We start from the raw sequence: 111,884 nt of genomic DNA, 5'->3' as shown, positions 1-111,884 counted from the left end.
CGCTATGGGTGATCATCTCCGTCACCGGGTTGTGGCTCGGCCTGCTCGGCGTCGCGATGGCGACCGGCCTGGCGATGGTGCTGCGCTCCGGCCAGGAGTTGTCCGACGATTACTGGCAGTCGCTTCTGGACTACCCGGATCGGCCCAAGGTCACTGCGCAACAGCTGGTTTCGCGTTAGCGCCGGTGTAGTCGACCTGCCAGTGCTTGATGCCGTTCAGCCAGCCGGACCGCAGTCGCTCCGGCTCGCTGAGCGGACGCAGGTCGGGCATGTGGTCGGCGATCGCGTTGAACATCAGGTCGATGGTCATCCGGGCCAGGTTCGCCCCGATGCAGTAGTGCGCGCCGGTGCCGCCGAAGCCGACGTGCGGGTTGGGGTCGCGCATGATGTTGAACGCGTACGGGTCGTCGAACACTTCCTCGTCGAAGTTGGCCGACCGGTAGCACATCACCACCCGTTGGCCCTTCTTGATCGGCACGCCGCCGAGCTCGGTGTCCTGCGTTGCCGTGCGCTGGAACGAGGTGACCGGGGTGGCCCAGCGGACGATCTCGTCGGCGGCCGTCGCGGGACGTTCCCGCTTGAACAGTTCCCACTGGTCCGGGTGCTCGGCGAAGGCCATCATGCCCTGGGTGATGGTGTTGCGGGTGGTCTCGTTGCCGGCCACCGCGAGCAGGATGACGAAGAATCCGAACTCGTCGTCGGAGAGCTTGTGGCCCTCGACGTCGGCCTGGACCAGCCGGGTCACCAGGTCGTCTCGCGGGTTGGCACCCCGATCGGCGGCCATGGCCATGCCGTACATGATCAGCTCGACCGACGCGGTGATGGCGTCGTTGCCGGCGAATTCGGGGTCCATGTCGCCGACCATCTGATTGGACCAGTCGAACAGCTTCTTGCGGTCTTCCTGTGGCACGCCCATCAGGCCCGCGATCGCCTGCAGTGGAAGCTCACAGGAGACCTGCTCGACGAAGTCGCCGTAGCCCTTGGCGGCGGCCTCCTGCGCGATCTGCTGTGCCCGCTTGCTCAGTTCGTCCCGCAGCAGTTCGATGGACCGCGGGGTGAACATCCGCGAGATGATCTTGCGCAGGTGGGTGTGGTGTGGCGCGTCCATGTTCAGCAGCACGAACTTGCCGCGCTCGATCTGTTCGGTGACGGTGCCGTCCTGGTAGCGGGGGATGGCCGTCTTCTCCTGGCTGGAGAACACGTCGCTGCGACGGGACACCTCCTTGACGTCCTTGTGCCGCGTCACCACCCAGTAGCCACCGTCATCGAAACCGCCCTTGCCCATGGGCTGTTCGTTCCACCAGATCGGCGCGACGTGCCGCAGTTCGGCGAGTTCGGCCACCGGCAGCCGCTGGGCGTAGATGTCGGGGTCGGTGAAGTCGAATCCAGCTGGGATGTTGGGTGCCGACATGTGGCGCTCCTCACTCTGCAACGTGTTTCAATTTAGTACCGCGTGGAGGTCGGGGCCGCAAGGTTATGCCGATAATTCGGCTCAGATTCTGGGTGAATGCCGATGGCTGCCGATTTGCCGTGCACTATTCGTCGTAGCAATTTCGGCGCGTGAGTTGTCGTCGGGCCGATGTCCGCGATCGGGGATTCGTACGGTCGCACCAGATTGATCCGGCAATTTCCCAGCATTACCGCAGTCACCTGTAGCACCATTGGTTACCGGACATGCACGGGAGGGCTTCAGATGAGGATCCTTGACGACGCCAGAATCCGCGCCGTAGGACTGGCCTGCGCAGCGTTGCTGCTGCCGATCGGGTCGGCCGCGGCGGCATGGGCCGACGACGCCGCGCCGGATACCAAGTCCGGGGACAGCTCGGCGGTCGATCTCGCGGCGGCCCCGATTGACCCGCCGCCGCCCGTTGCTCCCAAGCCGGTGCCGGCCGGTAAGCCGGTCCCGGTGGCGAATGCCACCCCGGTGCCGCACCTGTCCAGCCCGGAGAATCTGCCGCCGTACACCACGAGCACCGCGGAAGGGTCCCAGGACACCGACCAGCTGTCGTATCTGCGCGACGTCTGGCATGCCGTCCAGGAGCGCGAGATCAGCCCGAAGCAGGCCCTCGTGCTGCTGGCGCAGCGCCCCATGGATGCCGACGCAGCACCTCCCGCAGGCATGCCGGCCGGGCCGCAGGCGCCGGCATCGGTTCCGGTTCCGCCGCCGGCCCCGGAGCCGCCTGCCCCCGTGGACGTTGCGGCGCCCCCGGAATAGCTAGGCCGTCAGCGCTTCGATCCGGGCCGGCACGTGTTTGTGCCATGGGGTGCCCGCGAACTCATCGCGCCAGTCGGCCGAGGTCAGGTTGTTGGGGGCCACGCCCGGCACCTGCTGTTCGCCGTTTGCGTCGGTGAAGTCCAGCCCGAAACCGTTCGGCAGTGAGGCATGTCCGGGCAGCATGACGTCGGTGACCTCCACCGAAGCTTCCGCGCTGCCGGCCGCGGTGGTGATCCGGGCGCGGCCACCGTCGACCAGGCCCAGCGCCGCGGCGTCTTCGACGCTGACCCGCAGCGCGCCGTCGGCGTCACGCTTGCGCCAGCCGGGATCGCGGATGATGTCGTTGGCGGTGAACGCCCGGCGCTCGCCGGCCGACAGCACGATCGGATAGTCGTCGGAGATCAGCGGCGGCCGATCGGTGGCGAGCGCGCCGAGTTCGGAAAGCATCTCGGGGATCTCCAAGGCGATGCGCCGGTCGCTGTGGCTGACCAGGTTCCAGTCGTCCTCGTACTCGTGCACCGTGAACGTCACCCCGGACTTGCCTTCGAGGATGGCGGTGAACAGCGCGTTGCCATCGGCATGGCCGGCCCGGCGGACCGCGTCGGGATACGTCATCGCGGCTTTCTGGGCCAGTCCCCACAACGCTGCCGCACCGGCCAGACCGTCCGGCAGCGCCGGACCCAGGGTTTCGTACAGCACATAGGGCAGCACCCGGCCCAGTGACGGGTTGGCGCCCACTGCGCTGAAGAATGCCCCTAGGTAGGTGTCGAGGCCGTCGCGGGCGGCGCGGCGCAGCGGGTCGAGTTCCGCGTCGTCGACGACGCCGAGCGCGCGGACCAGCCGCGCCCAGATCTCGGGTTCGGGCAACGTGCCGGGCAGCGGCGTCATCAGGGCGTGCCGCAGGTGAAAGGTGTTGTGCGGGAACTCGAGATTGAAGAATGTCGCTTCGGGTTTCTCGAACTGGCTGGCGGCGGGCAGCACGTAGTGGGCCAGCCGCGCCGTCTCGGTCATCGCGACGTCGACGACGACCAGCAGTTCCAGCGCCTCGAGCGCGTCGCGTACCGCGGCCGAGTCGGCGATGGAATGGGCGGGGTTGCTGCTCTCGACGATCATCGCCCGGAACCGGTCCGGATGGTCGGTCAGGATCTCCTGCGGCACCACATTGGACGGCAGCAGCCCGGCGATGATGGGAGCACCGGTCACCGGCGAGCGGCCGACGCCGCCCGCCGCGAACAGCGGCGCGAACGACGAATGCAGGTGCTGCCCACCGCGTTTGGCGAAGTTGCCGGTCAGGATCCACAACATCTTGTTCAGGTAGGAGACCAGCGTGCTGTTCGGCGCCTGCTGAACGCCGAGATCCTCGAACACCGAAACGCTTGCCGCACCGGCAATCCGGCGGGCAGCGGCGCGCAACAGCTCGGCGTCGACGCCGCAGCGCTGGGCGAAGTCGTCGACGTCCACTGCGCGCAGCGCGTCCCGGACCGGTTCGACGCCGGTCACATGGTCGGTGAGAAACGCCTCGTCGCACAGGTTTTCCTGAACCAGGACCGCGGCCAGCGCGCTGATGCACCACGCATCGGTGCCGGGCCGCACCCGCAGGTGGAAGTCGGCCATTTTGGCGGTGTCGGTCAGTACCGGGTCGATGACGATCATGGACCGCTGCGGATCCTTCGCGATGTCCTGCAGCACGGTGCGTGCGCGCGGGAAACTCTGCGACATCCACGGGTTCTTCCCGACGAATACCGACACCTCGGCGTGCTCGAACTCGCCGCGGGTATGTCCGCCGTAGAGCTGTGCGTCGACCCAGAACTCACCGGTCTTCTCCTGCGCCAACGCATTTGACCGGTACCGGGCGCCGAGTGCCTTGAGGAAGGCGCCGCTGTAGGCGCCGCCCAGGTGATTACCCTGGCCACCGCCGCCGTAGTAGAAGATCTTGTCGCCGCCGTACTCGTCGCGGACGCGTGAGAAACCCTCGGCGATCTCGGAAATCGCGGTGTCCCAGTCGATTTCCTCGTAGCTGCCGTCCGGCCGGCGGCGCATCGGCGAGGTGAGGCGGCTGCGGTTGTTCTGATAATGATCCAGGCGCAGTGCCTTGTTGCACGTGTAACCCTGCGAGGCTGGATGCGCTTTGTCGCCACGGATTTTCGACAGCGTGCGGCCGTCGAGCTGCACGACGATGCCGCAGTTGCACTCGCACAGGATGCAGGCAGTGGACTGCCACTCCTGGGTTTCGGTCATGACGACGCCTTCCGTTGTGTTGTCGCGGCAGACACGAGGGCGCGTAGCTGCCGATGCACGAGGTCCAGTGGGGTGGTCGAGCCGGTGGTACGGGCCACCAGGACGGCGCCTTCGATGGCGGTGGTGGCGAGCATGGCCAACTCGGCGGCTTGCTCGGGGGCGGCTCCGTCGGCCTGCAACTGTTCTTCGAGTTGGTCGAGCCAGCGGGTGAAGGCCGCGGCGGCCCGTTCGATGACGGGCGGGTTGTCGGCCTCGACGGCGACCGCGACCACCGGGCAACCAGCCCGGAATCCGCTGTCGGTCAGTTGGGTGCGGAACCCGTCGACCAGCACGTCGAGCGCTTCGAGTGCGGTGCCGGCCTTGGCGATTCGGCGGGCGACGTGATCGCTCGCGAAATCGATTGCCTCGCAGAGCAGTTGGGTCCGACCGCCGGGGAAGTGATGGTAAGCCGAGCCGCGCGGCGCTCCGCTGTGGGCGAGCACGTCGGCGATGGCCGTCGAATGCGCGCCCCGCTCGCGGATGAGCAGCGCCGCAGAAACGATCATGCGGTCACGCGGGCTGGCCATGGCTGTGGTCCCCTTCGGCGATTATGTATGCAACCATACATAATCGGCAGACCGCGGTCTATGCCTGCGCGTGCCGAACGCTTGCGCCTCGGATTGCAGTCACATGCTGACCGCAATCCGAGGCGCAGGCATCGTCAGGCTCCCGGTGGTAGGCGGCGATGGACGCCAGCACCGGCGGCCTCGATCACACGGATGCGGCTTCGTTCAATTCCTCGAGCCGGCCGGTGGCCTCCAGGTACTCCTGCACCCAGCGCTCGATCACCGCGGACGTCTTCTCGACCTTGGTGAACTGGCCGACCACCTGGCCGACGGGGTTGAACGCGACGTCGACGCTCTCGTTCGGGTACTTGTGCGTCGCGGCGACGGCCATGCCGGAAACCATGTACTGCAACGGCATTCCGAGCGGCTTCGGGTTGCCTTCCTGCTCCCAGGCCTCGGTCCAGTCGTTGCGCAGCATGCGCGCGGGCTTGCCGGTGAACGAGCGGCTGCGCACGGTGTCCTTGCTGCTCGCCTTGGCGTACGCGGCGTGCTGCTGCTCGGAGTGTTCGCTCTCTTCGACCATCACCCACTGCGAACCGGTCCACGCGCCCTGCGTGCCGAGGGCGAGTGCCGCGGCGATCTGCTGGCCGCTGCCGATGCCGCCGGCGGCCAGCACCGGTACCGGCGCGACCTCCTTGACGACCTGGGGCCACAGCACGATCGAGCCGATCTCACCGCTGTGTCCACCGGCCTCGCCACCCTGGGCGATGATGATGTCGACGCCCGCGTCGGCGTGCTTGCGGGCCTGCGACGGCGAGCCACACAGCGCCGCCACCTTGCGGCCCTCGGCATGGATGTGGTCGATCATGTCCTTGGGCGGCGTGCCCAGCGCATTGGCGATCAGGGTGCACTTCGGGTGCTGCAGAGCGACCTCGACCTGCGGGGTTGCGGTGGCCTCGGTCCAGCCCAGCAGCTGCAGGGCGTCGTCGTCGCTGTGGTCGACCGGCACGCCGTGGTCGGCGAGGATCTTCTTCGCGAAATCGAGGTGTTCCTGCGGCACCAGGGCGTTGAGCTGCTTCTTGAGCACCTCGGGATCCAGGTCGACCTGGTCCATGCCCTCGTACTTGTTGGGGATGACGATGTCGACGCCGTAGGGGTGGTCGCCGATGTTCTCGTCGATCCACTTCAGCTCGATCTCGAGCTGCTCAGGAGTGAAACCGACGGCGCCAAGGACGCCGAAGCCGCCGGCTTTGCTGACCGCCACGACCACGTCGCGGCAGTGGGTGAAGGCGAAGATCGGGTATTCGATGCCGAGTTGATCGCAGAGAGCGGTGCGCATAGGAGTTCCTTGTGCTGGTGCCGAGGCCGAAGTGGCAAAACTGAAACGTGTTCTAATTTAGTACCGCGTGACAGCCCAGCGCGCAAGACTACGCGCGCATTGGGGCCCAGATTCGGGGCGAATACCGTTCCTGGCGGTCAGCGCCGCACTAGTCGTCGTAGCCAACCGGTCCGGTGGCCGGATGGGGCTGCCGCGCGCACCACCGTCCAGCCGAGGCGCTCCGCTTCGGCCGCCAGCCCGGGACGCGGATTCACCGGAATCGGGTGACCCACGGCATGCATCAGCGGCAGATCCTCGTCGCCGTCGGCGTAGAAGTAACTCTGTTGCAGGTCAACAGAATTGGCCTGGCTGAACTCCGCGACCGCGGCGGCCTTGCGGTGGCCCCAGACGATGGGCCGGACGATGTCACCGGTGAGGGTGCCGTCGCCGTCGACGGTGAAGTGATTGCAGATGACGTGCTCGACACCCAGGTAGCGGGCCAGCGGCATGACATGCATCGTCAGCGCCGACGAACTGAGCACCACCGTGTGGCCCGACCGCTGATGGGCACGCACGATCTCGCGCATCGTCGGGAACATCCTGGCCTGGACGTGGCTGTGGAACAGCTGCTCGCCGAGTGACTCCTGCTCGGCCAGCGACTCGCCCCGCATATAACCGGCGGCGCGAATCAGCAGTCGCTCGAACTCCATGCGGCGCAACTTGTATCGCACTGTTGCCTCGAGGATGCCGGTCAGTTCGCCGAAGGCGGCCTGCCGCTGCCGGAACCGGTGCGCGGCGTGGACCGTCGCGATGAAACCGGACACCAGTGTGCCGTCGACGTCGAAGAAGGCACCGACGTTCGAGCTCGTCGCGCCACGGTCATCGGCGTCGATCGCAGTGATCGGCCCCGTGATCGGCCCGGCGTTCGGCCCGGCGTTCGGCGCAGACATGTTCCCAGTATGCCGGGATGCCCGGCTGCCCATCGGCCGGGCGGTAGCCTGACCCGTCATGGGACGCGTGGACGGCAAAGTTGCACTGATCACTGGTGGCGCACGGGGGATGGGTGCGGCGCACGCCCGCATGCTCGTCGCCGAGGGCGCCAAGGTCGTCATCGGCGACATCCTCGATGAACTGGGCGAGGCGCTGGCCACCGAACTCGGTGACGCCGCGCGGTACGTGCACCTCGACGTCACCGACGCCGACCAGTGGGCCGCCGCGGTCGCCACCGCGACCGAGCAGTTCGGTCTGCTCAACGTTCTGGTCAACAACGCCGGCATCACCGCCCTCGGCAAGATCGGCGAGTTCGACATGGCCAAGTGGCAGAAGTGCATCGACGTCAACCTCACCGGCACCTTTCTCGGCATGCAGGCGGTGGTCGCGCCGATGCGGGAGGCCGGTGGCGGTTCGATCATCAACATCTCGTCCATCGAGGGCATGCGCGGCGCGACGCTGCTGCATCCGTACGTTGCGTCCAAGTGGGCGGTGCGCGGGCTGACCAAGTCCGCGGCGATCGATCTGGGCAAGGACAAGATCCGGGTCAACTCGGTGCTGCCCGGCTTCATCCGCACGCCGATGACCAAATATTTCCCCGACGACATGATGACCGCGCCGCTGGGCCGGCCCGGGCAGGCCGATGAGGTAGCGACCTTTGTGGTGTTCCTGGCCAGCGACGAATCGTCGTTTGCCACCGGCAGCGAGTTCGTCGTCGACGGCGGTCTGACGACCGACGTGCCGCACAAGTTCTGACCTCAACGTTTCTGGAACTACCGGTCTGACGGGGCACAATGAGGAGCCCCCACATCGCGTATCCCCCTTGTTGAAGCGCGTTCAGATCCGGAGGGAGCAGGGCTATATCAACCGAGTTGCGCCGCGGTGCAGTGCTGGGTGCTGTCATTTTCCTGGTGCTGCTGTTCGCCTGCACCGGTGATCTGCCGCGCCTGCTGAGGCCCATGAGCCCGGCCGCCGAGGTCGAGTTGGCGCAGGGTTGGCAGCTGGCCTCGGCGCAGGGCATGGCGGCCACTGGAGCGCAGCTCAGCACCGACGGGTTCGGCGCGACCGGTGCCGGCTGGCACCAGGTGCGGCACATGCCGGCGACGGTGCTGCAGGCGCTCGAGGACGACGGCACCTACCCGGACCTCTACTACGGCGACAACCTGCTGACCAAGGTGCCGCAGGACCTGTACAAGCAGGACTGGTGGTACCGCACGACGTTCGTCGCGCCGCCCGGGCACTCGACCTATCGGCTGAACTTTCCCGGTATCAACTACCGGGCCGAGATTTGGCTGAACGGGCACCGGATCGCCGACAGCGGACAGATCGCGGGCATGTACGTCGACCACACCCTGGACGTGTCGAAGTGGATCGACCGCGGCCGCGCCAACACGCTGGCCGTCAAGGTCACCCCGGAGCGGGCGCTGCAGGATGTCGACGGCGTGGAGTTGGCCGACAGCTGGTTCGACTGGATCAACTGGAACTACCTCGGCTACCAGGGACCGGGGAAGAACCCGGCCAACGGCAATTCATTCGTCTCGGACCGCAATGCCGGCATCCTCAAGCCGGTCACCTTGAAGATGTCCGGCGATGTGGCGATCACCGATGCCACCGTGAACAGCCAGCTGCCGTTGCCGCGCACCGACAGCGCCCAGCTGAGCGTCCGGTCCGGCCTGACCAACTACTCCGGCCAACGGGTCAACGGCGTGGTGCGGGCGACCATCACCCGTGCCGGTAAGCCGGACATCGAGATCGAGCGACCGGTCTCGCTCGGGCCGGGGGAGAGCCGCGACGTCACGTTCAGCCCCAACGACTACGAGGCGCTGCGGATCGGCAACCCGGACCTGTGGTGGCCGTACACGATGGGCAAGCCCGACCTGTACGACCTGCGGCTGCAGTTCCTGCAGTACGGCCAGACCACCGACGAGTTGAAGCAGCGGTTCGGCATCCGCTCAATCGAGCAGGGCCGCGACGGCAGCGAGGAGTTCCCGCAGCTGGGTTCCGGCGGCAACTTCTACCTGAAGGTCAACGGCCGGGACTTCCTGGCGCGCGGGGCCACCTACACCCCCGACCTGCTGTACCGCGACGATCCCGACCGCGACAACGCGATCCTGCGCTACGTCAAGGATCTGGGTCTGAACATGATCCGGATGGAATCCAAGATTCCCGGTGCGCGCTTCATCGAGCGGGCCGACGAGCTGGGCATCCCGCTGATGGTGGGCTGGATGTGCTGCAACCAGTGGGAGAAGTGGCCACAGTGGGACCAGGAGGATCACCGGGTCGCGCAGGACAGTCTGCGCTCGCAGATCCTGATGCTGCGTTCACATGCGTCCGCATTCGTCTGGGCCAACGCCAGCGACGGACATCCGCCGGCCGACATCCTGGAGCAGTACCACGAGATTCTGCGAAAGTTGCACTGGCAGAACGCTGTTGTCGACACGGTGTCGTCCTACACCACCGATTCGTCGGGTAACCGGCTGTGGGACGGCATCCAGATGGCCGGCCCGTACACCTGGCGCGCGCCCGCGTACTGGTTCGACGGCGAGTACGCCGCCGCCCGGGGCGCGTCGGCCGAGCAGGGCGACAACGAGCACATCCCGCCGTTCGCGAGCCTGCGCAAGTTCATTCCGCCGGACAAGCTCTGGCCGATCAACGACATGTGGTACTTCCACGCCGGTTCCAACCCCGGCAACGAGGCCTTGGCGAGCATCCGTACCGCGATCGTCCAGCGATACGGATCATCTACTGGCGCTGAGGAATTCGCGCGCAAGGCACAGTTGGCCCACTACGAGGCGACGCGGGCCCAGTTCGAGTCGTTCGCCGCTCTGGGCTGGGCGGACCGCAAGATGACGATCTACTGGATGCTCAACAACCACTGGCCGTCGTTCTTCGGCAACATCTTCGACTACTACCTACGGCCTGGCGGTGCGTACTACGGCGCGAAGAAGGGCCTGCAGCCGCTGTCGGTCACGTTCGACTCGTACGCGACCGGCGATCACAGCACCGCCAAGGTGAGCATCGTCAACCAGAGCCCGGAGAACGTCGTCGGGCTCCGCGTCCGTACCCGGGTGTACGACATCAACGGGACCATGCGCGACGACCGCATCAGTGACCCGTACGACGTGGCCTCCGGCGCCGCCGCGGTTGCCCTGACACTGCCACGGGTGGTGCCCGATTCCCGGGTGTTCTTCGTCCGGTGCGAGCTGGTGAACCCGATCGGTGAGGTCGTCGCGGACAACGACTACTGGCAGTCCCAGCAGGGCGACATCGGAGAACCCGGCAAGGACGTCGCCTTCGAGCTGCACCAGACCGCGTGGGCGGACATGACGCCGCTCAACTACATGACGAAGGCCCGGCTGGAGGTCAGCGCCGCCGGTTCGGTGAACGGTGACGGTCAGCAGGTCGTCGACATCACGCTGCGCAATCCGACCAAGCAGGTCGCGTTCTTCGAACGGGCGGAGCTGACCACCGCTCCCGATGCCGACGAGATCCTGCCCATCGAGTACAGCGACAACTACGTGACCGTCTATCCGGGGGAGACCGCGCATGTTCGCGGGCTGGTGCCGAAACCTGGGGTGAACGCGGGCTGGGTCCGGGTCGGTGGCTACAACACGCCACCCGTGACGGTCCCGGTGGCGGGCGGCCCCGCGCCGCAGGAAACGATGGACGCCGCCTCGCGGGCCGCGGTGGCCGGTCCTGGTCTGGCTGAGCCGGACGTCCGGCCCGCGGCGCCCGATGCGGTACCGCGGGTCCCGCGGCCCGGCGCATGAGACATGATGAACGCACAGACGAAGGAGAAGCTGATGGCCCACGAGGTGGCTGACGAACGTTCCGCACTCGCCGCATACACCGCCGAAAAGGGGTGGCAGCGCCGTACGGACGACCGCGTCGATATCTACCTGCGTGGCGCGTCCCGGGTCCGGGTCATCTGGCAGGGTGACGACGCGATCAGCGGCAGCTCCCGCTTCCAGGACGACATCATGGAGACCTACACGCGCGACCTCGACACCGTGCGCGCCTGGCTGGCGGGCTGACTCAGTCCGCAGTGCCGTCCGGCTCCGTCGTACTGTGATCGCCATGGGTGTGCGTGCGGGCATCGTGGTGACCGGGACCGAAGTTCTCACCGGACGGGTCCAGGACCTCAACGGGCCGTGGCTGGCGGATCAGTTGCTGGAACTCGGCGTCGAGCTCGCCCACATCACCATCTGTGGGGATCGGCCCGAAGACATTGAGGCCCAACTGAATTTCCTCGCCGGCCAGGGCGTCGACCTGATCGTCACCAGCGGCGGTCTCGGGCCGACGGCCGATGACATGACCGTCGCCGTGGTCGCCAAGTTCTGTGGCCGCGAGCTGGTGCTCGACGAGCCGCTCGAGGAACGGATCGCAGAAATCCTGCGGTCTTTCATGGGCCGGTTCCCGGGCGCCGATTTCGACGCGGTGCGCGCGGCCAACCGCAAGCAGGCGCTGGTGCCCAAGGGTGGGAGCGCCGACGGCGTCGAGATTCTGGACCCAGTGGGTACGGCGCCGGGCGTCGTGGTCACCCGGGCCGGGGGCGGGCCGACGGTGATCGTGCTCCCCGGGCCGCCCCGCGAACTACGGCCGATGTGGCACCGCGCCATCGAGACGGCGACGGCCGAGCGAGCGGTCGCCGGGCGCACCATCTACCGGCAGGAGACCATCCGGATGTTCGGTCTGCCCGAGTCCGGGCTGGCTGAAACCCTGCGGGATGCGGAAACCCTGGTGCCCGGTTTCGCGGGCCTAGAGATCACCACATGTCTGCGCCGCGGCGAGCTGGAGATCGTCACCCGCTATGAACCCGACGCCGCCGAGAGCTACCGGCAACTGGCCGCGCTGCTCCGCGAACGCCATCCGCGGGACGTCTTCTCCGAGGACGGAACCTTGGTCGATGACCAAGTGGCGCAACTGCTTTCGGGCCGCACCATCGCGACCGCCGAGTCGTGCACGGCCGGCCTGCTCGCGGCCCGGTTGGCCGACCGGCCCGGCTCGTCGGCCTACCTGGCCGGTGGCGTCGTGTCGTACTCGAACGAGGCCAAGGCCGAGCTGCTCGGCGTCGATCCCGCATTGATCGCCACCCACGGTGCGGTATCCGAACCGGTCGCCGAGGCCATGGCGGCCGGCGCGCTGCGGCGATTCGGTGCCGACATCGCCGTGGGCATCACCGGCATCGCCGGCCCCGGCGGCGGCAGCGAGGAAAAGCCGGTCGGCACAGTGTGTTTCAGTGTGGGCCTGGCCGACGGCACGACCCAGACGCGGACCATCCACCTGCCGGGCAACCGGTCGGACATCCGTGAGCGGTCGACGACCGTTGCGATGCACATGCTGCGCCGGGTGCTCAGCGGTCTGCCCGTCAGTGTCTGACGGAGCAGCCTGACCCTTACTGCGCGGCCAGGTCGGCGTCCCAGACCTCGAGAATCTTGGTCAGGATGTCTTCGGGTACGCCCAGGCCTGCCAGGTGGCTTTCGCCTGGCAGCGTGTACATCTCGGCATCGGCAATCCGCGCCACCGCGTGCTCGCCGTGGGCGTAGGGCACGATGTGGTCGGCATCGCCGTGCCACCAGCGCACCGGCACCTTGATGTCCTCCAGCCGGAAGCCCCAGTCGCGGGCGAACACCACGATGTCGGCGAACGGCGCCGCCAGCTGCTTGCGGCTGCCGTTGAGCAGATCGTCGAGGAACATCGCCTTGAACTCCGGACGGCTCAACAGGTTTCGGTCACCGTCCGGGGAAATCCGGGCATACAGGTCGAGAGCGGGGGAGCCGAACGGCCCGATCAGCTTGATCAGTGACCCCGCTACCCAGCGGATCGGGGTGTCGGCGACCTCGAGGACCGGGCGGACGATCTTGGCCAGCTCCATCAGCCCGCTGCTGATGCCGTCCTCACCGATCAAGGGGGCGACGCCGCCGAGCACCGCGGCCATCACCACCCGGTCGGGCATCGCGGCCGCGGTGGCCAGCGTGTAGGGGCCGCCGCCGGACAGGCCGATCACCGCGAACCGGTTGATGCCGAGGGTGTCGGCGATGGTCCGCAGATCGTCGGTGAATCCGAGCACGTTCTCGTACTGGTACGGCGTCGACGAGCCGATGCCCGGCCGGTCGATGCCGATCAGCCGGATGTTCTTGCGCGCGGCGAAGGTGCGGGCCTCGGTCGGGATCTGGCGGCGCGCACCGGGTGTCCCGTGCAGCCAGAACACCGCCCGTCCCTGCGGGTTCCCGAACTCGGCAAAACTGATCTGACGGTCCTCGCCGACGGCAATGTTGCCTTCCAGCTTCGGGCGCTCAATCGACATGACCATGGCCGAATTGTCGCACCCCCGGAACCGGCGGCGGCCTGCGGCTACCCCGCGCTGCGGGCGTCGACGCGCGTCTTCCACAGGCTGGCCACCGTCGTCACGATGAGCGTGACGATGATGACCGCCAACGACAGCAGCGTCGGGATCTGCGGCACGTGCACCGGCTCACCGCCGTTGATGAACGGCAGCGTGTTCTCGTGCAGCGCGTGCAGGACCAGCTTCACGCCGATGAACGCCAGAATGAAGGCCAGGCCCTGCGACAGGTACACCAGCCGCTTGAGCAGGTCGCCGAGCAGGAAGTACAGCTGGCGCAGACCCATCAGCGCGAAGACGTTCGCGGTGAAGACCAGGTACGGCTCCTGGGTCAGGCCGTAGATCGCCGGGATCGAATCGAGCGCGAACAGCAGGTCGGTGGTGCCGAGGGCGATGATGACCAGGATCATCGGGGTCAGCACACGCTTGCCGTTCACCACGGTGTGCAGCCGGGAGCCGTCCCACTGGTCGGAGGCCTTGAGGTACTTGCGGGCGAACCGCACCATCGAGTTCTCGGCGTCGTCGTCGTGCTCGGTGTCGCGCACCAGCTTGGCCGCCGTGTACACCAGGAACGCGCCGAACACGTAGAAGATCCACGAGAACTGCGAAATGGCAACGGCGCCAAGGGCGATGAAGATGCCGCGGAAGATCAGCGCCAGGATGATGCCGATCAGCAGGACCTGCTGCTGCAGGACCCTGGGCACCTTGAAGCTGGCCATGATGATCAGGAAGATGAAGAGGTTGTCGACCGACAGGCTGTATTCGGTGAGCCAGCCGGCGAAGTACTGAACTCCGTAGTCACCGCCGTGGAAGCGCCACACCCAGATGCCGAACGCGATCGCGAGCCCGATGTAGGTGGCGAGGTAGCCGGCGGTTTCGCGGGTGGTTGGTTCGTGTGGCCGGCGGCCGATCACCACCACGTCGAAGAGGAGTACGGCGATCGTCACCCCGAGGGTGATGGACCATTCGAGCGTAGAAACATTCATGCGGGGGCGCCTCCGGGCGTCAGTGAGCGACCGAGGTCTCTACCGCCGCCGCAACGGCCCGCGGCACCGGCTACCCGACGTTGGGCAACGTGATGACGACACCGCGGCGAAGGAATACTCCCCTCGGTATCCATTATCGCAGACGGTGGTCGAGACCGGCGCCGCGGCGGGTGTCACGCCGTGACCAGCACGGTCAGTTGTGCGCCGTCGCGCTCGACCCGCATGCCGGCGCGACGTGCGACGGCGGCTACCGCGGTGGCGTCGCTCGGTTCGGCCCGGCTGCCGGCCAGCGCACGCGCCAACCGGCCCTTGTGGGCCTTGTTGAAGTGGCTGACCACGGTGCGGCGCCCGTCGGGGTGTTCGGTGTAGACGTCGACCGTCACCGCGCCGGGGATCTTGCCGAGCGCCTCGTATGAGCCGGACCGCAGGTCGACGATGAGTTCCTGCTCCTGGAGCTGGGCCAACACGGGTTCCAGGACGGGCTTCCACCGGCTGGCCAGGGTGCCGCCCGCGGGCAGCTTCGACGATGCCGACAGTCGGTACGCCGGAATCGGGTCGTCAGCGCGCAGCAGCCCGAACAGGGCCGATCCGACTGCCAGGCGGGCACGGGCGCGGGTCGCGGTGGCACCGCGCAGCGACCCGACGTCGAGGGCGTCGTACAGCACCCCGGTGTAGCGGTCGATGGCCGGCATGGTCGGGGCGCTGAGCAGCTCCGCGTTGCGGGCGATCTCGGAATCCTGCGAGGCGGAGATGGCGAGGGCTTTGCGGCTGGCTTCCGGATCGGCGGCGAGCGCGACGAGTTCGTCGACGAGGGCCGTCCGTAGCGGCGTGAGTTCCGGCACACTCAGTGTGCCGAGCCGCAGCGGTGGTCCGTCGCCACCTGGGCGCTTGGTCTCCGAGGGCGGTAGCAGCACGATCACGGCGAAGACGGTATCCGACGGCGATTGGTACAGCGCGTACCATCGACCTGTCAATCGTGGGTGTTTGCTTTGCCGCTGTGGTCGCGGTGGCCTAAAGTTCGGTACCTACTGACGTCGGGGCTGAGGTCGGTAGGCCGAGGTTCCGTACCTGCGGTGATTACCAGGGAATGCTGGGGTGGTTATGGGTAGGAACGCCAAGTTCGCCGTTGACATGCGGGTTCGTGTCAACCGCGGCGACGCCAAGGACGTGCGTGGCGTGATCGTCGAGGATTACGGCGATCATGCGGGTTATTCGGTCGATGTCGGCGAGAACCATATTGTCGACGCGGCACGCCGCTGGGCTGTCCTGCTCGACAGCGGAACCCTGGTTTTCGCCGATGACGCGCATCTGAAGCCGGAGTAATCCGGCGCCTTCCTTCTCGGTTGTCCGAGCGCTCCGCTCTACCGAAAGCCTCCGGTCAACCACCCGCGATGAGCAGCGGGACCAGCTGCTCGGCATCCGTCCACGACCCGTGTTGTCCGATCAGGGCTGATTCCAGAGGTTCGACCGTCCGACGCACCAATCCCACGTTGTCCCGCGCCGCTGCCACGACGTCACCGATCCGGCTCCGCGCCGCGTCGCTGACCCGCGCACCGAACCAACCTTCGGCGATGGCCTGCTCTTTGGTGCGGACCCAGGCCTTGGCGCCCAACGTTTCTCGCCAGCGGTCGGCGACCACGTCGGCCGCCCCGTCGGCGACGTAGACGTGCCGGGCCCGGGCTTCCCCGGCGACGGCGACGACGCCGTCCAGCAGATCAGGACGCGAATCGAGGTCGACGACGTCGGCTTCGTCGAGGTTGACCATGCCGTGATCGGCCACGACCGCCAGCAGTCCACCGGCTGGTAGCGCATCGACGATCGATTCGACCAGCCGGTCGACCTGTCGCAACTGCATTCGCCAGGCCGTCGACCCAGCGCCGTACAGATGGCCGAGCATGTCGAGATCGGCGTGATAGCCGTAGCAGAATCCGCCATCGGCGACGGCTTGCTGCACCCGCGCCGCGAGGTCACCGAGCCGATGCACCCCGACGTACTGTCCGCCGCGGAGCACTGCCCGGGTCAATCCCGAATTGGTGAATTCGGCACCCGAGATGACGCTGACGGCCATGCCGGCAGCGGCGGCCTGACCGAACGTGGTCGGCAGCGGTTGGACATCCTCGGGTACCAGCACGTCGCGCAGATCGGCGCCGAACGGATGTGGCGTCCAGCGCAGCGCGTTCACCATCCCGTGGTCGGGAATCCGGAACGAGTAACCCACCATGCCGTGCTCGCCGGAGCGCCGGCCGGTGCCCACCGCCGCCAGGCCCGCGCTGGTGGTCGAGGGGTACCCGACACGCAGATTCCGGCCGCGAAGTCCGGCGAGCACGGGGGCGTCGTCGGCGTAGGTGTCGAGCAACTGGGCCCCGAGCCCGTCGATGAGCAGGACGCACGCGCCCCGAATGCCGTCGGGTAGGTCGATGGGGTGGTGCACGCCTTCGAGTTGGGCGTCGGTCACTCCCATGGCCGCCAACACGGCGGGCACCACGTCGGCCAGATGCAATGCGTCAGGTGACGGGCTCGGCACATCCATGGCCGCGAGCTTAGGGATTTCCCGTCCGAAGTAAATTCAATTACCGCGCCGGAACCGGGTGTGAGGAGCTATCCGCCCCAGCCGCGATTGCCGTCCCAGCCGCCACAGATGCCGTTGATGCAGCCGTGGCCGAATCCGCCGCTGCCCGGACTCCAGCCGCCGCAGCCCCGCCAGTTGGCTCCGTCGCCGCAGCCGCCTCCGCCGCCCTGGCCGTCAGGTCCGCCGTAGCCGTTGTCGGCAACCACAGTCCGGTCCGGCCCGAAGCTTCCGGAGAGCGTCATCGCAGCCGCTGGAGCGGCCACTATCGCTGCTGTGGCGGCCACCGCGGCGACCGCCGATGTCGTGAACTTCCGCCTAATTAGCATGTCTACAGAATGCTCCCGAAAGGCTGGATATTCCAGCCACCGTTGCCCTCTCAGTTGAATTCTGTGAGCAGCCTTACTGGTAGCAGCGCCATTTTCGCCGACAAAAAATTTCGATCGGGTATCCCGCGGTCGGGAGTGTCAGCCAAGGAAAGTCACAGGTTTCCGATCAGGGTCCACGTCGTCACCGCTGTTACCCTTTTCCCGTCATGAGTGTTGTGCCGAGCGGTGAGATCAAGGCACTGTCCGGCCTGCGCATCGTCGCCGCAGTGTGGGTGGTGCTGTTCCACTTTCGTCCGCTGCTGCAGCAGGCATCACCGCCCTTGAGCGAGGCCCTCGCCCCGATTCTCGACTGCGGCGCCCAGGGCGTGGACCTGTTCTTCATCCTCAGCGGTTTCGTCCTGACCTGGAATTACCTCGAGCGCATGGGTCCGGCCTGGTCGACCCGCGCGACGCTGCATTTCCTCTGGTTGCGCCTGGCCCGGGTCTGGCCCGTCTACCTGGTCACCATGCACCTCGCGGTCGCCTGGATCATCTTCACGCTCAACGTCGGTGATTTCCCGTCGCAGGCGGCGGCCACCCTGACCGGCCCCAACTACCTGCGCCAGCTGTTCCTGGTCCAGCTGTGGGTGGTGCCGTACTTCGACAACTCCAGCTGGGACGGCCCGGCCTGGTCGATCAGCGCGGAATGGCTGGCCTACCTGTTGTTCGGGCTGCTCGTCATCGTGCTGTTCCGGGTCGCCCGGGCCAGCCGGGCGCGCGCCCTGCTGTGGCTGGCGTTCGCCGCGACGCTGCCGCCGATACTCTTCCTGGCCGCGACGGGCGAGTTCTACACGCCCTGGAGCTGGCTGCCGCGCATCGTCCTGCAGTTCACGGCAGGTGCCCTGGCGTGCGCCGCCGTGCGCAAGCTGAACTTGACCGATCGCGGCCGGACCGTCGCCGGCGTGCTGTCGGTGGTGCTGCTGGCTGTGATCGTGGGCCTCGTGTACTGGTTCGACGCACATCCGATCCCGACGATCCGGGACGACTTCGGCCTCGTCGACATCTTCTTCCTGCCGCTGGTGGTGGCCTTGTCGGTCGGCACCGGGACCCTGCCCGCGCTGCTGTCGACCCGGGTCATGGTCTACGGCGGCAAGGTGTCGTTCAGCCTGTACATGGTCCACGAGCTGGTGCACCAGAGCTGGAACTGGGCCGCTGCCCAGTACCGCATCGACATGACCGCGAGCTGGGGGACCAAGTTCATCGTGCTGGCGCTGCTGGCCGGTTCCTTCGCCGGCGCGGTGGTGCTGTTCCACTACGTCGAAGAACCGGCGCGGCACTGGATGCGCCGCATGGTCGGCCCGGCGGACGGATCGAAAGCTGTTGCAGGACAACGTAAGCTGCAGGCGATATCTGACGACGACGTCGAGCGCGCCGAACGGGCGGGCTGACCGGAAAACGTCGTAGGACCGACTGGATCATGGGAGAGCAGTGCGTCATCTGACCGCTTTGTTGCTGGCAGCTGTGCTGTGCGTGGTGTCTGTGGTGAGTGCACCCGGGTCGGCGCACGCATACTCGAGCGTGCGTCCGGGGACGCCGCCCGACCGCGTCGCGGTGATCAGTGACTCGTACACCAATGGCACCAATTTCGGGGGCCAGGGTCCGCGGAGCTGGCCGGCGCAAGCGGACCGGAACCTGGATGCGTGGGGGGTGCCGATCACCGCCGACGTCGCGGCCGAAGGCCGGGCCGGGTACGTGGTGCGCGGCGACCACGGCAGCATCTTCCGGGATCTGACGGCGCGTGCGGTGCGGCCGGACGACGCCCTCGTGGTGTTCTTCGGCTCCCGCAACGACCAGGGTGCCGATCTCATGCAGCTGTCGGGGATGGCGCACGACGCGTTCATGCAGGCGCGGGCGACGGCGCCCGGTGCCAAGTTGCTGGTGATCGGGCCGCCGTGGCCCACGGCCGACGTGCCGCCCGCGGTGCTGCAGATTCGGGACGTGCTGGGAATGCAGGCCGGGATGGCCGGCGCCACGTTCATCGACCCGATCGCCGAGCGCTGGTTCGTCGACCGTCCCGATCTGATCGCGCCCGACGGCGTCCACCCGACCGACGCCGGACACGATTACCTGGCTGGCCTCATCGCGCCGCGGATCAGAGCCGAACTGCCTATTCGTTGATCGGCAGGTCGTCCCGCACGTCGTAGCGGACGTCGTTGCCGCCGTCCTCGCGCGCATGTTCCATGGCTCTCGCCGCGGCGGCCAGCAACGCGTCGATGACGATCTCGGGCGGGTGAACCGTCAGCGGGGCCAATGGCGTGACCACCACGCCGATGCTCGCGGTCACCCGTGATGGCGTGGACTTCATGGCGCCCTGGACGCGGTCGATCAGTGGCGACGCATCGGGGGTGGTGAAGGTGTCCGCGACGATGAAGTCGCTGTCGGAGATGTGCGCGGCGATCGCGTTGCGGCGCACCGTCTCCCGCAGCGCCTGGCTGACGTCGATGCGGGCCCGGTTGGCGCGCCGGGGTCCGGACATCGACGACAGCAGCGGGAAGCTGTCGATGCTGACGACGGCCAGCACCATGTGACGGTCGTCCTGCCGGTTGCGGGCAGCGAGCAGATTGGCGGCGCGCGAGTACAAGCCGTCGGTGTTCAGCAGACCGGTCAGCGGTTCGATCTCGCTGTGGTGGATGTCCGTTGAGCTGAGCCCGATCGCCACGCGGCAGGTGAAGAACACGAAGACGTTGAGCAGCGCGATGATCAAGACGGCGCAGACCGCCAGTGCGGGATCATCCGATCCGATCTGCAGCGCCAGGTAGCCCGCGGTGAGTCCGCCGAGAGTCCACGGACCGGCCAGCACGCTCGGGCGGTGCAGGAAGGCCACGTATCCACTGGAAAAGATGAATGCGGTGGTCGCGAGGAGTCCGAGCATCGGATCCGACATGATCAGGCAGGCCGCGCTCATCGGAATGGCGCCGAGGGACACCGACACTGCCGAGAACCGCTGAGATGGCCAGGCATGCCGCAGCCAGACGGCGCCGACTCCGATCGCGAAGACCCCGATCGCAATGGCGATCGCCTGGCGCACCGGGCCGTGCGGCCCGGCCGGACTGAGCATCAGCGCCACGGGAACCACGCCGAGCAGCGCGTTGAGCGCGGCGATCACCCGGCAGGTTCGGGTCTGTAGGCCGCTGGCGGCGAGCAGCGAGGTGAGCCAGTAATAGTGATTCTGTCCGGCAGCGGTCATGCGGGTACCCGACGGTCTCCCACTGCAGCCGACCGGCGAACCGGGAGGCGTGTCACGCTCCGTTGCATATGCAGCAGATTAACAACCGCGTGAGGTGGTATTGGCGGTCGTCGGCAAACTCTGCGCAGACGCTCAGCCTGAGACTCGGCAGCCGTCGGCGAATTGGCACGCCGGTTTCGCCGGTTCGGGTGATTTTCCTGCGGGCGCGCAGCACGTCGCCTAAAGTGTCTGCGGAACAACGGCTTTGACCTCTGCGAATGACGGTCGCCGTTTCGCACTCGCCCGATGTGGCGTGACGCAAATCACTCACAAGTCTTGACTCAGTCCAAAAAAGCGCGTAGAAGTGAACACGTGACGACCGACTACACGGAGCAGCTGCGTTCCGCAGATCTCCGTGTGACACGGCCCCGCCTCGCAGTACTCGAGGTGGTGTCCGGCCGGCCGCACGCCGATACGGAAAGCGTCTTCGACGCGGTCCGCGCGATCCTGCCCGACGTATCCCGCCAAGCGGTCTACGACGTGTTGGCCGCCCTCACCACCGCCGGGCTGATCCGCCGCATTCAGCCCTCGGGTTCAGTGGCTCGATACGAAACCAGGGTGGGGGACAACCACCACCACGTCGTGTGTCGTTCCTGCGGCGCCATCGCCGACATCGACTGTGCCACCGGGGAAGCGCCCTGCCTGACCCCGTCAGACAGTCTCGGTGTGCTCGACGGTTTCGTCGTCGACGAGGCCGAAGTCATCTATTGGGGCGTATGTCCCGACTGCGCGGCGGCAACAACTTCACGATCACATCCGTGATCGCAGCCCAATTTCACCACCCGCGAAAGGAAGTGCAGTGCCTGAGGAAACTCACCCTCCGATCGGAGAAGCACAGACCGAGCCCGCCGAAGGCGGTTGCCCGATGCGCATCAAGCCGCCTGTCGAGGGAGGCAGCAACCGCGACTGGTGGCCCAACGCCGTCAACCTGAAGATTTTGCAGAAGAACCCGCCGGCGATCGACCCGACGGACGAGGGATACGACTACCGCGAGGCCGTCAAGACCCTCGACTTCGAGGCCTTCGAGCGTGATTTCGACGCCTTGCTGACCGATTCACAGGACTGGTGGCCCGCCGACTTCGGCCACTACGGTCCGCTGTTCGTCCGGATGTCGTGGCACGCCGCCGGCACCTACCGCGTCGAGGACGGTCGCGGTGGTGGCGGTCGCGGCATGCAGCGCTTCGCCCCGCTGAACAGCTGGCCCGACAATGTCAGCCTCGACAAGGCCCGTCGTCTGCTGTGGCCGCTGAAGAAGAAGTACGGCAAGAAGATCTCCTGGTCGGACCTGATCGTCTACGCGGGCAACCGCGCCATGGAGCACATGGGCTTCAAGACCGCCGGATTCGCCTTCGGTCGCCCGGACTTCTGGGAGCCCGAGGAGGACATCTACTGGGGTTCGGAGCACGAGTGGCTCGGTTCGCAGGACCGCTACGCCGGCACCGACCGCACCAAGCTGGAGAACCCGCTGGCCGCCAGTCACATGGGTCTGATCTACGTCAATCCCGAAGGCCCCGAAGGCAATCCGGACTACCTGGCCGCTGCCATCGACATCCGCGAGACCTTCGGCCGCATGGCGATGAACGACGTCGAGACCGCCGCCCTGATCGTCGGTGGCCACACCTTCGGTAAGACCCACGGCGCCACCGACATCGAGAACGGCGTCGAGCCCGAGGCCGCCTCGCTGGAGCAGATGGGCCTCGGTTGGGCCAACCCCGGTGTCGGCAACGAGACCGTCAGCAGCGGCATCGAGGTCACCTGGACCCATACGCCGACCAAGTGGGACAACTCGTTCCTGGAGATCCTCTACGGCAACGAGTGGGAGCTGACCAAGAGCCCCGCCGGCGCCAACCAGTGGAAGCCCAAGGATGGCGGCTGGGCCAACTCGGTGCCGATGGCGCAGGGGGCCGGCAAGACCCACCCGTCGATGCTCACCACCGACCTGTCGATGCGGTTCGACCCGATCTACGGCGAGATCACCAAGCGCTGGCTGGCTCACCCCGAGGAGCTGGCCGAGGAATACGCCAAGGCGTGGTTCAAGCTGCTGCATCGCGATATGGGTCCGGTGGTGCGCTACCTCGGCCCGCTGGTTCCGACGCAGACGTGGCTGTGGCAGGACGTCGTCCCGGCCGGTAAGTCGCTGTCCGAAGCCGACGTCGCCACGCTCAAGACCGCCATCGCCGAGTCTGGCCTGTCGGTACAGCAGCTGGTCAACACCGCGTGGAAGGCGGCGGCCTCGTTCCGCTCCAGCGACATGCGTGGTGGCGCCAACGGCGGCCGCATCCGGCTGCAGCCGCAGCTCGGCTGGGAGGTCAACGAGCCCGACGAGCTGGCACCGGTGATCCGCAAGCTCGAGGAGATCCAGCAGGCGTCGTCGACCGGTGTGTCGTTCGCCGACCTGGTGGTACTCGGCGGCGTCGTCGGCCTCGAAAAGGCCATCAAGGCAGCCGGTTTCGACGTCGCGGTGCCGTTCACCTCGGGTCGTGGCGATGCCAGCCAGGACCAGACCGACGTCGAGTCGTTCGCCTACCTGGAGCCCAAGGGCGACGGTTTCCGGAACTTCGTCGGCAAGGGCGACACCCTGCCGTCCGAGTACCGGCTGATCGACCGCGCCAACCTGCTGGGCCTGTCGGCTCCCGAGCTGGCCGTGCTGATCGGTGGCCTGCGCGTGCTGGGCGCCAACCACGGCGGTTCGGACCTCGGCGTGTTGACGCAGAACGTGGGTCACCTGACCAACGACTACTTCGTCAACCTGACCGACATGTCCACCAAGTGGGCGCCGTCGCCGGCCGATGACGGCACCTACGTCGGCACCGACCGCACCAGCGGCGCGCCGAAGTGGACCGCCAGCCGGGTCGACCTGCTGTTCGGCTCGAACTCGCAGCTGCGGGCGCTGGCCGAGGTCTACGCCGAGGACGACGCCAAGGAGAAGTTCGTCAAGGACTTCGTCGCGGCCTGGGCGAAGGTGATGGACGCCGACCGGTTCGACATCTGACCGGCGTAGCAGCCTGACTCAGTACCCCGTGAGCCTTCGGGCTCACGGGGTACTGTGCTTTTGTGCTCCTCGACGAACTGCGCTGGTTCGTCGTCTTGGCTGAGACCGAGCACGTCACCGACGCCGCCGCAGAATTGGGCGTCACCCAACCGACGCTGTCACGGGCCCTGGCCCGGCTGGAAAGTCAGGTCGGCACACCGCTTTTCGACCGCACGGGCCGACGGCTCCGGCTGAACGAGTACGGGCAGATCATGCTCGAACACGCGCGCCGCGGCATCGCCGAAATGGACGCGGCGCGCAGCCGGATCGCCGCATTGCTGGATCCGGACAGTGGTCTGGTGCGGTTGGCCTTTCTGCATTCGACCGCGAATTGGTTTGTGCCGGAGGTGCTTCGGCAGTTCCGGGCGCTGGCTCCCGCGGTGCGCTTCGAGCTGTTCCAGGGCGCGGCGCACGACATCGCGGAGCGGCTGCGTACGGGGCAGGCCGATGTCGCGATCACTTCGCCGCGGCCGGTGCAGGTGCCGTGCAGCTGGCGGGTGCTGTATGTCGAACGGTTGTGCCTGGCGGTGCCCGCCGAGCACCGGTTGGTGGGGCGCGCCCGGGTGCGCTTGAGCGAGGTGGCCGACGAGACCTTCATCGCCCTCGGGGCGGATTTCGGGCTGCGCCAGCTGACCGATCAGGTGTGGGCCGAGAGCGGCATCACGCCCGAGATCGCGTTCGAGGCCATGGAGATACCGACGATGGAGGGATTGGTGGCGGCGGGTTTCGGGGTGGCGGTCGTACCGGTGCCGCGGCCCGGCCGCGGCGATCCCTCGGTGATCTACGTCCCATTGTCCGATACCCGGGTCAAGCGCGAGATCGGCATGGCGTGGGTCAAGGGTCGCGAATTGTCGCCCGCCGCAGCACGATTCGCGGAGTTCGTGAGTACCACGGCTGATCATGCGTAGAACGCATGATTCGACCTCGATTAATGTATTGGACACATGATCGCCGGGCTTCCTAGCCTGCTTTCGTGACTGTTGAAGCGCCTGTCTGGACCGGCCACGTGCGTGGGTCCACCGACTATCGCAGGCTGCTCGGGGCATTGTTCTGCGCGGGCGTCGCGACCTTCGCGCAGCTGTACTCGCCGCAGGCCGTCCTGCCGCTGATTGCCCGCAGCCTGAATACCGGTGCGGCTGCGTCGGCGCTCATGGTGTCGGCGTCCACGATCGGGCTGGCGGTCGGGGTGATCGGCTGGTCGACACTGGCCGACCGCATCGGACGGGTCCGGGCGATGTCCTACTCGGTCTGCGTCGCAACAGGTTTGGCACTGGTGGTGCCGTTCGCGCCGACGTTCCAGCTGCTACTGGCCGGCCGCTTCGCCGAAGGCCTGGCGCTCGGGGGAGTGCCCGCCATCGCGGTGGCGTATCTGACCGAGGAGATCGAAGCCGGCCATGCCGCCCGGGCCGCCGGCACCTATGTGGCCGGCACCACCATCGGCGGTCTGCTCGGCAGGCTGGTGGCCGCGCCCGTGGCCGAACTCACCGACTGGCGGTGGGCCATGTTCGTCGTCGGATTGCTCTGCAGCGCAGCGGCTGTCGGCTTCATGCGGCTGGCCCCCGAACCTCAGGGGTTCGTGCCGGCCGACGAGGAAACCGAGGGCTCGCTGGCGCACCGCCTGGCCGCCAATCTGCGAAATCCCCGGCAACTGGTGCTCTACCTGCAGGGCTTCCTGCTCATGGGTGGGTTCGTCGCGATGTACAACTTCCTCGGCTTCCGGCTGAGCGCGGCGCCATTCGGCTTGCCGCAGACCGTCGTCAGCCTGGTGTTCGTGGCCTATCTGGCAGGCACCTGGGCATCGGCGTGGGCCGGGGCCGCAGCCAGTCGCTACGGCCGGCGTCCGGTGCTGCTGGGCAGTGTCGTGGTGATGGGTATCGGCGTGGTGATCACGCTGAGTCACAACGTGATCACTGTCCTCGCCGGGCTCCTGGTCGCCACCGCGGGATTCTTCGGCGCCCATGCCACCGCATCGGGCTGGACCGGCCAGCTGGCCACGGTCGGCAAGGCGCAGGCGGGCTCGCTGTACAACCTGGCGTACTACGCCGGCTCGAGTGTCATCGGATGGGTCGGCGGCATCGCGTTCGACGCGGCCGGGTGGTCGGCGGTGGCCGCCGTCATAGTGCTGCTCGAGGTGGTCGCAGGGCTGGCGGCCGCTGTGGTGCTGCGGGACTGAGCGCTAGTTCGCCCGCTGCTGGATTCGCTCCTTGAGCACGTCCGGCAACGCATCGGCCGGCAGCAGGCTCGGCAGGAGCTCCGGTTCCAGGGTCAGGGCGCGAAACACCAGCGCGACGGTGACGTCATGCGCCGGGCGGGACACCACCTCGATCGTGGCCCCGGCGCGCAGTGTTCCAGGTGTCACCACGCGGAGGTAGGCGCCGGGTACCGCCTGTGTGGTGAAAGTCTTGACCCAACCGCCGATTTCGAGCCAGACGGCGAAGGTGCGGCAGGGGATGCGTGGCCGGCTGACTTCCAGCAGAGGGCCGCCGTCGCCGATCTGCCAGCGCTCGCCGATGCGGGCGTCGTTCACCGCGAGCCCGGCGGTGGTGAGGTTCTCGCCGAACGAGCCGTTGGTCAGCGGACGGTCGAGGCGGGCCTGCCACTCGTCGAGGTCTTCGCGCGCATAGGCGTACACCGCCTGGTCGTCACCGCCGTGGAACTGCTGGTCGCCGATGGTGTCGCCGACCAGGCCGCTGCCGAGGCCGCCGTGCATGGGTCCGGGCGCACGTACCGGCACCGGTTCGGACGTCGGGCGCTTGTCGATGCCGGTGGTCAACTGCTCTTTGTCGGGGTTCGGCTGTGGGACTGCCAGATTCACCGTCAGGATCGCTGCCATGCGACAAGCCTAGAGGGGCTGCGGCACCGGTTCGCGGAAGCAAGTGGCACGGGTCACCCGCAGCCCCGAGATTCGTTGGCCCTGATCACCATTCGATCACATTTTCGATAAAGATCGCGCGCTGACCTGCATTTATGTGGGATAAGGCGCGCGCGTGGGGTAAAAGTGACGGTAGTGAAATTTGTGGAGAGAGGGACCACCGGGGACGCGAGCCCTGCGTAGACCACGCAGCGTCGTACGTCTCGGTGGCGCACGAAGAGAGGTGGCCGAAATGCGACGGATGATTGTGATGGTGGCGAGCGCAGCACTGCTGGCGACGCCCATGGCGGTGGCGGCCCCGCTGGTATCGGCGCCCCTCGCATCGGCCGACACCACCTGGACCGGCGGTACCCACCGGCAGGCCATCGACTTCGTCATCCAGCGCGCGGTGTCGCAGCGTGGGGTGCCGTTCGTCTACGGCGGCGGCAACGCCAACGGACCCAGCCTGCCTCCGGCCAATGTCACGACCGCGGCTGCCCCGGTGGCCCAGCCTGCGCCTCAGGTCGGCCTGCAACCGATGGGTGTCACGCAGCCCGCGGCCGCGCCTCAGTCCAACACCGTCATCCCGGGTCTGTCGGGTCTGTTCGGTCCGTCGCCGACGGCGAGCGCCATCACGCCGGTGCCGACCACGCCAGGCTTCGATGCTTCCGGCCTGGTCCAGTACGCGTTCGCCGGGGTCGGCATCAAGCTGCCGCGGTCGTCGGGCGAGCAGTACAAGGTCGGCCGCAAGATCACCGCGGACCAGGCGCTGCCGGGCGACCTGTTGTTCTACGGACCGGCCGGCTCGCAGAGCGTCGCGCTGTTCGTCGGCAACGGCCAGATGATCGAGGGCACCGAGCCCTCCGTGTCGGTGACCCAGGTGCGTACCAACGGCATGGACCCGTACCTGAGCCGCATCATCGAGTGGCAGTAGCCACCCCCACTCTGCGAACGTGACGTGGTCTTGACAGACTGTCGGGTATGGCACAGATAACCCTGCGTGGAAACCCCTTCAACACCGTCGGCGACCTGCCCGCTGTCGGGTCCGCGGCTCCGGCTTTCGCCCTGACCGGTGTCGACCTCGGTGCGGTCACCAACGAGCAGTTCAGCGGTAAGCCCGTGGTGCTCAACATCTTTCCGTCGATCGATACCCCGGTGTGTGCCACCAGCGTGCGGACCTTCAACGAGCGCGCGGCGGCCGACGGTGCCACCGTGGTGAACGTGTCCAAGGATCTGCCCTTCGCGCAGAAGCGCTTCTGCGGTGCCGAGGGCATCGAGAACGTCATCACCGCGTCGGCGTTCCGCGACAGCTTCGGCCAGGACTACGGCATCGTGCTGGCCGACGGCCCCATGGCCGGTCTGCTCGCCCGCGCCATCGTGGTGATCGGCGCTGACGGCAACGTGGCGTACACCGAACTGGTCCCCGAGATCGCCCAGGAACCGGACTACGACGCGGCGCTGGCCGCCGCCAAGTAACACCAGCTCTTCGACGGACGGGGCACGTGCCAGGGGCATGTGCCCCGTCCGCGTTTTTGCATCGGGCATGATGACCTGGTGCAGCTGCGATCACCGATACCGGCCTTGTCGTTGCGGGCCATCGTCGTTGTCGCCGCGTTGTCGGTGGTCGCGACGGTGCTGATCATCGGTACCTGGGTGTGGATCGGTGTCACCAAGGACCAGTACAGCCAGCTCGACCGCCGGCTGGACTCCCTGAGCAGCTTGCCGGACGTCAACACCCTGCTGAGCATCGCCAAGCAGAGCCCCACGGGGACGCCCCAGTCGGAGGGCTCCCTCGTGCGCACCGTCCGTATCGGTGCCGCCACGGTCTCGATGCCCGAGGACATCGTGCTGCCGCAGTTCGAGAACGGATACGCGAACACCACGATCAACGGCGTCGAGTACCGGGTGCGCACCGTCAGCACAGGGTCGGCGTCGATCGCGCTCGGGGCACCGCTGTCGGAGGCGCAGCGTCAGATCCGCACGCTGCACATTCGGATCCTGGCCATCTGCAGCGGGGTCATCGTCGGCACATTCCTGGTCGGCGGCTCGATGTGGTTCGTGATGATCAATCCGTTCCGCAAGCTGGCCCAGCAGGCCCGGCAGATCAACTCGCAATCGAAACCTGAAGAGGTCCACGTGCGCGGCGTCTCGGAAGCCGTGGAGATCGCGGAGGCCGTCGAAGGCATGCTGGCCCGCATCGGCGAGGAGCAGGCCCGTACCAAGGCCGCGCTGGAATCGGCCCGCGACTTCGCGTCGGTGGCCTCGCACGAACTGCGCACCCCGCTGACGGCGATGCGCACCAACCTCGAAGTGTTGTCAACGCTCGATTTGGGCGCGGACCAACGCAACGAGGTGATCGGCGATGTCATGCGCACGCAGAGCCGCATCGAGGCGACCCTCACGGCACTGGAACGGCTGGCACAGGGCGAGCTGACCACCGCCGACGATCTGGTCCCCGTCGACATCACCGAGCTGCTCGACCGGGCGGCCCACGACGCGGTGCGGGTGTACCCGGACCTGAACGTCTCGCTCGTGCCGTCCGCGACGGTGCTGATGCTGGGGCTGCCCGTCGGGCTCCGGTTGGTCGTCGACAACGCGATCAACAACGCGGTCCGGCATGGCGGCGCGACACGCGTGCAGTTGTCGGCGGTCAGCTCGCACGACGGCGTGCAGATCGCCATCGACGACAATGGCACAGGTGTACCGGAACACGAACGCGATGCGGTGTTCCACCGCTTTGCCCGGGGGTCGACGGCCTCGCACACGGGTTCCGGTCTCGGCTTGGCATTGGTTGCTCAGCAGGCCGAACTGCACGGTGGCACAGCGTCTTTGACGCAGAGTCCGCTCGGCGGCGCCCGGCTGCTGCTGGAACTACCCGCGCCGCATCCCGAATCCGACTGAGTCAGATGCAGGCGGCGAAGATGCAGAATCCGCCGTCAGGTTCCCAGCCGCCGTTCCAGGTGCCCGGCGGGTTCCAGCCCCAGGCCGGAGGCGGCGGCGGACCCCAGCCGGGTCCTGGGCCGTTCCAATCGTGGCCGTGACCCCAGCGGGCCGGGACCGGGGTCATCCCGGTATCGGCGCTGGCAGTGCCGGCGCCCAATCCCGCTGCGGCGGCGGTGAGTCCGCCGGCCACGACCAGTCCTGCAATGAGTTTTATCGATTTCATGACTACTCCATTCCTCGACTCAATCGATTGCCACAACAACGTTGCGGTTCTCGCTGTTTCTCGGTCTGTAGCCATTGTCGTTAGTCAAGCTATGTATGGCCTGTGCGGGCCTTAGGCGACGGCTTTCGGTTTTCCGGTTCTAGATGCAGGCGCCGAACAGGCACACACCGCCATCGGGCTCCCAGCCACCGTTCCAGGTGCCCGGCGGGTTCCCGTCAGGTGGGGGCGGCGGGCCCCACGCGGGCGGCGGCGGGCCCCAGTTCCGATCCCGGTCCGGTGGACCCCAGTGGTGGTCCGGAGGAGGCGGTCCCCAACCAGGGCCGGGTGGTGGCGGTGGCGGGCCCCAGTCAGAAGGCAACGGGCTGTTGCCGATGTGCGCGTCGGCACTGGCGACTCCGGTACCCGATACGAGTGCGCCGGCCGCCAGGCTGCCGGCGATCGCCAGGCCGGCAATCAGTTTCGGTGATTTCATTGTCAATCGTCTCCGTTCTCGGAGCTGGACAGAAGGGCATCGATCTCCGGTCTGATCATGGAACGCCGTCAGGTTGTGGATCAGCTGTGCCTGACGTATGTGGTGGGTCTCGATTTGGTGCGCGATCGCCGACCTGGACTCGCGGATGAACCTGGCCCTCATGGGGCTCCATACAATTGGCCGATGGCTGCCAATCCTCGGTTCCCTCGAGTCGGAACTGCGCAATGCTGATCGGTGTCATCGCAGCGCTGGTGGCGTGCTTCAGCTACGGCACTGCGTCGGTTCTGCAGTCCCACGCCGCGCGTACGGCCGTCGACGACACGACCGAAACCGGTCCGACGTTCCGTTCGACGGTGACCGCGATCCTGGCGCCGCTGTTCCTCGCCGGCATGCTGCTCGACGGACTGGGATTTCTCGGCAGTCTGGTGTCGGCGCGGCTCATCCCGCTGTTCCTGTCACAGACCATCATGAGCGCCAACCTGGCAGTGACCGCAGTCCTGAGCGTGGTGGTCCTCAAGGCGCACCTGCGTACGCGCGATTGGGCCGCCATCGCGATAGTCCTTGTGGCGCTGTGTGTTCTGGGATTCAGCGCCGGTGAACTCGGCACGGAGGTACCGGGCCGGCACATGCACTGGAGCGTGCTGGTCGCATCGGTGCTCGTCTTCATGTTCGGGGTGGTGCTCGTCCAAGTCCTCGGTAAGAAAGCCGCGGTGCCGGCGGGGCTGATCGCCGGGGTGCTGTACGGCGCCATGGCTGTTGCAGTCCGGATCGTCCACGGGCTCGACCCGTTTCATTGGGACGTCCTGATCTCCGACCCGGCGGCGTGGGCGGTGGTGATCGCCGGTGGCGGTGGCTTCTACCTGTTCACCGTCGCACTGCAGATCGGTTCGGTGAACGGCGTGGCGGCCGCACTTGTCATGGGAGAGACGGTGATTCCGGGGGCGGTCGGCGTTCTGCTGCTCGGCGATGTGGCCAAACCGGGCTACGGCTGGTTGGTGGGGGTGGCGTTCGCCACCGCGGTCGCCGGTGCGGTGGCGATCGCGATCTTCGGGGCGGCAGACGAGGAACCGGCGGTCGCCACGGCTCAGGCGTGAGCGCGTGGCGACCGCGTCGGTCTAGTCCTCTTTACGGATCAAGCGGCCCAGGGCCTCGCGGTCCGGTGCCAGCAGCTCGTCGATCCGCGGCTGGTTGACGTCGGCCACGATGATCTCGCCGACCTCCTGGTACACGTTGCTGAACAAGCCGTGCGACTTCATCTTCTCGGTCTGGTAGATGTTGTCCTCGGTCGGCGTCACGTAGTAGACGATCTCGGACTTGAACCGGTGGATCAGCCACACGTGGATCAGATCCATCAGGCGCTTCTGCCGCAGCTTCTCGGCGAAGGTGTTCTGGTCGCGCACCGTCAGGATGTTGCGTCCGTGCCGGTCCTTGATCGGGTCGACGACGACGTTGGCCAGCGGCTCCTCGCCGCTGCCGTAGATGCCCAGGTCCAGGACGTCCGATCCGGCACGGCGGGGACGCAGCTGCACGTGCAGCTGCTCGCCGATCTGGTAGTGGTCGCTCCACATGGCCAGCCACTCCTCGAGCAGCTTCTTTGGCACCTCGGTCTGGACCAGGTGCTGGTGCTGGGTGGAACCGGCACCCATCGCCTTGGTGGTCGCGGTGCGGCCCGACGATGCTGCCAGCGCGGCGTCGCTGCGCGGGCCGCCGACGAGCGTTTGCGGTGTGCGATAAGGAGATTCGACCAGCCGCATCTTGCGTTGCAGCCGGGCCAGCGCCAGCATGCCTTCTTGCCGCAGGGACGTCGCGAACTCTTCGCACGCCACACCGTCCACCTGGTGGCCGCCGTAGGTGATGAAGTTGAAGACGAAGCCCATCTTGCCGAGTTCCTCTGGGAACGCCCGCATTTCGTCATCCGTCATGCCGGTGGTGTCCCAGTTGAACGACGGCGACAGGTTGTAGGCCATCATCTGGTCCGGGAACTCGGCGTGGATGGCCTCCGCGAATTCGCGGGCCTCAGCCAGGTCCGCGGTCTTGGTCTCCATCCACAGGATGTCCGCGAACGGTGCGGCCGCAAGCGATTTCGCGATCGCGTACGGGATGCCGCCGCGCACCTGGTAGTAGCCCTCGGGGGTCTTGGCCAGGTCACTGTCCCACGCCACGTCCGCCCCCAGTTCGCGGGCCTTCTCCCGGGCCGCGTACAGCGACGCGCGGGCGGCGAACGTCCGCCACTCATCCGGGCTCATCGCGACGGCCTCGCCCTCCTTGGCCCGGAACTGCAGCACTTCGGCGACGGCATCGCAGTAGGTGTTGAGGCCCGAATCCGCCTGCCAGGCTTCGACGAATTTCGACTCGACCTTGTCGAACACCGAGTCGACGGACTGTCCGGAGTTCGGATCCCAGGCAGCGGCCGCGTCGTCGATGAGGGCTGCGATGCCGTGGCTGTCCAGCCAGGCCTCGGCGGTGGCGTACTGGCCCTGGGGCAGCGCGTAGAGCAGGTGCCCACGCAGATCGGTGACGCCCTTGTCGTGGAACCGCCGCACCATCGCCAGGAAACACGACTTGTAGGACGGGATCTTGAGGTTGGTGGCGCCCAGCAGGAACGGCTGGTCGCGCTCATCGGCGGCGCTGTCGATGAGGTTGGCGGCCTCGGCGTCGGTGCGCGCCACGATGATTCCCGGCACACCCATCATGTCCAGCTGGAAGCGCGCGGTGTTGAGGCGCTTGAGCTGTTCGTCCGACGGGACCAGCACCTTGCCGCCCTGGTGGCCGCATTTCTTGGTACCGGGCCGCTGATCCTCGATGTGGTAGCCCGGCACACCGGACTCAACGAAGCGGCGAATCAGGTTGCGTACGTGGGCATCTCCACCATGGCCGGTGTCGGCGTCGGCGATGATGAACGGCCGGTAGTCGACGGCGGGGGTGGTCGCACGTTGTTCGTCGGTCATCTGCAGGCGCAGGTACTGCTGATTGCGGTCCGCGGTCAGCAGCGCGCGCACCAGGCCGGCGGCTTCGTCGGGCACTTGGCTCAGCGGGTAGCTGGCCAGGTCGGGACCGGGGTCTTCACTGATGGAACCCTTGGCCGAGGTGGCCCAACCACCGAGGTAGATGCCTTCGATGCCGATCCGCTTCATCACCACCGCCTGGCCGGGGGAGTACGGCCCGAACGTGGTGATGCTCTTCTTCTGCGCGAACAATTCGCGCAACCGCGGATAGAACGCTTCGGCGGCCTGCCTGGCCACGGGGTAGTCGGACGGGATGGTGCCACGCTGTTCGACCACCTGACGCGCGGTGTAGAGCCGCGTGATGCCGTCGAAACGGGGGCTGTCGAAATACTCCTGCACGGCTGCGACGTTCTGCTCGAATGACGTCGCGACTGCTTCGAGGGTCATGGACTGCTCCTTGCTGAGCCTGGTTCCGATGAGCCTTCCGAGCCTATCGCCGCGGGGCGGCCGTGAATACGCGTTCAGACATTCACGTCGAACCCGAGGTTGACGTCGCAGGCCACCCGCCCACCGCGGATGCCCCAGTTCTCGAGCGCACTCTCGCGGAGCAGGATCGTGATGTGATCGGCCGGAATGTCGAAGGCGGCCAGGCGGCCGACGATCTCGCGGTACAGCTCCCGCTTGGCATCCACCGATCGGCCGGCGAAACAGTCGATGGTCACCAGCGTGTACCGCTCGGGGTGTTCGAGGTGTGGGGCATGCGAAACCCGGTGCGGTTCATGGACCAGCAGCCGGACGTGCTTGTCGCCGACCGGGATCCGGAACGCGGCAACCAGTGCACTGTGGACGGCATCGATGATGGCGACCTCGTCGGGCTGGCTGTACTGACGGCGGACCTCGATCAGTGAACTCGGCATGGCCCAGATCGTCACACCCGGCAGCCGTCAGCGCACCTGAATTTCTGCCGCTGTGGCCGGATCGAAGCGGACCCGGAACAGCGCCGGCCAGTACTTGCCCGTGACGAGAAACTGCTCATTGCCGCTCGGCCCGCCGAGATGCGCGATGCCGTTGAGCACCCCGACCTCGCCCTGCCAGGCCGGGTCGCGCAGACCGGTGGCGTACACCACCGCGGTGACGGCGCCTGTCGTGGCGTCGATCTCGATGATCTGGTCGGTCGGGAACACGTTGGCCCAGATCCGGTTGCCGACGCAGTCGAGGCTGTTGAGCCCAGACACCTGAATTCCGTTGTAGGTCACGGTCATGGCACCGGTTTCGCGCATGTCGTCCACGGTGTGGAAATGCAGTAGGGCGGAACCGTCGCTACGGATCAGCCGGTCGCCCGCGCGGCACAGGCCCCACCCCTCGCCGGCGAGCGGTACTTCGCGCAGCATGGTGAGGGTGGCCTTGTCCCACTCGATCGCGACGCCGTTCTCGTACGTCACCTGCCACAGGTGCGCGCCGGCATCGGCGATGCCCTCACCGAAATAGGCGGGCGGCAGCGGTACGGCGCGGCGTAGCTGCCCCGTGGCGGCGTCGAGTTCACGCAGCGCGGACTTGCCTTCCAGGCCCGAGCTCTCATACAGGGTCGATCCGTCGACGAACATGCCCTCGGTGAAGGAGACGGGGTCGTGGTCGAACTGTTCGAGGACGACGGGACGGAGCCTGGCGATCTGATCGGCAGCGGCGGTCGGGACTGCCGCGCAGCCCGCCAGCACTACCGCGGCCATCAGGAGTCTCACAACGACGCCACCACGACCAGCAGCGCCCCGACGGCCGTCAGCGTCACCGCGGTGATCGCGGCGGTGTGTTCCTGCACCCAGTGGCGCATCCGCTCCAGGCCCTTCTCGGCATACCGCGAGGCCACCAGGTGTGCGAAGATCGGCGCGGCCGTGGTGGATCCGGCCATCACGACGAAATAGCCGATGGCAGTGGCCTTTTCGGCGGGAGTTGTCAGAAATGCGTCGATGGCCACGCCGCCGGCGATACACGCCAGGATGAACTTCGGATTGGCGACCGCGAAGACGACTCCCGTGACGGCCGTGACGACTGGCGACGCGGACTGCAGCCGGGTCAGCCAGCCCGTCGCCTGCGCGTAGTGCTTGCGCCGCAGCCAGGTGACGACGCCGAGCACGATCAGCGCGATGCCGATGCCGAGCTGCAGGCGCGAACTGGTCGCGGCGGCGTGCGACTGGCCGACCGGGGACACCAACACCACCGCGCTGATCACCACCGTCAGCCCGGCCAGCCACCCGCACAGGTAGGTCAGACCGGTGCTGCGGGGCCGGTCCGAGTACAGCAGGAGCAGCACCGGCGGCAGCACCGCCATCGGGGACAGCGCCACGATGAGCGCGTCGGGGATCAACCACGTCACACCAGCCATCCTGCCAATCGCTGCCCGCCGCAGCCCCGCGGCCAGTGATCGGGCACGCTTGACCCCACGATGGCACTTGTTGACGACCCTGCGGACCTGACCGCCCTGCGCGCCACGGGCGCCGACCCCGACGAATTGCTCGCGGCGTTCGCCGAGTGGGCCGAGGCGTCGGGCACCGCGCTGTATCCGGCGCAGGAGGAGGCGCTGATCGAGCTGGTCAGTGGCGCCAATGTGGTGCTGGCGACGCCGACCGGTTCCGGCAAGTCGCTGGTGGCCACCGGCGGGGTCTATTTCGCCCTCGCTTCGAACCGGCGCAGTTACTACACCGCGCCGATCAAGGCACTGGTCAGTGAGAAGTTCTTCGCGTTGTGTGACGTTTTCGGCGCCGCCAATGTCGGCATGCTCACCGGCGACGCGGCGGTCAACGCCGGGGCGCCGATCATCGCGTGCACGGCCGAGATCCTGGCGAACATCGCGCTGCGCGAGGGCGCACAGGCAGACATCGGTTTGGTGGTGATGGATGAGTTCCATTTCTACGGCGATCCCGACCGCGGCTGGGCCTGGCAGGTGCCGCTGCTGGAATTGCCCGCGGCCCAGTTCCTGTTGATGTCGGCGACGCTCGGCGACGTGACCGTCCTGCGCGAGGACCTCACCCGGCGCACCGGCCGGCCAACGGCGCTGGTGGCCAATGCCGAGCGGCCCGTGCCGCTCTACTACAGCTACGCCACCACTGCGATGCACGAGACCATCGCCGATCTGCTGCAGACCAAACAGTCGCCGATCTACGTCGTGCATTTCACCCAGGCCGCCGCGCTCGAGCGGGCACAGGCGCTGATGAGCGTCAACGTGTGCACCAAAGAGGAGAAGGCGGCCATTGCCGACCACATCGGTGGCTTCCGGTTCACGACGGCGTTCGGCTCGACGCTGTCGCGGCTGGTCCGGCACGGCATCGGTGTGCACCACGCCGGCATGCTGCCCAAGTACCGGCGCCTGGTGGAGCAACTGGCCCAGGCGGGGCTGCTGAAAGTCATCTGCGGCACCGACACCCTCGGCGTCGGCATCAACGTGCCGATCCGCACCGTGGTGTTCTCGGCGTTGTCGAAGTACGACGGCACCCGCACCCGGCTGCTGAACGCCCGGGAGTTCCATCAGATCGCCGGCCGCGCCGGGCGGGCCGGCTACGACACCGCGGGCACCGTCGTGGTGCAGGCCCCCGAGCACGAGGTGGAGAACCTCAAACAGTTCGCCAAGGTCGCCGACGATCCGAAGAAGCGGCGAAAGCTGGTGCGCCGCAAAGCTCCCGAGGGCATGGTGCCGTGGGGCGAGAACACCATGACCCGTCTGGTCGAGGCCGCACCCGAAGCGCTGACGAGCAACATGCGGGTGTCGACGGCAATGATCCTCGACGTCGTCGACCGCCCCGGTGACCCCTGCCTGGCCATGCGCCGGCTGCTCGGCGACAACCATGAACCTCGCAAGCGCCAACTGCGGCACATCCGCGAAGCGGTCGGAATCGCGCGCTCGCTGCTGCAAGCCGGGGTGCTGGAACGGCTCGTCGAACCCGAGCCGGACGGGCGGCGGTACCGACTGACCGTCGACCTGCCACCGGATTTCGCGCTGAACCAACCGCTGTCGACGTTCGCGCTGGCGGCCGTCGAGTTGCTCGACCCGGCATCGGATACCTTTGCGCTCGACGTGGTTTCGGTGATCGAGGCGACGCTCGAGGATCCGCGCCAGATCCTGGCGGCCCAGTTGAAGAAGGCCCGTGGCGAGGCCGTCGCCGCCATGAAGGCCGAGGGCATCGAATACGACGAGCGCATCGAACTCCTCGACGACATCACCTATCCACGCCCGCTCGACGAGCTGCTGGCGCACTGCTTCGAGGTGTACTGCAGAAGCAACCCGTGGGCGGCCGACGGACATCCGGCCCCCAAGTCCGTCGTGCGCGAGATGTGGGAACAGGGACTCACGTTCAAGGAGTACGTCAGCGCTTACGGGCTGACCCGCACCGAGGGTGCGGTGCTGCGCTACCTGTCGGACGCCTTCAAGGCGCTGCGGTCGGGAGTTCCGGCTGCCGCGCGGACCGACGAGCTCACGGACATCGTCGAATGGCTGGGAGAGCTTGTCCGCCAGGTGGATTCGAGCCTGCTCGACGAATGGGAGCAGCTGACCAGTGCCGACCAGGTCGACCAGGTAGCGGTGATGGCTCCGGTGCGGCCGCTGACCGGCAACGAGCGGGCCTTCACCGCCATGGTCCGCAACGCCCTGTTCCGCCGGGTGGAGCTGTGGGCCCGACGCCGTTGGGACGAGCTCGGTGCACTCGACGCCGCGTCGGGGTGGACGGCGCCGCGGTGGGAAGCGGTGGGGGAGCAGTATTTCGCCGAGCACGACGACCTCGGCACCGGCGCGGACGCCCGCGGGCCCGCCATGTTGATCTTCGACCGCGCGCCGGGCGTATGGCGCGTCCGCCAGATCCTCGACGACCCGGCTCACGACCACGACTGGGGGATCGACGTGGAGATCGATCTCGCCGCGTCGGACGAGGACGGCGCACCGGTCATCCGAGTCGTCGAAGCGGGACTTTTCGGTAGCTGAGCGCGGTTCTCGGGCACACTGGGCGCATGACCACCCGCGAGAAGCCGAAGGCGGATCGCGCATGACCGCAGCTGTCCCGGAGCCCGTCAGCGGAACCCGCGGGTTCCTGCCTGCGGTGGAGGGGCTGCGGGCCGCCGCGGCGTTGGGCGTGGTGCTCACGCATGTGGCATTGCAGACCGGCTACACCGATGGTGTCGTGGGCCGGTTGCTGGCCCGCTTCGACCTGTCGGTGGCAGTGTTCTTCGCGTTGTCGGGCTTCCTGCTGTGGCGTGGCCATGCCGCTGCGGCGCACGGGTTGCGGGCCGAACCCGAGGCGGCGCCCTACTACCGTTCTCGGTTGGTCCGGATCATGCCGGCCTATCTGCTGACGGTGGTCGTGGTTCTGACCCTGCTGCCGGACGCGCGCAGCGCGGACCGGACCGTGTGGATCGCGAACCTCACTCTCACGCAGGTCTTCGTGCCGAAGACCCTCATCGCCGGGCTCACGCAGATGTGGAGCCTGTCGGTCGAGATGGCGTTCTATCTCGTCGTGCCGCTGCTGGCGCTCCTTGCCGCGAAATTGCGGCCGCGGCTGCGGGTTCCGGTGATCGCCGGGGTGGCGCTGCTCAGTTTCGGTTGGGGTTATCTACCGATCCCCGCGTACCACGGGGCCAATCCGCTGACCTGGTTGCCGGCCTACGCCTCGTGGTTCGCCGTCGGGATGTTGTTGGCGGAGTGGATGTTCCGGCCCTACAGCTGGCTGCATCAGTTGGCCCGGCAGCGGACCATCCTGATGATCGTGGCTGTCGCCGCCTTTCTGGTCGCGGCGTCTCCGTTGGCCCTGCCGGCCGGGCACCACCACGCCACGCTCGGCCAGTTCATCACGCGGACGGCCTTGGGGGCCGTTGTCGCCGGAGCGCTGTTGGCGCCCTTGGTCCTCGGCGCTCCAGGCGATCAGCACCGGGTGTTGGGTAGTGCCCCGATGGTGACGCTCGGTCGCTGGTCGTACGGGCTGTTCCTGTGGCACCTCGCCGCACTGGACATGGTGCTCGCCATGGTCGGGCCGACGTCATTTCCGGGGGCTTTGCCGGTGGTGATGGTCCTGACGACGACGTTCGGACTCGCGGTGGCCGCGGTGAGTTATGCGCTGCTGGAGGAGCCGTGCCGGATGGCGCTGCGGCGCTGGGAAGCCCGGCGGCAGGCCGTTGTGGCCGAAGACAGTCCGGCGCAGGCCGCCTGACGGCTCAGCCGGTGCGGTGCAAGAAGCCGTGCAGCGTGGCCTGCACCAGTTCGTCGACGATCGCGTCTCGGGAGGGCGGGTTGGCACCGAACAGCGTGGGGCGAAGGGCGACCATTCCGACGATCATCGCCACCGTCGAATGTGCAGGCAGGGCAGGTTGGTCCGACGTCATCCCGCGCAGCTGCATGCCCTCGGTGCTGATCCGGCCCAGCGTCGCCAGGGCCGCTCTGATGTCGGCGATCCCGGCGCTTTCCATCTCGTCACCGAGCTCTTCGGCCGCGACCAGCGTGAGCAGCAGCCCTCGATGCTCGGCGAGTACGTCGTAGAGCTGACCGACGAAATGCCGTGCCAGGGTTTGTTCATCGGTGTCTTCGGGGCGCAATGACTGCCAGGTCTGGGCGAAGCCGTGGACGAAGTCGGTGAACGGCAGCACCAGTGCTTCGCGGAACAGACCGGCCTTGGAACCGAAGTACCGGAACAGGAGATGCTCGGTGACGCCGGCCGCATCGGCGATCTCTCGGGTCGTGGTGCTGCGATAGTCCTTGCGGGAGAACAGGTTTTGCGCCTCGGCGAGCAGCAGGCGACGAGCCTCGCCACGCGGGCGGCGCGGCGTGGCCGTACGCGGCGGCGTTTCGGGCAGGGTCACGGTGGCAAGCTCCTCTGACTCGTCCGGCTCCCGGACGGTTCAAACATAGCGGCCCTTGACGGCGGATTTGTGGATAGTGTCTACTATCCACAAACTCTGGTCTCCGCCAGAAAGGAATCGACATGGGTGCGGTCGTCATGCTCGGCACGCTGTTCGGGCTGGTGGTCGTGATCTACGCCGCGGTACTGCATTTCGACCCGGAAGCCCGTCGCAGCACCGACAGTGGCGAGCCGCGATGAACTCCGGCCTGACGCCGCTGATGGCGGCCGCCATCGGCTTCGCCTACGTGGGCGGACTCGCCTTCGTGCTGCTCGGCGTGTACCTCAGCGTCCGCCGCGGGCGGCTGCATCCGCTTCTGCTGCTGTGCATCTCGGCCATGTCGTTCTCGTGGATCGAAGCCCCCTACGACTGGGCGATGTACGCCCAGTTCGCGCCGGCCATCCCACGCATGCCGTCCTGGTGGCCGCTGAACATGACCTGGGGCGGGCTGCCGGCACCGGTGCCGATCGGTTACATGTCCTACTTTGCGCTGCCCGCGGTCATCGCGGCGGCCATCGGGCGGTGGGTGTGCCGACGGTGGCAACTGCGCCAGCCGACGACCATGCTCACCGTCGGCCTGGTCGTCGGATTCTGTTGGGCCTTCATGTTCAACGCGATCCTCGGGGCCAGGCTCGGGGTCTTCTACTACGGCAGGGTGATCCCAGGTCTCGGCCTGTGGGAGGGCACCCGGAATCAGTACCCCATCTATGACTCGCTGGCCATGGGCATCCAGATGATGGTGTTCACCTACCTGCTGGGCCGCACCGACACCAAGGGGCGGAGCGTCATCGAGGTCTGGGCCGACAAGCGGGCGGCGACGCGCACCCAGTCCGCCGTGCTGTCCGTAGTCGCGGTCGTCGTAGTGGGAAACCTGCTCTACGGCGCGGTGTTCGCGCCGCATCTGGCGACGAAACTGGCCGGCTGGGTGACTGCCGGACCTGAGACCGAGCTCTTCCCCGGGGTGCCCAACCAGCCGATGACAGGACGGTAGATGATCGAGCAGGCCGAGTTGTACTACGACCCTTTCGATTACGGCATCGACGACGATCCGTACCCCATCTGGCAGCGGATGCGGGCCGAGGCGCCGCTGTACTACAACGAGAAGTACAACTTCTATGCGCTGAGCCGCTATGGCGATGTGGCGCAGGCACTTCCGGACTGGCAGGCCTACCGGTCCGGGCACGGCACCGCGCCGGACATCCTGTTCAGCGGCATCGAGGTGCCGCCGGGCATTCTGCTGTTCGAGGATCCGCCGTTGCACGATCTGCACCGCCGCTTGCTGTCGCGGGTGTTCACGCCGCGCCGGATGTCGGCGGTGGAGGGCCAGGTGCGCGAATTCTGTTGCCGTGCCCTCGATCCGCTACGTGATCTCGACGGGTTCGACTTCGTGACGCAGCTCGGTGCCGTCCTGGCGATGCGGACCATCGGCTATCTGCTGGGCATCCCCGAGTCAGATCAACAGGTGATCCGGGACGGCACGGACGAGCGCATCACCGTCGGCTCCGACGGCAGCGCCTGCGACATCAGTACGACGATCTTCCAAGATTCGATGGCAGCTTTCGTCGAGTACATCGACTGGCGGGCCCGCCATCCCTCCGACGACCTGATGACCGATCTGCTCACCGCCGAGGTGGAGGGATCCGACGGGGAGTTGCGGCCGTTGGAACGCGGCGAGGTGTTGGCCTACACCACGATGATTGCGGGCGCCGGCAATGAAACCAGTGCTCGGCTCATCGGATTCATGGGTCAACTGCTGGGCGAACACCCCGATCAGCGCCGCGAACTCGTGGCGAACCCGGCTCTGATTCCGGCGGCGGTCGAGGAGACCCTGCGGTTCGAGGCGCCATCCCCGGTGCAGGCCCGGTACGTCGCGCGCGATGTCGACTGGCATGGGCAGCGCGTGGCCGAAGGCTCGTACCTGTTGCTGCTCAACGGGTCGGCGAACCGGGACGATCGGCAATTCGCCGACCCCGATCGCTACGACATCCATCGCAAGACCGGTCACCTCAGTTTCGGTCAGGGCATCCACTTCTGCCTCGGCGCCGCGTTGGCCCGGCTGGAAGCCCGCGTCGCGTTCGAGGAGGTGTTCAAGCGGTGGACTGACTGGCAGGTCGACTATGCGAACGCGCAGCGCGCCCGGACCTCGAGCGTGCGCGGCTGGTCGCGGATGCCCGTGCGAACCGGAGCCGGCTAGCTGCCGCCACGACCTACAGTGGCAGAGTGCGATTCAAGCGCCAGGGGCCGCTGGGCCAGATGAACGCCGCGGTGGCGGATCTCGAATTGCCGCCCGCGGTGTTCAAGACCTGCCCTTGGCAGCCACGGGATCTCGTGGCGGAGGGCCTGCGGCAGTGGCTGCGGTGTTGCGGGGCGGCCATGCGGGACGGTCAGGTGATCGGCATGCCGTCGCACGCCGTCGATGAGGCCTGGCATGGCCTGATCCTTTGTACGGCAAGGTATTCGGCATTCTGCGACACGGCCTACGGCCAGTTCCTTCATCATCACCCCGAGGGCGGCGCGCCCGCAGATGCGGTGGCCGAGCCGATGCACGAGCAGCTCAGGCGCACGGTCATCGCCTGGGAAAAGGTCGCCGGACCCGACGAGGTCTGCGTGCTGTGGGACCTCGACGAGCAGGTCGGAGTCGACAAGCCGTGGGGGATCGGGGCGGCTCGGGTCGACGAAATTCGGTCGGCATACCGGGCCATGCAGGTCCGAACAAGGTGACGGAGGCCCGCTCACGCGATAGCCTGACCCGTTACGGAAGCCGGTTGACAGAACGGACGAGCAATTTGAAGACCGAACGACAGCGTTTCCGACCGCCGATGATCGTCGGCGGCATTCTGCTTGTCGGCGCGTTCGCCGCGGCCGGTCCGGCTGCGGCGGACCCTGCCACGCCGACGACACCTGCACCCGGCCAGCCCGTCGTGGAGCCCGCAGGCGGCCCCAGCGGCCCGGTGGCCGCGCCGCCGATCGGAGCTCCGACAGTCCCCGAGATCGAGAACCCGACCTACGGCGCCGGAAGTACCCCGGGCCAGTTGGGCTACCTGCGGGACATCTGGCACACATTCCACAGCGGTAACCCGATCGAGGCGCTCACCATGCCGCCCGAGGAGGCGCCCGGAGCACCACCCAATGCGGGGCCGGCGCCCAAACTGCCGCCCGGCTTCATCTCGCTGACCGATCCGGCGTCATCGAACCCGATCGTCGACACCGGTCCCAAGACCGGCGGACCCGCGCTGCCTCCCGGCTACTACCCGTTGAACGGCCCGCCGCCGCCCGGGTACTACGACCCGAAGCCCGGTTCGGCTCCGGCGCCGGGTGGCCCTGACGCGGCGCCGCCGCAGTCCGGATTTGTGGCCACCCCATCGCAGTGACGGTTCGGCGTAATGTGATTACATACGCTAAGTAATCGCAGTCGACGCAGGGGAGCACATGACCTCGATCAAGAAGACCTTGTCTGCCGCAGCCATCGCGGGATCGCTTGCCGCGGCCGCGCTGGGCTTCGGGATGCCGCTGGCAGCGGCTCAGCCACCGCCACCTGCGCCCGGGCAGGGCGAGGAGGTCCCGCCGTGGGCGCCGAAGAAGCCGGCTGAAGTTTGGAACGGCCAGCCCGTGGTGTGGACCTCGGCCTGGGGTGGACGCTGGGGTGTGTGGATCAACGACGGCTTCATCACCCTGACGTCGAACCCGGTCACCAACGGCGGATAACCGCTGCCGTCACCATCGCGCCGCGACGTTGGTGCCGATCTGATTGGCGACTTGGACCGCCGTGTCCGCCGGGTCGGGACTGCACGTGTTGATGTCGATGATGACGTTGTTCTTGTGTGCCAAGGCGCGGCCGCACGCCCAACCGGGTGCGGCCGCGTCTTGTTCGGTCGAGACCACGCTGAGAATGTCGTGGGCGTTGGTGATCGGCCCGACGGTCCACTGCGACTGACTCTGCGTGTGCGTGTACTGCTTGCACGCCGGCCACAGCTGCGCTGACGCGTTGAAGAACTCCTGCGCTTTGTCTTGTGTCGGAAACAGGACCACGGCCTGTTTCAGGTAGTGGGTGAACTTGTCCCCGTCGTTCATGCTCTGCTCGCGCTCGGCCCAGAACCCGCTGCTCGCGTACACGGCGGCTTCGGCCGCGCCGTCGATGGCGAGGCACTCCGGTGGTGCCATCGTGCTGCTGTTGTCCGACATGGTCGCCTGGGCGCCGAGCACCGCCATGGCCGTCGAACCCATCGTCGCGTTCACTTGCTCGGGGTTCAGCAGCAGCCCGTCGAGTTCCCGTTCGACCAGCGGCCGGGGCACCATCGGCGGCGTGGTCACCGGTACGGCCTTGCCCTGCGTACTGCCACAGCCCGCGGTCAGAACACCAACCACGACAACAGTGACTATGCCTACTGAGCTGCGCATACACCCTCCCGTCGCGGCAGCGGCGACTTACTGACGCACCACGCTGTCCTCCACAGCGCGGCACTCCAACATTTCTATTGTGGCGTCAATTGGGGCCGGGCCGCCCCTGCACGACGGTGTTTCGCGGTAACGATGAACGATGTTCTTGATAACAGGTTCGCCGCGACGCTGCACGGCAAAGATCAGTTCGACACGTCGAGGATCTTGATCGCGAAGACCAGCGAGTCGCCCTTCTCGATGCCTGCGCTCGGCTGGCCGTCGGGGTAGCCGTCGGCGGAGGTCATCGCGACGGCGACGGTGGAGCCCACCTTCTGGCCGGCGATGGCCTTCTGGAAGCCGGGCACGACGCGCATGAGCGAGAAGGTGGCCGGGGCGCCGCGGTCGTACGCGCTGTCGAACTTCGATCCGTCACGGCCGTTGAAGCCCGCGTAGCAGACGGAGACCGTCGCGGTTTCGGGGACGACGGGCCCGGTGCCGGCCTTCAGCGTCTGCACCTGGGTCTGATTCACGCTGAACGGGCCCTTGACCGTGACGACCGGGGCCGCGCTGTCGGTGGAGCCGGTGACCGCGACGCTGCCGGTGGCGCCATTGAGCGTCCACTCGGGCGCGCCGCCCTGTCCCTCGGCCATCGGGCAGGTGCGGGCGGCCGCGGTCGTGGAGTTGTCCAGGGCAGTGACCGGGCTCGGGGTCGTCGTCACCAGCGGTGCCTGGGTCGTGGTCGCCGCTGCCGGCTTTTCGTCGGAGCCACAGGCGGTCAGGGCGACGGCCAGTGATGCGGCGCAGGCGGTCAGTGCAACAGAGGAGGACACGCGGGAGAAGTTCATCGTTGCCACGCTACCGGGGACTGTTCGGTCTCAGAACTGCGACCAGGAAGTCGGAATCGTCGGTGAACGGCCGCACATCCCACGTGGACAACAGCAGGTCGGGGGTGAGCCCCGCTTCGGTCACGTCGGCGAAGAACTCGCTGAACGGGTAGTCGCGGCCGGCACCGAAACCGATCACCGCGCGGCCGTCGTCGGCCAGGTGGGCGCCGAGCCGGGTTAGCACCTGCACGCGGGTGCTCGGGGCGACGAACGTCATCACGTTGCCGGCCGACACGATGAGATCGAACGGCTCGGGAATGCCGCGCGCCGGCAGGTCGAGCTCGGCGAGGTCGCCCACCAGCCAGCGCGGCCCGGGGTGATCCTCCTCGGCGGCCGCGATCAATGCAGGGTCGACGTCCACCCCGACCACATCGTGCCCAGCCGCGGCGAGGTATCCGCCGATCCGGCCGGGTCCACAACCGGCGTCGAGAATGTGGGCGCCGCGGGAAGCCATCGCGTCGATCAGGCGGGCCTCGCCGACCAGGTCTTCACCGGCGCGGGCCAATGTCCGGAAGCGATCGATGTACCACTGCGAGTGCGCGGGATTCGCCTCGACCTTTTGCATCCAGAGGCTCTGTTCGATCATGCCTCGATTCTTCCACTCGTCGACTGTGAGCCCTATACAGGGACATTCGCGGAATTGCCTGCACAGGGCTCACAGTCACGCGGCGTCCAGCTCTGCCGGCGCGGTCAGGCCCAGCAGTCGCAGCAGTTCCGCGAGTTTGTGATCCAGTTGCCTGCCCACCGCCGAGATCTGTGGGTCGCCGAAGCTACCGAACCGGCTCGATGGTTGGTCGATGCTGAAATGCACTGCGCCGTCGACATCCTCGTAGATGGCGGCGCGCATCGGTGCGTAGAGCATGATGCCAGGATCTCGGCGGAACATCGTTTCGGCGATCACGTTGTTGCCCACCATGTAGGTGACCGCGCGGGTCGGGTTGCCCGCCAGTGCCATCATCGGCGTCGGGTCGAACGCCCAGAAGTTGACGAACGAATGCGGAGCGCGCGCTGCGGTGTAGCGCTGTACTGCAGCCAGGTCACCTGATTCGATCACTTCGGTGAGTTCGGCGAAATCGATGGTGGGTACCAGGGTTTCGAAACGCCGGCGCAGTCCATCGAAGGTGTCATCGGTGTCGACGACGAAGCGGTTGACCTGATGGCGGATGGTCGTGGTCATGTCAGGCTCCGACCAGGATCGACTTGGACGCCGTAGGTGCGGCCGTCGAGAGCTTGCGCAACGACACGATGTGCAGCGCCGCGGCGAGGGGCACCAGGGCGGTCGGAATCAGCACGAGCGGCAGCAGAGCGATCTGCTCGGTCGACGGAGACAGCTGCAGCACGTGCGCAAGGCCCGGCGCTGCGGTGACGCCGAGCGCGGTCGCGACCACGAGGTCGAGCAGACCCAGGATGTTGAACCACACCAGTCGTCGGCCCACGTTCCCGTGCCGAAGGTGGCGGGCCAGGTAGATCGCGCCGAAACCGATTGCGATATCGCCCAATCCGGCGGGCAGGGCGAATCCGGCAGGCAGTTCGCCCAGCGCCATCACAATCAGGAAAGCGGCCCCTTCCACCCGGAAGATCTGCGCCACGGTCAGCCACCACTGGGTGTCCGGCTGATCCAGGATTCGGGACGCGACCGGAGTCCTGGTCGCGAGCAGGACCGTCACGAGGGGTACGACCATGGCCACGGCCAACCACGGTTCGATCTTCGCCGGAGCGAACCGATACACGTCGGCGTGGGCAAGCATCGCACTCACCAAAACCCAAGTGGTCCAGACAGTTCCGAATATGACGGCGATTCGGGTGGCCCGCCGCCTCCCTAGATTCGCGGCGATGGCGCCACGGAACAACGTTGCGCTGATTGTCGCGATGGTGCCGACCAACCCGGCCGCCACAATCGCCCATGCATAGCTCATGGCGTTCTCCCGATTCATTGATTTTGTCGGACACTTGGTTAGTTTCCGAACAGCTTGTTCAATTGAGGGGAGAGGGCCGAAATTCCGTCAACAACCAATGGGGGCGAGATGTCCAGAACCGAACAAGAGTCGAAATCTGTTCGGAATTCGGGGAATCGTGGCACGCCGGTCACCGACCGCCGGGTGCGGCGCACTCGGAAACTGCTGCACTCCGCCTTCCTGGAACTGGTCGTTGAGCAGGGCTACGACAAGACCACCATCCAGGACATCCTCGACCGCGCCGACGTCGGCCGATCGACCTTCTATGTCCATTTTCGTGACAAAGAAGCACTACTGACCGCGAGCTTCGACGACATGCGCGATCAACTCGGCGACGCGCTCGCCGCCATTCCGGCGTCCGGTGCCGTCGACGTAACCTTGCCCGCGACAATGCTTTTCGACCACGCTTACCGGCATCAACCGATCTACCGCGCACTGTGCGGCCGACATGGTGGTGACGTGGTTCAGCGCCATCTGCGCCACCTGATCGGCGACGTCCTTCGTAAGCACCTGCGACCCGAGCTCACCTCTGCGGAGCCCGCTGTGCCCGCTGAGGTGTCGGCGGAGTTCTACACCTCAGCCACGTTGGGTCTGCTCGCGTGGTGGATCGACCACGATTTCTGCAACGGCCCGCAGTGGCTGACGGCGATGTACCGCACCTTGGTGCTGCCTTCGAGTGTCACCAACCGAACGGGGGATATCCCGTGAGATGAGCGGCGATGGCACGGGCGAGAATGGTGGGGTGACGAACACTGCCCCGATGCCACCCTGCCCTGCGTGTGCCAGCGAGTACACCTACGAGTCCGGTGCGCTCTACGCGTGCCCGATGTGTGCCCATGAGTGGGCCGCCGGCGACAGCGGGGACTCCGATGCCGACAGTGCGCGAGTGGTGAAGGACGCCGTGGGCAACGTGCTCGCCGATGGCGACAGCGTCACGCTGGTGAAGAGCGTCAAGGTCTCGGGCGGCGGGGGCGGCGCCATCAAGGTCGGGACCAAGGTCCGTGGCATCACGCTCATCACGGACGGTGTCGGTGACCACGACATCGACGCCAACGTGCCGGGTTTCGGTCGCCTTCAGCTCAAGTCGAGCGTCGTCAAGAAGTCCTCCTGACGCTATTGCGCTGACAGTCTCCGCGCGATCTCGCCGTACCGCTCGAAGCGGTCGGATCCGCCGAGGGCGTTGTACAGCACGACGCGGGTCGCGACGCCCTCGTATTTGGCAATGAGCTTGTCCGCCAACTCATCCCAGGTGGACTCGGTGGCGAAGGCCGCGATGTGGTCATCGGTGATCTGCGCCATCATGCCTGCCATGTCGCCGGCCTTCTGCTTCTCGCGCAGGCGCGCGGTGGTGCCGTCGAAACCGGCTTCGTCCCAGATGAACGCGTAGTTCGGTGTGCTGCCGTAGAAGCTCATGCTGGCGCGGACGAACTCGCGTTCGTTGTGCCGTTCCTCGTCGGTGTCGCCGACGATCGTCATGGCCGGGATGATCGTGTCGATGTCGGCGAGGGACCGGCCCGCTTTCTCTGCTCCCGCAGCCACATTGGGCAGCACGTGGCGCGCGATGTAGCCCGGCTCGCCGAGTGGGTGAATGTGCACACCGTCCGCGACCTCGCCGGCCATGCGCAGCATCCACGGATTCACCGCGGCGATGTCGACCTTGGGATCGGGTGCGTCGATGGGCCCGGGGCTCCATTGCGGCGTGATGAAGTCGAGGTCGTAGAAATCGCCGTGATGGTCGAGCTTGCCCGTCCGGAACGCCGTGAAACAGGCTTTCACCGCGCGGACGTAGTCACGCAGCCGCGGGCCGGGCTGCTCGAAGGGCATGCCGTAGCGCCGCACCACGTGGGTGCGGACCTGGGTGCCGATGCCGAGCCGGAACTTGCCGCCCGTCGCTTCCTGCAGTTCCCACGCCGACGCCGCCGTGACGAACGGACTCCGCGGAAACGCCACCGCGACACCGGTGGACAGCTCGAGTCCGGGAGCGGTCTGGGAGGCGACCGCGGCGCTGAGATACGCGGTCCGTCCGGTCTCGGTCAGCAGGAGGCCGGAGAATCCGGCGGCCTGAGTGCGCTGGGCCAGCGCACCCATCTGAGCCAATGGCTGCGGAACGGTCATCACGTCGACGTGCACGCTGGCAGCCTACGGCTGTGGCGCTGGACAACGGTGAGATACCCAGCATCGCAGGCAAAGTCGCCCCTCTGCGCCACCCTAGTGGCGGTGCAGCGGGGCGTTGAACAAGCTGTGGCACTTGTCGGGAGTAGCGAGTAGTATCGCACGTATGTTCGAACGTTTGGTCGTGATGGACCCCGATGCCGATGAGTCGGCGCTGCTGGGTCGCATGGCTGAACTCGAGCGGGTGAAGGCCGCGGCGGCGGCGGAGCAGGCACGGGTGGCGGTCGAGTTGGAGGCCCGGCGAGTGGCGGCGGCGCGGGCGGGTGGGCCGCGGGTGTCGCGGGCCGCGCTGGGCTCGGAAGTCGGTTTGGCTCGGCAGGAGTCCCCACATCGGGGCGAGCGGTTGATGGCGATGGCCCGAATCCTGGTCGCCGATATGCCGTGCACGCTGGCGGCCCTGGAGTCGGGGCGGCTGTCGGAGCATCGGGCAGAGCTGATCACCAAGGAAGCGGCGTGCCTGTCTGTGTTCCGTCGCCAGCTGCTCGACGCCGAATTGTGCGCGGACCCCGCCACCATCGACGGTATGGGGGATGCCGAGATCGCCGCAGAGTCCAAGCGGATCGTCTACCGGCTCGATCAGCAGGCGGTATTGGAGCGGGCGCAGCAGGCTCGAAAGGAGCGGTATGTGCGGTTCCGGGCCGCCGGCGACGGCATGGCCACAGTGAGCGTGCGGCTGCCCGCGCACGAGGGCCGGGCGGTGCATCAGGCCTTGTCCGACGGGGCGGCCGCGACATTGGCGTCGACGCTGCCGGGGACGTCGGTGCCGGCCGGGCTGGGCCGCACGCATGGCCAGATCATGGCCGACCTGGTGGTTGAGCGGGTCACCGGACGCAACCCGGTCGAGGCGCCGGTGTCAGTGACGGTGAACCTGGTGCTCTCCGATGAAACGCTGCTCGCCGGCGGTGAGGAACCTGCTCACCTGGACGGGTATGGGCCGGTCCCGGCGGAGCTGGCCCGGCATTTGGTGCTGGCCGCCGAAGCCGACCCACAGGCCGCGGCCGCGGTGCGGCGGCTGTATGCCCAGCCGGGTACCAACAAGTTGGTCGCGATGGAATCGACGGCGCGGACGTTCCCGAAGGGACTGGCGCGGTTCATCGCGCTGCGGGATCAAATCTGCCGGACCCCGTACTGCAACGCCCGCATCCGGCACACCGATCACGTCAAGCCGCACCACCACGATGGACCCACCAGCGTGCACAACGGTCAAGGCCTGTGCGAGCACTGCAATTACGTCAAAGAAGAACCCGGCTGGCACGCGGCCACCACCTACGACAGACACGGTCGGCACACCGTAAAGCTCACGACTCCGACCGGTGCCGTCTATACCTCGACCGCACCACCCGGGCCCGAAGGGCTACGCATCTTCACGCGCGACGTGTACATCGCGCGAATCAACCCCGCGGCCTAATGACACGTTCGTGACCGTCGCTCGCGCTGCCGTACTAGCGTCAGGGACCGGCGGTTCACATCTGAGGGGGTAAGCGTAATGCGGGTCCTGGTTACCGGAGGTACCGGATTTGTCGGCGGTTGGAGCGCGAAAGCCATTGCAGACAAGGGACATTCGGTCCGTTTTCTGGTGCGCAACGCGGCCCGGCTGCAGACGAGCGTGGCCAAGCTGGGTGTGGACGTCTCTGATCACGTGGTCGGTGACATCACCGACCGTGACTCGGTGCTGCGTGCGCTGGATGGCTGCGACGCCGTCCTGCACGCGGCGGCGCTGGTCGCCACCGACCCGAGCCAGACGGCGCAGATGCTGAGCACCAACATGGACGGTGCGCGCAACGTGCTGGGCGGCGCCGTCGAACTGGGCCTGGACCCGATCATCCACGTGTCGAGCATTACCGCGTTGTTCAACCCCGATGTCGACAAGCTGGATGCCGACCTGCCGGTGTTCGGCGGCACCGACGGCTATGGACGGTCGAAGGCGCAGGTCGAGATCTATGCCCGCGGGATGCAGGACGCCGGCGCACCCGTGAACATCACCTACCCCGGCATGGTCATGGGCCCGCCGGTCGGCAACCAGTTCGGTGAGGCCGGCGAGGGCGTGGCCCAAGCACTTCAACTCGGGGCGATTCCCGGTCGGAGCGCGGCGTGGACGGTGGTCGACGGTCGCGACCTGGCCGACCTGCACGCGGCCTTGTTGGAGTCGGGCAAGGGTCCCCGGCGCTACATGGCCGGCGGCCACCGCATCCCGGTGGATGAGCTGGCGCGGCTGCTGACCGAGGTCGGCGACAAGACCATGCTGTCCGTGCCGGTCCCCGACACCGTCCTGCGGATGGCCGGGCAGGTGCTCGACCGCCTCGGGCCGTTCCTGCCGTTCCAGACACCGTTCACCGAAGCCGGCATGCAGTACTACACGCAGATGCCGGCATCGGACGACACACCGAGCGAACGCGACCTCGGCGTCACCTACCGTGATCCGCGAATCACCTTGGCCGATACCGTCGCCGGCCTTCGCAACCTCGACCGCTGAGGCGAAAGGTGGCTGCGGTCAAGCAATTTCAAGTCACGTTCGACTGCGCGGTACCCGAGCGTGTCGCGCGGTTCTGGTGCGACGTGCTCGGGTACGTCGTGCCGCCGCCACCGCCGGGGTTCGCGTCATGGGCCGATTTCGACCGGTCATTGCCCCCTGAACACCAGGGGTCGAAGTTCGCCTGCGTCGATCCCACAGGTGTCGGTCCGCGCCTGTTCTTCCAGCGCGTGCCCGAAGACAAGGCAGTGAAGAACCGGGTCCACCTGGACGTACGCGTGAGCCCCGGATCGGTCGGGGCAGAGCGCCTGGCAGCGCTCGAGGCCGAATGCGAGCGGTTGATCGCGCTCGGCGCGGTCCGGGTGCGGTTGCTTCCCGCTGACGACATCAACGAGTCGTGCATCGTCATGCAGGACGTGGAGGGCAACGAGTTCTGCCTCGACTGACCGCGGTCGGTCGGTCAGCGATTGCCAGGAACTGCTGATAGCTTGCGGGCCGTGTCCGTGCTGAACCGAAGAGCCTTCCTGGCCGGCCTCGGGGCAGCCATCACCATTCCGCCTGCCGTGGCGACCATCGAGGTGGCGCGTACGGCGCTGGCCACCGCGTTAACTGCGCCCCACGCCGCCGCTGCCTCGGCGACGCACGCGCCGGAGCTGCTGGGTGCACCCGGCGCGGCCCGACCACCGCTGCTGCCTCCGCCACCGGCCGCCGCCCGCGTCGCGTTGCCCGGCAACGGCGTCCTGAGCGTTCTTCCGGGCCAAGGAGATCTGCTCGCCCTCACCGTCGACGACGGCGTCGACAGCAACGTCGTGCGGCTGTACACGCAGTTCGCGAAGGACACCGGCATCAGGCTGACGTTCTTCGTCAACGGCACCTATCGGTCCTGGACCGACAACGCACCCTTGTTGCGGCCGCTCGTCGAATCGGGCCAGATCCAGCTGGGTAACCACACCTGGTCGCATCCGGACCTCACCACGCAGTCGCCGGCACAGATCGCCGACCAGATCCAGCGCAATCATGCGTTCCTGTCCAACACATTCGGGGTCGACGCGCGGCCGTATCTGCGGCCGCCCTACGGCCGGCACAACGCCGCTGTGCGGGCGGTGGCTGCCGACCTCGGCTACACCCTCACCACCATGTGGACGGGTTCCTTGGCCGACTCGACGGTCATCACCGAGGACTACATCGTGAAGATGGCCGACATTCATTTCCGGCCGCAGAACATCGTCCTCGGCCATCTCAACCATGCTCCGGTGACGCACGTCTTCGATCGCCTGGCTGACGTCGTCCGTAGCCGCAACCTCCGTACGGTCACCTTCAACGACGTCTTTCTCCCCAGCCACTCGACGCATTAGCTGCGCCGGCCGGTTCAACGGCGTACATGTTGTGGGACCGGATTGTGACGACGAAGAAGGGTGCCAAGGTGAGGCAACGGTTAGCGATCGGTGCGGCGGGCACAGCGGTGGTCATCGGGTTCGTCGGTGTCGGCTGCACCGGTGAGAAACCGTTCACCGGGACGACGAGCCCGAGCGACAGTTCGACCAGCAGTTCGGCGAGTAGCTCGACCAGCAGCACCGCCAAGACCACGTCGTCGTCGACGTCCAGCGCTGCGGCTTCGCCCAGCGAATCCGCCACCGGCAATCCGCCGCCAGGTCAGGCCGAGGTGACCGTCGACGGTGTACGACAGAACATCACCGGCAATGTGGTCTGTACCAACGCGGTCGGCAATTTCAATATCGCGATAGGCCAAAAGGTTTCGGGGGTGGCGGTGGTGTTGACGCCGGACGCCAAGACCGTGCATTCGGTGATCCTCGGCAACGTCAATGGCGTCATCCTCGGCTATCAGCAGGGCATGTCCGGTGGCGAGGCCACGGCGTCCAAAGACGGTGATACGTACATCATCAGCGGTAGCGCCACCGGGGTGACGGCAGCGCTACCGCCAGTGATGGTGACCAAGCCCTTCGAGGTCCGGGTCACCTGCAAATGAGGGTCAGGCCGCTATCTGGGTGACGTTGAGGTGCTTGTGCGGCTCGGGGCGCGGTCGCGCCATCATCGAGTGGGACCTGCCGTAGGCGAAGTAGAGGACCACGCCGATCGCCATCCAGATCAGGAACCGCAACCAGGTCTCGACCTCGAGGTTGAGCATCAGCCACAGGCATGACAGCGCAGCCAGGATCGGGACCACCGGCACGAGGGGCACGCGGAAGCCGCGCTTGAGATCGGGTCGGGTCCGGCGCAGGACAGGAATGCCGATCGCAACGAGGATGAATGCGACGAGCGTGCCGATGTTGACCATGCCGGCGAGAGTGCCGAAGTCGACGAACGCCGCGAGCACCGCGCAGACGACGCCCACGATGACCGTCAGTCGCACGGGGGTGCCGTGCTTGCCGGTGTGTGCGAGGCGGCGGGGGAGCAGACCGTCGCGGGACATCGCGAACAGGACGCGGGTCTGGCCGAGGAACATCACCATGACGACGGTCGACAGGCCGGCCAGCGCGCCGATGGAGATGATGTTCTTGGTCCACGTCGCGCCGTGGATGGCGAACGCGGTTGCCAGGGTGGCATTTTCGCCCTGCAGTTGCTTGTACGACACCATTCCGGTGAGCACGAAGGACACCGCGACGTAGCAGACGGTGACGATGGCCAACGCGCCGAAGATGCCGCGGGGTACGTCGCGCTGCGGGTTGAGGGTTTCTTCCGCGGCGGTGGCGACCACGTCGAAGCCGATGAAGGCGAAGAACGCGATGCTGGCCGCTGTCAGCAGGCCCAGCCACCCGAAGCTCGTACCGCCAGTTCCGGTGAGCCAGGCCAACATCGACTGGTGCACCCCGTCGGCCTTCGCCGACGGCTGCGCCGCCGGGATGAAGGGGGTGAGGTTCGACGCCTTGAAGTAGGTGGCACCGACGACGAGGATCAGCACGATCACCGCGAGCTTGATCGCCACGGCGACGGCAGACACCCGAGACGACAGTTTGGTTCCGGTCGCCAGCAGAACGCCGACGATCCCGATGATCACCAGTGCACCCCAGTCGAACTTGATGGACCCGAGGTGCACGACGGGCGACACCGCGCCGCCGAGTACCTCACCGAGATACTGCGACCAGCCTTTGGCGACAACGGCTACGGCGAGCGCGAATTCGAGAATCAGGTCCCAGCCGATGATCCATGCGACGAGCTCACCGAAGGTGGCGTAGGCGTAGGTGTAGGCGCTGCCGGCGACGGGCACAGTCGAGGCGAACTCGGCGTAGCACAGTGCGGTGAGCCCGCACGTGATCGCCGCGATGACGAAGGCGACCGAAACGGCCGGCCCTGCCATGTTGCCCGCGGTCTGAGCGGTAAGGGTGAAGATGCCGGCGCCGATGACGACGGCAACGCCGAAAACAGTGAGATCCCTTGCCGTCAGGTCTTTGCGGAGCTTCGAGTCGGGTTCATCGGTGTCCCGGATCGACTGCTCGACTGACTTGGTGCGGAAAAGCCCGCCGCCGGCGCCCATCAGATGGCCCCGTCGAGCCGCTGTTCGGCGAACAGGTTGGCGGCGGCACCGATGCTGATGCCCGCCTGGCGGGCGGTGGCGATGATGTCGCGGCACCGGTCGAAGATGCGGGTCACGTCGGCTTCGACGGCCGCGCGGTCCGCGCCGTGCAACTCACCGGCCACCTGGATGAGGCCACCGGCGTTGGCCACGAAGTCAGGTACCCAGGTGATGCCGCGACGGCCGAGCAACAGCTCGACGTCCGGTGTCGCGAGCTGGTTGTTCGCGGCACCGCAGACCAGCTTCGCCTCGATGGTTTCAGCGCTCATAGGCGTCAGAGTAGCCCCGAGGGCACAGGGAGCATAGACATCGACCGGGGCGTCGGCAACCGAATTGAGGACGCGCACAGACGGGTGGTCGGTCGAGACGCGCTGCAGCGCCGCGTCGTTCACATCGGTGGCGTACACGTCGGCTCCGTCGGCAATCAGCAGCGCGATGAGTTCGCGGCCCACCTTGCCCACGCCTTCGACGCCGACGGTCCGGCCGGCCAACGTCGGTGCACCCCACACTGATTCGGCGCCCGCGCGCATGGCGTTGAACACGCCCAGCGCGGTCAGGCGGGCGCTGTCGCCGGAGCCGCCGGCCGCGGCGCTGCGGCCGGTGACGTGCTGGGTGTAATTGCCCATGACGTCCAGGTCGTCGGTGTTGGTGCCGACGTCACCGGCGGTGACGTACCGGCCACCCAGGGTGTTGACGTAGCGCGCGAACGCGGCGAAGAGCGCTTCGCTCTTGTCGCTGGTGGGGTCACCGATGATGACGGACTTGCCGCCGCCCAGGTTCACCCCGGCCGCTGCGGCTTTGTACGACATACCCCACGACAGCCGCAGGACGTCCTCGAGAGCCTCGAATTCGTCGGCGTACGGGTACATGCGGCAGCCACCGAGCGCCGGACCCAGTGCCGTGGAGTGGATGGCGATGATGGCCTTGAGGCCGGACTCGGCGTCTTCACAGAACACGACCTGCTCGTGGCTACGTGAGCTCAGCTTGTGCGAGCGATCGAAGACTCCGGCAGGGGTGGACACCGATGAGGTGGACACAGAAGTCACTACTACTTCCTTTCTGGTACCGCATGTTTGGCGGCATGGGGTGACACTGCCGCATGTTCGGCGGCAGGACAGATATGGAGAGGTGGGCGCTCAGGCCGTGATGCCGAGGTCCTGCAGGCGCGCCCAGTACAGCTCGACGTTGCCGAGCTTGACGTCCTCATAGCCCCGCACGATGTCGGGCAACCCGGCGGCTTCGACGGCCGTCGCGTAGTTGGCGGTGGTCAGCTCGGCGGCGAGCCGGAGCACCATCGCAGTGTAGTGAGACAGCAACTGCCGCTCCACTTTCCTGACGTGGGCGTAGCCGAACGGATCGAGCTTGGTGCCGCGCAACACCTTGGCCTTGGCGAGCAGCTTCAGTGCCCCATGCGATTTCGGCCCGAAACCGACCTTCTTCGCGCGGCCCATCGCCCGCAGGGCGGGCGGATGCAGCCGATAGGTGAGGTTTTCGCCGCCGGGCACCTGCGCCTGTACGTCGGCGAGGAAGGCCGGGTCGACCAACAGCCGCGCGACCTCGTACTCGTCCTTGTAGGCGGTGAACTTGTGCAGCCCGCGCGCGACGGCCTCGCTGAACGCGGTGTTCTCGGTGATGGTGCGCTCCGACTGCCAGACGGCCTGGACCGTGTCGACGTAGCGCCGGGCAACTTTCGCGTTCTGGTAGCGCACCAGCTCGCCGGCCCGCAGCTCGACCAGCCGGCGAACCTCGCCGTCGAAGGTGGTGCTGGCCAACAGTTCCGGGCTCGTGACCGCCGGCACCGCCTTCGGCCGTGCTGCGTCGACCGCGCCGGCGAACGCTGCCGGATCGGCGACCGCGACACGGCCCCAGCGGAAGGCGGCGACGTTCGCGGCGACCGCGACACCATTGATGCCGATGGCCTCTTCGATGCTGGCCTCGGGCAGTCGCAGGCCGCCGCTCTGGAAGGCGGCGCCGACGACGAGGAAGTTGGCCGCAGCCGTGTTGCCGAACAAGGCCTCGGCAGCGGCGAGTGCGTCGAAGTGGGTCAGCGTTCGCGTGGTCACCGTGAGCCGCTCCAGCAGTGACTGGGTCTGCGGATACGCGACGGACTTGTCGTACACCATGTCACCGGTCGGAGTCTGGCTCGTCGAGGCGACGGCAATGGTGCGTTCGGCACTGCCGTAGGCCAGGTTCCGGTTGTCGGTCGCGGTCAGCAGGTCGATCGCGATGATGCAATCGGCGCTGCCGGAGGTGAGCCGGTTGGACGGCTCCAGAGCGGTGGTCGAGAACCGCAGGTGCGACACCACCGGTCCCGCCTTCTGGCTCAGGCCGATCTGGTCGAGGCTCTCCACCTGGTAGCCCGCGCGCAGAGCGGCGGTGGCCAGGACCTGGTTGACCGTGACGATCCCGGTGCCACCGATACCGGCCAGCAGGACGTTCTGGGTGCCGGTGGGGGCGCCGAGACCCGGATCCGTGACCCGCGGCGGCTCTGCCGCCGTACGCCGGGATGTCTTGCGATCCTTCTTCTCTGGGGTCAGCTCGACCGTCACGAACGACGGGCAGTCGCCATCGAGGCACGTGTAGTCGGTGTTGCACGACGTCTGGTCGATGCGAGTCTTGCGTCCGAACTCGGTGTCGACCGGCTGCACCGACAGGCAGTTCGATTTGGTGCCGCAGTCACCGCAGCCTTCGCACACGGCCTCGTTGATCACCACGCGCGTGTTGCGGGTGGGTAGCGTGCCGCGCTTGCGCTGACGGCGCGCGTCGGCAGCGCAGTGCTGGTCGTAGATGAGGACGGTGACGCCCGGGATCTCGCGCAGCACCTTCTGTGCTTCGTCGAGCCGGTCGCGGTGCCACAGCAGCGTGCCCTTGGCGAGTGCTTTCTTGTTGTGCCGCTTGGGTTCATCGGCGCAGATGATGATCTGCTTGACGCCTTCGGTGGTCAGCTTGTGGGTGAGCCCCGCGACGCCGAGCCCGCCTTCTACGTCCTGGGCGCCGGTCATGGCGACGACTTCGTTGTAGAGCAGCTTGTAGGTGATGTTGACGCCGGCGGCGATGCAGGCCTGCACCGCGAGCTGTCCGGAGTGGAAGAAGGTGCCGTCGCCGACGTTCTGGAACAGGTGCGGCACATCGGTGAACGGGGCCTGCCCGATCCACTGGCTGCCCTCGCCGCCCATCTGGGTCAGGCCGACCACGGCGCTGTCGCTGCGGCCCGACATGGTGACCAGGGTGTGGCAGCCGATGCCACCGCCGCCGATCGAGCCCTCGGGGATCGCGGTGGAGCGGTTGTGCGGGCAGCCGCTGCAGAAGTACGCGGTTCGCTTGGCGGACAACACTTCCAGCGACAGGGCGGGCGGCGGCGTGCGCTTCAGCTCGACGTGATCACGCAGTACCCGACGCAGCGGGGCGAGCACGCGGGCGGCGGTCAGCTCGCCACCGAGCGGGAACAGTGGTGCCCCGGCGGCGTCGTGCTTGCCGATGATCTGCGGGGCATCGGCTGTGCCGTAAAGGATTTCGCGGACCTGGGTTTCAATGAACGCTGTCTTGTCCTCGACAACGATCACCTGCTCGAGGCCGCGGGCGAACTCCGTGACCGACTGCTGGCCCACCGGATACGGCATTCCGATGCGCAGCAAGCGGATTCCCGCACGGTGCAGTGCCGCGTCGTCGATACCGAGGTCGAGCAGTGCCTGACGGACGGCGTCGAAGGTGGTGCCGGTGGCCGCGATGCCGACCTTCGCGCGGACCGGGTCCACCTCGAGTACGTCGAGGGCGTTGACGTCACCGAAGGCTCGGACGGTCGCCCAGCGCGGGCCGTAGAGGTCGGCCTCGGCGAGCAGGCTGTCGGCGGGTGCGGCCATCGGACGCTGGCGATAGGTGAACGGCTTTCCGTCCCAGAGGATTTCGGGTGCGGTGATCGCGAGATCGGCCACGTCGGCGTCGACGGTCCAGGCGCCGTCAGCGACGTCGGCGACGATCTTCATCGCCACGACGCAGCCCGAGGCCCGCGACAACGCGACACCCTGCATGCCCATGGTGATGATCTCTTCGGCGTTGCGCGGGAACAGAACGGGGATGCCGAGGGCCGCGAGGGATCGCTCGCTGACGGCGGGGACGGTCGACGACTTGGACGCCGGGTCGTCGCCGACCAGCAGCAGCACGCCGCCGCGGGGGTTGACGCCGTACATGTTCGCGTGACGCAGTGCGTCGGTCGCGCGGTCGACGCCTGGCCCCTTGCCGTACCAGACGCCGATGACGCCGTCGTGGGTCGCTTTTCCGGCGGGGAGATCGGTCTGGCTGCCCCAGACCGCGGTGGCGGCGAGTTCCTCGTTGAAGCCGGGGGTGAAGACGACGTCGTGCTCGGTCAGCACACTCGGCATGCCCAGCAGCATCTTGTCGACACCGCCGAGGGGGCTGCCCTGGTAGCCGGAAACGAAGGTCGCGACGCGGCGGCCGGCGCGGAGGTCACGGACATGCTGCTCGACCATCATCCGGGCGATCGCCTGCACTCCGGTGAGCAGGACGGGGCCGGCGCCGGAGCGGTAGCGGTCGTCGAGGTCGTAGGGCGCGGCGGGTTCCACCGCGGTGAGTTCGGATCGGGACAGAACGCTGGTCACTGACAACCTCCACACTTGTCACAACTCAGATCGTGAGCTGCAAAGCGAGAACTAAATGCAATCGGTGCAGCGAAATCTGCTCCTGTATGCGTTCTGCGTCAACAGTGGGCGGAAATGTTGATCAAACTGCTCAATTGTGACGTGGCGCACTGTGACGCACGCATCATTTTGTTCGACGTTGCGTCACGTGCTGCACAAGGGGGAGTGATCGGTATTCGACCGGAGTCGCCATCGCCAGCATCGTCTCGGAGTGCTTGACCCCGTCGATCCGGTGCACCCGTTGGATCACGCTGAGCAGTTCCTCCTGCGTCTGCGCCGCGATCCGGACCAGCAGATCCGCCCGCCCGGTCGTCGCGTGGACCTCCAACACATGCGGCACATCCCGCAACGCCTCGATGATCGCGTCCATCTTGGTCTGATCCGTCTCGACGAAGACCAGAGCGTGCACGGCGAAGCCGAGCTCGGACAGATTGATGTTCGGCGGATAGCCACGGACCAGACCCGACTCCTCGAGCCGCTTCATCCGCGCTTGCACGGTGTTGCGGGCGACCTTCAGCCGCGACGCCAGCTCAAGGATCGGGGTGCGCGGGTCGGTCGCCAGCGCCGACAGCAGCGCCGAATCGAGTGCATCGATCTTGATGGCCATGCGGCATCTTCCCACGGGGACACCGCGGCTTACCCCGATTCGGCGACGGTCACCTGCGCTTCGCACCGGACGTCGAAGTTGACGGAATTGGCGATGAAACACAGGTGATGGGCCCGCTCGTGGACGTCGGCGAGAGCGTCGCGGTGCCGGCCGTCGGCGATCTCGACGACAGGCCGCAACACCACCTCGGTGAAATACCCACCACCGTCCGGGGTTTGGGCCATCGTGCCCGACGGGTGGTCCGTGTAGCCGGTGACGACGATGCCCTCCTGCGAACACAGGGCCAGGACCCACAGCATGTGACACTGCGACAAAGAGGCCACGAGAAGCTCCTCAGGGTTCCAGCGTTGCGGATCGCCACGGAAGGCGGGGTCGGCGGTACCGGCGATGGTGGGCTTGCCGTCGGCGCTGACGTCGTGCCCGCGGTCGTACTCGCGGTAACCGGAGGTTCCGGTGCCGGTATTGCCGGTCCACGTCACGTCGAGTTCGTAGTGGTGCGTCTTCGCCATCGCGGGCGTCCCCCTTCGTAGTGCAGTCGCCTACGTCTGTTCTAGCGCACGCCCATCGACGGTCAGTGTTTACGACTCTCGTGGTCGCCCTTCTCCTTGGCCTTGGCTGTCTTGGGGGCGGCTGCCTTGGGCGACGCGTCGTCGCTGCCGGCATGGTCGGCGCTCTTCGGTGTGCGCTTGGACTTCTTCGGCGTTGCGGCCGCCGGAGCAGCCTGCGGGTCGGGGGAGTCCGTCGACTTGTCGGCTGCGGACGCCTTCGATTTGGCCGGTGCGGCGGGCGATTTCGGCGCGGCGTCGTCGTCCGCCGACTTCTTGGCCTTCGATTTACGATCTGCGGTCGACGACTCTGTTTGCGCCTCTTCGGACTTGGCCGCTTTCGCAGTCCGCTTGCCGGAACTGCCAGTGCCAGATCGCGATTCCGGTTGGTCGCCATCGCCGGCGGTGGTGGACTTCGCGGCGACCTGCGATGACGCAGTCGTCGATGCGGCGCTCGTCGGTGCCGCGGTGGAGCCGGCTGAAATCGAAGAGGTTGGTCGCGGTGCATGGGCGAGGACATTTGCCAACCCCTGGACCGATGACACGACGTTGGCGACGGCAGTCAATGGGTTCTGCCCGCTGAGCACCGTGCCGACCCCGGTGGTCGACAGCGTGGCGACGGCGTAGTACACGCCGACGGCCGCTCGTAGCACCCTGACGACGTAGATCACCGGGGTCAACGGAGCGAGGTGGGGCGCAAGGGTGGCGGTCACGGTCTGCGTCACGCCCGCGGCAGCGGCACCCGCCGCTCCGATCCCGCTGACCACCTGCTGCACCTGGGGCGACGACGAGGCGCCGGGAAACGCCGTCACTGAGCTGACCAGGCTCTGCAGGTGCGTCGTCGTCGATGTCACCTTCTGCACGGCCTCGTACTGGCCGGAGCTGGGGTCGACTTGCGCACTCAGTACCAGCAGCGGGAAGTCCGGTGTCTGCCAATAGATCACGTCGGAGGCAACGGCCTGCGCCGCCCCTCCCACGTTGCCGAGATACCGAATCGGATTGAACGCGGTATCGAAGGCCGCTGCCGTGAGCGCGTATCGGTATTCGGCACTGCCCACCGACGTCGGGTGTGTCGTCGGCAGAACCGGTGCCGCACTGGCCACCACGACGGCAGTCGAGCACAGCACGGACAGCGTCACTGTCTGGGTCTTGACCCACATGAGAACTACCTCCTTGATTCCCCGCCGCGGCGAGATTTCCGAAATCCAAAGTCCCGACGGGGCTTCGACGCCTTCTCCTTGGCGTCCTTGGTGCTGTCAGATGGTTTGTCTGCGGCACCAGATGTGGCGTCGTGCGTGCCGGCCTCCGGCCCGTGCGCCGCCTTGGCGGTCGGCTTGCCGAGCACCGCTGCCGCCAAGGTGTTCATCGCTGCCTGGGGACGATTCGGCGCCTGCCGCGTCGGCGGAGTCGTGGTACCGCGGGGCGCGAGCTGTGGGCGCTGGACGTAGGCGCGGTCGATCTGCGGTCGCAGCCAGGCGTCGATGGGGGAGGTGTTCAGCCCGATGTCACGCAACGGCCGCGTGAGTGGCAGCCGGGCCGTGGGCACGACGTAATGCGTGGTGGTGCCGCCTGCGGCGTTGGTGCGGACCGTCTTGAGCGTGCCTGGCGTCATCGGATTGGCAGCCGACCCGTAGTCGGTGTGCACGTAACCGATACCCATCACCGCGTTCAGGACGGCCAAACGTGTTGGTTTGTCGGGCCAGTCGGAGAAGCCGTCGTACTCGCGGACGATCTCGGTGGTGGGGTAGGAGGTCGCCAATGGAGTGTTCGGCGCAAACAGCTGTAGCGCACGATTCTTGGTGGTGATACCGCCCGTGGTGTTCTGCGGGTCGCCGAAGGTCACGAATTGCAGGTTGTCCGCATCGCGTTGGCCAAGCGAATGTCGCAGCGACCGAGCGAGTTTCACATAGTTCAGCACGATGGCGCCCTGGCTCAGTCCGGCGAGGGTGACGGCAGTGTCGTCTGGCACCGTGGACAGGGTGGCGTTCACCTTGGTGGATCCGATGACCGCATCCGCGGCGAACAGCAATCCCGCGGGATAGCCGATGCCGTGGATGGTGCCGGCGGAATCCAGATATCCGTCGGCCAGCCCGAGTGCCTCGCGCGAGGTAGGCGAGACGTCACACAGGCAGGTGCCCTGCAGATAGAAGGTGACGTCGGGGCTCTCGGTCGAAGCGGCCGCCGACGGATGCACACCGATCGCCGCGCAGAGCGCGACGACGAAACCTGTTGCACTGCAGCGGTTCCAACCGGCCACGGGGCAATGTCCAATCTGTACGCGAGGAGGGGATTCTGAGATATGCGCAGCGCGGCACCACTGGAGCGACGGTGTCGCCGTGGTGACGTACTGGGGAATTTCGCTGATCAGTCAGCGACGGTGATGGCGGCATTGAGCGGAAGATTCTCGCCGACGCGTATGAGATGCCCTGCCGTCCCCGACTACCCCCGTTTGTTGCCTCCGTACAACATTGACTCGGCGAAATTAACACCCTTGCAGCATCTGCGCTTGTCATGAGACGCAGGTCACCGCACGTGGCGCCCCTGGTCAGTGCCGGAACACGACCCAGCGCATCGCCGCGTACATGTAGACCGCCTCGCAGCTGCCGGCGACGATCCGGGCGACGTGGTACTCGACGCCCAGGGCCGACAATCCCGTCGAGACACCGAGGATGAACGCCAGATAGTTCACCGCGACCACGACGACGTACACGGCGAGCTGCGGGCCGACCGCGCTGTGCGAGCTGAAGTTGAAGGTCCGGTTCAGGACGTAGCTGAGTCCGAACGCGCACACGTACGACCCCGTGACCGCCACCGCCAGCGGCAGGCCCAACCCGTCACGCAGGCCGGTGAGCAACAGCAGATCAACGGCGAACGTGCAGCCGTTGATCAGTGCGAAACCCAGAAATGTCGGAGCGACAATCGATTTGAGGCCGAAGGGCAAGCGACTGACGACCAGTTCGCAGGCTCGGTGGAATCGGTCGACGGCACGTTGCAGCCCGCTCGGCGACTCGACGGTCACGCGGGCACTGTGTCATGAGCCGGCATCGACCAGGTAGCCGCGAGGCGAACTCTGCGGTTCGCCTCGCGCAGTGTCACGTAATGTCCACGACGGTGAGACCCCGTGGGTGCGGTGAAATCCATCGGCGGGCGTCCGGATCGGAGTTCACGAATTACTGCCCTGATGTTTGCCAGTTCTCCACCGGTACGGGGTGTATCTGTTATTAGCTATGCCGATGAAGTGGAAGAGCATTCTGCCCGCAGCACCCGTCGTCGGTGTGGCTGCGCTTGCTGTCTACGACCTCACCCAGAAGCCCCACGCCCTCCTGCGCAACTATCCGGTGCTCGGGCACCTTCGATACCTGCTCGAGGAGATGGGCCCTGAGCTCCGCCAGTACATCGTGACGAGCAACGACGAGGAGCGCCCGTTCAGCCGCAACCAGCGGCGCTGGATCTACGCGTCGTCGAAGATGCAGAACAACTACTACGGCTTCGGCACTGACAACAATGTGGAGTACACACCCGGCTACCCGATCATCAAGCACCGGACGTTCGCCGCGGTCACACATTCGTCAGACCGGCCCGGTAGCCCTGTCCCGTCGGCAAAGATCCTGGGCGGACCACGTGGTCGCGCCAAGGCCTTTCGGCCGCAATCAGTGGTGAACGTGTCGGCGATGAGCTTCGGCTCGATGTCGGCGAAGGCCATCGAGGCGATCAACAAGGGCGCGGCCATTGCCGGTTCGATGCACAACACCGGCGAAGGAGGCCTGTCGCCCTATCACCGCAACGGCGGCGACCTGATCCTCCAGATCGGCACCGCCTACTTCGGGTGCCGCGATGAGCATGGTCGTTTCGACATCGACAAGCTGAAAGAAGTGGTCCACTCCGGTCCGGTCAAGGCCATCGAGATCAAGCTGAGTCAGGGCGCAAAGCCGGGCCTCGGCGGCATGCTCCCGGGCGCGAAAGTCACCGCCGAGATCGCGACCATCCGTGGCATCCCGGTGGGTGTCGATTGCAAGAGTCCGTCCCGGCACACCGAATTCCATGACATCGACAGCATGCTCGACTGGGTCGAATTCGTTGCATCAGAAACGGGATTGCCGGTCGGCATCAAGTCCGCGGTCGGCAACATGGACTTCTGGGACGAGCTGGTGGAGCACATGGCCGACGGTCAACGTGGGGTCGACTTCGTCACGGTGGACGGGGGCGAGGGCGGCACCGGCGCCGCGCCGCTGATCTTCAGCGAATCGGTGGCCTACCCGTTCCGGATCGGGTTTTCCGAGGTGTACAAACGCTTTGCCGCGGCAGGGATCAGTGACCGCGTGACATTCATCGGATCGGGCAAGCTCGGGTTGCCCGACAACGCCGTTGTCGCCTTTGCGCTCGGCGCCGACATGGTCAATGTCGGTCGGGAGATCATGCTCTCGATCGGCTGCATCCAGTCCCAGAAATGCCACACCGATTCCTGCCCGACGGGAATCGCCACCCAAAATGCCTGGCTGGCAAGGGGACTCGACCCCACCTTGAAGTCGGAGCGAGCAGCGAACTACCTCATGACACTGCGCCGAGATCTGCTGAAGGTATCGGAGGCCTGTGGTGTCGAGCATCCGGGCCTGATCTCGACCGACGACCTGGACATACTCGAGGGCGTCGGGTCGAAGACCCCATTGCGCGAAGTCTATGGGTACGAAAGAGGTTGGGGCGTACCGTCGCTGGCCGATCGGACCGCGATCGCCGAGTTGATGACGGCAGATCAGTAGACGCGCGACGATGTTCGCCCGTTTCGCGGTCGAAGTCGCATGCGGTCAGTAAGTTGACCGGAGTGACCGGCAAACGACTGTCCCCGCTCGATTCGATGTTCCTGGCGGCCGAATCGCCCGAGACGATGATGCATGTCGCGGGACTGATGCAGTTCCGCCCGACATCGGGCGACGCGGGCGACATTCTGGATCAGCTGCGCGACGAAATCTACGGGTCGAATGAGATCGAACCCCCGTGGAACATGAAGCTGCAGACGCCGTGGTTCCTGCTCAATCCGCTGCAGCGGTGGGTCGAGGACACCAAGTTCGACGTCATGTATCACGTTCGGCGCTCTGCGTTGCCGCGTCCGGGTGACCAGCGCGAGTTGGGAATCCTGATCTCCCGCTTGCACGCTCGCCAGTTGGACCTGACCCGGCCACCATGGGAACTGCACATCATCGAGGGCCTGGACGACGGCAACGTCGCGTTGTACGTGAAGATGCACCACTCGCTCGTCGACGGCTACACTGCGATGAAGACGCTCATCCGGTCGATGTCGACCGACCCGGCCGATGCCGACACCCCGTTGTTCTTCCGGAACCCGGTGCCCAAGCGGGAACGGAAGAAGGACGAGAAGGACAGCGGCCTCATCCCCGACCTCGGCGGGCTACTGCGGTCCGTCACCTCGGAGTTGTCGACTGTCATCGATCTGCCTGCCGCGTTTGCCAAGCTGGCTATGACCGCGGTCAGCAAGAGCAATCCGCTCGTCGGGCCCGGCCAGGCGCCGCACACCATCTTCAACGGTCGGATCGGCCGAAGCCGCCGGTTCGCCACGCAGCAGTACGACATCGCGCGCTTGCGCGCCGTTGCCGATGCCGCCGGCGCAACACTCAATGACGTGGCGCTCGCCATCTGCGGCGGCGGACTGCGTGACTATCTCCTGGGACTCGATGCCCTGCCCGAGAAGTCGCTGATTGCCATGCTGCCGGTCAACATTCGGCCGAAAGACGATCCCGGCGGCGGCAATGCCGTGGGCGCCATCCTCGCGACGCTCGGTACCGACATCGCCGACGCCCGCGAGCGCATCGAAGCGATCAGCGCGTCCACCCAGGCCGCCAAAGATCAGTTGTCGGGCATGACCAGTAACGCGATCCTCGCGTACACCGCGGCACTGATGGCACCGTTTCTCGTGCAGACAGGTGCGGCCACGGTGGGCGCGCCGAAGGTGGCCCCGGCGTCCTACAACGTCATCCTGTCGAATGTGCCCGGCCCGGACTACCCGCTGTACTTCCGAGGCAATGAGCTGGTGTCCACGTTCCCGGTGTCGATTCCCGTCCATGGTGTCGGCCTGAACATCACGTGCCAAAGCTACTCGGGCACTTTGAATTTCGGCTTCACCGGCTGCCGCGACTCGATGCCGCACATGCAGAAGCTCGCCATCAAGACCGGTGAGGCACTGGCCACTTTGGAGAGCGCCTACGGCCTGGCGTGAAAACAGTATGTAAACGCAATTGACTCAAGTGCTGAAACGACCCATCACCGCGGGCGCTATGGTGCTACTTTCACCGGACCAGCTAGCACCGGAAAGTGGGTGTGCAATGAGCGCAACAACGTCGCTTTTGGCTCGCATGTCAGTGGGGGCGGCAACCTTTGGCGTCGCGTCGGCGGTGGCTGGCTTGATCAGCATGCCGATCGCGCATGCCGACGAGCTCACGTGCTCGGACGGCTTGGTCGCGTCCGAAGGCACCTGCGTGCCCCCAGCGGATGGCCCCGCGGCCCCGGAAGCGGCACAAGGCCCCTTCAGTGCGCCGGAATCGTCGCTCGACGATCCCAGCTTGTTCACGCCACCCTTCGAGCTCACTGAAGGCGAAGTCGCGTCGCCCGGATACAACGCCGGAGGCGGCGGCCACCGGTAGCGGCTCGTGGCCGAGATCGAGAACTCTGACCGACTGCACCGACGTCCCGCCGTGGCGAGCCGCCGTGGAGTTCTCCTCGGCGCCGGCGCCGTCGGCGCGGGAGTGGTGCTTACGGCGTGCGGTGGCAAGGAGTCAGGTACCTCGGCCGGCCCGTCCTCGGGTGGTGGAACCACTGCGGCGGCATCGAATTCGGTGAAGACGGGTGAGGTGCCAGTCGGCGGTGGCGTGGTCCTCAAGGAGGCCAAAGTCGTTGTCACTCAGCCGAAGGCGGGTGAGTTCAAGGCGTTCACCGCGATCTGCACGCACAAGCAGTGCACGGTGTCGAAGGTCGCCGACGGCACCATCGACTGTCCTTGTCACGGAAGCAAGTTCAGCGCCGTCAACGGCTCAGTCGTCGAGGGTCCGGCAGATCAGCCACTGGCCCCGAAGACGGTGACGGTGGCCGGGGACACGCTGACCGTCGCCTGACCTCCGCTGGTCCTGCGCTACACCGAACCGTCGCAGCCGCGGACACCGCCGGTCGCCACCTTGGGCGATGTGGAATTGACGCCACCGATGGAGCTCGGCGAGGTGGTGTGTGTCTGGACCGAGACACTCGGCTTGGTCGGGGGTTCGGGCTGCGGGTTGAAGGCCTGAGCCGTGCCCGATGCCAGTCCGAAGCCGATCAGGGTCAGACCGCCCGACAGGAGTGCCGTCCCCGCGGCCTTCTTGATGTTGGTGGTGATCATGGTGTCTCTCCCTCTCGCTGGTTCGGCCTGCGTCGACCGTTGACAGCAATGGTGGGGTGCCGACCTTGGCGGATTCTTGGCAGATTCCTGCGGCTGACGGGTATCGCCGCCACCCGCTGTGTGTCAGCATGGAAAAGGCCGGTAGCAGTTCGCTGGCGCAAGACGCTGGAGCTGATATGGATGTCATCAAGCTGTTCCAAGTCATGCGGTTACCCCGCCTCGCCGGGGTCGCCACGGTCGTCGCTTCCGCTTTTGTGAGTGCACCGGCACCGCCGGCGTTCGCTGAGCCGTGTCCCGATGTCGAGGTGATGTTCGCCCGCGGCACCAGCGAACCGCCGGGTGTCGGCATGGCCGGACGGGCGTTCGTCGATGCCCTGCAGGCACAGGCGGGGAACAAGTCGGTCGCCGTGTATCCGGTCAACTATGCCGCCAGCAGCGATTTCGGGAACCGCCTCGACTTCGTGCAGAGCGTTGTCGACGGAGTCAAAGATTCCGCCAACCACGTCCAGGCCACCGCGGCGAACTGCCCGAACACCCGGATCGTGCTCGGCGGATACTCCCAGGGCGCGGTCGTGGCGGGGTTCACGACCGCGAACGCGGTACCGAAAGAGATCCCGGCGGATCTGGCGGAGTACGCCTGGTACGCACCCAAGCCGATGCCGCCCTCGATCGCGAACCACGTTGCGGCACTTGTCCTCTTCGGAAAGCCGTCGACGGAGTTCATGGCGGACATCGGCGCACCACCGATCGCTATCGGGCCCGCGTACGTGGCCAAGACGATCGAACTGTGCGTACCTGACGACACCATCTGCAACGGGGCACCGGCAGGCGGGCCGTCGTTCGCCCACATCACGTACGGATCGAACGGGATGGCTGATCAGGCCGCGACTTTCGTCGTCGGAAGGCTGTGACGACAGCGCCCATGACGACGTTCCTGCTCGTACCGGGTGGCGGTTGCGATCGCGCGTACTGGCGATTTGTCGTGCGCGAGTTGTCGATTCGCGGGCACCGTGGGATTGCGATCGACCTGCCCTGCGACGACGATGCGGCTGACTTGAACACCTACGCCCGTGCGGTCGCGGCTCAGCATCACCACGATGGCGAGCGGACTGTCGTCGTCGCGCATTCGTTCGGAGGCTTCACAGCACCGCTTGCCTGCCCGCTGGTCGATGCGGCGGAACTGGTCTATGTCTCGGCGATGATTCCCCGTCCGGGCGAGTGCCCCGGCGATTGGTGGAGTGCCACGGGATGCGTTGGCGCACAACGTGAAGCCGCTGCCGCCGGAGGATATGACGTCGATGATCCCGTCGCGTTGTATTACAACGGAGTCGACCGCGCGGTGATCGACGCGGAGATCGAACGCGCACAATCGGACACCCCGTCGCTGAAACCATGGCCGGCAGAAGCCCTTCCGAATGTGCCGACGCGTTTCATCCTGTTCCGCGATGACCGGTTCTTTCCCGAGCGATTCATGCGGGGTGTGGTTGCCGACCGGCTCGGGATAGAGCCCGAGGTCATGCCCGGCGGTCACATGGCGATGCTGTCGCATCCGGTCGAGCTCGTCGACATGCTCACGATGCCGCGGTGACGGCCGAGATCCGTTCAACCGTCCACGGCATCACGAGCGCCGCGCAGGTACGCCTCTTCGATGGGGTTCGCCGCCAAGGCGGCGGCCCGGTCATAGGCATCGGCCGCTTCGGCTGTTCGACCGAGGCGAGACAGCAGCGACGCACGGACCGCGTAGTAGACGTGATAGTCCGGCAGCTCGAGCTCGTCCACCAGATCCAAGGCCTTCTGCGGGTGCTGCACCTCGGCCACTGCCACCGCACGATTGAGCGCGACGACGGGAGTCGGGGCGATGGCCATCAACTGGTCGTACAGCGTCAGGATTTGGCGCCAGTCGGTGGCGGATGCGACCGGCGCGACGCTGTGAACGGCGTTGATGGCCGCCTGGATTTGATAGGGCCCCGGTTGATTTCGCCGTAAGCACGTGCGGACCAGCGCCTGCCCCTCGGCGATGAGACCGCGGTCCCACCGGCTGCGGTCCTGGTCGGCCAGCAGGACCAGATGTCCCTTCGCATCTGTCCGCGCAGATCGTCGCGCGTCCGTCAGCAGCATCAGGGCGAGCAAGCCCAGGACCTCAGGTTCGTCCGGCATCAACTCCGCCAGCAGCCGGCCGAGACGTAGCGCTTCGTCGGTGAGATCCGCGCGCACGAGATCCGCGCCGGAGCTTGCGGTGTGCCCCTCATTGAAGATCAGGTACACCACGGCAAGCACGCCGTGCACGCGCTCGGGGAGGTCGGCATCATGTGGCACGCGGTAGGGGATGTGCGCGTCCCGGATCTTGCGCTTGGCGCGGACGAGCCGTTGGGCGACAGTCGATTCCGCGATCAGGAACGCGCGAGCGATCTCGCCCGTGGACAGGCCCCCGAGCAACCGCAATGTCAGCGCAACGCGGGCCTCCAAGGACAGCGCCGGGTGGCAGCAGATGAAGATCAAGCGCAGGCGGTCGTCGTGCACGGGACCCCCTTCGATCACTTCGTCGTCGGGCTCCGGATAGAGCAGTGCCGCTTGGGCGTGCCGTTCATCGCGAACCGACTCTCGCCGGAACCGGTCAATGATCGAGTTCGAGGCGGTCGTGATGATCCAGCCCGCAGGGCTCGGCGGGGTCCCGGTGTGCGGCCAGCGGTCCAGCGCCTTGGTGAAGGCGTCCTGGACCGCCTCTTCGGCGAGGTCGATGTCACCGAAGCGACGGACCAGAACTGCCACTGCCCGTCCGTACTCGCGCCGGAACACATCGGCGATCTCGGTGGGCGGCAGCTGGGGCACGGTCGCGATCAGCCCCTCAGGTCGCCCCGGAACGGGCGTACCTCGATGGGCAGGAGTCGCACGGCTTCTGCCTGCTTGTGCGCCCAGCTGAGGGCGGCGTCCAGGTCCGGCACGTCGATGATGGTGAACCCGCCGAGGTGCTCTTTGCCTTCGACGTACGGACCGTCGGTCGTCACTGTCGCGCCATCATGAACTCGCACGACGGTTGACGCCTCCGGCCCGTGCAGACCGCCGGAGAACACCCACACCCCGGCTGACCGCATGTCATCCTCGACCGCGTCCAACGCATCCATGATCGGTCCCAGCACGTCCGGCGGCGGCGGATCGCCGACCGGCTGATGCATCGCAAGCAAGTAGTGGGTCACCGGTACTCCTTGATCAGGGGGCGGCCTGATGCCACCTTTCACCTTCTACACGAACGGCGACCCCGGATTTCGACAGACCAGGGATTGTCGTTGGCAATCTGCAGGATGTCGGGGTGAGCTGGCACCATCGAGAAGCGTGACTTCCGTGCAGCGGCCAATGCCGCCCATGAGCGCCGACGAGCGCACCACACTCGAAGGATGGCTGGACTTCTACCGTGCGACGTTGGCACTGAAATGCGAGGGTCTCGACGACGACCAGTTGCGCAGTGCGTCAGCGCCGCCGTCCGAGCTGACGCTGCTGGGGTTGATGCGGCACGCCGCGGAGGTGGAGCGGAACTGGTTTCGCCGGGTGCTCGCCGGCGAGCAGGCACCACCGATTTTCGGGCCTACGGATCACCCCGCGGGCCACGATGGCGGGTTCGAGCTGTCGGCGGAGTCGTCGTATCAGATCGCATTTCGGATCTGGCAGGACGAGATTGCCCATGCGCGTGCCAACTGCGCGGCTCGTCGGCTCGATGAGGTCAGCCCGTTCATGGGTAGCGAGGTGAGCCTGCGCTGGATCTACACGCACATGATCGCGGAGTACGCCCGCCACTGCGGGCATGCCGACGTCCTCCGCGAACGTATCGACGGTGTGACGGGCGTCTGAATCGACAGGGGCGCACAGCGTGATTCATGCCCGGCCGGCGAGATGCTCCAGCGGCCCGCAGCGGACGTCGTACCGCTCGCGGATCGTGTCGAGCGTGGCCCGATGGTGTTCCCGGTCCCGACGGTGGGTGCGCTGAAATCGCAGCATGGCGGCCAGTCGTCGGGGCAGCGGATACCAGAGCAGCAGGTCCGAGCCGAAACCCGCGAACACCTTGGCCGGCAGATGGTCGAATGCGAGACTCAGGTTGTAGAGCGTCAGGGGGAATCCTGCGGGTAGCGGCGACCGTCCCAATTTGTCGCGCAGACCTTCGGCATCGAGCTCGTACAACGGCAGGGTGTGCAATCCGCCGGTGAACATCAGGTGGGTCAGGAAGTAGGCGGCTTGGAGCGTGAGGGGGATGGCTGTCGACCGCTGTTGTATCGACAGCGTGCGGCCTGACGGGGACACAAAAGGCTCGTACGCGTGCGAACTACGCAGCAACAGTCCCGTGCAGTTGACCAACCAGGTGCCTTCGGGCACCTTCTCGGTTCGCCCGCTGCGGAACACGAGTTCTGCTGAACCGTTGCGGTCGACCGCGTCAGCGAAACGCTCGTTGTCGGCTCGGCGCAGGCCGCCCGTGATGACTGCCATCTCCGCGTCGGACGTGACCCCACCGAAGCCATAGGCGAAGTCGCATTTTTCGCCCGTCGGGCCGGTGCCGAGCGCCGAGTAGTACCAGCGGAGCAACTCGTCTTCGTTCGTGCCGTCGTATCGCTTCGCGAGTTGAGCGCCGAGGGTGGTGAACGGCATGCCACCAAACCAGCGCCCACGGAATCCTGCCGGCAGCAGGACGTCACGTCGCAGCGCGATCGACCCGCGGCCGACCACCATGTTCACCTCGCGTCCGGGGCACCGCGTGATGAGCAGGTGTGCGGTGTCGAGGCCGGTTTTGCCTCCGCCGATAATCCAGACCGGCGCATCGGATTCGACGACCTGGCCGAGGTCGTTGGGTGTGGTCGACCGGACTCGTTTGCTGGAGACCGGCAGTGGCGGGTTCGGCTCGACCTGGAAGCCGAACGCCTTGATCAATCGTTTGGCCTCGACCAATCGCGTCTGTCCGGCCGGATCCTGCAAGGTCACCTGAACCCCGCGGTCGGTCTCCTCGTGCGACACATAGGACCAGCCGAAGCGCTCGTCGACATCGACCTGCCGGGACACGACGTCCAGGCAGTGCTGCAAGTGGTCGAGGATTTCCGGCTTGCTTGCCAGGTAACCGCGTTCCTTGCCCAGCGTCCATTTGATGTTGCCTGCGGTGCCCAGATACTGGGCAGCAACGACAAGCGCGTTGAGGCCGGCGATACCGGCGCCGAGAATGCAGACCTCGCATTGATCGGCGTGCTGTGAACCAGTCATGGCAAGATTCACCGCCGCTTCCCTGTGGCCGCCGAAACGATCTCGCGTCGAGTATGCGCTGGTGGCCAAAGGTTTGCTGACGTTCTGCAAACCGGGTCGGTCGGACGTCAGTTAGAGGACGTAGAGCATCTCCTGATACGTCGGCAACGGCCACAGGTCGTCGGCCACGACGCTCTCCAGCGCATCGGCCGCGATACGGATTGCGTCCATCGCGGGCAGCAGCGCCACTTGAGCGTGCTTGGCCTCGTCATAGGCCGACGCTGCCGAATGATCTGCCAGCGCCGTCGTCAACGTTGCCAAGGCGTCACTGAGTGCACTGATCGGCTCCGAGATCGACTGCAGCAGCGTCAAACTCGGTGTCATACCCGCCGCCGTCAATGCTGCGACGTTCTGCGCGAGTTCGGTTTGGTAGCGCAGGGCGGCCGGCAGAATGGTGGTGGAACCGATCTCGAGCGCCAGTTTGGCCTCGACGCGGATCGTCAGCGCATATTGCTCCAGACGTACCTCGTACCGACTGTGCAACTCCCGCTCGTTGAAAACGCCGTACTTCTCGAAGACCGCGATTGCCTCGGGCTTGATCAGTTCCGGAATGGCGTCCAGCGTGGTCTTCAGATTCGGTAGCCCGCGGGCGGCCGCCTCGGCTTGCCAGTTCTCCGAGTAACCGTCGCCGTTGAAGACCACCGCACCGTGCTCGGTGACGATGTCCGTCAGCAGCTTTTGCACCGCGGTGTCGAACTCCTCACCGTCGGCGATCGCCTTCTCCAGGATGGTCGCGCAGTAGTCCAGCGAGTCGGCCATGATGGTGTTGAGGACGATCATCGGCACCGCCACCGTCTGACCTGAGCCCGGCGCCCTGAACTCAAATCGGTTGCCGGTGAACGCGAACGGGCTGGTGCGGTTGCGGTCGCCGGGGTCGGTCGGCAGCACCGGCAGGGTATCGACACCGATGATCATGCTGCCCTTGCCTTTTGACGATGTCGCAGCACCCTTGGCGATCTGCTCGAAGACGTCGGCGAGCTGATCGCCCAGGAAGATCGAGATGATCGCGGGCGGCGCCTCATTGGCACCCAATCGGTGATCATTTGTCGCCGATGCGACCGAAACCCGAAGCAGCCCAGCGAATTTGTGCACGGCGCGGATGACGGCCGCGCAGAACACCAGGAACTGGGCGTTCTCGTGCGGCGTGTCGCCCGGTACCAACAACGACCCCAACTGGGCGTTGCCGACCGAGAAGTTGACGTGCTTGCCCGAGCCGTTCACTCCGGCGAATGGCTTCTCATGGAACAGGCATTCCATGCCGTGCTTCTTGGCGATGGTCTTGAACACGGTCATCAGCAACTGCTGGTGATCGGACGCGATATTGGCCCGCTCGAACATCGGGGCCACCTCGAACTGTCCGGGGGCGACCTCATTGTGGCGGGTCTTGGCGGGGATGCCGAGCTTGAACAGCTCCCGCTCCGTGTCCATCATGAATCCCAGCACTCGGTCGGGGATCGCGCCGAAGTAGTGGTCGTCGAACTCTTGGCCCTTGGGCGGTTTGGCTCCGAAGAGGGTGCGACCGGAGTTGATCAGGTCGGGCCGCGCGAGGAAGAAGTGCCGGTCGATCAGGAAGTACTCCTGCTCGGGACCGCAGAACGAGACGACCTTCTCCAGGTCTTTGTGGCCGAACAGCGTCAAGATGCGCTCTGCGTGGATGCCCATGGCCTGCTGGCTGCGCAGCAGCGGTGTCTTGTAGTCCAGCGCCTCGCCGGTCATCGACACGAACACCGTTGGGATGCACAGGGTGTTGCCGTTCGGGTTCTCCAGGATGTAGGCCGGACTGGTTACGTCCCAGCCGGTGTACCCGCGGGCCTCGAATGTGGACCGCAGGCCGCCGGACGGAAAGCTCGATGCATCGGGCTCGCCCTGCACCAGGGTCTTACCGGCGAACTCGGCCAGCGCCTGTCCGTCAGAGACCGGTTCGAGGAAGCTGTCGTGCTTCTCGGCGGTCAGGCCGGTCATCGGATAGAAGACATGCGCGTAGTGCGTCGCGCCCTTCTCCAGCGCCCAGTCCTTCATCGCGGCCGCGACGGCATCGGCGACCGTCGGATCGAGCTTGGCACCCTTCTCGATGGTGGCCACCACCGATTTGTAGATCGCCTTGGGCAGGCGTGCCTGCATCTCGGCCTTGGTGAATACGTTCGTGCCAAAGATCTCACCGGGCGCTTCAGCAGGGTCGAAGGTATACGCCGGGGGCGCATAGGCCTGGACGCCGGCGATCGCTCGCAAGCGGGTGGCGTTTCCGCTCAATGGAATTCCTCTCCCTACATGAATGACCGCTTCACACTAGGGACGCCTCATGGCAGCAGTGTTACGTCGATGTCAAAGGCGGCGTTCAGTAGAGGTCAACCCCGGCGGCCGACATCCTGGCTCAGAATCTTGGGCCAGGTCTCGACATCCTCCGGGGTGTAAGCCAGCGTCAGTGTCGACCTCGGCATCAGGGCGGCAAGGGATTCCGCGGTCGAGATCGGATGGGCCGGATCGTCGATCCAAGCCAGGATGGTCGTCGGCACATCGATTCGCGCGATGGCTTCAGGAGCCGGCAGGTCGCTCAGCGCGGCACCGCGAAACAGCGACGGCAGCAGGGCGTCGGCGACGTCGGGCACTGTTTCGGGCGCACCCACGGTGGCCGGCGGCCGTGTCGCGCCACGGGTAGCGGCAATGAATGCCCCGACGCCCTCGGTCTCGATGAGCGTGGCCGCCACCTCGTAGGTCGCGGCCTGTGCACGCCGAGTCTCCCACGCGGTGGCCGGCACCATCAGCGTCAGACCCGCGAACCGTTCAGGCTCGCGGGAAGCCGCGTGCAACAGCGTGCCGGTGCCCATCGACGGGCCGACTCCGTGCACTGGTTCACCGGGAAACCACCGGTCGAGCAGCTGCAGCAAGTCATCGGCGAGCTGTTCCCATCGGTAGTCCTCGGGGACCTTCCGACCCGTCGACTTGCCGTGTCCGCGTGCGTCATAGCGCAGCAACCGCGTTCCGCTGAGCCCCCGGCCGAGGTCGAGATTGAGCACCCGATCGCGTGCCCGGCTGGAGGTGAGTCCGTGTAACTGGACGACGGGGTGACCACCTTCGTCGCTCAGTTCGACCGCAAGCTCGGCTCCGGGAACTGCGAAAGTAGGCATCAGGCAACTCTTTCCGTAACCGATCGGCTCGCTGCGGAGTCGACCCGCCGACTGAGCATTCAGGCTAACCGGGGCGCTAGGGTACCGCCATGCGGCTCACGAACGTCTCGCACTTGCGACTACCGTTCGGTCGCCTCTGGGGCTATGACGTCACGGCGTCCGCACTGGGTCGGCGCCTTCCGGTGTCCTTTGATCAGCGGATTCACGTATCGGCCGGGGCCCGGCCCGGTTCGTGGATGGCGTTGTCCATTCGTTTGCCGGCGCGGGTGAGCCGGCAATCGCTGGCCGACGCGTGGCTGGCGGTGGTAGCCCGCCATGGCACGTTGCGGACCGCATTCTCGGCGGGTCCGAACGGCGATCCGGAACTGCATGAGATCGATGTCAGTCCCGGCGGATGGGTCGAACACGAGATATCTGCCGGCCAGGCGGTGAACGATGCGCTGCAGGGTGTTCTGGATGCGGCCTGCTCGCCGTATCAGCGGCCCTCACATCGGTTGTGTCTGTTGGAAACCGCGGCCGGGTTGACCGTGGTGATTGCCGCCGACCACAGCCACGTCGACATGTGGTCGATGCTGGTGATTGCGCGGGATCTGCTGGCGCTGCTCACCGACGCGCGAATCGGACGTACTGTGTCGCTTCCGCAGGCACCCGCGTTTGTCGAGCACACCCAGGCGCTGCTCGATCGTCCCGCGGCGCCAGACCACGTCCGAGAGACCTGGGCACGCATCATCGCCGACAGCGGAGGGGTGATGCCGCGATTTCCGCTGCCGTTGGGCGAGCCCGAGCTGGGTCCAGAGCGCGTCGAGGTCCGGGATGTGTTCGATGTCGATGCTGGTGCGGCGTTCGCCGTGCAGGCCCGCAACGACGGCGTATCGACGCTGGCGCTGGCCGTGGCTGCGATGACCTCCGTGACCCGGGAGCTGGCGGACGCGCCGCTGCGCGCCGTTTTCCCGGTGCACAGTCGCTTCGATACCAATTGGCACGATTCGGTGGGTTGGTTCATCACCAACTCGGTACTGGAGTCGACCGTCGCCGAACCACTCGCCGCGGCCAACGCCGTCAAAGAAGCAGTGCAGCTCGGGTCCTGGCCGCTGGCGGACGTGCTGTCGCCGTGGGGCGGCATGCCGATGTCGCCCGGCATGTTCGCGATCTCCTGGCTGGACCTGCGGCGGCTTCCGGTCCGCATCGACGACGTCGGGCTGGATGCTCAGTACGTGAGCGCCGCCATCCAGACCGACGGAGTCATGCTCTGGTTCATCCTGGACGAGTCAGGCCTGCATCTGCGGTGTCGCTACCCCGACACCCGTGAAGCGCGAACGAACGTCGGGGCGTGGCTCGACCTCTTGGTGACGCGTCTGCAGGCGCAGGCACGAACGTCGGTTCGGGGACTGCTGCATGTGGGTGACCGCAGTTTCCGCGTGGAACGGGCGGGCCGTGACGATGTCGCGTCGATCGTCGCGCTGCTGTCCGACGACCAATTCGGTCAGGATCGCGAAACCGCGGACCTGGAAGACTACGAGGCGGCGTATGACGTCCTGGTCCGTGACCATTCCAACTATCTCGGGGTGGTCCGCAACGGTTCCGATGTGATCGTCGCGACGGTCCAGTTGACCGTGATTCCCGGGCTGTCCCGTGGTGGTTCGACCCGACTGCAGATAGAAGGATTGCGCGTTACCGCCGCCGAGCGTCGACAGGGTTTGGGTACGGCCCTGGTGCAGTGGGCACACGAATACGGCCGGGCACACGGGGCTCGGTTGGCACAGGTGACAACGGACGAAGCGCGCGAACAGGCTCGTGCGTTCTATGACCGCCTTGGCTACCACGCCGCCCACGTCGGCCTGAAACGCACCATCTGATTCGGCACCCACCGTTCGAAGTGGTTCGACTCAGCGATCGGGAATCGTTGAGTGCCGTTGCAGGAAGGACGTTTCGACGCGCACCACGTTCTCGTGATCGAGCCCGCCGGCGTAGACGTCGTAATGTCCGCCGCGGCTGCGATACAGCTCGCCCCGCGGCGCCGTGGTGGCCACCGTCAGCGCCGGTCCGGTCGGCGCCATGGTGTCCTGCTCGGCGACAACCATGAGCAGCGGGCACTGCGCGTGCCGGGCCCGTCGCACCGGGCGATGCACCGATATGTCGAGCAACGAACGCACGGTGATGTCGTTGGACCAGGAACCGTCACCTGGGTCGAGTCTGTCCATGCCGACCAACGCGTCTTCGGTCGCGATCACCCCGAGCTGTCCGGGGGAAACACTGATCGGCAAATACCTTGGGCGCCGGCCGAATACAGACCCGGCCAGGTCGGCCAGGGCGTATCCGGTCAGGCGGAGTGCGCGTTGCGGCGGGATCTTGGTCAGCCCGGCGAACCCGTCCACCAATGGGCATTGCGCGATGGCGCCGGCCAGTCCGGGCTCACTCGCGGCGAGCTCGACGATGTGCATGCCCGCAAATGACGTGCCCCACACGAACATTCGCGTCGAGTCGAACTCCTCTTGGCTGCGAGCCCACGCGAGGGCAGTGCGGTAGTCCTCCAGCTGGCGCCGGATGGAAAGGAATTGCCTAGGCTCGCCGGTCGATTCGCCCCAATGGCGATAGTCGAAGACGACCGCGGCAAAACCGCTGGCGGCGAAACGTTCTGCGAACGGCGCCAGCCCGCCGGCCTTGATGCCGCCGATGCCGTGCGCCATGACCACGACGGGAACCGGGCCGGACCGGTCGGGCAGGTACACCCAGGCGTCGAGCTCCTCGCCTCCGCGTGCCGGGATCCGCAACTGGCGCCGGCTCATGGTGTGGTCGCTCACGATGCCACCGAACCCGCGACGATGATCTGCGCGCCCGCGTCCCGAGCCAGGTCGGCGCCGAACAACGCGCCCGGCGTGAGCGCGCCCGGACGGCCTTGCCCTTCGCTCAACCGCATGGCAGTCAACGCGGCGACTTTGGCAGTGAAGCCGTAGCCCTCGCCGGTCCGCAGCCACGCCTCACCCCGTGTGCCGTCGCGCCATTCGAGCCGGGCATACGCCCAGGAGACGTCGCCGGACTTGGCCGGGGGAGTCATCTTGGTCCGGCTGATCAGACGCTGCACCGCGGCATGGACCGGGCGTGCGGACAGCAGCGCCGACACCACGGGGAGGACGGCGCGGACGGCGCGTCCGCTGGGCACTTCGCTGGAGAAGGCCAGCACGTCGCCGGCGCCGGATGCGCGCCGCGCCGCTTCCAGCTCGCCGGTGGGCACCGCGAGGGCTTGAATTGCGGGTAAGTCGGGCAAGGGAATCCAGGCGTGGTCGGCGCCCAGCCGGGTCCGCTGCAGCTGCCCGTCGCGGTAGTGCCGGCCGCCATAGGCGAGCGCATCGACCACGCTGGCCAGTACCGCCGAACCCAAGCCATCCACCGTCGGCATGGCCGCCACCGTCGCGCGGGCCGCCGCCGACCGACCGTCGGCCAACTCGAGGACCAGCGCCTCGGTCGCGAGCACACCGAATCCCGCGCCGGTGACCAGCGTGACGCCCGCCCGCCGCGCGTCGGCATCCATGCCCAGCAATTCCTGTACCGGTGGCAGCTCGTTCGCGAGGTCCACGTAGTGGCTTCCGGCGGCCAGACACGCGCGGGCCAGCGGGGCCGTGGTCTCACCGAACGGGCCGATGGTGTTCACCACGACGGTCGGCTTTTCGGCTGCGATCAGCTTGGTCAACTCGGCCGGGCCGGCGGACACCACGATCCGGCTCTGACCGCCCAACGATGCCGCAACTGCGGCGAGCCGGTCGTGGTCACGTCCGACGAGAACCACTTCGGCGCCGGCGGCGCCGATCAGTTCAGAAGCGATGGCACGGCCGCCCTTGCCGGTCGCACCGAGAATCCAGATTGTCTGCATTCATTTACGGTACAGTCTGCATCGTTAATCGGTCAACGCTAAAGTTCGGACGAGCACATGTCTGGTCTTCGAGGTCGTCCACGCGACACTGTCCTGGACACCGCCATCGCGAATGCGACTGAGGCGGTGTTGCTTTCGCATGGCTATTCAGCGGTGAACATCGACCGGATCGCCAAGATGGCAGGCACCACCCGGGCCGCGATCTACCGTCGGGCGAAGACTCCGGGGGAGTTGGTGGTCGCGCTGCTGGTGAGCCGTTTCGGGCTGGATCCCGCGTCCGACAGCGGCGATCTGCGCGATGACCTGCGGGCGATTCAGGAGCTTCAGCGCTTCTTTTTCACCGACCCGATGGTGCAGGCGGGATTGGCCGGCGTCTTGAGCGACCTCAGGAACGACGAGCAGCTGGCCGGGGTGTTCTACGCGCGGTTCATGGAACCACGCCGCCGCTCCGTCGCCGCGTTGCTCGCCCGCGCCGCCGACCGCGGCGAGATCGCGCCGCCCGCGCACCCGGACGTCATCTCCGACCTGCTGACCGGTCCACTGCTGCTGCGGGCAGCGCTACCGCCGATCGGGCCCATCGATGACGTCCTGATCGACGCCACCATCGAGGCGGCACTCACGGCATGCGCCGCAGTCGATCGCCACTGAGCAGCGCGGCGATGAGAAGTGCTGCACCACAAGCGCCGACAGTCGCCGGCCAACCCCATGAGGTGACTGCGGCCGCACCGAACGCGGTCCCGAGGCTCCCGCCGACGAAGTAGACCATCATGTACGCGCTGTTGAAGCGGGCCGGCGCGGACGGGTCGATCGCCAAGATGGTGGTCTGATTCGCGACCTGCGCCGCGAACAGCCCGGCATCGAACACCGCGAGAGCGACCATCGTCGCCACAGGACTGTCCAACCTGAACGCAAGAACCGGGCATGCGGCGCCAGCGGCCGCGAGACCCACCAAAAGCACTGGCCGGAAGCCGAACCGGTCCGTGCATCCGCCCGCGATGCGTGTCGCGAAGATCCCGGCGATGCCCGCCAGCGCATAGAGTCCGATGTCCTTGGCGGACAATGAGAATGGCTTCTGCGACAACGCGATGGCGATTCCCGACCAGACCGCACAGAACGCGAAGAACCACAGGGCGCCGCGCACGGCGCCACGGCGTAGCACCCGGTCTCGCAGCAGTAGTCCAGGCACCGATGCCAATCCGGCGAGATAGTTCTGCCCGACCGTTCCGGGCTCGGTCGGCAGGAACATCAGACATGCACCCGCGACAGCGAAGGTGGCTGCGGCGACAACGAGAAGCATTGCGTGCCAGCCGATCACGTCGGTCAACCAGCCACCGGCGATGCGACCGGCCAGGATGCCCGCGGAGATCCCGGCGGTGACGATACCCAGAATGGTCGAACGCCGATGCTCGGGCGCGAGCCGTCCGACGACAGAACTCAAGCCCGCACCCACGGAGGAGCAGGCGCCGGTCAGTAGTAATCCAACGCCGATCACCCAGACAGCGTCGGCAGCGGCGGTCAACGCGAGTGCGCCGCCCAGCGCGAAGAACTGCACAGCGATGACGCGCCGCGGCGAGAATCTGTCCACCAAGGGCACCAGCAGAGCAAGACCCAGCAGATAGCCGATCGGACCGCAGGCCAAGGCCGCGCCGACTGCCGCCGGCCCCGACTCCAGCGATCGCGCGATGTCGACGATGGCCGGCTGCAGCGGGTAGATCGTCGCGGTACCCAAGGCCGCGGCCAGCGACATGAAAAGGACCGTGGTGCCGGTGATTACCGGATTGCGTTGTGCAGTTGTGGTCACGCATCGACGCTATGGGCCGCAGCGCGTGGGGTGCTGGCGGAAATCCGCCATCGCAGTCGACCGCGGCGAAAATCTCGTGACGGTATCAATCATGCAAAGGTCTGGCTGCTCACCTGCGCCGTTGGCGGAGACGTTCCTCGGCGGGCCTAACCTTGGATGCGATGACTGGACTGGGCTCTCATGTGAAGCGCTGGCGCACAGCGCTTCACATTGTCGTGTCCGCACTGACGGTCGTCGTGCTCGGACTTGCCGGCACTGCGGTGGCTCACGCGGCTGCGGCGGGAGCGCGGCTGGTGGTGCAACACACGTGGCAGGACGGCTTCATCGCACGCTACGTCATCACCAACTACAGCACGGTGCCGATGACGGATTGGAAGCTCGAGTTCGACATGCCGATGGGGCAGTCCATCTCGCACGCGTGGAGCAGCACTTTTACCCAGTACGGCACGCACTATGTGATCACGCCCGCGAGCTGGAATCGGGTGATCCCGCCCGGCGGTTCCGCCAACGGTGGGATTCGGGGCGTGCTCAGTGGCACCTACACGCCACCGTCGAATTGTGTGCTCAACGGCCAAGTTTATTGCTCGTAGTGTGATGGCGGTCGGATGACGAGCGGGGCCTTGCAGGACTGGCTGCTGGAATCCGACCCGACGTTGCGCTGGCAAGTCGAGCGCGATCTGCTCGATGCCCCGCCCGAGGTATGGGAGGCGACGCGGTCGCGGATCGCGACCGAGGGCTTCGGCGCGCGTCTGCTCACTCTGCAGGACGCCGATGGCCAGTGGGCCGGCGGCGCCTTCTTCCCGGCAGACTACGACTTCGACGACCCTGCTGGCTCCGATGATGGTCAGCCGTGGACCGCCACAACGTGGACATTGAACGCACTGCGAGAGTGGGGCCTTGACGCCTCGGTGTTGCGGGACCGCCGGACCGTCGAGTTGCTCGATGAACACTGCCGCTGGGAGTACGACAACCTGCCTTACTGGGCGGGCGAGGTGGATTGCTGCATCAACGCCTGGACCCTGGCCAACGGGCTGTGGCTGGGCGCGAACGTCGACGGCATCGCGGACTGGTTTCTCGAACATCAGCTGCCTGACGGCGGGTGGAACTGCGAGTGGGTCGAGGGGTCGCGCCGGTCGTCGTTTCATTCCACGCTGAACTCGCTGAAAGGGCTGCTCGCGTTCGAGGCGGCCACTGGGGGCGCCACCGAGATCCGGTCTGCGCGCCGTCGCGGCGAGGAGTACCTACTCGAACGCCGGTTGATCAATCGGCTCACGACGAATCAGCCAGTGGGGCAATGGATCAACGATTTCAGCTATCCCATTCGGTGGTCCTATAGCGCCCTCAACGCCTGCGAGTATTTCCGCCTCGCCGCACTACACGAGGGCACAGCTCCCGATCCTCGGATCAGCGAGGCGATCGCCATCGTTCGGGCTGCCAGGCAGCCCGACGGCACGTGGTTGCAGACGGGCCGGCAACCAGGCCGAGTGTGGTTCGAAGTCGACGTGCCACCCGGACAGCCGTCGAAGTGGCTCACCTTGTACGGGACACGGGTGCTCGTCTGGTGGGACGCTGCGACCTCAGCTCTTCGATGACCTTTGGGCGCAATACTTTTCGCTTCCTCGGGTTCAGCTTCGGGCGGCGCGGAAGGCGCGCGGGCTCATCCCGTGCCAACGGCGGAACGCCTGCGAAAAACTCGACAACTCGACGTACCCGAGTCGGCTAGCCGTCTCGGCGACCGTCAAGCGGCCGCCGATCAGCATTTCCTCCGAGAGCCGCTGCCGAATCTCGTCGAGCAGTTCGCGATAGGAAGTTCCCTCGGCGCCGAGTCGGTGGCGTAGCGTCCGCGGGCTCATCAGCAGGGCGTGGGCAATCTCGTCCGCGCTCGGCGGTTGCGCCGGCGACGCGAGTAGCAGGTCGCGAACCTGACCGGAGAGCCCGGTCCGGCTGCGGCGTTCTTCGAGGAGATTGCGGCATTGCTCCTGGGTGGCAGCGGAGTTGTAGGCGTTGGCCTGTGGCAGTGGGAGGTCGAGCAAGCCGGCGGGCAGAATCAGCAGGTTCTCGGGTGCATCGAACTCCGGCTCGGTATCGAACGCGGCGACGTACCGGTCGACACTGGCCGGGCGCGGATGAGTGAAACGAACCCCGAAGGGCGGCAGCTCCGCTGAGAGTTCGCGCTTGATCACGGCGATGGCCGTGGCCAACCGGTCGATATCGAACCTGCGGATGCGGTCCGGTGTCCCCGGCGCCTCCAGGACGAACTGCAACTCGTCGTCGACCACCCGGGTGCCAAGCCGCGATGAGGCAAACGTGAGATCGAGATACCGCACGCCGACATCGATCGCACTGCGCAAGGTCGGGCTGCTGATCAATGCGAATCCGAAGATTCCGTAGGTGGCCAGGCGATAGCGAAGCCCCACTTCGACACCGAGATCGTCGGGATAGTCAAGCGCTTCAAGCAGATTCGCGACGACAGTCAATTCCTGGCGTGCGGTGACCTCGGCGCTCGAGCTTTGCAGACCGCGAACGGTCAGGCGAGAGCCGGCCAGACAAGCTTCCGGGGTGACGCCCCGTTCGCTGGCCAGGCCGAGCAGCACACCGACACTTGCCGGTGTGCGGGGGATATCCCAGTCAACCACGTTGCCAAATCTAGTAAGTCGCTGCACAGAGATCGTTTGGTTCGCCGAATTGGTTGTGCGCGTTTCGGTTTCAGCCGAGCAACCGGCGGCGAAGTGCGGCGACCATGGTCTCGTCGACGCCGATCTGACTCAGGTACACGTCGAAGGTGCCGTACTGCTCATCAACCGCTCGCCACGATGCGGCGATGAAATCGTCGTGGACGCCCAGGGTCTTGTCCGAGAGTTGGGAGAGATCACCGTTGCGGGCCAGCACGTGCCTGCGCAGCGGTTCGACGGACTCATTGCTCCGCAGGTAGTCGGCCAGGATGTCCGACCCGCAGATGCCGGCGGCGCGCAGTAGTGCGGCGACGATCCAGCCGGCGCGATCCTTGCCCGCCGCACAGTGAATGAGGACGCCACCGTGCGCTTCGGCCACCACGCGAATGGTGTACGCGAGCGCGTGCTGGCCGGTTGGCAGCAGCGGAAAACGGCTGTAGGCGTGCTCGAGGGCCGCCTCGAACAGCTCCGGTGTGACCACGCGTCCGGGTTCATGCGGGGCGTTCTGTTGCGCGTCGTCATGCACCGACGCGACATGCAGCGTCACACCCGGCGGCAGGACGTCGGGCCCATTCCAGGCGATTTCAGTTTGGCTGCGCAGATCGATGACGTCGGTGATCGCCAGGTCGCGGAGATTACTTTGACCGTCGGCGTCCAGCGCACACAGCTCTGACGATCGGTAGAGAACTCCGGGTCGGATCTCGCGTCCGTCGTCGGTCCGCAGTGCGCCGACGTCTCGGAAGTTCCAGGCACCGGAGAGGTGGTACTGATCGAGGACGGCCACGGCGGGTAGCTTACATCCGCTCTCGACGTTGCCACTTCGAGTAAGTATTCGGCCGCTTAGGGTCTCCCAGCTGCACCTTTTCATTCGTAGCGTTGCTGTCAACGAACAGTCGATGCGAGGAGGGTCCCATGGTTGCAGTCACAGACCACGCGGAGCGGCTGGCCGGCGGCTGGGGCGGCACTGTCCTTCGAACCGGAGGAACCGTCCGCCGCTCGACCGGCCATTGGACACCAGCGGTGCACGAACTCCTCAAGCACCTGGAAGCCGTCGGCTTCGACGGTGCACCCCGGGTCTTTGGCGTCGATTCCGAAGGCCATGAAGTCCTGACCTTCATCGACGGGCAGACGGCGGCCAGCGCCGACGGCTGGCCCACGTGGCTGCGCTTCGAGGCGAACCTGGTTCGTGTCGCGCGCCTCCTTCGCCGGTTCCACGACGCCGTCGAGAGCTTCCGCCCCGGCCCCGAGCTGCAGTGGCGTGACGGCAGCCGCGGCCTGCGGGACGGCGAGATCATCGGTCACAACGACGTCAGCCTCGCAAACCTGGTCGCGGACTCCACGGGCCGAATCCACTCGCTGATCGACTGGGACAACGCCGGCCCGACCACGCGGCGCGCGGATCTGGCATATGCCGCGTGGCACGTCGTCGGCCTCCACGCCCGCGCCCACGCCCGTGCTCGCGGTTGGTCCAAGGCACCTGATGTCGCCCGCCGCCTCGAAATGTTCCTGGACGCATATGGACTCGATGACCGCGATGGATTCGTCGACGACATCATCGCTCGAATCAGTGCGGCGGTCCGCTCATGCCGTGCCGCCGCAGAAGCCGGCAACGACGGCGCCCGGCCCTTCGTCGCACTGCTGGAAGGCGACCTCGAATTCGTGCGCCGGAACCGTGACGCACTCGAGCACCGGAACCACACCGTGCACACATGACTCAGAACTGACCATTCCCGCATTGCCGCGCAGCAAACGGCACGAGAATTGGTCACCTGCCGATCCATTACTCGAAATTCCAGATCTGACAAGACGGAGAAACTCGTGAACATTCTCGATCAGGCAATCACCAAGGCGCAGGAAGCGATTCTCGATCCGGTGCTCAACCGGGCTCAGTCGACGATCCCGATGCCCCTGCAGATCAAGGGCATGCACCTCTATCAGAAGACGAAGAAATCGGTCGTCGGCGACAAGTCGCCCGTCTTCGTCGAATCCCCGATTCCCGACGCCGCGGATGTGCCGCTGGCCGAGATCGACATGAGCAACCCGTTCATGTTCCGCCAGGGTCGCTGGCAGTCCTACTTCAAGCGGCTGCGTGACGAGGCGCCGGTGCACTACCAGCCGAACAGCCCGTTCGGGCCCTACTGGTCGATCACCCGATACGACGACATCGTCACCGTCGACAAGGACCACGACCGGTTCTCCGCCGAGCCGCAGATCATCATCGGCGACCCGCCCGAGGGCTTGGACGTCGAGATGTTCATCGCGATGGATCCGCCGCGTCATGACGAGCAGCGCGGGGCCGTTCAGGGCGTGGTGGCACCCCAGAACCTCCAGGAGATGGAAGCACTGATTCGGACCCGGGTGCAGGAGGTCCTCGACGGTCTGCCCATGGACGAACCGTTCGACTGGGTCGACACCGTCTCGATCGAACTGACCTCACGCATGCTGGCGACGTTGCTCGACTTCCCCTACGACGAGCGCCGCAAGTTGGTCTATTGGACCGACACCGTGGCCGGCAGCGCCTCGGCCACCGGCGGTGAGGCCGACATGGATGAGATGTTCAGCGCCGCAGCCGATATGGCGCGCGCATTCAGCGCCCTTTGGCACGACAAGAAGGCGCGGCTGGCGGCCGGTGAGAAGCCCGGTTTCGACCTCATCACGCTGATGCAGTCGTCCGAGGACACCAAGGACCTGATTGATCGGCCGATGGAGTTCCTCGGCAACCTGATTCTGCTCATCGTGGGCGGCAACGACACCACCCGTAATTCGATGACGGGTGGCGTGCTCGCCCTGAACCAGAACCCCGAGGAGTTCGCGCGGCTCAAGGCAGACCCCGCACTCATCAACAAGGCGGTCCACGAAATCATCCGCTGGCAGACACCGTTGGCGTACATGCGCCGCGTCGCCAAGCAAGACACCATTCTGGGCGGGCAGTTCATCCGGAAGGGCGACAAGCTCGTCATGTGGTACGCCTCGGCCAACCGCGACGAGCGCAAGTTCGAGAATCCGGACGACTTCATCATCGGCCGCCACAACGCCCGCCATCACCTGGCGTTCGGCATCGGCATCCACCGCTGCATGGGCAGCCGTCTCGCCGAGTTGCAGCTCAAGATCTTGTGGGAGGAGCTGCTGGCACGATTCGAGGACATCGAGGTCGTGGGGGAGCCTGAGTACACGCAGTCCAATTTCGTGAAGGGTTACTCCAAGATGATGGTCAAGGTCACCCGGAAGCAGCCGGCCTGACGGCGAAACTCGCGGGCAACGCCTAGACGGTCGCACGCAACCAGCGCGCATATCCTGGTTTGTAGACGCCGCTCAGTGCGACGCCCGGACCTCCGGGAGGCAGCGATGTTCGAAGAAGCGCAGTTATATGCGCCGGTGACGCGCTCAGGAGATGGCGTCACCGTTCACCTCGCCGACAATCACCCAGGGGCAGTAGATCCGGAATACCGCGCCCGCCGCAACGCGATAGCTGCGCTCGCCATCGACTGGCAGCCCGGAACACCACCGCCCATCGCGACCTACACCGACGACGAGCAGGAGGTCTGGCGCATCGCGTGCGCCGAGCTGCACCGGCTACACCAGCGCCGGGCGTGCGCCGTGTATCTGCAGGGACGGGAGCGGCTCGGGCTCCCCGAGGACCGCATCCCACAACTTGTCGAGGTCAACGAATTGCTGGGGCCGCTCACCGGCTTTCAGTACGTACCGGCCGCCGGGTTGGTGCCACTGCGGGAGTTCTACGGACTCCTCGCGGACGGCATCTTCCATTCCACCCAGTACATCCGGCACCACTCCGTGCCGCTCTACACGCCCGAGCCCGACCTGATCCACGAGGTGGTCGGCCACGGCAATTGCCTGGCACACGATCGTTTCGCGGCGTTGTACCGGTTGGCCGGCCAGGCGGCCCAGCGCGTGAAAACGACTGAGGCGCTGGAATTTCTCTCGAAGGTCTTCTGGTTCTCCCTCGAATTCGGGGTGGTCCGCGAGCATGGGGAAGTGCGGGCCTACGGCGCCGGTCTGCTGTCGTCATATGGGGAGATTCAGCAGATCGATGTGGCCGACCTCCGGCAACTGAACATCGGCCGGATGGGTGTGCAAACCTACGACATCACGCACTATCAGCCAGTTCTCTTCTGCGCCAGAGGATTCAACGAGATCGAAGATGTCATCGGCGGATTCTTCGCCACAGTCGACGACGACATGGTGCAGCGCTTGGTGCACGACGCGTCAGCGCACGCATAGATACACACCGCGTGCCCAGGGGTGCTTCCATGCGCTATTCTTTGTCGATCAACAAAGAAGTGAGGCAACAGTGCGGGCTGCAGTGATCGAGGAACTCGGGCGTCCATTGGTTGTTCGAGATGTGGCGGACCCGAGCTGTCCGGCCGACGGTGCGATCGTGCGGGTCATGGCCAACGGGATCTGCCGTACGGATTGGGCTCTGTGGTCGGATAATTTCTGGGCGGGCGGCCCTCGGATCAGCGCTCCCTTCGTCTTGGGCCACGAATTCGCGGGTGTTGTGGAGGAAGTCGGTTCAGAGGTCCGTCGCTGGCGCGCGGGGGACAGAGTCACCTTCCCGATGAACCCGGGAGACGGCACATGTGAGATGTGCCGTGCGGGCCATCAGCACGTGTGCGCTCACGGCGACACGTTGGTGCCCGGAGTCTCGTACTGGGGCGCATTCGCCGAGTACGTAGTCGTCCGCTTTGCCGACGTGAACATGGTGGCGCTGCCGGAGTCATTGGGGTTTGTCGCGGCGGCCAGTCTCGGGTGCCGCTACATCGCGGCGTTCCACGGCATCGTCAACCAAGCCCGGGTACGCCCTGGTGACTGGGTTGCGGTCTACGGCGCGGGCGGCGGGATGGGTTTGGCCGCAGTCCAAATCGCGGCGGCTGCCGGCGCCAACGTGATCGCAGTGGACATTTCCGACGACAAGCTCGCCGAGGCGCGTCGACTCGGGGCGGTTCACGTCACGAAGGCGACGGCGCTGGACGCCGCGTCCGAGATTGTGGAGCTGACCGCCGGTGGCGCCCACGTGTCGATAGATGCGATCGGACTTGCGCAGACCTGTGAGGCATCGGTGCATTCGTTGCGTTCGCGCGGCCGTCATTTGCAGTTGGGCCATACCGTCGCCGCAGCGGGCGGTCGTATCGCGGTGCCGATCGATCTGATGCTCATCAAGGAACTCGAGTTCCTCAGCGCCTTCGGAATGGCGGGGCACCAATTCGACGCGATGATCGCGATGATCGAGGCCGGGCGGCTCAAACCCGACGAGATCGTCTCCCGTACCGTCGGTCTCGATGAGGTCACCGCGGTGCTTGAATCGATGGAGACCTTCGGCACAGCCGGTGTCGTGGTGATCGACCGATTCTGAGGGTGGGAGATGTCCGGTAGGCCGAGGGAGTTCGACAGGGCCCAGGTGCTGGAGCAGATTCAGCATGTGTTCTGGGAGCGCGGCTTCGAGACCACGTCCATGACCGACTTGGTCTCGGCGACCGGACTGGCATCGGCTCGGCTGTACGCGGCATACGGCTCGAAGGAGACGTTGTTCCGGGAGGCGATCGAGCGGTACGAACAGGAGGAAGGCGGGTTCGCCGAACGAGCGCTCGCCGAAGAGCCGACGGCCCACCGCGCAATCGAGCGGACACTGCGGGAGGCGGTCGACGTGTACACGCGGCACGGTGCCCGCGGTTGCATGGTCGTCAGCTCGGCCGCCAATTGCTCACCGGCCAATCATGAGGTGCGCCAATGGCTTACCGAGCACCGCCGCAGGCGAACCGCGTCGCTGGTCGAACGGCTACGCGATGCGGTCGCCATGGGCGAACTTCCTGACGGTACCGATGTTCAGGCCTTGGGCGACATGTATGCCGCCGTGCTACACGGGATATCCGTTCAGGCCCGGGACGGCATTTCGCGTGAACGTCTGCTCGCACTGATCGAGCCGGCGATGACTCTGATCAGCTCACGCGCGGCCACCGATCATGTTGTTGCGTAGATCATCCCGACACACTCGCCGAATCCGATGCTGGCCGCGCCCGGGCGATGGGCGCGGGCAGTCAGCACGACTTCGTCACCGTCTTCGAGGAACGTACGAGTTTCACTGTTGGGCAAGGTGATCGGTTCTTTGCCGCCGTGACTGAGCTCCATCAGGCTGCCTTCGGAACCGGCAGTAGGCCCGGAGAGAGTGCCGCTGCCGAGCAGGTCGCCGGGTTGGAGGTTGCATCCATTGCTGGTGTGGTGAGTGACCATCTGCGCGACGCTCCAGTACATGTGCCGGCTGGACGAACGCGAGATCAGCTGCGGTGCGTCCCCGTCATTGCGCATCTGGGCGGTACGGATCAGGACTGCTAGCTCGATGTCGAGTCCACCACTGGCACGGTGACGAGGACTGTCGAGGTAGGGCAGGAGAGCGGGGTCGTCCTCAGGTCTGCGCATTGGTGACCGGAACGGCGCCAACGCTTCTGGGGTGATCACCCAGGGAGAGACCGTCGTGCCGAAACTCTTGGCCAGGAACGGGCCGAGGGGCTGGTACTCCCAGGCTTGCACGTCGCGCGCGGACCAGTCGTTGAGCAGGCAGTAACCAGCGACATGAGATTCGGCATCATCGAGACTCACCGGCGCGCCGAGGCGATTACCCGGACCGATCCACACACCGAGTTCCAGCTCGAAATCCAGCCGCCGGGTGGGTGCCAGCACCGGAGCCGACGCCTCGTCGGCCTTGAGTTGGCCGTGCGGGCGCGTGATCGGGGTGCCGCTGACCCGCACGCTGGAGGCACGACCGTGATAGCCGACCGGAACCCATTTGTAGTTGGGCAGCAACGGATTGTCCGGACGGAAGAGGGCACCGATGTTGCGGGCATGGTGGATTCCGACGTAGAAGTCGGTGTAGTCCCCGATCCGGGCGGGCAGTAGGACGTCGACCTCTTTGAGCGGGGTGAGTAGACCGACGACGGTCTGCTGGTGCGGTCCGCCCTCGACAAGCAGTGCGTGCAGCGCCCTGCGAAGCGCGGTCCGCGGTCCAGAACCCAAGGCGAACAGAGCATTCAGCGTTCCATGTGCGGCCGCTTCGGCCGCCGCGTGAGCCTCACCGGTGAGCAACCCCGACGCGGCCAGTCCGCCCAGATCCAGGACCTCATCTCCGATGCGGACGACGCCGTGCGGTTCACCGGTGGCACCTGCCACCACACCGAACGGGAGATTCTGCAGGGGGAACCCACTGCCGGTTTGTGCCGTGGTGACCCAACTTCGCCGGCCCGGGTCGTGAGTGAAATCCAGTGCGGTCACGGCTTGTCCGGGTCGAATCGCTTGATCAGGCCGCTCCAGCAGTCTGCGTAGTCCTGTTGCCGCTGGGGCAGATTCGCCGCGTAGGTCGTAACCTTCTGTGGGAACCGCGTTTCGAACATGAAGGCCAGCGTGTTCTCCTGTTTGACCGGCTTCAGCTCTTCGGTGCTGGCGGCGTGAAATGCGTTGGTGTCAGGGCCATGTGGGGTCATGCAGTTGTGCAGGCTGACGCCGCCCGGAACGAAGCCGTCGGGTTTGGCGTCGTAGACACCGCGCACGAGTCCCATGAACTCGCTCATGACGTTCATGTGGTACCACGGCGGGCGGAAGGTGTCCTCGGCGACCATCCACCGCTCGGGGAAGCACACGAAGTCGACGTTGGCGGTGCCCGGCGTCTCGCTGGGCGAGGTGAGCACCGTGAAGATGGATGGGTCGGCATGGTCGAACAGCACCGGGCCGACGGGGGAGAAGCGCCGCATGTCGTACTTGTAGGGTGCGTAGTTTCCATGCCAGGCAACGACATCCAACGGTGACTGGTCCAGGTCGGCCTGCCACAGCGTGCCACCCCACTTCACATACATCGTCGACGGGACCTCGCGATCCTCGTAGTTCGCGACGGGGGTGAGGAAGTCGCGCGAATTGGCCAGGCAGTTGGCGCCGATCGGGCCGCGCTCAGGGAGAGTGAAGATACCGCCGTAGTTCTCACACAGGTAGCCGCGGGCCGGACCGTCAGGCACCTCGACGCGCAGTTTCACGCCGCGCGGGATGACGACGATCTCGCCGGGCTCGGCGTCGATGATCCCGAACTCGGTGCAGAACCGCACATCGCCGTGCTCCAGGACGAACAACATCTCGGCATCGCCGTTGTAGAAGTACGAGTCCACCATCGACGACGTGATGGAATAGATGCTGTTGGCGAATCCGGTGCGGGTGTTGACGTCTCCGCCGGTCGTGATGGTGCGTACGCCCGTGATGAATGTGGTGTCCTCGACTGCTGGATCCGGCAGTGGCAATGGGTTCCAACGCATTTGGGCAATGGGCACCGGGGGCGCGTCGTCGGGCGCCGAGCGCCAGTGCGACGCCCCTTCGGCGTCAACAGGAGTGAAGGGGCCCCAGTGGGCCACGCTCGGCCGAATGCGGTACAGCCAGGACCGCTTGTTGGAGGCGCGGGGTGCGGTGAACGGTGAGCCGCTGAGCTGTTCGGCGTAGAGGCCGTAGGCGCATTGCTGTGGTGAGTTGCGGCCGACGGGCAACGCGCCGGGCAGCGCCTCGCTTTCGAAGCTGTTGCCGAAGCCGGACTGGTATTCGGCCATCACAGGTTCCCGCGCTTTTCCTGCTCACGTTCGATCGACTCGAAGAGGGCCTTGAAGTTGCCCTTCCCGAAACCCAGTGAGCCGTGGCGCTCTATGAGCTCGAAGAAGACCGTCGGCCGATCACCCAACGGTTTGGTGAAGATCTGCAGTAGATACCCGTCTTCGTCGCGATCGACGAGGATGCCGCGCTGCTGCAGTTCCTCCACTGGTACGCGCACCTCACCGATACGGGCACGCAGTTCCGGGTCTTCGTAGTAGGCATCCGGGGTGTCGAGGAATTGCACTCCCGCCCTGCGCAATTCGTCGACGCTGCTCAGGATGTCGTTGGTGGCGAGTGCGAGGTGCTGAACGCCGGGACCGCGGTAGAACTCCAGGTACTCATCGATCTGGGACTTGCGCTTGGCCACGGCCGGCTCGTTGAGCGGGAACTTCACCCGATGGTTGCCGTTGGCCACGACCTTCGACATCAGCGCCGAGTAGTCGGTGGCGATGTCGTCGCCGATGAACTCGGCCAGGTTCACGAACCCCATGACCCGGTTGTAGAAGCCGACCCACTCGTCCATCTTGCCGAGTTCGACGTTGCCGACGACGTGGTCCAAAGCTTGAAACAGGCGTGGGGGAGCACCGTCACGTTTGACGTAGCCGCTCGTCGCCGGTTCGTAGCCCGGCAGGTAGGGGCCGGCGTAGCGCGTGCCGGCGATCTCGCGCTGCACCAGCGTGTGGCGGGTCTGCCCGTAGGCCGCGATGGCCGCGACGCGCACGGTCCCGTGCTCATCCGACAGGTCGTGCGGTTCTTCCAGGACCGTGGCACCGGCGCTCTTGGCCTGCGCGATGCACCGGTCGACGTCTGGCACCTCCAACGAGATGTCGACGACGCCGTCGCCGTGGCTGGCGTGGTGCGCCACCAGGGAACTCTCGGGGCTGACCGCGCCCTTCAGAACGAACCGGACCGAGCCCGAGCGTAGGACGAACGCCTTGTGGTCGCGGTTGCCGTTCTCCGGCCCCGAGTACGCGACCAGTTCCATGCCCCACGTGGACTGGAAGTAGCTCGCCGCCTCGGTGGCATTGCCGACCACGAAAACGATGGCATCCCAACCAGTTACGGGGAATGGATCGTTGCTCGGGTCGTACTCCACCAGGCCCACCAGCTGCTTGAGCTGGTTGACATCGAGCCGGGCCTGCTTCTCCTGCTCGGTCAGGGCGCTCTGGTTCGCCATAGAGACATTCTTCTCTCTTGCGCATCATCGCGATGTTGAGATTGCGCAACGAGTTCGCATTCATGAGCACTGACCTTCACGACACTGGCCCAGCACTTCGTCGCCGCGAGGGCGGCATCCGGTGTTCGCGATTGCTGGAGCCTGGGTACCGCACCGTGGCTGCACGTTGGCTGCAGCAGGACGTAAGAACCACGATTCAGGTGCGCGTTCTTGTTAGCAACCGGATCGACGAGGTGGGCTGCGGATAGTGACAACCCAAACATGCACTGGCGCCTAAACTCCTGAGCGATCGCACCTGTCGACGGCTTGTCAGAACGCGAGACAGCAACACGATAATCCCGTCGCCTCGGGCCATGGGCGGCTAAAATTGTGATGCAATGATATGCCCGTGAGCATGGAGCATGAGTTGAGAAATGGTCCCTGCGAAATCGTGATTCGGAGCGGATGCCATGACAACGGATCGCCTACGCGACAGCGGTCAGGCTGTTGATGACGAACAAAAACCTCGTTGGCTTTTGAAGCTCCCCAGCCTCAGCGAGGCCTTGAAGCCCACCGCGATTGCTAGCGGTGTTATCTATGCCGGCCTGTTCCTCGGCTATCGCAAGTACTACGACCTCCTCGGTGTTCGGCCTGAAAGTGTCGGCGTCAGCAGCACATTCGTACTCGTGCGGAGCATTGGATTCATTCTCATCGCCGGTGTGCTCACCGTTTTGGCGGTTTTGCTGACCGCGTGGTTCAACAGGGCGCTCAAGCAGCGCCCTTGGACCCGGCGCCATGTTGTGCACATAGTTGCAGTTTCCACGTTGTGGATTATCGTGTCGGCGTGCTTGGTGGCACTCGACTATCCACAAAATAAGCTAGCTGCTTCGATGGGAGCGGTACTCATAGTTGCATGCATTGCCATGGCGCAGTTCTCACATGATTCTCAGCGGGACCGCTCCATTGCGCTTGTCGGGTTGGCCATCGCCGCAACAACGATTGTGCTGGTACCGGTCGCTGCAGCCATCGTTTCCGCCTACATCAGAGCAGACTTGGTAAAACGTGGGAAAGAGTCGACTCCGGTCACCATACTCGGAATTCCACTTTTGGACGTTTCGGCCGAAAAGGTGCAAGTCACGTGGATTTGCCCAGCTCCGCAGCGCCCAGCGCCTTTTAAGGAATCGCCGGATAGCACTATCACCGGGATACTAGTTGGCGAGACCAGCACAAGTTACTACATACGGTTAGGCGACGAGAACCAGCCACAGCCCTCAAAAATCGCTGATCTACCGATGTCTTGCGCATTTTTGACGCACGAAGAGCCCCTCAAGGCGCGTTAGTGCCAGTAATGGCCTCGATGGTGGTCTTGGGCGATGAGGGGCGCGGCCTTGGTCTCGGAGGCCACACGATCGTGCGGTCGACTAGTTCGTCATCGATACGGCACTTCTGAAGTGGATGGCGGCGGTCCGGGGACCGTTTCGGTCATGCCCGGTTGAAGCGGTAACGCTACTTCCGGCTTTCGCGCTTTCTGACCGCGCGTAGCCAGGCCCGTAATGCGATCGGTGGGACTGGCCAAGTAATTCACAGTATTCGGGTGATCGCGAAGTCGCTGGATGGTGTTATCTAATTCAACGCCACAGCTACTTGCTCACGACTAGTTAGGACTAACCATCGAGGGTCCGAGCGCGACCGGGAGATGGCTGATTCCTCGCAACAGCGTGCTGTCGTTCATGGTCGGAACGCCTGCCAGGCACAGCCGAGGGAACCGGTCGAACAGTGCTTGCAGCCCGAGCTGCAGTTCCATGCGGGCCAACGGAGCGCCGAGGCAGACGTGGCTCCCGGTGCCGAAGCTGATGTGCTCGCGAGCGTTGTTGCGGGCGGTGTCGAACTCGTCGGGGCGGTCAAAAACCGCCGGGTCGCGATTGGCGCCGGCAAGGAGCAGGAAGACGGCCGCGCCCTCCCGCACGGTGTAGCCGCCGACCTGAAGGTCCTCGGTGGCCACCCTGACTCCGATTTGGGAGACGGAGTCGTAGCGCAGCACCTCTTCCACGGCATTGGCCCAGCCCTCGGGGTGCGCCTGGAGCGTGGCCAGTTGGTCTGGATGATTGACCAGCGCGACGACTGCAGTGCCGAATTGATGTGCCGTAGTGATGAATCCGGCCCCCAGGAGCAGACCGGCGAAGGTCCTGACCTCAAAGTCGGAGAGTTCGGTGTCCTGGATAACGGCGGACAGGATGCTGTCGTCGGCGCTTCCGCCGCGGAGTCGTTCGATGTGCGTGGCGAGGTAGCTTTCGAACTCACGTAACCCGTTGATCGCCGTTGCGAAATTGCGCCAGGACGGCGCAGTCGTGGTGATCAACTTGGAGACCGTTTCACCGACTCCGTAGAGGTAGGACGTGTCCCCGCGGGGAATGCCCAACATCTCGGCAATGATCTCGATCGGAATCCTGGAAGCGTAGGCGGCGACCAGATCGCAGTTACTGGTCGCGCCCAACTCGTTCAGCAGGCCGTCGGCGACCTCGTCGATGCGGTTCCGAAGCCCCTCGATCGCTTTAGGGGTAAACGCCCGCGACACCAGGCGGCGCAGCCGCACGTGCTCGGGTGCGTCGACCATCAGCAGCGACGGCGGCTCCACGGGGTTGATCACGCCGGGATTGGTTCTTGCGAACAGTCGCTGAACACTACGGAATGGCGACCGGTCGCGCGGTTTGGCGGTGCGGAATCTGCTGTCGCGCAATACGTCTCGAACGAGTTGTAGATCGGCGGTGACCCATGCGTTGCCACCGAACACTGTCGACATATGCCCCTGCTGACGAATCTGCTCGATCAGGTCGTATGCGCGGTCATGCTGGTCGTCATCAAGAAGTAGCTGAGCGAATGGGTCGCCGCGACGTGCCAGCACCTTGAGCGTCGCGCGGGGAAGTCCGTACCCCAACAGCCAGTGGGTCCGGGTCTTGATCTCCACATTCACGATTTTCGCCCCCCGGCGGATTGACTAGCACTAAGGCTAGCCGTGAATATCGGCTGTGCCCACCGGGTGCGTCGCTCTGAAGGTATTCAGCGGTGATAGCTGTCGCTGACACACACTGGTCGACCACTAATGGCGGTCAGAGTCGGCCGACTCCGTGTGCGTCGACCGGGTTGACACGGGAGACCACCAGTGGGTCGGCGGGGGTGAATGGAAAAGTCGGCAGATCATCGATGTGGGTGTTGAACGTGGCGGCGAGGACTTCTTGTGAATAGGCGCTGGCAGAGGCTTTGAAGCCGATGTCGGCGGGGAACGGCTGGTCGAAGAAGATCAGGAAATGCCAGTCGTCGGTACCGATGTTCTCGATGTGATGGGGATAGGCGCGGGGGATGAAGTACATGTCGCCGGTGGTGAGGTTCCAAGTGTCCAGAGTGCCGTCCGGGTTCATGATGGTCATGCGGGCGTCGCCGTAGTGCACATAGCCCATCTCGGCGGTGACCGGATGCCAATGTGGTTCGCGCATACCGTTTTCAGTGATACGCAGCGAGTACATCGAGATGTCCTTCAGGGCGGGCCAGAACTGGTCGCGGGCGAAGCGGGCATTACCGCTGGCGAAGTTGAGACCAGGGGCCTGGGCTTCGATGTCGAACTTGTGCGGACTATTGAAATGGGCTGCGGAGGGGACGTCCGCCTTGCCGCTGCGAGCTGCCAGTTTGTGGTCGACGGTGCTGCGGCGGATCTTGGCAATGTCGGAAGACGGTAGGTCGTACGTGTTGCCCAGCACGGCGTCGGTGAACGCTCCGAATGAGGCGCCCAGGCCGAAGTCCTCGGGGCGTTCGTTGCGGAAGGCGATGATGAACTCGGCGACGTCGGCACCGATGTTCTCGATGTGGTGCAGCGCGCCGGATTCGATGTGGAACATCTGCCCTGCGGTGACGATGAAGTTTGAGAACACACTGTGGTTGTCCAGGACGGACACCAATGCGGTCCCCGACACGCAGTAGGTGAGTTCGTTGGCGTTTGCGTGCCAGTGTGGTGTGCGCATGGTTCCGGGGTTGAGCAATAGGCGCTTGATCGACAGGTTCTTGAGGATAGGCAAGGAATCGACGGTGACTCGGCGCATCGAGCCCAGTTCGGATTCCTCGACAATCTCGCCGTTGAGTAGTGAAACGGTGTGGCTGCTGCGGGCAATGGACTTGGTCATTGGAAGCCTCCTGGTTGGTCAAGCCGTTAGATGTCAGTCTCGTCGGCTGGGAGGCTGCCGTCATGGACGGCGGCGGCAATCACGAGTTGCCGGCAGCACTACTTCGTCCCCCCTGCTAGCGGTAACGCGCAATGCCAGTAGACAGGCTGCCGCCGTCAGAACCGATGATCAGCCGTTCGGGCTTTACTGGGCTTCGGCTGACGGTGGGCAAAGTGCGCCGCAGTTTCGCCGACCTGCGCGACCCAAACCATCGGGCCGCCCTACGTTTCACCGTGCACGCCACTCACTCGGTCTTGAATACCGCGTACGACACCCGACGAGCCAGGGCCTGCACCGCTGCCGCGAGATGCTCACTGCGGCGGTAGAGTTCGCGGCGGCGCAGCTCATGGTGCAGGTTGGGTTCATTCTCCAGATCCTCGATGGCTGCTCGATACGAGTGTTCGACGACGGTCAACCGTCTCAGTGTTTCGTCCGCCATCTTTGCGGCGCGCGCGTGCGGCAACGCGCGAATCGCCGATGCCAGCGACACGAATGCGTTCGAGATCGCCTCGACAATGTCCTGCAAACACCCGTCGGGCCCGGTATTTGATAGGTCGCCTTCCCGCACCAGGGCATACGTGCAGGCGGCAATTTCACCGAGGGCTTCACCGAATTCAAACAAGTCTTCGGACTCAAGCGGGGTACTGAAGCTCTGCCTGACCTCAGTGTTCAACTGCCGCCGAAAGTTCTGCTCGGCTTCTGCGAACTCTCGCAACTCGATTACCGACGTGTCTGACGGCTTGCCGCGAATCCACGCTGAGAGCGTCGCGAGCATTTGCTCAACCACTTCGAGTTGAGCTACGAGGGTGGCGAGGGTGTCCAGGTTGCGTGGGAGAAACCATGCACGGAGATGCTTCACAACACGACCTTCCAGACGGGCAGTAGGGCCGCAGCGGCCAACGCGGTCACCGGCAGTGTGATCACCCAGGCGGCGCCGATTTCGCGGACAACAGCCCAGTGCACGTGGCGCAACCGTCGCTGCGCGCCAACGCCAACGACACCGGACGCGACAACGTGCGTGGTGCTGACCGGAGCGCCGACCGCGGCGGCAGCAAGGATGACCGCCGCCGAACTTCCTTGGCTGACCAATCCGTCGATTGGGTGCATCCGATAGATGCCGTGGCCGACGGTGTGAACGATCCGCCAACCGCCGAGCATCGTGCCGATCGTCAAAGCCGTAGCCGCGGCGATCCGCACCCAGAGCGGGACGTAAAACTGATGGAGATGCCCAGTGGCCACCAAGAGCAGCGCAACGACGCCCATGGTCTTCTGCGCGTCGTTGGCGCCATGGCTGAAGCCAAGAGCGGACGCGGTGACCCATTCGCCACGCCGTATGACCGAGTTCACCCTTCGTCGCGTTCGCCGCAAGGCCCGACAGGCAATTGAGCTCGCAGCGCCGCCGACAATAGCCCCGAGAATCGGGGAGATCGCAAGGCCCGCAAGAACACCCACGACGCCATAAGGGCGCCAGCCGTCGAACCCGCCCCAACGGACTCCGCTCCAGCCGCGGAGTAGCGTGGCGCCGACGAGGCCCCCGATGAGGGCATGCGAGGAACTCGACGGTAACCCCAACCGCCAGGTGACCAAGTTCCACAGGATCGCGGCGGTGAGGGCGGCGCCCACGACTGGCACCGTTTCAGCGAGCGGAACATCGACGACTCCGCCTACCGTATTGGCTACAGCCGTACCTGCCAGCAGAGGACCGGTCAGATTGCCGAGCGCCGTGATGAGCAGTGCCTGAGCCGCGGTAGCGGCCCGAGTCGAGATGAGCGCCGCCACCGAATTCGCGGAGTCGTGGAATCCGTTCGTGACATCGAACGCGAAGGCCACGACGATCACGAAAATCAGGGCACTCATCGACGTCGATCACGACATGGTGAGGACGCCGCTGCCGAACCAGCGAGAACCTCACGCGCACGGTGCAGAGTCAGAGGAATCAGATGCGCGGTGATTCGCGCCCCGGCAGCAATGTGCCGATATGTGTCGTCGACGACGCGCCGTACTTCGCCGGGATCGATGTCCGGGAAACGTGCGGTCAACGTTCGGGAAATCGCATCCAGCTCATCGACCGCGAAAGCGGTTCGCGGTGCGTCCATACCTGGAATGTTCGGCCCCGAGGATCATGTTCGCCACGGACCGAAGGCATCGGGCGAGAGGACATTAGTCCCGACGGTCTAGGTTTCGCCCCGTCGGCGGCCGAGTTGCCGATAGCCGGGGTGCACCGCCGGCGCCAGGCCCTGCTGCTCGGCGACGGCGGCGAGCAACTCGTTGAGTGTCTTTCGTTGTTGGCCCGTCAAGCCGGCGGTCAGCGCCTGTTCGTGTTCACGGGCGAGCTCGGAAATCGTCTGCATCAATTTCTCACCCGACTTGGTCAGGTACAACGCGTACAGCCGCCGATCGGTCGGGTTGCGCCGCCGTTCGACCTCACCGCGTGTTTCGAGCTCGTCGAGGTAGGTGACCATTCGACTGGGCAACAGTCCCAAGTGCCCACTGAGCTCCTGCTGACTGAGCCCTGGCTGGGTAGCGATCATGCGCAGGATTCCGGCATGTGGGGGAGTCAGCTTCAGCGCGGCAAGGCGTTCCGCGAACAACTGGGCGGCGTGACTGCCGAGCTGAGCGAGCAAGAACGCAGCACCGTCCCGCTGCTGGGCACTGGACACTGGCGGCATGGACAAACAATACACGTGTGCAACCGTTTTCTTTGTGAATGATGTTGACGCATCTGATTCAATAGGAATATCGTTCAATACATGAACGATTACATCGACGATCGGCCGACGACCCACAGCCGCGCTCCGCAGCAGAGTGGGCCACCGCTGTGGCTGCTCGGCTCGATCTCGCTCGGCCTGCTCCTGGTCGGCGTCACAATGCTTGCCGCGCTGGGCGGCACACCGCCTCTGCCATACCAGGATTCAGCGGCCGTGCTGGACTACTTCCGCGCGCATTCGTCGGCCGCGCAGGTGAGCGCGGTGTTCGTGTTCGGGTCCTCGGTCCCGCTGTTGATCTATGCGGCCACGGCAAGTGCGCGGCTGCGGCAGCTCGGCGTCACTGCACCGGGAGCCACCATCGCGCTCGCGGGCGGAGTACTGGCAGCCGGGGGACTGGGGCTCTCGAGCCTGCTCCTGTGGACGCTGTCGCGGCCCGAGGTCAGCACCGACGGCCCGCTGATCAATGCGCTCTACTACCTGACATTTCTCACCGGCGGCGTGGCGCACGTCGTGATGCTCGGCCTGTTGGTGGCGGGCCTGGCAGTCCCCGCGCTGATCCTGCAGCTGGTGCCGCGGGCGTTGGCGTGGATCGGTCTCGGGATCGCGGTGGCCGCTGAGCTCACCACCGTGGTGCTCATCTGGCCCCGGGCCGCGCCCTTGCTGCCGATTGCCCGATTCTCCGCGCTGATCTGGCTTGTCGCCATCGGCGTCCTGCTGCCGAAGCGCCGTGCCGCCCGGAACCGGCAGGAGCACGCAACCACCAGTGGGCCGGCATGAAGCTGAGCGTCAGTGTCACCAACTTTTCGTGGCCGGAGGGGACGGACGCGATCCGGGCGCACCTGGCATCGCTGGCCGAAATCCTTGATGGCACAGACGTTGACACCCTCTGGGTGGCGGATCACCTGCTGCAGGCCGACCCGGCCAGCCGTCTCGATGAGCCGATGTTGGAGGCGTACACCACCCTCGGGTTTCTGGCCGCCAAGACCGCGAAGTTGCGGCTCGGCACACTGGTAACCGCAACGACGTTCCGTGATCCTGCGGTGTTGATCAAAGCCGTCACCACCTTGGACGTGCTGTCCGGCGGGCGAGCGTGGTTGGGACTCGGCGCGGGCTACAACACCGACGAGGCAAGCGCGCTCGGGCTGTTTCTGCCGCCGACCGGCGAGCGGTTCGATCGCCTGGCCGAGCTGCTCCAACTGGCGCGGCGTATGTGGGACGGCGACGAATCCCCGTTCGAGGGGCGCTATTACCGCGCCGGACGCCCCATCGGTCGGCCAACGCCGATCACCCGGCCGCCGATACTGATCGGCGGAACCGGTGAACGCCGCACCTTGCGCCTGGTGGCCGAATACGCCGACGCCTGCAACCTTTTCGATATCCCCAACGGGGAGCAGGTGATTCGTCGTCAACTCGACACGCTCGGGCGGCACTGCGATGAGCTCGGGCGGCCGCGGCAGGAGATCGAACACACCGTCACCACCGCATTGACGCCCGGTGAGTCCGCCGATCAGTTGGTCGAACGTTGCCGCAAGCTGGCGGAACTGGGTATCCACCACATCGTGGTGATTGCCCGCGGACGGGCGTGGACCCAGGCCGAGCTCGGTGTCGTGGCCGGTGCCGCAGCCCAACTCAGTCCCGTTGCGCCGCAGTCGTTTTGAGGACCCCGACCTGGTCGGGGTCGGAGATCATCTCGATTGCGGCCACCGGCCGAAGAGCCCGCCTGAAAAAACAATTGGCGGCCAGCAGCGACCATTGCTACTTTCTGGGAGACCGTGCAACTGGCGAGGAGGTGGTACCCGTGAACGTATCGACGTGGGTGCTCCTGTTCGGGGTCACGGTCGGACGATAGGTCGTCCGGGAGCGCCGTTCAACGAGCACTCCCGAAAGGCACGACCATGCACTTCATTTCCGAACAGCGTCTCGAGGACGGCCTCGAACGCGAATTCATGCTTGACGACATCCCAGGCATCCTGTGGACGCCCGGTTCGACACCAGCGCCGCTGATCCTGCTCGGCCACCCCGGCGGACTGCGCGCGATGTACCCGCGGCTGGCGAGCCGCGCCCGGCGCTGCCTGGCGGACGGGTTCGCCGCGGCCACGATCGAGCTGCCCGGTTGCGGCGACCGCCCGCGGTCTGCCGATGCCGAGCAGGCCCGCGCCGATCTGCATCGGGCGCTGGCGGCCGGCGAGCCGGTCGATGAGATCGTCGACCGGCTTGTCGTCCCCCTGGTCGAGAAGGCGGTACCGGAATGGCAGTTCACCCTCGACGCACTCCTTTCGCGTCCTGAGATCAGCGGTCCGATTGGCTTCTCGGGCGGGGTGATCGCCGTCGGTATCCGGCTGGCAGTGATCGAACCGCGAATCGTGGCTGCTGTGTTGTTCGCCGGGAGTTTTGTGCCCCGCGCCATGGTCACCGAAGCGCGTGAGGTCACCATTCCGTTGCACGTCCTGCTGCAGTGGGACGACGAAGTAGATAACCGGCAGCAGGTACTGGACCTGTTCGACGCCTTCGGTTCCACGGAGAAGACGCTGCACGCCAACATGGGCGGGCATACCGGCGTCCCGGCGTACGCGGGGGAGGACGCGGCCCGCTTCTTCACCCGGCACCTGACACCAGACCTACGACTCGCCGGGGCGAAGTGACCGTCAATCGGTCGGGCGCGCCCCTGAACCGGCTCGGCTATGGTCGTGACCGGGTCGGGGGATCAGCCGCAACTTGACGCACACCACAGGAAGACGCAAGGGGACACCTATGAGCACGAGCACCTACCGCCGCGCGGCAGTCGTCGGGCTGGCCGCCGTCGCGCTGACTGCCGTGGGCTGCAGCAGTGGCACGAGTGTCGATGTCTCGGCGCAGCCTCAGGTCGCCTTGATCGTCACCTCCCAGGTCCCGGCGCCGGCCGCCGAAGTGAAACTCATCGGGGAGAGGGACGTCGAGGTCACGCTCACCGGCCCGATCGCGGCCAAGTACACCTCGGCGACCGACAGCCAGAAGGCGACTCTCGGCAAGCCGTTGACGGGTGATCACAACGCGGGCACCAGGGACAGTGGTGTTGTGTTCCAGCAGTTTCAGGGTGGCGCGATCGTGGCCAAGAACGACGATGCCGGTACGCCCGCCTACATCATCTCGGGCAAAATCCGCGAGGCCTGGAACATCCAACGCGATCCAGATGGCGTGCCTGCGATCACCGGCACCAACGGTTCTGCAGGCCCGCTGGGCGCACCCACCAGCGATGAGAACGTCGTCGGCGATCAGCTGGTCACGACCTTCGAACACGGCAAGATCGCTTACAGCTCGACGACCGGTCAGGTCGAAGTGACGGTCAACGGCAAGGTCGTACCGTCCGGGCTGTAGGACCTCGCTTCAGCATCGCTGATGGATCGACCGTAGCCGCCGATGGCTACCTGTCACTGACAGGGACAGGCGCGCCTCGCATCCGTCACGCACGATGGAAGACATGACGGAAGCACGCGAGTCGGGCGGGCAGCAGCTGGCGGACTTTCTGCGCAGCCGACGGGCGGCCGCCGAACCGGCGCTACTGCCGGGGCTGGTCGGTCTGGGGCCTCGCCGGGTGCCCGGGTTGCGCCGCGAAGAACTGGCCGAGGCAGCTGGGGTGTCGTTGACGTACTACACGCGGTTGGAACAGGGCCTGGCCACCAATCCTTCGCTCCAGGTGCTGGACGCGCTGGCGAGGGCGCTGGGGCTCGACGAGGCCGAGCGGGCGCATTTGCAGCGGCTGGCCTCGGTCAGCGACACCAAGGTGCGGTCGGGGCGAACCCGGCTGCGCCCCGACTGCGTCACCCTGCTGGACGCAATGCCCGACGTCGCCGCCGTCGCATTGTCACCGTTGCAAGACATCATCGCCTGGAATCGACTGGGCCATGCACTGCTTGCGCCGCACCTCGAACCGACTGCGCCCTACAGCGCCGAGCCGCCCAACAAGGTGGCGATGATGTTCACCGATACACACGCGCGCAGCCTGCATCGCGAATGGGAGGCCGAGGCCACCTTGGCGGTGGCCTCGCTGCGCTACGTCAGCGCCGGCTATGTCGCCGAGGCGGACCTCGCCCGCCTGGTCGGCAACCTGAGCGTGGCCAGCGAGGACTTCGCGCAGTTGTGGGCCGCACAACCCGTGGCGCTGTGCACGCACGGCATCAAGCGTTACCACCACCCGGTGGTCGGGCGGCTCGATCTGCATTTCCAGGTCCTCCATCTGCCTGAAGACGACGGCCATCGGCTGCTGTTGCATCACGCCGAACCCGGATCCAGCGACGAGGCTGCGCTCCGCCTGCTAGCCAGCACGACCATCACCGAGTAGCGCTGTGTAGCGAATATCGCTGCGCGGCAACAAGAAACACTCGATCCAAGGAGCCTGCCCATGGATAGTTCCACCCTGCTCAAAAACAGTCCGGCCGCACCGACGCGACGGCTTCATCCTGGCCTGCCGGCGCTGGCGCTCGGCGGTTTCGGCATCGGGCTGACCGAGTTCGTCATCGCCGGTCTGCTCACCGACGTGGCCGACGCACTGCACGTCAGTGTGCCTACGGCGGGTGCTCTGATCTGGGGGTATGCCCTGGCAGTCGTGGTGGGTGCGTTCACGGTCACCGCCGTGTTGTCGCGCCGCCCACCCAAAACCGCACTGCTGGTGCTGCTGACCCTGTTCGTCGCCGGCAACGCGTCGACCGCGCTGGCGCCTGGTTTCGGCATCGCCATGCTGGGCCGGATCATCACCGCGCTGTGCCACGGCGGATTCTTCGGCATCGGCGCCGTGGTCGCCGGCGATCTGGTGGCGCCCGAACGCAAGGCGTCTGCCATCGCTGTCATGTTCGGCGGGCTGACCCTGGCGAACGTGCTCGGCGTGCCGTTCGGCACGTTCGTCGGACAGCACCTCGGCTGGCGCAGCGCGTTTTGGATCATCAGTGCGCTCGGCGTATTGGCGATCGCCGGCGTGGCCACGCTGGTGCCTCGGTTACCGACGCCACCATCGGAAGGCAGCAGCCACTTCGGTGTCCTGTACCGGCGCCAGGTCGTGGTGTCGGTCCTGCTGACCATGATGATGTTCGGTGGCGTATTCGGCGCATTCATCTACGTCCAACCGCTGGTGACCCGCGTGACCGGTTACAGCGACGGCGCCGTGCCGTGGCTGCTGGTTCTCTTCGGGATCGGTTTGTTCGTAGGCAATTTCGTCGGTGGCTGGGCCGCCGACCGAGACCTCACCCGGACGCTGCGCGTCTTGTCACTGCTGCTGCCGGTCGTGCTCATCGCGTACGGGCTACTCGCGTCCTATCGGACACCGGTCGCAGTCCTGCTGGTGGTCATGGGCCTCGTCGGATTCGCTGCGACACCGGCTCTGCAACTTCGCGTCATGGGTTTCGCCCGTGACGCACCGACCATGGCTTCGGCGGCCAACATCGCGGCGTTCAACCTGGGGAACGCGATCGCATCGGCGATCGGAGCCGCGACCATCGCGCTGGGCTTGGGCTGGCGTTCCCCGGTGTGGGTGGGCGCGGCGATGGCGCTTGTCGGCACGGTGCTGGTGTTCACCAACAGCCACGAGGAGGCACGGTGACCGGGCCATCAGGCCTGCACCCTCAGGCGCGTGCTCATCTGGCTGCGACGGCGACAGCGCCCGGTATCGCGACGCTGTCGGTGTCCGACGCGCGCCTGGCGGCACTGGGTTACCTGGACCTGCAGCGGCCGGCGCCGGCGATGGCGCAGGTGCAACACCGATTCATCCCCGGCCCGACCGCCGATCTTCCTGTTCGTATCTACCGGCCGACGCAGGATCGCGGGCCGCAGCCCGTCATCGTCGTGCTTCATGGCAGTGGATGGGTGATCGGCAACCTCGATCTCGTGGATGAACCCGCTCGGGTTCTGGCCCGCGACACCGGGTACGTCGTGCTCGCCGTCAACTATCAGAAGGCACCCGAACATCCGTTCCCGATGCCGCTGCAGGACTGCGTGAGCACCGTGCGCTGGGTGCATTCCCACGCAAGCGAACTGGGTGTCGATCCGAACCGGCTGGCCGTGGTCGGCGACAGCGCCGGGGGCAACCTCGCTGCCGCGACTACCGCTGAGCTGGCCGGCACCGACGTGACGATCGCTGCCCAGGCTCTGCTCTATCCAGCGCTGGATCGGCGGATGGCCGCACCGTCGTATGTCGACTTCGCCCATGGCTTCGGTCTCGACGCCGCCGACATGGCCTGGTTCTGGAACCACTACGTCGATGTCGGGGACGGCGTGGACCCGCGCGTTTCACCGTTGCACGCCAACAATTTCGGTCATCTGCCGCCGACATTCGTGGCGACCGCCAGCCATGATGTGCTGCGCGACGAGGCGGAGGCGTACGCCGGGCTGCTCCGGGACGCCGATGTGGACGTTGTCGCCCAGCGCTATCCGGGGATGATTCATGGCTTCTGGTGGATGGACGGTGTGCTCGATGACTCACGCACACTGCAAAGAGATCTCGCGAGCTTCTTGGTCGACCACCTGAGTCGCTGACCCGAGTCGAAATCTGTTTAACCGATGCACCTTTCGGCCAGCACGACTTATGCCAGGATCGCCCGTGCTGCGCGTTCTGCGATCAGCATCACCGGTGCATTGGTGTTCCCCGACGTGATGGTGGGCATCGCCGATGCGTCGACCACGCGAAGGCCGGCAACGCGATACACGCGGCAGTCGGTGTCGAGCACCGTAGCGGCTGACCGCGGAAGGCCCTGTGCGTCAAAGGAACCCATCGCGCAGGTGCCCACCGGGTGGAAGATGGTGGTACCCAGTTCGCGGGCCGCCTGCTGCAGGTCGTCGTCGCTCACCCGTTGCGGGCCCGGCAGCAACTCTTCTGGGCGGTAGTGGGCCAAAGACGGCGCTGCCATGATCTGCCGGGTCATCCGCAGGCCGGTCACGGCGGCTCGGAGATCGGCGTCAGTGGACAGGTAGTTGCAGCGAATCTCTGCGTAGGTCAATGGATCTGCACTGGCCATGCGCACCTGGCCGCGCGAGCTCGGTCGCAGATTGCAGACCGAGGGAGTGATGGCTCCGAATGGGTGCAGCGGTTCACCGAACTTGGGCAGGGACAAGGGCTGCACATGCCATTCCAGATCGGGACTGGCCAGCGCGGGATCGCTCTTGGCAAAAGCCCCCAACGTGGAAGGCGGCATCGTCATGGGTCCTGACCGCAGCAGCAGGTACTGAAGTCCCATGCCCGCCCGGGTGATCAAGTTCCGATACAGCGTGTTCACGGTGCGTGCGCCCTGCACCCGGTACACCGTCCGCAGCTGCAAGTGGTCCTGGAGGTTTTCGCCCACGCCTGGCAGGTCGACAGCCACCGGCACCTGATGTTGGCCAAGCAGCCCGGCCGGTCCCAACCCGGAGACCTGCATGAGATGCGGCGACCCGATCGCTCCGGCGCTCAGGATCACTTCGCGGCGGGCCCGGACGTCGACCAACTGTCCGTCCTTGAGGAGACGTACGCCGGTGGCGCGGTGCTGAGCCGTCGTCCAGGCACCGCGACGCTGATCCTCGCGGACCTGATCGTCCATCAGCAGCTGCATGGCTTGGGCGTTGGTGTAGACGGTCAGATTGGACCGGCGGGCGACAGGATGCAGGTAGGCATCGGCCATCGACCAGCGCCGACCACGCCGTTGATTCACATGGAAGTACGCACTGCCGGCGTTGTCACCCCGGTTGAACTCCTCGATGGGGGCGATGCCCACCTGCGCAGCGGCGGCCTGCCAGGCATCCAAGATCTTCCAGCGCACCCGGGGCCGCTCGACACGGATTTCCCCACTGGCGCCGTGCCAGTCGTCGGCTCCGCCGAAGTAGTCCTCCAACTCCTTGTAGATCGACAGCGTCTCGCCCAGACGGTCGGCGCCACCCCAACGCCAGCGCTCGTCACCGGTGGCCTGCGCCCAGAGGTCGTAATCGCTTGCCTGCCCGCGCATGTGGATCATGGCGTTGATCGACGAGCAGCCGCCGATCACGCGGCCCCGCGCATAGTGAATGCTGCGGCCGGCCAGACCTGGGTCGGCCTCCGTCGTGAAGCACCAGTCGGTGCGGGGATTGGCAATCGTGTACAGATAGCCCACCGGCACCTTGATCCAGAACCAGCTGTCCTTGCCGCCGGCCTCGATCAGCAGCACCCGATGGTCGGGGTTGGCACTGAGCCGATTGGCCAGCAGGCAGCCGGCACTGCCGGCTCCCACGATGATGAAGTCGAATTCGGTGGCGGGGCTCATGCGGGGGCTATTTGCCTCGATTCAGAGTGGCGCGCAGTTGCTTGGCCAATTCACGGTTCTCGATCGGGCGACCGAGGAAAGGCGCTATGGCCCGCGCGATCCGTACCACCGCAAGGGGGCGTGGCGGGATCTTGTAGAAGTGGTTGCCGATGATCAGCCATCCGCCGCCGTCGCCGGCGACGCCGCCCAGTATCTCACCAACCAGGTCGGGTACGTGGGGCATGTGGTGAACGCTCTCGCCGATCACCGACACGGAGTCATCGCCGAGATTGGCCACATAGATGCGGCTTTCGTCAGGAGTCACCGCCACATCCCACGCGTCTTCGCCGACTTCAATTGTCGTGGTGACGTCGTTGGAAGCGGCGTTGATCACCTGCAATGAGCCGGGCCCGGGGAAGCCACGGTTGGTGATGTAGACGTGGACGCCGTTGGCGCTGACTGCAACACCGATCGGCGAGTTGCCGACCGAGATAGTCGTGGTGACGGTGTTCGTCGTTCCGTTGATCACCGACACCGTGCCGTTGGGCGCGGCATTGGTGACGTAGACGCGAGAGCCGTTGGGGCTTACCGCAACACCGCTGGGCAAATCGCCGACTTGGACGGTCTTGATCACGGTATTGGTGGCGGTGTTGATCACCCAGACGGTGCCGTCGAGATTCCAGTTCGTGACGTAGGCGCGTGTGCCGTTCGGACTGACAGCGACTGCGTTGGGATGTCCGTCGACGGGGATGGTCGCGCTGACTGTGTTGGTGGCCGTGTCGAGTACCACCACGTTTCCGGACGTGGCTGGGCTATTGGCCGCGGCAACGTACGCACGGGTGCCGTCGGGAGTCAACGCGATTCCGCCCGCGAAGTCGCCGACGGGAATGTCCGCGGTAATCGTGTTGGTGGCGGTGCTGATCACCGAGACCGTGCCTGCGTTCTCGATCGTGACGTAGGCACGCGCGCCGTCGGGGGAGATCGCCACCGAGTCGGGGAGGTCGCCGACGGGGATGGTGGCGATGACCGTGTTGGTCGAGGTGTTGATCACCGAGATGGTGTCGCCGCCACCGTTGAGGACGTAGACGCGGCCGCCATCGGGAGTGACTGCCAGCCGGCTCGGGGAACCGCCGACATGGATGGTTTTGAGAACTTCGAGTGCCATGGTGTGCCCTCCGGTCGCATCAAATTGACCTGACCCAGCAGCAGCCAAGCTACAACAGGGCGACGGCGTATCAGCCGCATTGAGCAGAACCCTTGGTGACCGCCCAGGGACTTGCTAACTTCCGCCAGTGCGCTACACACGAAGAGCCAGAGTGTCGGTGTTGCTGCTCTTGGCCCTGCTGCTCGCGGCATGCGGGTCGTCGGGCAGCAACAACGGCGAGAACCCGGTCAAGGCGGCGGGCGTGCTGCGCGTTGGCACCGAAGGCGTCTACTCACCGTTCAGCTATCACGATCCTGCGACGGGCGAACTGGTCGGATATGACGTCGACGTCGCCAAGGCGGTCGCCGCCAAGG

110 protein-coding genes and 1 pseudogene (2 of these 111 running past the window's edge) are annotated in these 111,884 nt (G+C 66.1%); 56 read left to right on the top strand and 55 right to left on the bottom strand.

The window, feature by feature from the left end; genetic code table 11:
• Positions 1–179, top strand: the 3' portion of a protein-coding gene (locus AC1U2B_RS22775) for a hypothetical protein (RefSeq protein ID WP_480218567.1). Its footprint begins 166 nt before the window's first position; the window shows 179 of its 345 coding nt (coding positions 167–345); the start codon falls outside the window, past its left edge; it ends in the stop codon at positions 177–179.
• Here AC1U2B_RS22775 and AC1U2B_RS22770 read toward each other — a convergent pair.
• On the bottom strand, positions 151–1,410 hold the full coding sequence (locus tag AC1U2B_RS22770) for a cytochrome P450 (protein WP_480218566.1): 1,260 nt from the start codon (positions 1,408–1,410) through the stop codon (positions 151–153). The genes AC1U2B_RS22775 and AC1U2B_RS22770 overlap by 29 nt on opposite strands.
• A gap of 282 nt (positions 1,411–1,692) precedes the next feature.
• Here AC1U2B_RS22770 and AC1U2B_RS22765 point away from each other — a divergent pair, with 282 nt between their 5' ends.
• Positions 1,693–2,214: a hypothetical protein gene (locus tag AC1U2B_RS22765; protein WP_480218565.1), complete on the top strand. Its 522-nt coding sequence runs from the start codon at positions 1,693–1,695 to the stop codon at positions 2,212–2,214.
• Here the strand turns inward: AC1U2B_RS22765 and AC1U2B_RS22760 are convergent, their stop codons facing one another.
• From AC1U2B_RS22760 to AC1U2B_RS22745, 4 genes are all read right to left on the bottom strand, one after another.
• The gene (locus AC1U2B_RS22760; protein WP_480218564.1) at positions 2,215–4,452 is read right to left on the bottom strand and encodes a molybdopterin-dependent oxidoreductase; all 2,238 of its coding nucleotides are present in this window, start codon (positions 4,450–4,452) and stop codon (positions 2,215–2,217) included. It lies immediately after the preceding gene.
• The gene (locus AC1U2B_RS22755) at positions 4,449–5,018 is read right to left on the bottom strand and encodes a TetR/AcrR family transcriptional regulator (protein WP_480218563.1); all 570 of its coding nucleotides are present in this window, start codon (positions 5,016–5,018) and stop codon (positions 4,449–4,451) included. Before AC1U2B_RS22755 ends, AC1U2B_RS22760 begins: the two co-directional genes overlap by 4 nt.
• Positions 5,019–5,202: 184 nt before the next feature.
• Positions 5,203–6,336: a nitronate monooxygenase gene (locus AC1U2B_RS22750; protein ID WP_043392144.1), complete on the bottom strand. Its 1,134-nt coding sequence runs from the start codon at positions 6,334–6,336 to the stop codon at positions 5,203–5,205.
• 137 nt (positions 6,337–6,473) lie between these two features.
• A complete protein-coding gene (locus tag AC1U2B_RS22745; protein WP_480218562.1) occupies positions 6,474–7,265 on the bottom strand; it encodes an HAD family hydrolase in 792 nt (263 codons plus the stop codon).
• Between the two features lie 58 nt (positions 7,266–7,323).
• On the opposite strand from AC1U2B_RS22745, the gene AC1U2B_RS22740 reads away from it, so the two are divergent.
• From AC1U2B_RS22740 to AC1U2B_RS22725, 4 genes are all read left to right on the top strand, one after another.
• Positions 7,324–8,061, top strand: a complete 738-nt coding sequence (locus tag AC1U2B_RS22740; protein ID WP_480218561.1) for a glucose 1-dehydrogenase — start codon at positions 7,324–7,326, stop codon at positions 8,059–8,061.
• 131 nt (positions 8,062–8,192) lie between these two features.
• Positions 8,193–11,075 carry a glycoside hydrolase family 2 protein gene (locus tag AC1U2B_RS22735; RefSeq protein ID WP_480218560.1) on the top strand — a complete coding sequence of 961 codons (2,883 nt, stop codon included), beginning with the start codon at positions 8,193–8,195 and terminating at the stop codon, positions 11,073–11,075.
• Positions 11,076–11,081: 6 nt separating this feature from the next.
• Complete coding sequence (locus AC1U2B_RS22730) at positions 11,082–11,339, top strand: hypothetical protein (protein ID WP_377042002.1); 258 nt, start codon at positions 11,082–11,084, stop codon at positions 11,337–11,339.
• A gap of 43 nt (positions 11,340–11,382) precedes the next feature.
• Positions 11,383–12,684, top strand: coding sequence for a competence/damage-inducible protein A (locus tag AC1U2B_RS22725; RefSeq protein ID WP_480218559.1), 1,302 nt, complete (start codon positions 11,383–11,385; stop codon positions 12,682–12,684).
• A 16-nt stretch (positions 12,685–12,700) separates the two neighbouring features.
• On the opposite strand, the gene AC1U2B_RS22720 is transcribed toward AC1U2B_RS22725, so the two are convergent.
• The 3 genes from AC1U2B_RS22720 to yaaA all read right to left on the bottom strand — a co-directional run bounded on the left by AC1U2B_RS22720 (position 12,701) and on the right by yaaA (position 15,554).
• Positions 12,701–13,618, bottom strand: a complete 918-nt coding sequence (locus AC1U2B_RS22720) for an alpha/beta fold hydrolase (RefSeq protein WP_260938550.1) — start codon at positions 13,616–13,618, stop codon at positions 12,701–12,703.
• Between the two features lie 41 nt (positions 13,619–13,659).
• Positions 13,660–14,634, bottom strand: a complete 975-nt coding sequence (locus AC1U2B_RS22715) for a TerC family protein (protein ID WP_480218558.1) — start codon at positions 14,632–14,634, stop codon at positions 13,660–13,662.
• A gap of 173 nt (positions 14,635–14,807) precedes the next feature.
• The gene (gene yaaA, locus AC1U2B_RS22710) at positions 14,808–15,554 is read right to left on the bottom strand and encodes a peroxide stress protein YaaA (protein WP_480218557.1); all 747 of its coding nucleotides are present in this window, start codon (positions 15,552–15,554) and stop codon (positions 14,808–14,810) included.
• Between the two features lie 181 nt (positions 15,555–15,735).
• Here yaaA and AC1U2B_RS22705 point away from each other — a divergent pair, with 181 nt between their 5' ends.
• Positions 15,736–15,957, top strand: a complete 222-nt coding sequence (locus AC1U2B_RS22705) for a hypothetical protein (RefSeq protein WP_043392134.1) — start codon at positions 15,736–15,738, stop codon at positions 15,955–15,957.
• A gap of 55 nt (positions 15,958–16,012) precedes the next feature.
• On the opposite strand, the gene AC1U2B_RS22700 is transcribed toward AC1U2B_RS22705, so the two are convergent.
• Both AC1U2B_RS22700 and AC1U2B_RS22695 read right to left on the bottom strand, forming a co-directional pair.
• Positions 16,013–17,164, bottom strand: coding sequence for an alkaline phosphatase family protein (locus tag AC1U2B_RS22700; RefSeq protein ID WP_480218556.1), 1,152 nt, complete (start codon positions 17,162–17,164; stop codon positions 16,013–16,015).
• A 68-nt stretch (positions 17,165–17,232) separates the two neighbouring features.
• Complete coding sequence (locus tag AC1U2B_RS22695; protein ID WP_480218555.1) at positions 17,233–17,529, bottom strand: hypothetical protein; 297 nt, start codon at positions 17,527–17,529, stop codon at positions 17,233–17,235.
• Between the two features lie 206 nt (positions 17,530–17,735).
• Between AC1U2B_RS22695 and AC1U2B_RS22690 the strand changes: the two genes are divergently transcribed.
• Complete coding sequence (locus AC1U2B_RS22690; protein ID WP_260938554.1) at positions 17,736–18,956, top strand: acyltransferase family protein; 1,221 nt, start codon at positions 17,736–17,738, stop codon at positions 18,954–18,956.
• Between the two features lie 40 nt (positions 18,957–18,996).
• Entirely contained in the window at positions 18,997–19,686 is a 690-nt protein-coding gene (locus AC1U2B_RS22685; protein ID WP_344257692.1) for an Rv0518 family GDSL lipase, read from the top strand.
• Here AC1U2B_RS22685 and AC1U2B_RS22680 read toward each other — a convergent pair.
• Positions 19,676–20,755, bottom strand: a complete 1,080-nt coding sequence (locus AC1U2B_RS22680) for a GGDEF domain-containing protein (RefSeq protein WP_480218554.1) — start codon at positions 20,753–20,755, stop codon at positions 19,676–19,678. The two genes, AC1U2B_RS22685 and AC1U2B_RS22680, sit on opposite strands and share 11 nt — an antisense overlap.
• A 351-nt stretch (positions 20,756–21,106) precedes the next feature.
• Between AC1U2B_RS22680 and AC1U2B_RS22675 the strand changes: the two genes are divergently transcribed.
• The 4 genes from AC1U2B_RS22675 to AC1U2B_RS22660 all read left to right on the top strand — a co-directional run bounded on the left by AC1U2B_RS22675 (position 21,107) and on the right by AC1U2B_RS22660 (position 25,998).
• Positions 21,107–21,556 (top strand): Fur family transcriptional regulator, encoded by a 450-nt coding sequence (locus tag AC1U2B_RS22675; protein WP_043392121.1) that lies wholly within the window; start codon positions 21,107–21,109, stop codon positions 21,554–21,556.
• 103 nt (positions 21,557–21,659) lie between these two features.
• Positions 21,660–23,786, top strand: coding sequence for a catalase/peroxidase HPI (gene katG, locus AC1U2B_RS22670; RefSeq protein ID WP_480218607.1), 2,127 nt, complete (start codon positions 21,660–21,662; stop codon positions 23,784–23,786).
• 62 nt (positions 23,787–23,848) lie between these two features.
• Entirely contained in the window at positions 23,849–24,733 is an 885-nt protein-coding gene (locus tag AC1U2B_RS22665) for a LysR family transcriptional regulator (RefSeq protein WP_043392117.1), read from the top strand.
• A 65-nt stretch (positions 24,734–24,798) separates the two neighbouring features.
• The gene (locus AC1U2B_RS22660) at positions 24,799–25,998 is read left to right on the top strand and encodes an MFS transporter (RefSeq protein WP_260938557.1); all 1,200 of its coding nucleotides are present in this window, start codon (positions 24,799–24,801) and stop codon (positions 25,996–25,998) included.
• Positions 25,999–26,001: 3 nt separating this feature from the next.
• Here the strand turns inward: AC1U2B_RS22660 and AC1U2B_RS22655 are convergent, their stop codons facing one another.
• The gene (locus AC1U2B_RS22655) at positions 26,002–26,658 is read right to left on the bottom strand and encodes an MOSC domain-containing protein (protein WP_480218553.1); all 657 of its coding nucleotides are present in this window, start codon (positions 26,656–26,658) and stop codon (positions 26,002–26,004) included.
• 271 nt (positions 26,659–26,929) lie between these two features.
• On the opposite strand from AC1U2B_RS22655, the gene ripD reads away from it, so the two are divergent.
• From ripD to AC1U2B_RS22640, 3 genes are all read left to right on the top strand, one after another.
• Positions 26,930–27,610, top strand: a complete 681-nt coding sequence (gene ripD / locus AC1U2B_RS22650) for an NlpC/P60 family peptidoglycan-binding protein RipD (protein WP_480218552.1) — start codon at positions 26,930–26,932, stop codon at positions 27,608–27,610.
• Between the two features lie 47 nt (positions 27,611–27,657).
• Entirely contained in the window at positions 27,658–28,152 is a 495-nt protein-coding gene (gene tpx / locus AC1U2B_RS22645) for a thiol peroxidase (protein ID WP_043392110.1), read from the top strand.
• 78 nt (positions 28,153–28,230) lie between these two features.
• The gene (locus AC1U2B_RS22640; RefSeq protein WP_318259765.1) at positions 28,231–29,577 is read left to right on the top strand and encodes a sensor histidine kinase; all 1,347 of its coding nucleotides are present in this window, start codon (positions 28,231–28,233) and stop codon (positions 29,575–29,577) included.
• Position 29,578: 1 nt separating this feature from the next.
• On the opposite strand, the gene AC1U2B_RS22635 is transcribed toward AC1U2B_RS22640, so the two are convergent.
• Positions 29,579–29,842, bottom strand: a complete 264-nt coding sequence (locus AC1U2B_RS22635) for a hypothetical protein (protein WP_480218551.1) — start codon at positions 29,840–29,842, stop codon at positions 29,579–29,581.
• 139 nt (positions 29,843–29,981) lie between these two features.
• Positions 29,982–30,314 (bottom strand): hypothetical protein, encoded by a 333-nt coding sequence (locus tag AC1U2B_RS22630; protein ID WP_418001766.1) that lies wholly within the window; start codon positions 30,312–30,314, stop codon positions 29,982–29,984.
• A 224-nt stretch (positions 30,315–30,538) separates the two neighbouring features.
• On the opposite strand from AC1U2B_RS22630, the gene AC1U2B_RS22625 reads away from it, so the two are divergent.
• Entirely contained in the window at positions 30,539–31,408 is an 870-nt protein-coding gene (locus tag AC1U2B_RS22625) for a DMT family transporter (protein ID WP_480218550.1), read from the top strand.
• A gap of 21 nt (positions 31,409–31,429) precedes the next feature.
• Here the strand turns inward: AC1U2B_RS22625 and aceA are convergent, their stop codons facing one another.
• The 4 genes from aceA to AC1U2B_RS22605 all read right to left on the bottom strand — a co-directional run bounded on the left by aceA (position 31,430) and on the right by AC1U2B_RS22605 (position 35,630).
• Positions 31,430–33,706, bottom strand: a complete 2,277-nt coding sequence (gene aceA, locus AC1U2B_RS22620; RefSeq protein WP_071286949.1) for an isocitrate lyase ICL2 — start codon at positions 33,704–33,706, stop codon at positions 31,430–31,432.
• A gap of 74 nt (positions 33,707–33,780) precedes the next feature.
• Positions 33,781–34,176, bottom strand: a complete 396-nt coding sequence (locus tag AC1U2B_RS22615; RefSeq protein ID WP_480218549.1) for a tautomerase family protein — start codon at positions 34,174–34,176, stop codon at positions 33,781–33,783.
• Positions 34,177–34,203: 27 nt separating this feature from the next.
• A complete protein-coding gene (locus AC1U2B_RS22610) occupies positions 34,204–34,998 on the bottom strand; it encodes a glutaminyl-peptide cyclotransferase (RefSeq protein WP_480218548.1) in 795 nt (264 codons plus the stop codon).
• On the bottom strand, positions 34,995–35,630 hold the full coding sequence (locus tag AC1U2B_RS22605; RefSeq protein ID WP_480218547.1) for a GAP family protein: 636 nt from the start codon (positions 35,628–35,630) through the stop codon (positions 34,995–34,997). Before AC1U2B_RS22605 ends, AC1U2B_RS22610 begins: the two co-directional genes overlap by 4 nt.
• A gap of 69 nt (positions 35,631–35,699) precedes the next feature.
• Between AC1U2B_RS22605 and AC1U2B_RS22600 the strand changes: the two genes are divergently transcribed.
• Both AC1U2B_RS22600 and AC1U2B_RS22595 read left to right on the top strand, forming a co-directional pair.
• Entirely contained in the window at positions 35,700–38,225 is a 2,526-nt protein-coding gene (locus tag AC1U2B_RS22600; RefSeq protein ID WP_480218546.1) for a DEAD/DEAH box helicase, read from the top strand.
• 61 nt (positions 38,226–38,286) lie between these two features.
• Positions 38,287–39,444 carry an acyltransferase family protein gene (locus AC1U2B_RS22595; protein WP_480218545.1) on the top strand — a complete coding sequence of 386 codons (1,158 nt, stop codon included), beginning with the start codon at positions 38,287–38,289 and terminating at the stop codon, positions 39,442–39,444.
• Between the two features lie 4 nt (positions 39,445–39,448).
• Here AC1U2B_RS22595 and AC1U2B_RS22590 read toward each other — a convergent pair whose 3' ends face one another.
• Complete coding sequence (locus AC1U2B_RS22590; RefSeq protein ID WP_480218606.1) at positions 39,449–40,084, bottom strand: TetR/AcrR family transcriptional regulator; 636 nt, start codon at positions 40,082–40,084, stop codon at positions 39,449–39,451.
• Between the two features lie 241 nt (positions 40,085–40,325).
• On the opposite strand from AC1U2B_RS22590, the gene AC1U2B_RS22585 reads away from it, so the two are divergent.
• From AC1U2B_RS22585 to AC1U2B_RS22565, 5 genes are all read left to right on the top strand, one after another.
• Complete coding sequence (locus tag AC1U2B_RS22585) at positions 40,326–41,120, top strand: spirocyclase AveC family protein (RefSeq protein WP_480218544.1); 795 nt, start codon at positions 40,326–40,328, stop codon at positions 41,118–41,120.
• A complete protein-coding gene (locus AC1U2B_RS22580) occupies positions 41,121–42,323 on the top strand; it encodes a cytochrome P450 (protein ID WP_480218543.1) in 1,203 nt (400 codons plus the stop codon).
• A 26-nt stretch (positions 42,324–42,349) separates the two neighbouring features.
• Positions 42,350–42,850, top strand: a complete 501-nt coding sequence (locus AC1U2B_RS22575) for a UCP032817 domain-containing protein (RefSeq protein WP_480218542.1) — start codon at positions 42,350–42,352, stop codon at positions 42,848–42,850.
• Positions 42,851–42,915: 65 nt separating this feature from the next.
• Positions 42,916–43,500, top strand: a complete 585-nt coding sequence (locus AC1U2B_RS22570; RefSeq protein ID WP_318259763.1) for a hypothetical protein — start codon at positions 42,916–42,918, stop codon at positions 43,498–43,500.
• 58 nt (positions 43,501–43,558) lie between these two features.
• Positions 43,559–43,834, top strand: coding sequence for a hypothetical protein (locus tag AC1U2B_RS22565; protein WP_260938571.1), 276 nt, complete (start codon positions 43,559–43,561; stop codon positions 43,832–43,834).
• A gap of 9 nt (positions 43,835–43,843) precedes the next feature.
• Here AC1U2B_RS22565 and AC1U2B_RS22560 read toward each other — a convergent pair whose 3' ends face one another.
• From AC1U2B_RS22560 to AC1U2B_RS22540, 5 genes are all read right to left on the bottom strand, one after another.
• Positions 43,844–44,527 carry a sensor domain-containing protein gene (locus AC1U2B_RS22560; protein WP_480218541.1) on the bottom strand — a complete coding sequence of 228 codons (684 nt, stop codon included), beginning with the start codon at positions 44,525–44,527 and terminating at the stop codon, positions 43,844–43,846.
• Positions 44,528–44,709: 182 nt separating this feature from the next.
• Positions 44,710–45,351, bottom strand: coding sequence for an FKBP-type peptidyl-prolyl cis-trans isomerase (locus tag AC1U2B_RS22555; protein ID WP_418001782.1), 642 nt, complete (start codon positions 45,349–45,351; stop codon positions 44,710–44,712).
• 10 nt (positions 45,352–45,361) lie between these two features.
• Positions 45,362–45,976 (bottom strand): class I SAM-dependent methyltransferase, encoded by a 615-nt coding sequence (locus AC1U2B_RS22550; protein WP_480218540.1) that lies wholly within the window; start codon positions 45,974–45,976, stop codon positions 45,362–45,364.
• A gap of 75 nt (positions 45,977–46,051) precedes the next feature.
• Positions 46,052–46,567 carry a DUF302 domain-containing protein gene (locus AC1U2B_RS22545; RefSeq protein WP_480218539.1) on the bottom strand — a complete coding sequence of 172 codons (516 nt, stop codon included), beginning with the start codon at positions 46,565–46,567 and terminating at the stop codon, positions 46,052–46,054.
• 1 nt (position 46,568) lies between these two features.
• Positions 46,569–47,306, bottom strand: coding sequence for a DUF8737 domain-containing protein (locus AC1U2B_RS22540; RefSeq protein WP_480218538.1), 738 nt, complete (start codon positions 47,304–47,306; stop codon positions 46,569–46,571).
• Between the two features lie 108 nt (positions 47,307–47,414).
• Between AC1U2B_RS22540 and AC1U2B_RS22535 the strand changes: the two genes are divergently transcribed.
• Entirely contained in the window at positions 47,415–48,053 is a 639-nt protein-coding gene (locus tag AC1U2B_RS22535; RefSeq protein ID WP_480218537.1) for a TetR/AcrR family transcriptional regulator, read from the top strand.
• 52 nt (positions 48,054–48,105) lie between these two features.
• A complete protein-coding gene (locus tag AC1U2B_RS22530) occupies positions 48,106–48,456 on the top strand; it encodes a zinc ribbon domain-containing protein YjdM (RefSeq protein WP_480218605.1) in 351 nt (116 codons plus the stop codon).
• 2 nt (positions 48,457–48,458) lie between these two features.
• Here AC1U2B_RS22530 and AC1U2B_RS22525 read toward each other — a convergent pair whose 3' ends face one another.
• Positions 48,459–49,475: a TIGR03617 family F420-dependent LLM class oxidoreductase gene (locus tag AC1U2B_RS22525; protein ID WP_480218536.1), complete on the bottom strand. Its 1,017-nt coding sequence runs from the start codon at positions 49,473–49,475 to the stop codon at positions 48,459–48,461.
• A 148-nt stretch (positions 49,476–49,623) separates the two neighbouring features.
• Between AC1U2B_RS22525 and AC1U2B_RS22520 the strand changes: the two genes are divergently transcribed.
• The 5 genes from AC1U2B_RS22520 (at position 49,624) to AC1U2B_RS22500 (ending at position 53,974) form a co-directional block, all read left to right on the top strand.
• Positions 49,624–50,925: an HNH endonuclease gene (locus AC1U2B_RS22520; protein ID WP_480218535.1), complete on the top strand. Its 1,302-nt coding sequence runs from the start codon at positions 49,624–49,626 to the stop codon at positions 50,923–50,925.
• A 78-nt stretch (positions 50,926–51,003) separates the two neighbouring features.
• Entirely contained in the window at positions 51,004–51,990 is a 987-nt protein-coding gene (locus AC1U2B_RS22515; RefSeq protein WP_480218534.1) for an NAD-dependent epimerase/dehydratase family protein, read from the top strand.
• An 8-nt stretch (positions 51,991–51,998) separates the two neighbouring features.
• A complete protein-coding gene (locus AC1U2B_RS22510) occupies positions 51,999–52,433 on the top strand; it encodes a VOC family protein (RefSeq protein WP_480218533.1) in 435 nt (144 codons plus the stop codon).
• Positions 52,434–52,643: 210 nt separating this feature from the next.
• Positions 52,644–53,342 carry a polysaccharide deacetylase family protein gene (locus tag AC1U2B_RS22505; RefSeq protein ID WP_480218604.1) on the top strand — a complete coding sequence of 233 codons (699 nt, stop codon included), beginning with the start codon at positions 52,644–52,646 and terminating at the stop codon, positions 53,340–53,342.
• Positions 53,343–53,410: 68 nt separating this feature from the next.
• The gene (locus AC1U2B_RS22500; protein WP_480218603.1) at positions 53,411–53,974 is read left to right on the top strand and encodes a lipoprotein LpqH; all 564 of its coding nucleotides are present in this window, start codon (positions 53,411–53,413) and stop codon (positions 53,972–53,974) included.
• 3 nt (positions 53,975–53,977) lie between these two features.
• Here the strand turns inward: AC1U2B_RS22500 and AC1U2B_RS22495 are convergent, their stop codons facing one another.
• The 8 genes from AC1U2B_RS22495 to AC1U2B_RS22460 form a co-directional block, all read right to left on the bottom strand.
• The gene (locus tag AC1U2B_RS22495) at positions 53,978–55,480 is read right to left on the bottom strand and encodes an amino acid permease (protein WP_480218532.1); all 1,503 of its coding nucleotides are present in this window, start codon (positions 55,478–55,480) and stop codon (positions 53,978–53,980) included.
• The gene (locus AC1U2B_RS22490; RefSeq protein WP_480218531.1) at positions 55,480–56,565 is read right to left on the bottom strand and encodes a Glu/Leu/Phe/Val dehydrogenase dimerization domain-containing protein; all 1,086 of its coding nucleotides are present in this window, start codon (positions 56,563–56,565) and stop codon (positions 55,480–55,482) included. The genes AC1U2B_RS22495 and AC1U2B_RS22490 overlap by 1 nt, the downstream gene beginning before the upstream one ends.
• Before the next feature lie 90 nt (positions 56,566–56,655).
• The gene (locus AC1U2B_RS22485; protein WP_480218530.1) at positions 56,656–60,135 is read right to left on the bottom strand and encodes an indolepyruvate ferredoxin oxidoreductase family protein; all 3,480 of its coding nucleotides are present in this window, start codon (positions 60,133–60,135) and stop codon (positions 56,656–56,658) included.
• Between the two features lie 163 nt (positions 60,136–60,298).
• A complete protein-coding gene (locus AC1U2B_RS22480) occupies positions 60,299–60,781 on the bottom strand; it encodes an Lrp/AsnC family transcriptional regulator (RefSeq protein ID WP_133760669.1) in 483 nt (160 codons plus the stop codon).
• A gap of 29 nt (positions 60,782–60,810) precedes the next feature.
• Complete coding sequence (locus tag AC1U2B_RS22475; RefSeq protein WP_480218529.1) at positions 60,811–61,290, bottom strand: OsmC family protein; 480 nt, start codon at positions 61,288–61,290, stop codon at positions 60,811–60,813.
• Between the two features lie 62 nt (positions 61,291–61,352).
• Entirely contained in the window at positions 61,353–62,486 is a 1,134-nt protein-coding gene (locus tag AC1U2B_RS22470; RefSeq protein ID WP_480218528.1) for a hypothetical protein, read from the bottom strand.
• Positions 62,487–62,491: 5 nt separating this feature from the next.
• On the bottom strand, positions 62,492–63,583 hold the full coding sequence (locus tag AC1U2B_RS22465; protein ID WP_480218527.1) for a PE-PPE domain-containing protein: 1,092 nt from the start codon (positions 63,581–63,583) through the stop codon (positions 62,492–62,494).
• Between the two features lie 288 nt (positions 63,584–63,871).
• The gene (locus AC1U2B_RS22460) at positions 63,872–64,345 is read right to left on the bottom strand and encodes a GtrA family protein (RefSeq protein WP_043397819.1); all 474 of its coding nucleotides are present in this window, start codon (positions 64,343–64,345) and stop codon (positions 63,872–63,874) included.
• 214 nt (positions 64,346–64,559) lie between these two features.
• Between AC1U2B_RS22460 and AC1U2B_RS22455 the strand changes: the two genes are divergently transcribed.
• From AC1U2B_RS22455 to AC1U2B_RS22440, 4 genes are all read left to right on the top strand, one after another.
• On the top strand, positions 64,560–66,083 hold the full coding sequence (locus tag AC1U2B_RS22455) for an FMN-binding glutamate synthase family protein (protein ID WP_480218526.1): 1,524 nt from the start codon (positions 64,560–64,562) through the stop codon (positions 66,081–66,083).
• Positions 66,084–66,145: 62 nt separating this feature from the next.
• Positions 66,146–67,555, top strand: a complete 1,410-nt coding sequence (locus tag AC1U2B_RS22450) for a WS/DGAT/MGAT family O-acyltransferase (protein ID WP_480218525.1) — start codon at positions 66,146–66,148, stop codon at positions 67,553–67,555.
• A gap of 106 nt (positions 67,556–67,661) precedes the next feature.
• Positions 67,662–67,979 carry a hypothetical protein gene (locus tag AC1U2B_RS22445; RefSeq protein WP_131630786.1) on the top strand — a complete coding sequence of 106 codons (318 nt, stop codon included), beginning with the start codon at positions 67,662–67,664 and terminating at the stop codon, positions 67,977–67,979.
• Positions 67,980–67,985: 6 nt separating this feature from the next.
• Complete coding sequence (locus tag AC1U2B_RS22440) at positions 67,986–68,447, top strand: Rieske (2Fe-2S) protein (protein ID WP_480218524.1); 462 nt, start codon at positions 67,986–67,988, stop codon at positions 68,445–68,447.
• Between the two features lie 17 nt (positions 68,448–68,464).
• Here AC1U2B_RS22440 and AC1U2B_RS22435 read toward each other — a convergent pair whose 3' ends face one another.
• Positions 68,465–68,707: a hypothetical protein gene (locus AC1U2B_RS22435; protein ID WP_260938597.1), complete on the bottom strand. Its 243-nt coding sequence runs from the start codon at positions 68,705–68,707 to the stop codon at positions 68,465–68,467.
• A gap of 176 nt (positions 68,708–68,883) precedes the next feature.
• Here AC1U2B_RS22435 and AC1U2B_RS22430 point away from each other — a divergent pair, with 176 nt between their 5' ends.
• Together AC1U2B_RS22430 and AC1U2B_RS22425 are read left to right on the top strand one after the other, a co-directional pair.
• Entirely contained in the window at positions 68,884–69,618 is a 735-nt protein-coding gene (locus AC1U2B_RS22430) for a cutinase family protein (protein WP_480218523.1), read from the top strand.
• Positions 69,619–69,629: 11 nt separating this feature from the next.
• On the top strand, positions 69,630–70,295 hold the full coding sequence (locus AC1U2B_RS22425) for an alpha/beta fold hydrolase (protein ID WP_480218522.1): 666 nt from the start codon (positions 69,630–69,632) through the stop codon (positions 70,293–70,295).
• Positions 70,296–70,309: 14 nt separating this feature from the next.
• Here AC1U2B_RS22425 and AC1U2B_RS22420 read toward each other — a convergent pair whose 3' ends face one another.
• Together AC1U2B_RS22420 and AC1U2B_RS22415 are read right to left on the bottom strand one after the other, a co-directional pair.
• Positions 70,310–71,527 (bottom strand): RNA polymerase sigma factor, encoded by a 1,218-nt coding sequence (locus tag AC1U2B_RS22420; protein ID WP_480218602.1) that lies wholly within the window; start codon positions 71,525–71,527, stop codon positions 70,310–70,312.
• A gap of 17 nt (positions 71,528–71,544) precedes the next feature.
• Positions 71,545–71,901, bottom strand: a complete 357-nt coding sequence (locus AC1U2B_RS22415; protein WP_480218521.1) for a YciI family protein — start codon at positions 71,899–71,901, stop codon at positions 71,545–71,547.
• Between the two features lie 166 nt (positions 71,902–72,067).
• Here AC1U2B_RS22415 and AC1U2B_RS22410 point away from each other — a divergent pair, with 166 nt between their 5' ends.
• Positions 72,068–72,550, top strand: a complete 483-nt coding sequence (locus AC1U2B_RS22410; RefSeq protein ID WP_260939740.1) for a DinB family protein — start codon at positions 72,068–72,070, stop codon at positions 72,548–72,550.
• A 24-nt stretch (positions 72,551–72,574) separates the two neighbouring features.
• On the opposite strand, the gene AC1U2B_RS22405 is transcribed toward AC1U2B_RS22410, so the two are convergent.
• The 3 genes from AC1U2B_RS22405 to AC1U2B_RS22395 all read right to left on the bottom strand — a co-directional run bounded on the left by AC1U2B_RS22405 (position 72,575) and on the right by AC1U2B_RS22395 (position 77,106).
• Positions 72,575–73,942: an FAD-dependent oxidoreductase gene (locus AC1U2B_RS22405; RefSeq protein ID WP_480218520.1), complete on the bottom strand. Its 1,368-nt coding sequence runs from the start codon at positions 73,940–73,942 to the stop codon at positions 72,575–72,577.
• Between the two features lie 111 nt (positions 73,943–74,053).
• On the bottom strand, positions 74,054–76,231 hold the full coding sequence (locus tag AC1U2B_RS22400) for a glutamine synthetase III family protein (protein ID WP_480218519.1): 2,178 nt from the start codon (positions 76,229–76,231) through the stop codon (positions 74,054–74,056).
• 95 nt (positions 76,232–76,326) lie between these two features.
• Positions 76,327–77,106, bottom strand: a complete 780-nt coding sequence (locus AC1U2B_RS22395) for an alpha/beta fold hydrolase (RefSeq protein WP_480218518.1) — start codon at positions 77,104–77,106, stop codon at positions 76,327–76,329.
• 89 nt (positions 77,107–77,195) lie between these two features.
• On the opposite strand from AC1U2B_RS22395, the gene AC1U2B_RS22390 reads away from it, so the two are divergent.
• Complete coding sequence (locus AC1U2B_RS22390) at positions 77,196–78,962, top strand: GNAT family N-acetyltransferase (RefSeq protein WP_480218517.1); 1,767 nt, start codon at positions 77,196–77,198, stop codon at positions 78,960–78,962.
• Positions 78,963–78,992: 30 nt separating this feature from the next.
• Here the strand turns inward: AC1U2B_RS22390 and AC1U2B_RS22385 are convergent, their stop codons facing one another.
• Together AC1U2B_RS22385 and AC1U2B_RS22380 are read right to left on the bottom strand one after the other, a co-directional pair.
• On the bottom strand, positions 78,993–79,907 hold the full coding sequence (locus AC1U2B_RS22385; protein WP_480218516.1) for an alpha/beta hydrolase: 915 nt from the start codon (positions 79,905–79,907) through the stop codon (positions 78,993–78,995).
• Positions 79,904–80,974 (bottom strand): saccharopine dehydrogenase NADP-binding domain-containing protein, encoded by a 1,071-nt coding sequence (locus AC1U2B_RS22380; protein WP_480218515.1) that lies wholly within the window; start codon positions 80,972–80,974, stop codon positions 79,904–79,906. The genes AC1U2B_RS22385 and AC1U2B_RS22380 overlap by 4 nt, the downstream gene beginning before the upstream one ends.
• Before the next feature lie 93 nt (positions 80,975–81,067).
• On the opposite strand from AC1U2B_RS22380, the gene AC1U2B_RS22375 reads away from it, so the two are divergent.
• A complete protein-coding gene (locus tag AC1U2B_RS22375) occupies positions 81,068–81,622 on the top strand; it encodes a TetR/AcrR family transcriptional regulator (RefSeq protein WP_480218601.1) in 555 nt (184 codons plus the stop codon).
• Here AC1U2B_RS22375 and AC1U2B_RS22370 read toward each other — a convergent pair.
• Entirely contained in the window at positions 81,591–82,775 is a 1,185-nt protein-coding gene (locus AC1U2B_RS22370; protein WP_480218514.1) for an MFS transporter, read from the bottom strand. The two genes, AC1U2B_RS22375 and AC1U2B_RS22370, sit on opposite strands and share 32 nt — an antisense overlap.
• A gap of 161 nt (positions 82,776–82,936) precedes the next feature.
• On the opposite strand from AC1U2B_RS22370, the gene AC1U2B_RS22365 reads away from it, so the two are divergent.
• A complete protein-coding gene (locus AC1U2B_RS22365) occupies positions 82,937–83,365 on the top strand; it encodes a cellulose-binding domain-containing protein (protein ID WP_260939741.1) in 429 nt (142 codons plus the stop codon).
• Positions 83,366–83,380: 15 nt separating this feature from the next.
• Positions 83,381–84,367, top strand: a complete 987-nt coding sequence (locus tag AC1U2B_RS22360) for a prenyltransferase/squalene oxidase repeat-containing protein (protein ID WP_480218513.1) — start codon at positions 83,381–83,383, stop codon at positions 84,365–84,367.
• 33 nt (positions 84,368–84,400) lie between these two features.
• Here the strand turns inward: AC1U2B_RS22360 and AC1U2B_RS22355 are convergent, their stop codons facing one another.
• Both AC1U2B_RS22355 and AC1U2B_RS22350 read right to left on the bottom strand, forming a co-directional pair.
• On the bottom strand, positions 84,401–85,411 hold the full coding sequence (locus tag AC1U2B_RS22355) for an AraC family transcriptional regulator (RefSeq protein WP_480218512.1): 1,011 nt from the start codon (positions 85,409–85,411) through the stop codon (positions 84,401–84,403).
• A 70-nt stretch (positions 85,412–85,481) separates the two neighbouring features.
• Positions 85,482–86,231 (bottom strand): tyrosine-protein phosphatase, encoded by a 750-nt coding sequence (locus tag AC1U2B_RS22350; RefSeq protein ID WP_480218511.1) that lies wholly within the window; start codon positions 86,229–86,231, stop codon positions 85,482–85,484.
• 128 nt (positions 86,232–86,359) lie between these two features.
• On the opposite strand from AC1U2B_RS22350, the gene AC1U2B_RS22345 reads away from it, so the two are divergent.
• The 5 genes and pseudogenes from AC1U2B_RS22345 (at position 86,360) to AC1U2B_RS22325 (ending at position 91,439) form a co-directional block, all read left to right on the top strand.
• On the top strand, positions 86,360–87,160 hold the full coding sequence (locus tag AC1U2B_RS22345; RefSeq protein ID WP_480218510.1) for a phosphotransferase: 801 nt from the start codon (positions 86,360–86,362) through the stop codon (positions 87,158–87,160).
• Positions 87,161–87,349: 189 nt separating this feature from the next.
• Positions 87,350–88,669: pseudogene (locus AC1U2B_RS22340) on the top strand (cytochrome P450); the annotation flags it as partial.
• A 123-nt stretch (positions 88,670–88,792) separates the two neighbouring features.
• A complete protein-coding gene (locus tag AC1U2B_RS22335; protein ID WP_480218509.1) occupies positions 88,793–89,686 on the top strand; it encodes a phenylalanine 4-monooxygenase in 894 nt (297 codons plus the stop codon).
• Positions 89,607–90,818, top strand: a complete 1,212-nt coding sequence (locus AC1U2B_RS22330) for an alcohol dehydrogenase catalytic domain-containing protein (RefSeq protein WP_480218600.1) — start codon at positions 89,607–89,609, stop codon at positions 90,816–90,818. The genes AC1U2B_RS22335 and AC1U2B_RS22330 overlap by 80 nt, the downstream gene beginning before the upstream one ends.
• Positions 90,819–90,827: 9 nt before the next feature.
• Positions 90,828–91,439 carry a TetR/AcrR family transcriptional regulator gene (locus AC1U2B_RS22325; protein ID WP_480218508.1) on the top strand — a complete coding sequence of 204 codons (612 nt, stop codon included), beginning with the start codon at positions 90,828–90,830 and terminating at the stop codon, positions 91,437–91,439.
• Here the strand turns inward: AC1U2B_RS22325 and fahA are convergent.
• From fahA to hppD, 3 genes are read right to left on the bottom strand one after another with little or no spacing between them, the layout of a single operon-like run.
• Positions 91,424–92,728: a fumarylacetoacetase gene (gene fahA / locus AC1U2B_RS22320; protein WP_480218507.1), complete on the bottom strand. Its 1,305-nt coding sequence runs from the start codon at positions 92,726–92,728 to the stop codon at positions 91,424–91,426. The genes AC1U2B_RS22325 and fahA overlap by 16 nt on opposite strands.
• Entirely contained in the window at positions 92,725–94,038 is a 1,314-nt protein-coding gene (gene hmgA / locus AC1U2B_RS22315; RefSeq protein WP_480218506.1) for a homogentisate 1,2-dioxygenase, read from the bottom strand. The genes fahA and hmgA overlap by 4 nt, the downstream gene beginning before the upstream one ends.
• Positions 94,038–95,255, bottom strand: a complete 1,218-nt coding sequence (hppD, locus tag AC1U2B_RS22310; protein WP_480218505.1) for a 4-hydroxyphenylpyruvate dioxygenase — start codon at positions 95,253–95,255, stop codon at positions 94,038–94,040. The genes hmgA and hppD overlap by 1 nt, the downstream gene beginning before the upstream one ends.
• Before the next feature lie 449 nt (positions 95,256–95,704).
• Between hppD and AC1U2B_RS22305 the strand changes: the two genes are divergently transcribed.
• Positions 95,705–96,574: a hypothetical protein gene (locus tag AC1U2B_RS22305; protein WP_480218504.1), complete on the top strand. Its 870-nt coding sequence runs from the start codon at positions 95,705–95,707 to the stop codon at positions 96,572–96,574.
• Between the two features lie 314 nt (positions 96,575–96,888).
• Here the strand turns inward: AC1U2B_RS22305 and AC1U2B_RS22300 are convergent, their stop codons facing one another.
• From AC1U2B_RS22300 to AC1U2B_RS22275, 6 genes are all read right to left on the bottom strand, one after another.
• Positions 96,889–98,199, bottom strand: coding sequence for a cytochrome P450 (locus AC1U2B_RS22300; protein ID WP_480218503.1), 1,311 nt, complete (start codon positions 98,197–98,199; stop codon positions 96,889–96,891).
• 142 nt (positions 98,200–98,341) lie between these two features.
• Positions 98,342–99,406 (bottom strand): cupin domain-containing protein, encoded by a 1,065-nt coding sequence (locus tag AC1U2B_RS22295; protein WP_480218502.1) that lies wholly within the window; start codon positions 99,404–99,406, stop codon positions 98,342–98,344.
• Between the two features lie 283 nt (positions 99,407–99,689).
• The gene (locus tag AC1U2B_RS22290; RefSeq protein ID WP_480218501.1) at positions 99,690–100,304 is read right to left on the bottom strand and encodes a hypothetical protein; all 615 of its coding nucleotides are present in this window, start codon (positions 100,302–100,304) and stop codon (positions 99,690–99,692) included.
• The gene (locus AC1U2B_RS22285) at positions 100,301–101,284 is read right to left on the bottom strand and encodes an inorganic phosphate transporter (RefSeq protein WP_480218500.1); all 984 of its coding nucleotides are present in this window, start codon (positions 101,282–101,284) and stop codon (positions 100,301–100,303) included. The genes AC1U2B_RS22290 and AC1U2B_RS22285 overlap by 4 nt, the downstream gene beginning before the upstream one ends.
• Before the next feature lie 14 nt (positions 101,285–101,298).
• Complete coding sequence (locus AC1U2B_RS22280; protein ID WP_480218499.1) at positions 101,299–101,541, bottom strand: three-helix bundle dimerization domain-containing protein; 243 nt, start codon at positions 101,539–101,541, stop codon at positions 101,299–101,301.
• 78 nt (positions 101,542–101,619) lie between these two features.
• Positions 101,620–102,114 carry a MarR family winged helix-turn-helix transcriptional regulator gene (locus AC1U2B_RS22275; RefSeq protein ID WP_480218498.1) on the bottom strand — a complete coding sequence of 165 codons (495 nt, stop codon included), beginning with the start codon at positions 102,112–102,114 and terminating at the stop codon, positions 101,620–101,622.
• Positions 102,115–102,195: 81 nt separating this feature from the next.
• On the opposite strand from AC1U2B_RS22275, the gene AC1U2B_RS22270 reads away from it, so the two are divergent.
• The 7 genes from AC1U2B_RS22270 to AC1U2B_RS22240 all read left to right on the top strand — a co-directional run bounded on the left by AC1U2B_RS22270 (position 102,196) and on the right by AC1U2B_RS22240 (position 108,654).
• Positions 102,196–102,930: a hypothetical protein gene (locus AC1U2B_RS22270; protein ID WP_480218497.1), complete on the top strand. Its 735-nt coding sequence runs from the start codon at positions 102,196–102,198 to the stop codon at positions 102,928–102,930.
• Complete coding sequence (locus AC1U2B_RS22265; RefSeq protein WP_480218496.1) at positions 102,927–103,811, top strand: TIGR03560 family F420-dependent LLM class oxidoreductase; 885 nt, start codon at positions 102,927–102,929, stop codon at positions 103,809–103,811. Before AC1U2B_RS22270 ends, AC1U2B_RS22265 begins: the two co-directional genes overlap by 4 nt.
• 237 nt (positions 103,812–104,048) lie before the next feature.
• A complete protein-coding gene (locus AC1U2B_RS22260; RefSeq protein ID WP_480218495.1) occupies positions 104,049–104,795 on the top strand; it encodes a dienelactone hydrolase family protein in 747 nt (248 codons plus the stop codon).
• A 109-nt stretch (positions 104,796–104,904) separates the two neighbouring features.
• Positions 104,905–105,507, top strand: a complete 603-nt coding sequence (locus AC1U2B_RS22255) for an LGFP repeat-containing protein (RefSeq protein WP_480218494.1) — start codon at positions 104,905–104,907, stop codon at positions 105,505–105,507.
• 103 nt (positions 105,508–105,610) lie between these two features.
• Positions 105,611–106,471: a helix-turn-helix transcriptional regulator gene (locus AC1U2B_RS22250; RefSeq protein WP_480218493.1), complete on the top strand. Its 861-nt coding sequence runs from the start codon at positions 105,611–105,613 to the stop codon at positions 106,469–106,471.
• Between the two features lie 60 nt (positions 106,472–106,531).
• The gene (locus tag AC1U2B_RS22245) at positions 106,532–107,722 is read left to right on the top strand and encodes an MFS transporter (RefSeq protein WP_480218492.1); all 1,191 of its coding nucleotides are present in this window, start codon (positions 106,532–106,534) and stop codon (positions 107,720–107,722) included.
• Entirely contained in the window at positions 107,719–108,654 is a 936-nt protein-coding gene (locus AC1U2B_RS22240; RefSeq protein WP_480218491.1) for an alpha/beta hydrolase, read from the top strand. The genes AC1U2B_RS22245 and AC1U2B_RS22240 overlap by 4 nt, the downstream gene beginning before the upstream one ends.
• Positions 108,655–108,701: 47 nt before the next feature.
• Here the strand turns inward: AC1U2B_RS22240 and AC1U2B_RS22235 are convergent, their stop codons facing one another.
• On the bottom strand, positions 108,702–110,387 hold the full coding sequence (locus AC1U2B_RS22235) for a GMC family oxidoreductase (protein ID WP_480218490.1): 1,686 nt from the start codon (positions 110,385–110,387) through the stop codon (positions 108,702–108,704).
• Between the two features lie 7 nt (positions 110,388–110,394).
• Positions 110,395–111,531 carry a beta-propeller fold lactonase family protein gene (locus AC1U2B_RS22230; protein WP_480218489.1) on the bottom strand — a complete coding sequence of 379 codons (1,137 nt, stop codon included), beginning with the start codon at positions 111,529–111,531 and terminating at the stop codon, positions 110,395–110,397.
• Positions 111,532–111,682: 151 nt separating this feature from the next.
• Between AC1U2B_RS22230 and AC1U2B_RS22225 the strand changes: the two genes are divergently transcribed.
• A protein-coding gene (locus AC1U2B_RS22225) for an ABC transporter permease subunit (protein WP_480218488.1) crosses the window boundary here: on the top strand, positions 111,683–111,884 show its start. It continues 1,253 nt past the right edge of the window; only the first 202 of its 1,455 coding nucleotides appear in the window; it begins with the start codon at positions 111,683–111,685; its stop codon lies off the right edge, out of view.

It is taken from the genome of Mycolicibacterium sp. P4_G11, assembly GCF_056555145.1.
The sequence above is the reverse complement of the archived record's forward strand: the minus strand, read 5'-3'. Positions and strand labels throughout refer to the sequence as shown.

What these genes read in the sequence shown, in the direction of transcription:
- AC1U2B_RS22690 (WP_260938554.1), top strand. Translation starts at nt 17,736, where the DNA reads ATGAGTGTTGTGCCGAGCGGTGAGATCAAGGCACTGTCCGGCCTGCGC.
- AC1U2B_RS22230 (WP_480218489.1), bottom strand. Translation starts at nt 111,531, where the DNA reads ATGGCACTCGAAGTTCTCAAAACCATCCATGTCGGCGGTTCCCCGAGC.
- AC1U2B_RS22470 (WP_480218528.1), bottom strand. Translation starts at nt 62,486, where the DNA reads ATGTGGGTCAAGACCCAGACAGTGACGCTGTCCGTGCTGTGCTCGACT.
- AC1U2B_RS22245 (WP_480218492.1), top strand. Translation starts at nt 106,532, where the DNA reads ATGGATAGTTCCACCCTGCTCAAAAACAGTCCGGCCGCACCGACGCGA.
- AC1U2B_RS22695 (WP_480218555.1), bottom strand. Translation starts at nt 17,529, where the DNA reads ATGCTAATTAGGCGGAAGTTCACGACATCGGCGGTCGCCGCGGTGGCC.
- AC1U2B_RS22345 (WP_480218510.1), top strand. Translation starts at nt 86,360, where the DNA reads ATGGTTGCAGTCACAGACCACGCGGAGCGGCTGGCCGGCGGCTGGGGC.
- AC1U2B_RS22335 (WP_480218509.1), top strand. Translation starts at nt 88,793, where the DNA reads ATGTTCGAAGAAGCGCAGTTATATGCGCCGGTGACGCGCTCAGGAGAT.
- AC1U2B_RS22730 (WP_377042002.1), top strand. Translation starts at nt 11,082, where the DNA reads ATGAACGCACAGACGAAGGAGAAGCTGATGGCCCACGAGGTGGCTGAC.
- AC1U2B_RS22410 (WP_260939740.1), top strand. Translation starts at nt 72,068, where the DNA reads ATGAGCGCCGACGAGCGCACCACACTCGAAGGATGGCTGGACTTCTAC.
- AC1U2B_RS22625 (WP_480218550.1), top strand. Translation starts at nt 30,539, where the DNA reads ATGCTGATCGGTGTCATCGCAGCGCTGGTGGCGTGCTTCAGCTACGGC.
- AC1U2B_RS22740 (WP_480218561.1), top strand. Translation starts at nt 7,324, where the DNA reads ATGGGACGCGTGGACGGCAAAGTTGCACTGATCACTGGTGGCGCACGG.
- AC1U2B_RS22270 (WP_480218497.1), top strand. Translation starts at nt 102,196, where the DNA reads ATGAACGATTACATCGACGATCGGCCGACGACCCACAGCCGCGCTCCG.
- AC1U2B_RS22365 (WP_260939741.1), top strand. Translation starts at nt 82,937, where the DNA reads ATGACTGGACTGGGCTCTCATGTGAAGCGCTGGCGCACAGCGCTTCAC.
- AC1U2B_RS22750 (WP_043392144.1), bottom strand. Translation starts at nt 6,336, where the DNA reads ATGCGCACCGCTCTCTGCGATCAACTCGGCATCGAATACCCGATCTTC.
- AC1U2B_RS22495 (WP_480218532.1), bottom strand. Translation starts at nt 55,480, where the DNA reads ATGGGCGCCGGCGGCGGGCTTTTCCGCACCAAGTCAGTCGAGCAGTCG.
- AC1U2B_RS22725 (WP_480218559.1), top strand. Translation starts at nt 11,383, where the DNA reads ATGGGTGTGCGTGCGGGCATCGTGGTGACCGGGACCGAAGTTCTCACC.
- aceA (WP_071286949.1), bottom strand. Translation starts at nt 33,706, where the DNA reads ATGACCCTCGAAGCAGTCGCGACGTCATTCGAGCAGAACGTCGCAGCC.
- AC1U2B_RS22380 (WP_480218515.1), bottom strand. Translation starts at nt 80,974, where the DNA reads ATGCAGACAATCTGGATTCTCGGTGCGACCGGCAAGGGCGGCCGTGCC.
- AC1U2B_RS22325 (WP_480218508.1), top strand. Translation starts at nt 90,828, where the DNA reads ATGTCCGGTAGGCCGAGGGAGTTCGACAGGGCCCAGGTGCTGGAGCAG.
- AC1U2B_RS22545 (WP_480218539.1), bottom strand. Translation starts at nt 46,567, where the DNA reads ATGACCACGACCATCCGCCATCAGGTCAACCGCTTCGTCGTCGACACC.
- AC1U2B_RS22305 (WP_480218504.1), top strand. Translation starts at nt 95,705, where the DNA reads ATGACAACGGATCGCCTACGCGACAGCGGTCAGGCTGTTGATGACGAA.
- AC1U2B_RS22330 (WP_480218600.1), top strand. Translation starts at nt 89,607, where the DNA reads ATGTCATCGGCGGATTCTTCGCCACAGTCGACGACGACATGGTGCAGC.
- AC1U2B_RS22565 (WP_260938571.1), top strand. Translation starts at nt 43,559, where the DNA reads ATGACCTCGATCAAGAAGACCTTGTCTGCCGCAGCCATCGCGGGATCG.
- AC1U2B_RS22520 (WP_480218535.1), top strand. Translation starts at nt 49,624, where the DNA reads ATGTTCGAACGTTTGGTCGTGATGGACCCCGATGCCGATGAGTCGGCG.
- AC1U2B_RS22395 (WP_480218518.1), bottom strand. Translation starts at nt 77,106, where the DNA reads ATGCCTACTTTCGCAGTTCCCGGAGCCGAGCTTGCGGTCGAACTGAGC.
- AC1U2B_RS22475 (WP_480218529.1), bottom strand. Translation starts at nt 61,290, where the DNA reads ATGGCGAAGACGCACCACTACGAACTCGACGTGACGTGGACCGGCAAT.
- tpx (WP_043392110.1), top strand. Translation starts at nt 27,658, where the DNA reads ATGGCACAGATAACCCTGCGTGGAAACCCCTTCAACACCGTCGGCGAC.
- AC1U2B_RS22560 (WP_480218541.1), bottom strand. Translation starts at nt 44,527, where the DNA reads ATGCGCAGCTCAGTAGGCATAGTCACTGTTGTCGTGGTTGGTGTTCTG.
- AC1U2B_RS22680 (WP_480218554.1), bottom strand. Translation starts at nt 20,755, where the DNA reads ATGACCGCTGCCGGACAGAATCACTATTACTGGCTCACCTCGCTGCTC.
- AC1U2B_RS22770 (WP_480218566.1), bottom strand. Translation starts at nt 1,410, where the DNA reads ATGTCGGCACCCAACATCCCAGCTGGATTCGACTTCACCGACCCCGAC.
- AC1U2B_RS22555 (WP_418001782.1), bottom strand. Translation starts at nt 45,351, where the DNA reads ATGAACTTCTCCCGCGTGTCCTCCTCTGTTGCACTGACCGCCTGCGCC.
- AC1U2B_RS22635 (WP_480218551.1), bottom strand. Translation starts at nt 29,842, where the DNA reads ATGAAATCGATAAAACTCATTGCAGGACTGGTCGTGGCCGGCGGACTC.
- hmgA (WP_480218506.1), bottom strand. Translation starts at nt 94,038, where the DNA reads ATGGCCGAATACCAGTCCGGCTTCGGCAACAGCTTCGAAAGCGAGGCG.
- AC1U2B_RS22250 (WP_480218493.1), top strand. Translation starts at nt 105,611, where the DNA reads ATGACGGAAGCACGCGAGTCGGGCGGGCAGCAGCTGGCGGACTTTCTG.
- AC1U2B_RS22540 (WP_480218538.1), bottom strand. Translation starts at nt 47,306, where the DNA reads ATGAGCTATGCATGGGCGATTGTGGCGGCCGGGTTGGTCGGCACCATC.
- AC1U2B_RS22255 (WP_480218494.1), top strand. Translation starts at nt 104,905, where the DNA reads ATGAGCACGAGCACCTACCGCCGCGCGGCAGTCGTCGGGCTGGCCGCC.
- AC1U2B_RS22405 (WP_480218520.1), bottom strand. Translation starts at nt 73,942, where the DNA reads ATGACTGGTTCACAGCACGCCGATCAATGCGAGGTCTGCATTCTCGGC.
- AC1U2B_RS22600 (WP_480218546.1), top strand. Translation starts at nt 35,700, where the DNA reads ATGGCACTTGTTGACGACCCTGCGGACCTGACCGCCCTGCGCGCCACG.
- AC1U2B_RS22360 (WP_480218513.1), top strand. Translation starts at nt 83,381, where the DNA reads ATGACGAGCGGGGCCTTGCAGGACTGGCTGCTGGAATCCGACCCGACG.
- AC1U2B_RS22595 (WP_480218545.1), top strand. Translation starts at nt 38,287, where the DNA reads ATGACCGCAGCTGTCCCGGAGCCCGTCAGCGGAACCCGCGGGTTCCTG.
- AC1U2B_RS22530 (WP_480218605.1), top strand. Translation starts at nt 48,106, where the DNA reads ATGCCACCCTGCCCTGCGTGTGCCAGCGAGTACACCTACGAGTCCGGT.
- AC1U2B_RS22715 (WP_480218558.1), bottom strand. Translation starts at nt 14,634, where the DNA reads ATGAATGTTTCTACGCTCGAATGGTCCATCACCCTCGGGGTGACGATC.
- AC1U2B_RS22720 (WP_260938550.1), bottom strand. Translation starts at nt 13,618, where the DNA reads ATGGTCATGTCGATTGAGCGCCCGAAGCTGGAAGGCAACATTGCCGTC.
- AC1U2B_RS22260 (WP_480218495.1), top strand. Translation starts at nt 104,049, where the DNA reads ATGCACTTCATTTCCGAACAGCGTCTCGAGGACGGCCTCGAACGCGAA.
- AC1U2B_RS22615 (WP_480218549.1), bottom strand. Translation starts at nt 34,176, where the DNA reads ATGCCGAGTTCACTGATCGAGGTCCGCCGTCAGTACAGCCAGCCCGAC.
- katG (WP_480218607.1), top strand. Translation starts at nt 21,660, where the DNA reads ATGCGCATCAAGCCGCCTGTCGAGGGAGGCAGCAACCGCGACTGGTGG.
- AC1U2B_RS22295 (WP_480218502.1), bottom strand. Translation starts at nt 99,406, where the DNA reads ATGACCAAGTCCATTGCCCGCAGCAGCCACACCGTTTCACTACTCAAC.
- hppD (WP_480218505.1), bottom strand. Translation starts at nt 95,255, where the DNA reads ATGGCGAACCAGAGCGCCCTGACCGAGCAGGAGAAGCAGGCCCGGCTC.
- AC1U2B_RS22425 (WP_480218522.1), top strand. Translation starts at nt 69,630, where the DNA reads ATGACGACGTTCCTGCTCGTACCGGGTGGCGGTTGCGATCGCGCGTAC.
- ripD (WP_480218552.1), top strand. Translation starts at nt 26,930, where the DNA reads ATGCGACGGATGATTGTGATGGTGGCGAGCGCAGCACTGCTGGCGACG.
- AC1U2B_RS22390 (WP_480218517.1), top strand. Translation starts at nt 77,196, where the DNA reads ATGCGGCTCACGAACGTCTCGCACTTGCGACTACCGTTCGGTCGCCTC.
- AC1U2B_RS22265 (WP_480218496.1), top strand. Translation starts at nt 102,927, where the DNA reads ATGAAGCTGAGCGTCAGTGTCACCAACTTTTCGTGGCCGGAGGGGACG.
- AC1U2B_RS22430 (WP_480218523.1), top strand. Translation starts at nt 68,884, where the DNA reads ATGGATGTCATCAAGCTGTTCCAAGTCATGCGGTTACCCCGCCTCGCC.
- AC1U2B_RS22535 (WP_480218537.1), top strand. Translation starts at nt 47,415, where the DNA reads ATGTCCAGAACCGAACAAGAGTCGAAATCTGTTCGGAATTCGGGGAAT.
- AC1U2B_RS22455 (WP_480218526.1), top strand. Translation starts at nt 64,560, where the DNA reads ATGAAGTGGAAGAGCATTCTGCCCGCAGCACCCGTCGTCGGTGTGGCT.
- AC1U2B_RS22765 (WP_480218565.1), top strand. Translation starts at nt 1,693, where the DNA reads ATGAGGATCCTTGACGACGCCAGAATCCGCGCCGTAGGACTGGCCTGC.
- AC1U2B_RS22580 (WP_480218543.1), top strand. Translation starts at nt 41,121, where the DNA reads ATGATCGAGCAGGCCGAGTTGTACTACGACCCTTTCGATTACGGCATC.
- AC1U2B_RS22445 (WP_131630786.1), top strand. Translation starts at nt 67,662, where the DNA reads ATGAGCGCAACAACGTCGCTTTTGGCTCGCATGTCAGTGGGGGCGGCA.
- AC1U2B_RS22480 (WP_133760669.1), bottom strand. Translation starts at nt 60,781, where the DNA reads ATGGCCATCAAGATCGATGCACTCGATTCGGCGCTGCTGTCGGCGCTG.
- AC1U2B_RS22700 (WP_480218556.1), bottom strand. Translation starts at nt 17,164, where the DNA reads ATGGATGTGCCGAGCCCGTCACCTGACGCATTGCATCTGGCCGACGTG.
- AC1U2B_RS22585 (WP_480218544.1), top strand. Translation starts at nt 40,326, where the DNA reads ATGAACTCCGGCCTGACGCCGCTGATGGCGGCCGCCATCGGCTTCGCC.
- AC1U2B_RS22745 (WP_480218562.1), bottom strand. Translation starts at nt 7,265, where the DNA reads ATGTCTGCGCCGAACGCCGGGCCGAACGCCGGGCCGATCACGGGGCCG.
- AC1U2B_RS22235 (WP_480218490.1), bottom strand. Translation starts at nt 110,387, where the DNA reads ATGAGCCCCGCCACCGAATTCGACTTCATCATCGTGGGAGCCGGCAGT.
- AC1U2B_RS22550 (WP_480218540.1), bottom strand. Translation starts at nt 45,976, where the DNA reads ATGATCGAACAGAGCCTCTGGATGCAAAAGGTCGAGGCGAATCCCGCG.
- AC1U2B_RS22760 (WP_480218564.1), bottom strand. Translation starts at nt 4,452, where the DNA reads ATGACCGAAACCCAGGAGTGGCAGTCCACTGCCTGCATCCTGTGCGAG.
- AC1U2B_RS22435 (WP_260938597.1), bottom strand. Translation starts at nt 68,707, where the DNA reads ATGATCACCACCAACATCAAGAAGGCCGCGGGGACGGCACTCCTGTCG.
- AC1U2B_RS22755 (WP_480218563.1), bottom strand. Translation starts at nt 5,018, where the DNA reads ATGGCCAGCCCGCGTGACCGCATGATCGTTTCTGCGGCGCTGCTCATC.
- AC1U2B_RS22655 (WP_480218553.1), bottom strand. Translation starts at nt 26,658, where the DNA reads ATGGCAGCGATCCTGACGGTGAATCTGGCAGTCCCACAGCCGAACCCC.
- AC1U2B_RS22280 (WP_480218499.1), bottom strand. Translation starts at nt 101,541, where the DNA reads ATGGACGCACCGCGAACCGCTTTCGCGGTCGATGAGCTGGATGCGATT.
- AC1U2B_RS22630 (WP_418001766.1), bottom strand. Translation starts at nt 30,314, where the DNA reads ATGAAATCACCGAAACTGATTGCCGGCCTGGCGATCGCCGGCAGCCTG.
- AC1U2B_RS22275 (WP_480218498.1), bottom strand. Translation starts at nt 102,114, where the DNA reads ATGCCGCCAGTGTCCAGTGCCCAGCAGCGGGACGGTGCTGCGTTCTTG.
- AC1U2B_RS22705 (WP_043392134.1), top strand. Translation starts at nt 15,736, where the DNA reads ATGGGTAGGAACGCCAAGTTCGCCGTTGACATGCGGGTTCGTGTCAAC.
- AC1U2B_RS22515 (WP_480218534.1), top strand. Translation starts at nt 51,004, where the DNA reads ATGCGGGTCCTGGTTACCGGAGGTACCGGATTTGTCGGCGGTTGGAGC.